The organism is Streptomyces sp. KR80 (genome assembly GCF_052245555.1).
In the GTDB taxonomy this organism is placed as follows: domain Bacteria; phylum Actinomycetota; class Actinomycetes; order Streptomycetales; family Streptomycetaceae; genus Streptomyces.
The window spans coordinates 1-88,023 of sequence record NZ_JBQQCD010000022.1; the positions used below are offsets into that span (position 1 = coordinate 1).

General features: G+C 70.8%; 73 protein-coding genes. 30 read left to right on the forward strand and 43 right to left on the reverse strand.

Translation table 11 applies throughout. The annotated features are described in order from the left end of the window. Nucleotides 1-267 precede the first annotated feature (267 nt). Both ACTWQI_RS25195 and ACTWQI_RS25200 read left to right on the forward strand, forming a co-directional pair. Nucleotides 268-1,125, forward strand: coding sequence for a helix-turn-helix domain-containing protein (locus ACTWQI_RS25195; protein ID WP_443274009.1), 858 nt, complete (start codon nt 268-270; stop codon nt 1,123-1,125). Between the two features lie 205 nt (nt 1,126-1,330). Then, complete coding sequence (locus ACTWQI_RS25200; RefSeq protein WP_443274011.1) at nt 1,331-1,540, forward strand: DUF397 domain-containing protein; 210 nt, start codon at nt 1,331-1,333, stop codon at nt 1,538-1,540. A gap of 139 nt (nt 1,541-1,679) precedes the next feature. Here the strand turns inward: ACTWQI_RS25200 and ACTWQI_RS25205 are convergent, their stop codons facing one another. After that, nucleotides 1,680-2,519, reverse strand: coding sequence for a hypothetical protein (locus ACTWQI_RS25205; RefSeq protein WP_443274013.1), 840 nt, complete (start codon nt 2,517-2,519; stop codon nt 1,680-1,682). Between the two features lie 165 nt (nt 2,520-2,684). Between ACTWQI_RS25205 and ACTWQI_RS25210 the strand changes: the two genes are divergently transcribed. Further along, nucleotides 2,685-3,470, forward strand: a complete 786-nt coding sequence (locus ACTWQI_RS25210) for an SDR family oxidoreductase (RefSeq protein ID WP_443274090.1) — start codon at nt 2,685-2,687, stop codon at nt 3,468-3,470. A gap of 363 nt (nt 3,471-3,833) precedes the next feature. Further along, entirely contained in the window at nt 3,834-5,390 is a 1,557-nt protein-coding gene (locus ACTWQI_RS25215; protein ID WP_443274015.1) for a sodium:solute symporter family protein, read from the forward strand. Between the two features lie 59 nt (nt 5,391-5,449). On the opposite strand, the gene ACTWQI_RS25220 is transcribed toward ACTWQI_RS25215, so the two are convergent. The 3 genes from ACTWQI_RS25220 to ACTWQI_RS25230 form a co-directional block, all read right to left on the reverse strand. Further along, nucleotides 5,450-6,565, reverse strand: coding sequence for an ADP-ribosylglycohydrolase family protein (locus ACTWQI_RS25220; protein WP_443274017.1), 1,116 nt, complete (start codon nt 6,563-6,565; stop codon nt 5,450-5,452). 184 nt (nt 6,566-6,749) lie between these two features. Beyond that, nucleotides 6,750-9,530, reverse strand: a complete 2,781-nt coding sequence (locus ACTWQI_RS25225; protein WP_443274019.1) for a bifunctional FO biosynthesis protein CofGH — start codon at nt 9,528-9,530, stop codon at nt 6,750-6,752. A 122-nt stretch (nt 9,531-9,652) separates the two neighbouring features. Beyond that, nucleotides 9,653-10,513: an LLM class F420-dependent oxidoreductase gene (locus tag ACTWQI_RS25230; protein ID WP_443274021.1), complete on the reverse strand. Its 861-nt coding sequence runs from the start codon at nt 10,511-10,513 to the stop codon at nt 9,653-9,655. A gap of 193 nt (nt 10,514-10,706) precedes the next feature. On the opposite strand from ACTWQI_RS25230, the gene ACTWQI_RS25235 reads away from it, so the two are divergent. After that, on the forward strand, nt 10,707-12,272 hold the full coding sequence (locus tag ACTWQI_RS25235) for a CehA/McbA family metallohydrolase (RefSeq protein ID WP_443274023.1): 1,566 nt from the start codon (nt 10,707-10,709) through the stop codon (nt 12,270-12,272). Between the two features lie 43 nt (nt 12,273-12,315). On the opposite strand, the gene ACTWQI_RS25240 is transcribed toward ACTWQI_RS25235, so the two are convergent. The 7 genes from ACTWQI_RS25240 to ACTWQI_RS25270 all read right to left on the reverse strand — a co-directional run bounded on the left by ACTWQI_RS25240 (nt 12,316) and on the right by ACTWQI_RS25270 (nt 21,513). Beyond that, on the reverse strand, nt 12,316-13,884 hold the full coding sequence (locus tag ACTWQI_RS25240; protein ID WP_443274024.1) for an APC family permease: 1,569 nt from the start codon (nt 13,882-13,884) through the stop codon (nt 12,316-12,318). 215 nt (nt 13,885-14,099) lie between these two features. Further along, nucleotides 14,100-15,842, reverse strand: a complete 1,743-nt coding sequence (locus tag ACTWQI_RS25245) for an N-acyl-D-amino-acid deacylase family protein (RefSeq protein WP_443274026.1) — start codon at nt 15,840-15,842, stop codon at nt 14,100-14,102. Between the two features lie 358 nt (nt 15,843-16,200). Next, a complete protein-coding gene (locus ACTWQI_RS25250; protein ID WP_443274028.1) occupies nt 16,201-17,328 on the reverse strand; it encodes an LLM class flavin-dependent oxidoreductase in 1,128 nt (375 codons plus the stop codon). Nucleotides 17,329-17,425: 97 nt separating this feature from the next. Next, entirely contained in the window at nt 17,426-18,232 is an 807-nt protein-coding gene (locus ACTWQI_RS25255) for an SDR family NAD(P)-dependent oxidoreductase (RefSeq protein ID WP_443274030.1), read from the reverse strand. 100 nt (nt 18,233-18,332) lie between these two features. After that, complete coding sequence (locus ACTWQI_RS25260; protein ID WP_443274091.1) at nt 18,333-19,244, reverse strand: LLM class F420-dependent oxidoreductase; 912 nt, start codon at nt 19,242-19,244, stop codon at nt 18,333-18,335. A gap of 142 nt (nt 19,245-19,386) precedes the next feature. Beyond that, the gene (locus ACTWQI_RS25265) at nt 19,387-20,133 is read right to left on the reverse strand and encodes a hypothetical protein (RefSeq protein ID WP_443274032.1); all 747 of its coding nucleotides are present in this window, start codon (nt 20,131-20,133) and stop codon (nt 19,387-19,389) included. 153 nt (nt 20,134-20,286) lie between these two features. Beyond that, nucleotides 20,287-21,513 carry an amidohydrolase family protein gene (locus ACTWQI_RS25270; protein WP_443274033.1) on the reverse strand — a complete coding sequence of 409 codons (1,227 nt, stop codon included), beginning with the start codon at nt 21,511-21,513 and terminating at the stop codon, nt 20,287-20,289. 222 nt (nt 21,514-21,735) lie between these two features. Here ACTWQI_RS25270 and ACTWQI_RS25275 point away from each other — a divergent pair, with 222 nt between their 5' ends. The 3 genes from ACTWQI_RS25275 (at nt 21,736) to ACTWQI_RS25285 (ending at nt 25,507) form a co-directional block, all read left to right on the forward strand. After that, a complete protein-coding gene (locus ACTWQI_RS25275; protein WP_443274034.1) occupies nt 21,736-24,660 on the forward strand; it encodes a BTAD domain-containing putative transcriptional regulator in 2,925 nt (974 codons plus the stop codon). 205 nt (nt 24,661-24,865) lie between these two features. Next, complete coding sequence (locus ACTWQI_RS25280; RefSeq protein ID WP_443274035.1) at nt 24,866-25,117, forward strand: hypothetical protein; 252 nt, start codon at nt 24,866-24,868, stop codon at nt 25,115-25,117. 204 nt (nt 25,118-25,321) lie between these two features. Beyond that, a complete protein-coding gene (locus tag ACTWQI_RS25285; RefSeq protein WP_443274036.1) occupies nt 25,322-25,507 on the forward strand; it encodes a hypothetical protein in 186 nt (61 codons plus the stop codon). A gap of 25 nt (nt 25,508-25,532) precedes the next feature. On the opposite strand, the gene ACTWQI_RS25290 is transcribed toward ACTWQI_RS25285, so the two are convergent. Further along, nucleotides 25,533-27,194, reverse strand: a complete 1,662-nt coding sequence (locus ACTWQI_RS25290) for a FadD3 family acyl-CoA ligase (protein WP_443274037.1) — start codon at nt 27,192-27,194, stop codon at nt 25,533-25,535. A gap of 96 nt (nt 27,195-27,290) precedes the next feature. Between ACTWQI_RS25290 and ACTWQI_RS25295 the strand changes: the two genes are divergently transcribed. The 3 genes from ACTWQI_RS25295 to ACTWQI_RS25305 are packed head-to-tail and all read left to right on the forward strand — an operon-like array spanning nt 27,291 to nt 29,662. Continuing rightward, the gene (locus ACTWQI_RS25295) at nt 27,291-28,442 is read left to right on the forward strand and encodes a lipid-transfer protein (protein WP_443274038.1); all 1,152 of its coding nucleotides are present in this window, start codon (nt 27,291-27,293) and stop codon (nt 28,440-28,442) included. A gap of 9 nt (nt 28,443-28,451) precedes the next feature. Next, entirely contained in the window at nt 28,452-28,901 is a 450-nt protein-coding gene (locus tag ACTWQI_RS25300) for a Zn-ribbon domain-containing OB-fold protein (protein ID WP_443274039.1), read from the forward strand. Next, nucleotides 28,898-29,662 (forward strand): enoyl-CoA hydratase/isomerase family protein, encoded by a 765-nt coding sequence (locus ACTWQI_RS25305; RefSeq protein WP_443274040.1) that lies wholly within the window; start codon nt 28,898-28,900, stop codon nt 29,660-29,662. The genes ACTWQI_RS25300 and ACTWQI_RS25305 overlap by 4 nt, the downstream gene beginning before the upstream one ends. A 68-nt stretch (nt 29,663-29,730) precedes the next feature. Here the strand turns inward: ACTWQI_RS25305 and ACTWQI_RS25310 are convergent, their stop codons facing one another. From ACTWQI_RS25310 to ACTWQI_RS25320, 3 genes are all read right to left on the reverse strand, one after another. After that, entirely contained in the window at nt 29,731-32,373 is a 2,643-nt protein-coding gene (locus ACTWQI_RS25310; RefSeq protein WP_443274041.1) for an outer membrane protein assembly factor BamB family protein, read from the reverse strand. Between the two features lie 244 nt (nt 32,374-32,617). Continuing rightward, nucleotides 32,618-33,406: a VOC family protein gene (locus ACTWQI_RS25315; RefSeq protein ID WP_443274042.1), complete on the reverse strand. Its 789-nt coding sequence runs from the start codon at nt 33,404-33,406 to the stop codon at nt 32,618-32,620. A gap of 156 nt (nt 33,407-33,562) precedes the next feature. Beyond that, a complete protein-coding gene (locus ACTWQI_RS25320; protein WP_443274043.1) occupies nt 33,563-34,348 on the reverse strand; it encodes a VOC family protein in 786 nt (261 codons plus the stop codon). Nucleotides 34,349-34,744: 396 nt separating this feature from the next. On the opposite strand from ACTWQI_RS25320, the gene ACTWQI_RS25325 reads away from it, so the two are divergent. Continuing rightward, nucleotides 34,745-35,392: a TetR family transcriptional regulator gene (locus ACTWQI_RS25325; protein ID WP_443274044.1), complete on the forward strand. Its 648-nt coding sequence runs from the start codon at nt 34,745-34,747 to the stop codon at nt 35,390-35,392. 442 nt (nt 35,393-35,834) lie between these two features. On the opposite strand, the gene ACTWQI_RS25330 is transcribed toward ACTWQI_RS25325, so the two are convergent. Continuing rightward, nucleotides 35,835-36,320: a nitroreductase family deazaflavin-dependent oxidoreductase gene (locus tag ACTWQI_RS25330; protein ID WP_443274045.1), complete on the reverse strand. Its 486-nt coding sequence runs from the start codon at nt 36,318-36,320 to the stop codon at nt 35,835-35,837. Beyond that, nucleotides 36,320-37,702 carry an acyl-CoA dehydrogenase family protein gene (locus ACTWQI_RS25335; protein WP_443274046.1) on the reverse strand — a complete coding sequence of 461 codons (1,383 nt, stop codon included), beginning with the start codon at nt 37,700-37,702 and terminating at the stop codon, nt 36,320-36,322. Before ACTWQI_RS25335 ends, ACTWQI_RS25330 begins: the two co-directional genes overlap by 1 nt. A 124-nt stretch (nt 37,703-37,826) precedes the next feature. Between ACTWQI_RS25335 and ACTWQI_RS25340 the strand changes: the two genes are divergently transcribed. Beyond that, nucleotides 37,827-39,008 (forward strand): thiolase C-terminal domain-containing protein, encoded by a 1,182-nt coding sequence (locus ACTWQI_RS25340; RefSeq protein WP_443274047.1) that lies wholly within the window; start codon nt 37,827-37,829, stop codon nt 39,006-39,008. 57 nt (nt 39,009-39,065) lie between these two features. Here the strand turns inward: ACTWQI_RS25340 and ACTWQI_RS25345 are convergent, their stop codons facing one another. Then, nucleotides 39,066-39,527, reverse strand: coding sequence for a Zn-ribbon domain-containing OB-fold protein (locus ACTWQI_RS25345; protein WP_443274048.1), 462 nt, complete (start codon nt 39,525-39,527; stop codon nt 39,066-39,068). After that, nucleotides 39,524-39,976 (reverse strand): DoxX family membrane protein, encoded by a 453-nt coding sequence (locus tag ACTWQI_RS25350; RefSeq protein ID WP_443274050.1) that lies wholly within the window; start codon nt 39,974-39,976, stop codon nt 39,524-39,526. The genes ACTWQI_RS25345 and ACTWQI_RS25350 overlap by 4 nt, the downstream gene beginning before the upstream one ends. Nucleotides 39,977-40,131: 155 nt before the next feature. Between ACTWQI_RS25350 and ACTWQI_RS25355 the strand changes: the two genes are divergently transcribed. The 4 genes from ACTWQI_RS25355 (at nt 40,132) to ACTWQI_RS25370 (ending at nt 45,632) form a co-directional block, all read left to right on the forward strand. Then, on the forward strand, nt 40,132-41,325 hold the full coding sequence (locus ACTWQI_RS25355; protein ID WP_443274051.1) for a flavin-containing monooxygenase: 1,194 nt from the start codon (nt 40,132-40,134) through the stop codon (nt 41,323-41,325). Nucleotides 41,326-41,448: 123 nt separating this feature from the next. After that, nucleotides 41,449-43,674 carry an acetate--CoA ligase family protein gene (locus ACTWQI_RS25360; protein ID WP_443274052.1) on the forward strand — a complete coding sequence of 742 codons (2,226 nt, stop codon included), beginning with the start codon at nt 41,449-41,451 and terminating at the stop codon, nt 43,672-43,674. 328 nt (nt 43,675-44,002) lie between these two features. After that, nucleotides 44,003-44,821 carry an enoyl-CoA hydratase/isomerase family protein gene (locus ACTWQI_RS25365; protein WP_443274053.1) on the forward strand — a complete coding sequence of 273 codons (819 nt, stop codon included), beginning with the start codon at nt 44,003-44,005 and terminating at the stop codon, nt 44,819-44,821. Between the two features lie 157 nt (nt 44,822-44,978). Beyond that, nucleotides 44,979-45,632, forward strand: coding sequence for a flavin reductase family protein (locus tag ACTWQI_RS25370; RefSeq protein WP_443274054.1), 654 nt, complete (start codon nt 44,979-44,981; stop codon nt 45,630-45,632). A gap of 121 nt (nt 45,633-45,753) precedes the next feature. On the opposite strand, the gene ACTWQI_RS25375 is transcribed toward ACTWQI_RS25370, so the two are convergent. The 4 genes from ACTWQI_RS25375 to ACTWQI_RS25390 all read right to left on the reverse strand — a co-directional run bounded on the left by ACTWQI_RS25375 (nt 45,754) and on the right by ACTWQI_RS25390 (nt 50,514). Further along, complete coding sequence (locus tag ACTWQI_RS25375) at nt 45,754-46,821, reverse strand: Zn-dependent alcohol dehydrogenase (RefSeq protein ID WP_443274055.1); 1,068 nt, start codon at nt 46,819-46,821, stop codon at nt 45,754-45,756. Nucleotides 46,822-46,847: 26 nt separating this feature from the next. Beyond that, nucleotides 46,848-48,314 (reverse strand): aldehyde dehydrogenase family protein, encoded by a 1,467-nt coding sequence (locus ACTWQI_RS25380; protein WP_443274056.1) that lies wholly within the window; start codon nt 48,312-48,314, stop codon nt 46,848-46,850. Next, complete coding sequence (locus tag ACTWQI_RS25385) at nt 48,311-49,483, reverse strand: acyl-CoA dehydrogenase family protein (protein ID WP_443274057.1); 1,173 nt, start codon at nt 49,481-49,483, stop codon at nt 48,311-48,313. Before ACTWQI_RS25385 ends, ACTWQI_RS25380 begins: the two co-directional genes overlap by 4 nt. Before the next feature lie 119 nt (nt 49,484-49,602). Then, nucleotides 49,603-50,514, reverse strand: coding sequence for an SDR family NAD(P)-dependent oxidoreductase (locus ACTWQI_RS25390; RefSeq protein WP_443274058.1), 912 nt, complete (start codon nt 50,512-50,514; stop codon nt 49,603-49,605). 165 nt (nt 50,515-50,679) lie between these two features. Between ACTWQI_RS25390 and ACTWQI_RS25395 the strand changes: the two genes are divergently transcribed. Next, nucleotides 50,680-51,606, forward strand: a complete 927-nt coding sequence (locus tag ACTWQI_RS25395; RefSeq protein ID WP_443274059.1) for a cyclase family protein — start codon at nt 50,680-50,682, stop codon at nt 51,604-51,606. A 354-nt stretch (nt 51,607-51,960) separates the two neighbouring features. On the opposite strand, the gene ACTWQI_RS25400 is transcribed toward ACTWQI_RS25395, so the two are convergent. The 4 genes from ACTWQI_RS25400 to ACTWQI_RS25415 form a co-directional block, all read right to left on the reverse strand. After that, nucleotides 51,961-52,482, reverse strand: a complete 522-nt coding sequence (locus tag ACTWQI_RS25400; protein WP_443274060.1) for an ATP-binding protein — start codon at nt 52,480-52,482, stop codon at nt 51,961-51,963. A gap of 378 nt (nt 52,483-52,860) precedes the next feature. Beyond that, entirely contained in the window at nt 52,861-54,102 is a 1,242-nt protein-coding gene (locus ACTWQI_RS25405; protein ID WP_443274061.1) for an acyl-CoA dehydrogenase family protein, read from the reverse strand. A gap of 6 nt (nt 54,103-54,108) precedes the next feature. Then, nucleotides 54,109-55,269 carry an acyl-CoA dehydrogenase gene (locus tag ACTWQI_RS25410; protein WP_443274062.1) on the reverse strand — a complete coding sequence of 387 codons (1,161 nt, stop codon included), beginning with the start codon at nt 55,267-55,269 and terminating at the stop codon, nt 54,109-54,111. After that, nucleotides 55,269-56,459 carry an amidohydrolase family protein gene (locus ACTWQI_RS25415; protein WP_443274063.1) on the reverse strand — a complete coding sequence of 397 codons (1,191 nt, stop codon included), beginning with the start codon at nt 56,457-56,459 and terminating at the stop codon, nt 55,269-55,271. Before ACTWQI_RS25415 ends, ACTWQI_RS25410 begins: the two co-directional genes overlap by 1 nt. A gap of 129 nt (nt 56,460-56,588) precedes the next feature. On the opposite strand from ACTWQI_RS25415, the gene ACTWQI_RS25420 reads away from it, so the two are divergent. Then, on the forward strand, nt 56,589-58,232 hold the full coding sequence (locus ACTWQI_RS25420; RefSeq protein WP_443274064.1) for a class I adenylate-forming enzyme family protein: 1,644 nt from the start codon (nt 56,589-56,591) through the stop codon (nt 58,230-58,232). A 197-nt stretch (nt 58,233-58,429) separates the two neighbouring features. Here the strand turns inward: ACTWQI_RS25420 and ACTWQI_RS25425 are convergent, their stop codons facing one another. From ACTWQI_RS25425 to ACTWQI_RS25435, 3 genes are read right to left on the reverse strand one after another with little or no spacing between them, the layout of a single operon-like run. Next, nucleotides 58,430-58,951: an EF-hand domain-containing protein gene (locus ACTWQI_RS25425; RefSeq protein WP_443274065.1), complete on the reverse strand. Its 522-nt coding sequence runs from the start codon at nt 58,949-58,951 to the stop codon at nt 58,430-58,432. 35 nt (nt 58,952-58,986) lie between these two features. Beyond that, nucleotides 58,987-59,259, reverse strand: coding sequence for a DUF397 domain-containing protein (locus tag ACTWQI_RS25430; RefSeq protein WP_443274066.1), 273 nt, complete (start codon nt 59,257-59,259; stop codon nt 58,987-58,989). Then, nucleotides 59,256-60,065 (reverse strand): helix-turn-helix domain-containing protein, encoded by an 810-nt coding sequence (locus tag ACTWQI_RS25435; RefSeq protein ID WP_443274067.1) that lies wholly within the window; start codon nt 60,063-60,065, stop codon nt 59,256-59,258. The genes ACTWQI_RS25430 and ACTWQI_RS25435 overlap by 4 nt, the downstream gene beginning before the upstream one ends. An 81-nt stretch (nt 60,066-60,146) precedes the next feature. Here ACTWQI_RS25435 and ACTWQI_RS25440 point away from each other — a divergent pair, with 81 nt between their 5' ends. After that, the gene (locus ACTWQI_RS25440; protein ID WP_443274068.1) at nt 60,147-60,587 is read left to right on the forward strand and encodes an ATP-binding protein; all 441 of its coding nucleotides are present in this window, start codon (nt 60,147-60,149) and stop codon (nt 60,585-60,587) included. A gap of 28 nt (nt 60,588-60,615) precedes the next feature. Here ACTWQI_RS25440 and hemC read toward each other — a convergent pair whose 3' ends face one another. Continuing rightward, nucleotides 60,616-61,551 carry a hydroxymethylbilane synthase gene (gene hemC, locus ACTWQI_RS25445; protein ID WP_443274069.1) on the reverse strand — a complete coding sequence of 312 codons (936 nt, stop codon included), beginning with the start codon at nt 61,549-61,551 and terminating at the stop codon, nt 60,616-60,618. Between the two features lie 126 nt (nt 61,552-61,677). Between hemC and ACTWQI_RS25450 the strand changes: the two genes are divergently transcribed. After that, nucleotides 61,678-62,151 (forward strand): hypothetical protein, encoded by a 474-nt coding sequence (locus ACTWQI_RS25450; protein ID WP_443274070.1) that lies wholly within the window; start codon nt 61,678-61,680, stop codon nt 62,149-62,151. 65 nt (nt 62,152-62,216) lie between these two features. Here the strand turns inward: ACTWQI_RS25450 and ACTWQI_RS25455 are convergent, their stop codons facing one another. Continuing rightward, nucleotides 62,217-62,591, reverse strand: a complete 375-nt coding sequence (locus ACTWQI_RS25455; protein ID WP_443274071.1) for an STAS domain-containing protein — start codon at nt 62,589-62,591, stop codon at nt 62,217-62,219. Between the two features lie 310 nt (nt 62,592-62,901). On the opposite strand from ACTWQI_RS25455, the gene ACTWQI_RS25460 reads away from it, so the two are divergent. The 5 genes from ACTWQI_RS25460 to ACTWQI_RS25480 all read left to right on the forward strand — a co-directional run bounded on the left by ACTWQI_RS25460 (nt 62,902) and on the right by ACTWQI_RS25480 (nt 69,616). Further along, nucleotides 62,902-63,480 carry a sigma-70 family RNA polymerase sigma factor gene (locus tag ACTWQI_RS25460; RefSeq protein ID WP_443274072.1) on the forward strand — a complete coding sequence of 193 codons (579 nt, stop codon included), beginning with the start codon at nt 62,902-62,904 and terminating at the stop codon, nt 63,478-63,480. Continuing rightward, nucleotides 63,477-64,895: a zf-HC2 domain-containing protein gene (locus ACTWQI_RS25465; RefSeq protein WP_443274073.1), complete on the forward strand. Its 1,419-nt coding sequence runs from the start codon at nt 63,477-63,479 to the stop codon at nt 64,893-64,895. Before ACTWQI_RS25460 ends, ACTWQI_RS25465 begins: the two co-directional genes overlap by 4 nt. Nucleotides 64,896-65,044: 149 nt before the next feature. Beyond that, a complete protein-coding gene (locus ACTWQI_RS25470) occupies nt 65,045-67,453 on the forward strand; it encodes an ATP-binding protein (protein ID WP_443274074.1) in 2,409 nt (802 codons plus the stop codon). Nucleotides 67,454-67,676: 223 nt separating this feature from the next. Continuing rightward, nucleotides 67,677-68,429 carry a dioxygenase family protein gene (locus ACTWQI_RS25475; protein WP_443274075.1) on the forward strand — a complete coding sequence of 251 codons (753 nt, stop codon included), beginning with the start codon at nt 67,677-67,679 and terminating at the stop codon, nt 68,427-68,429. A gap of 29 nt (nt 68,430-68,458) precedes the next feature. Further along, nucleotides 68,459-69,616, forward strand: a complete 1,158-nt coding sequence (locus tag ACTWQI_RS25480; RefSeq protein ID WP_443274076.1) for a hypothetical protein — start codon at nt 68,459-68,461, stop codon at nt 69,614-69,616. A 212-nt stretch (nt 69,617-69,828) separates the two neighbouring features. Here the strand turns inward: ACTWQI_RS25480 and purU are convergent, their stop codons facing one another. Next, nucleotides 69,829-70,713: a formyltetrahydrofolate deformylase gene (purU, locus tag ACTWQI_RS25485; RefSeq protein WP_443274077.1), complete on the reverse strand. Its 885-nt coding sequence runs from the start codon at nt 70,711-70,713 to the stop codon at nt 69,829-69,831. Between the two features lie 31 nt (nt 70,714-70,744). Beyond that, entirely contained in the window at nt 70,745-71,191 is a 447-nt protein-coding gene (locus ACTWQI_RS25490) for an SCO4402 family protein (protein WP_443274078.1), read from the reverse strand. 172 nt (nt 71,192-71,363) lie between these two features. Between ACTWQI_RS25490 and ACTWQI_RS25495 the strand changes: the two genes are divergently transcribed. Next, nucleotides 71,364-72,683, forward strand: a complete 1,320-nt coding sequence (locus tag ACTWQI_RS25495; RefSeq protein ID WP_443274079.1) for an ABC transporter substrate-binding protein — start codon at nt 71,364-71,366, stop codon at nt 72,681-72,683. Between the two features lie 57 nt (nt 72,684-72,740). Here the strand turns inward: ACTWQI_RS25495 and ACTWQI_RS25500 are convergent, their stop codons facing one another. Then, nucleotides 72,741-74,285: a hypothetical protein gene (locus ACTWQI_RS25500; RefSeq protein WP_443274080.1), complete on the reverse strand. Its 1,545-nt coding sequence runs from the start codon at nt 74,283-74,285 to the stop codon at nt 72,741-72,743. A gap of 347 nt (nt 74,286-74,632) precedes the next feature. Here ACTWQI_RS25500 and ACTWQI_RS25505 point away from each other — a divergent pair, with 347 nt between their 5' ends. Continuing rightward, nucleotides 74,633-75,403, forward strand: coding sequence for an SDR family NAD(P)-dependent oxidoreductase (locus tag ACTWQI_RS25505; protein ID WP_443274081.1), 771 nt, complete (start codon nt 74,633-74,635; stop codon nt 75,401-75,403). Between the two features lie 80 nt (nt 75,404-75,483). On the opposite strand, the gene ACTWQI_RS25510 is transcribed toward ACTWQI_RS25505, so the two are convergent. From ACTWQI_RS25510 to ACTWQI_RS25520, 3 genes are all read right to left on the reverse strand, one after another. Further along, nucleotides 75,484-76,977 carry a S8 family serine peptidase gene (locus ACTWQI_RS25510; protein WP_443274082.1) on the reverse strand — a complete coding sequence of 498 codons (1,494 nt, stop codon included), beginning with the start codon at nt 76,975-76,977 and terminating at the stop codon, nt 75,484-75,486. A 61-nt stretch (nt 76,978-77,038) separates the two neighbouring features. Beyond that, nucleotides 77,039-77,332, reverse strand: coding sequence for a hypothetical protein (locus ACTWQI_RS25515; RefSeq protein WP_443274083.1), 294 nt, complete (start codon nt 77,330-77,332; stop codon nt 77,039-77,041). 228 nt (nt 77,333-77,560) lie between these two features. After that, nucleotides 77,561-78,976: a transcriptional regulator gene (locus ACTWQI_RS25520; RefSeq protein WP_443274084.1), complete on the reverse strand. Its 1,416-nt coding sequence runs from the start codon at nt 78,974-78,976 to the stop codon at nt 77,561-77,563. A 277-nt stretch (nt 78,977-79,253) separates the two neighbouring features. Between ACTWQI_RS25520 and ACTWQI_RS25525 the strand changes: the two genes are divergently transcribed. After that, nucleotides 79,254-79,949: a bifunctional DNA primase/polymerase gene (locus ACTWQI_RS25525; protein ID WP_443274092.1), complete on the forward strand. Its 696-nt coding sequence runs from the start codon at nt 79,254-79,256 to the stop codon at nt 79,947-79,949. A 21-nt stretch (nt 79,950-79,970) separates the two neighbouring features. On the opposite strand, the gene ACTWQI_RS25530 is transcribed toward ACTWQI_RS25525, so the two are convergent. From ACTWQI_RS25530 to ACTWQI_RS25540, 3 genes are all read right to left on the reverse strand, one after another. Continuing rightward, a complete protein-coding gene (locus tag ACTWQI_RS25530) occupies nt 79,971-82,139 on the reverse strand; it encodes an ABC1 kinase family protein (protein ID WP_443274085.1) in 2,169 nt (722 codons plus the stop codon). A 419-nt stretch (nt 82,140-82,558) separates the two neighbouring features. After that, entirely contained in the window at nt 82,559-83,422 is an 864-nt protein-coding gene (locus ACTWQI_RS25535; RefSeq protein WP_443274093.1) for an alpha/beta fold hydrolase, read from the reverse strand. A gap of 739 nt (nt 83,423-84,161) precedes the next feature. Further along, nucleotides 84,162-84,854: a metal-dependent transcriptional regulator gene (locus ACTWQI_RS25540; RefSeq protein ID WP_443274086.1), complete on the reverse strand. Its 693-nt coding sequence runs from the start codon at nt 84,852-84,854 to the stop codon at nt 84,162-84,164. Nucleotides 84,855-85,096: 242 nt separating this feature from the next. On the opposite strand from ACTWQI_RS25540, the gene ACTWQI_RS25545 reads away from it, so the two are divergent. Then, the gene (locus ACTWQI_RS25545; RefSeq protein ID WP_443274087.1) at nt 85,097-85,855 is read left to right on the forward strand and encodes an SIS domain-containing protein; all 759 of its coding nucleotides are present in this window, start codon (nt 85,097-85,099) and stop codon (nt 85,853-85,855) included. 38 nt (nt 85,856-85,893) lie between these two features. Here ACTWQI_RS25545 and ACTWQI_RS25550 read toward each other — a convergent pair whose 3' ends face one another. Together ACTWQI_RS25550 and ACTWQI_RS25555 are read right to left on the reverse strand one after the other, a co-directional pair. Then, nucleotides 85,894-87,399 (reverse strand): PAS domain-containing protein, encoded by a 1,506-nt coding sequence (locus ACTWQI_RS25550; RefSeq protein ID WP_443274088.1) that lies wholly within the window; start codon nt 87,397-87,399, stop codon nt 85,894-85,896. 405 nt (nt 87,400-87,804) lie between these two features. Further along, a partial coding sequence (locus ACTWQI_RS25555) for a hypothetical protein (RefSeq protein ID WP_443274089.1) occupies nt 87,805-88,023 on the reverse strand: 219 nt, incomplete at its 5' end.

Here is an 88,023-nt window from a genome sequence, read left to right on the forward strand (position 1 = left end):
CCTTACCCCCTCCCCCGCGCGCGTGCGTCCACCGTCGGGGCGCACACCGTCGGGCACCGGCCGCGCTCCGAGCCGGCGAGTCGGCACGGTGGCGGTTGACGAGTTGACGAGTTGGCCATCAGCCCGTGGGGGCACCCCCAGCGTTAGCTGGGGGAGTAGCCTTTTGTGCTCGAACCGGGACCCTCTGTTGCCATTTTCCAGCGCCGTCATGGCCAACGATGGCAGTCTGCTGAACAAACAGCGGTACAAGTCGGAGGTGCAGTCCCCGTGGCGTCCAACGTCAATCCCACCGTCAGGCGTCGCCGCTTGGGCCAGGAGCTGCGCAGGCTCCGCGAGCTCAAGGGCATGACGGCCGAAGAGGTGGCGGAGCGGCTGCTGGTCTCCCAGTCGAAGATCAGTCGGCTGGAGAACGGCCGGCGCAGCATCAGTCAGCGCGATGTCCGCGATCTGTGCGGGGTCTACGAGGTCGAGGACCACCGGATCGTCGACTCGCTGATGCAGATGGCCAAGGATTCCCGCCAACAAGGCTGGTGGCACGCGTTCGGTGACATCCCGTACAGCGTCTACATCGGCCTGGAGACGGATGCCGCGTCGCTGCGTGTCTACGAGCCGCAGATGGTGCCCGGCCTGCTGCAGACCCCGTCGTACGCGGAAGCACTGATCACCGGCGCGCTGCCCGAGGCCGCGTCCGCCGAGATCGACAAGCGGGTCCAGGTCCGGCTCAGGCGCCAGGAGCGCATCCACGCCGAGGAGTCACCGCTCCGGCTGTGGGCGGTGCTCGACGAATCGGCTCTGCGGCGCATCGTTGGCAGCCGGGACGTCATGCGGGAACAGCTCGAGCAGCTGGCCGAACTCTCCCAGATGCCCCATGTGACCGTGCAGGTGATGCCGTTCGCGATGGGCGCGCACCCGGGTGTGAACGGGCAGTACGCGATCCTCGAGTTCCCCGACGCCGCCGACTCGAGCGTGGTCTACCTCGAGGGCGTGACGAGCGACCTGTACCTGGAGAAGGCCAACGACGTCCAGAGCTACAGCGTCATGTACGAGCACTTGCGGGCGCAGGCCCTGAATGTCGGCCAGTCCCGGGAGTTCATCATCGAGGCGGCCAAGGAGTACGCCCGCTGATCCCCCCGGCATCACCTGCTGAACAGCGGTGGGCGTCCGAGAATCGGGCAGGGTACACCCGATTCACTCAATTCCTAAGTGCGCCATGGGATATGCCATCCGGTCGAGTGAATGACCGCCCCGGAAGACGATGTTGGCGAGTAGCGTCGATCACGCGTTCCCGATGGGGCGTCTCATCTCACCAACTGGCACAACCGGAGCAGACATGGCAATTCAGCAAGGCGCTACGGACACGTGGACCAAGTCCTCGTACTCCGGCGGCAATGGCGCGTGCGTCGAGGTCAAGTCCCCCACTGTCCGGACGATCGCGGTGCGCGACTCGAAGGACCCCGAAGGTCCTTCTCTGGCGTTCGGCCCCGAGACCTGGACGGCCTTCGTGGCAGACGTCAGTGAGGGGGTGTTCGACCTCGACTGACCCACTCGGTCATCCGACGGACCAACGGACCAAGAGTCCGGCCCGATCCCCACAACACGTCGCAAGAACTCACACAGCGCGATCCGGAGCCCTCTCGACTGGCCCGCCGTCCCGGCCGAGGGGGCTCGGCCCTGCCCGCTCAGCGCAGCTCGTTCACATAGCGGTCGGTCCCGGGAATCGTCGGGATGAAGGGAGCGACCAGCTCGACCCGGCCCAGATCGGATGCGGCGACCTCCTCGTCGAGTCCACCGAAGTGCTCCTGCCAGCATGCGCGGGGGTCGCGCTCGACGAACCACAGCAGAGTCAGCCGGGTGTCGACCCCCTCCACCTGCTGGACGTACGACATGCGGTCCAGCGGCAACGGCGTCGGACGGAAGACCGTGACCATCGCCGCAGGGGACCCCGCCAGCCGCTTCGGCAGATGCTTCGCCCGCAGCCACTCCAGCAGCTCCGCCCGCTGCTCCGGGCCGTCCGCGTCGATGACCTCCACGACCAGGCCGGCGTACGGGTGGTCCAGGGCGTGGAAGTCCCGCGGTCCAGCGGCCCCGTCGCGGTAGACGGTCGCCTCGTGGTCCTGGAACGCCGTGAACACATGCGTACGGGCCTGGTGGACGCGACCGTCGCGATTCAGCCGCCGGTTGATGCCGACGGTCCATCGCATGTGGTCGTCGTAGCGCCCGTCCGTGATCCAGTAGACGGAGATGTAGCAGCCCGTGGTGACGGGTTGGGCGACGGCCGACTTCTCCGGGTAGCGAAGCAGCTGCAGTTCGCGGGTCGCGACCCAGCGGCGGCCTGCGTAGATCCACGGCATGGCCATGGCCCCGGCGATGAAGTGGTCGTCCTCGTACCAGCGGTTGTACGCGTACTCATGTCCCGGGTGCGGCTCGACCATCGTGATCAGGGCGTGGCCCGGGCGCACGCCGTACGGCCCGACGGAGGCCAGCTCGGCGTAGAGCTCGCTGCGTGTGTCGTCAGTCATGCCAACAGGTCTAGCTGACGGAGCATCAGAACGCGAGAGTCGCGGCAGACGCCCGGGGAAGTGGTCACATACAGGCGCGCACCACCCTGGCCTCCCCCACGGAAACGGCTTATTCTGACGGTGCGTCAGAGACGGGGGCTGAAAATCGGCTGCCGGGAGGCGACCATGCTGCTGCGGGGCAAGACCGTGATCGTGTCCGGGGTCGGCGCCGGCCTCGGCCACCAGGTGGCCGCCACGTGCGTACGGGACGGCGCCCGCGTCGTGCTCGGCGCGCGCACCGAGGCGAACCTCGCCAAGACCGCCGCGGAGATCGACCCTTCCGAGGAACGCACCGCATGGCGGTCGACCGACATCGGTGACGAGGAGCAGTGCGCGGCGCTCGCAGAGCTGGCGGTCGAGCGGTTCGGACGGATCGACGCCGTGGTCCATGTGGCCGCGCTCGATGCGTACTTCGGCGGGCTGGCGGACGCCGACTTCGCGTCGTGGGCGAAGGTGCTGGATGTGAACCTGCTGGGCACGCTGCGGATGACGCGAGCCTGCCTGCCCGAGATGAAGGAGCGCGGTGGCGGCTCGGTCGTCATCATCGGCACCCAGTCCTCGGTCGCCGCACCGTCTCAGGTCCAGCAGGCGGCGTACGCGGCGTCCAAGGGGGCACTCGTCTCCGCGATGTACTCCCTCGCCCGCGAGCTGGGCCCGCACCACATCCGGGTCAACACCGTGCAGCCCGGCTGGATGTGGGGCCCGCCGGTGCAGGCGTACGTCCAGTTGACGGCGCACACCGAGGGGGTGGCCGAGGACGAGGTACTGAGCCGGCTCACCGAGCGGATGGCGCTGCCGGAACTGGCCACGGACCGGGACGTGGCGGAGGCCGCGGTCTTTCTGGCCTCCGACCGGGCGCGGGCGATCACCGGCCAGTCGCTGCTGGTCAACGCCGGTGAACTGATGCGCTGACAGCCGAGCCGACGGCTCGTGCGGCGCGTCCGGTACGTGCGTCTGATACCTGCGTCCCCTCCCCTCCTCCGCACGGGTTCCCGTGGCCCGTGCGGCCCTTCGGCCCGGTCGGTTGCTGGCGAAGTGCCCGCTCATCGTGGGTTCGCGGGCATGCGGTAGACAACGCCCCCGAGGGTCAAGAACAAGCAAAAAACGTTCGACTTTCTGATCCGAGTTCATATTCGTGACCGCAAGCACCCTTGACCACCCGCCCGATCAAGCGGTTCAATCCCGGAAGTCCCCGCTCCCGTACGGGGCATCGCCCCCGGCGGACGTACCGGCGAAGTGCGCTCCCCGTTCACAAGGCGGACCCCTGGAGGGGGCATGAACAGTCTCGACTGGGCCGTACTCATCGGCTACTTCGGCGTGATGATCGCCATCGGCGTCTGGTCCCACAAGCGCGTCGGCGATGTCAGCGACTTCTTCACCGCGGGCGGCAAGATGCCGTGGTGGCTCTCGGGCATCTCGCACCACATGTCGGGCTACAGCGCGGTGATGTTCACCGGTTACGCCGGCATCGCGTACCAGTACGGCGTCACCTCTTACGTGACGTGGTCCTTCCCGATCGCGGTCGGAATCGCCATCGGGGCGAAGCTCTTCGCGCCCCGGCTGAACCGGCTGCGGTCCCGGCTGCATGTGGCCTCACCGCTGGAATACCTGAAGAACCGCTACAACATTCCGACACAACAGGCGCTGGCCTGGTCCGGCGTGCTGCTGAAGATCGTGGACGTGGGCGCCAAGTGGGCAGCCATCGCCACCCTGTTGTCCGTGTTCACCGGCGTCTCCCTCAACCAGGGCATCCTCATCACCGGCGTGGTGACCGGCGTCTACTGCACGGTCGGTGGCCTGTGGGCGGACGCGCTGACCGAACTCGGCCAGTTCGTCATCCAGTTCCTGGCCGGGATCGCCATGCTCGTCGCCGTCATGGTCGAGCTCGGCGGCTTCAGCTCGCTGTGGACGGTCTGGGACGACCTCCCGGCCAGCCACACGGAGCCGACGACCGGCCCGTTCACGGTGACCTTCCTGCTCGCCTATCTCTTCATCAAGACGTTCGAGTACAACGGCGGTATGTGGAACCAGGCCCAGCGCTACATGGCCACATCGAGCGCCCACGAGGCCACTCGTTCGGCGCGGCTCTCGGCGGCGCTGTGGTTCTTCTGGCCGCTGGTCCTCTTCTTCCCGATGTGGGTCGCCCCGCTGCTGGTCAAGGCCGAGAAGCCGGACGCCTCCGACTCGTACGCGCTGATGTCCGAGCAGCTGCTGCCGCACGGCCTGCTGGGTCTGGTGATCGTCGGCTTCTTCTCGCACACGATGGCCATGTGCTCGTCCGATGCCAACGCCATCGCGGCCGTCTTCACCCGCGACATCGCACCGGTCATCTCGGTGAAGGCGCGCAGCTGGTCCATGCGGGCCGGACTGCTCGCGGCACGGCTGTCGACGGTCTCCTTCCTGGCGCTGTCCATGGCGATCGCAACACAGGTCAATTCGCCGACCTTCAAGGACATCATCACGGTCGTCATCAAGTGGGTGGCGGGGCTGATGGGCCCGATCGCCATCCCGTTCATGCTCGGCATGCTGCGGCCGTTGCGCAGGTCCGGCCCGACGGCGGCACTGGTGTCGTGGGCGGCAGGGCTGTTCGCCTTCTGGCTGACGAACTACGGGCTCGACGGGGTCGAGCTCCAGATCCAGATCGTGTCGCCGCTGGCCATATCGCTGGTTCTCTACGTCCTGATCGGCTTCATCAAGCCGGAGGCCACCCCCGAGCGGGATGCGGTGCTGGCCCGGATCAACTCGGACGACGACGATTCGGGCGCTGCCGCAGCTGTTCCGGTACCCGCGCCGGCCGGGGACGCGGTGGCGCCGGGGGCGACGAAGGACTGACCTGCCCTCCCCCCGAGCTAACGCCGGGGGGAGGTACCCGCAGTAGGGACCGGGCCGGGTCAGGCCCGCGGGTAGCGGGCGAGCCAGCCCGGGGAGGAGACCGCCGGGCCGTGGAGTGCCGGGCCCTGGGTCATCTCCATGGCGAAGTCGTCCGCGAGTTCCAGAATCGTGGAGCGGCCCTCCAGTTCGGCCAGCCAGCCGGGCGGGAGGGCCGTTTCGCCGTGCATGACGCCCAGCAGACTGCCGCAGACGGAGCCGGTGCCGTCGGAGTCGCCCCCGTGGTTGACGGAGAGCAGGAGGCCGTGGCGCACGTCCTCGGCGACGAGGGCGCAGTACACGCCGATCGCGAGGGCCTCCGCCGCATGCCAGCCCTGGCCCAGCGACTCGACGCGGGCGGCGGAGGGAAGACCCTGCCGTACGGCGCCGAGGGCCTGGCGCAGCGCATCGGTGGTCTCCTCGTGTCCGGGGCGGGTGGACAGCTGGCGGAGTGCGTGCTGGACGGCGCTGTCGAGGTCGTCACCGCGGGCGAGGCCGTGGACCACGACGGCGAAGGCGCCCGCCGCGAGGTGGCCGGTGGGATGGCCGTGGGTCTGGGCGGCGCACTCCACGGCGAGCTGGAACACGAGCTGCGGCTCCCAGCCCACCAGCAGACCGAAGGGAGCGGAACGGACGACCGCTCCGCAGCCCTTGGCGTCCGGGCTCTTGGGCTTGTCCAGGGTGCCCATGGCGTCGTCGCCGAGTCCGGCGAGACAGGTGCGGTCCGGCTCGCGGAGGGCGTAGAGCCACTCCTCGCGGGCGAGCCAGCCGTCGTCCGTGCGGCGCTCGTCCGGTCCCCATTCGCGCTGAGTGACGGCCCAGCGCAGATGCGCGCGGTATACGTCGGTGGGCGGGTGCCAGGCGCCGGTGTCGCGGCGGACCTGCGCGCGTATCAGCCCGTCCACGGTGAACAGGGTCATCTGGGTTTCGTCGGTGACGGCGCCGCGCCGTCCGTACGCGGGGACGTAGTCGGTGAGGCCGTCGGCGCCGTGCTCCTTGCGGATGTTCTCCAGCGAGGCGGACTCGACGCCGGCGCCGAGCGCATCGCCGATCGCGCCGCCGAGCAGACAGCCGCGCACCCGGCTGCGGAAGTCCTGCTGCTCGGCGCGGCCCCATACGGCTGTGCCTGCTGCGCTCACTGCGTTCCTCCCGATCGCTGACCCGATCCCGTTCCCGAAGCCGTACGGTCAGTCCGTCTGTACCTCCCTGGCGGCACTGTAATCGAAGGAGAACGGTCGGTTCCGAGCCTGTGGAGGAATGTGAGCAGTCACCCACGACACTTCTTCGATCACTCCCTGAAACCGGGAGGCAGCGACCGACGCGTTACCGCGCCGAGTTGTGGGCGCTCTCCTCGCCCAGCACGGGCAGCAGCTCCGGGAGGCGGCCGTCGGAGGCGAAGGCCGCCTCGCGGCGTTCCGCGGGGACCTCTCCGTACGTGGTCGTACGGGGGCGGGCGGGGCGGCCCGCCGTGTCCGCGATGGCGGTCAGGTCCTTGATCGAGCGATACGAGCCGTAACGGGAGCCGGCCATCCGGGAGATGGTCTCCTCCATCAGCGTCCCGCCGAGGTCGTTGGCCCCGGACCGCAGCATCTCCGCCGCGCCCTCCGCACCCAGCTTCACCCAACTGGTCTGAATGTTGGTGATGTACGGGTGGAGGAGCAGCCGCGCCATCGCCGTGACGACACGGTTGTCGCGCATCGTCGGGCCGGGGCGGGCGATACCGGCCAGATACACCGGGGCGTTGGTGTGGACGAAGGGGAGGGTGACGAACTCCGTGAACCCCTGGTGGTTCTCGGCCAGCGCCGCCTGCTGGATCTCGGCGAGCAGCCGCAGGTGACCGAGCCAGTGGCGGGGCTGGTCGACGTGGCCGTACATCATCGTGGAGGAGGACCGGATCCCCAGCGCATGGGCGGTCTTGACCACCTCGACCCAGGTGTCGGCCGGGAGCTTGCCTTTGGTGAGGATCCAGCGGACCTCGTCGTCGAGGATCTCGGCCGCCGTGCCCGGGATGGTGTCGAGTCCCGCCTCCTTCGCGGCGCTCAGCCACTCGCGGATCGACATTCCGGTACGGGTGGCGCCGTTGGCCACCTCCATGGGGGAGAAGGCGTGCACATGCATGCCGGGGACGCGCTCCTTCACGGCGCGCGCGATGTCGAAGTACGCCGTGCCGGGCAGGTCCGGGTGGATGCCGCCCTGCATGCAGACCTCGACCGCGCCGACGTCCCAGGCCTGCTGCGCGCGGTCGGCGACCTGCGCGAGGGAGAGGGTGTACGCGTCGGCGTCGGTGCGGCGCTGGGCGAAGGCACAGAAGCGGCACCCGGTGTAGCAGACATTGGTGAAGTTGATGTTGCGCGTGACGATGTACGTCACATCGTCGCCGACGACATCGCGGCGCAGGTCGTCGGCGATCCGGCAGAGCGCGTCCAACGCCGGTCCTTCGGCGTGCAGCAGGGCCAGGGCCGCGGAGTCGGTCAGCCGGACGGGGTCGTCCGCGGCGACCGAGAGCGCGGACCGCAGATCGGCGTCGATCCTCCCTCCTCGCCCGGACGCACTCTCCATGGGGTTCCCCATGCCGCTGGGGGTACTCCCACCGGGCGTCGGCTGGAGGACTTCGGCGCGGTCTGGTTGCCCGTGCGGCAGGCCGGGGGCGGGCCCGGGCACCATCATCGGCGCGGCCGCCTCCCGCAGCGCCTCCCAGTCGCCGTACACCTCGTCGAAGTCGTCACGGCGGTCGGAGACACGGCCGTCGGTGTCGATGCTGTGGTGGAGGTCGGTGCGGCCCGAGGCGACGAAGACGTCGTCGGGCTCCTGCCAGGGGCGGCCCTCGACCGTCACATCCGCCCGTGCCAGCCCCGTCTCCGGATCGGCCAGCGCCCGTACGTGCGGCAGCAGCCGGGGGTCCAGCCAAGGCTCGCCGCGCTGGATGAACTCAGGGTAGACGGCGAGGCGTTCACGCAGGGCGAAGCCGGCGGCGGCGGAGCGCTCGGCGAGTTCGTCGATCTGCGGCCACGGCCGCTCGGGGTTGACGTGGTCCGGGGTGATCGGGGAGACCCCGCCCCAGTCGTCGATACCGGCGCCGATGAGCGCCGCGTACTGGTCGTCCACCAGGTTCGGCGGCGCCTGGAGGCAGGCGGAAGGACCCATGATGTGCCGGGCCACGGCGACGGTGGCGACCAGTTCGTCCAGTTCCGCGTCCGGCATCCCGCGCATCGCCGTGTCCGGTTTGGCGCGGAAGTTCTGCATGATGAGTTCCTGGATGCCGTGGTACGCACGGGAGATGCGACGCAGCGCGAAGAGCGACTCCGCGCGCTCCTGGTACGTCTCCCCGATCCCGATCAGCAGCCCGCTGGTGAAGGGCACGGAGCTGCGCCCGGCGTCCTCCAGGACCCGCAGCCGGACGGCGGGCTCCTTGTCCGGGGAGCCGTAGTGCGGTCCGCCGGGCTCGCTCCACAGCCGTTCTGCCGTGGTCTCCAGCATCATGCCCATCGACGGGGCGACCGGCTTGAGCCGCTGGAAGTCCGTCCAGGACAGGGCACCGGGGTTGAGGTGCGGCAGCAGCCCGGTCTCCTCCAGGATGCGGATCGCCATGGCCCGTACGTACGCGATGGTGTCGTCGTACCCTTCTGCCTCCAGCCACTCGCGCGCCTCCGGCCAGCGGTCCTCTGGTCGGTCCCCCAGGGTGATCAGCGCCTCCTTGCAGCCCAGTTCGGCGCCGCGCCGGGCGATGCTCAGGACCTCGTCCGGGGACATGAACATCCCGTGTCCCGCGCGGCGCAGCTTGCCGGGGACGGTGGCGAAGGTGCAGTAGTGGCACGTGTCGCGGCACAGCCGGGTCAGCGGGATGAAGACGCTCTTGGAGTACGTGATGACGCCGGAGCGGCCCGCGGCCTCAAGGCCCGCGTCCCGCACCCGCGCGGCGGAGGCGCACAGATCCGCCAAGTCCTCGCCCCGCGCCTGCAGCAACACCGCCGCTTCGGTGACGTCCAGTGCCACGCCGTCGCGGGCACGGCGCAGCGCCCGCCGCATGGCGTTCGCCGTCGGGGCCGGCTGCTGGGGCCGTTCGGACCGGCTGGGCCGGTCGGGCCCCTGCGCGCTCGTCGTCATCCCACGAGGATACGAGCGGCCCCGTCGCCGGGACGGCTCCCCGGCGCGCGGGAGGTTGTGCGTCTGATCACGGCCGTACGCGCCGTATGCCGGGAATAGGGCCGGTCGTCCGGCTGACGGGATTACAGGTACTGGGCGTACGCGTCGAGGGTGCGCAGGACCTCCGTGTCGTCCGCGGACGGGAGTTGGAGGACGACCTCCGTCAGGCCGAGGTCGCGGAAGTGGGCGAGCTTTCCGGGCGACGGCCGCACGGCGTACGGGACGACCTGCGGGCCCTCTTCGCCCCGGCCGGCCTGCTGCCAGGCCTCGCGCAGGGCGGGCAGGGACTCGGTCAGGCCACGGCCGCCGACCGGCAGCCAGCCGTCCGCGTACTCCGCGACATGGGCGAAGAGGCGGGGGCCTGCGGCGCCGCCGAGGAGGGTGCGGGGGCCCGTGAGCGGCGGCGCGTCCTTGCGCTCCCGAGGCTTCTGCACCGGTTTGGGGTGGGCGTGACAGGCGCTCACGGACCCGAACTCACCCTCGTACCCAGTCGGCTCCTGGGCCCACAGGGCGCGCATCAGGGCCAGCCGGTCACGGACCAGCGCCCGGCGGCGCGGCCAGTCCACGCCATGGTCGGCGGCTTCCTCCACGTTCCAGCCGAGGCCGACGCCGAAGGTGACCCGCCCGCCGGAGAGGAAGTCGAGGGTGGCGACCTGCTTGGCGAGGACGATGGGGTCGTGCTCGGCGACGAGGGTGACACCGGTGGCGAGGGTGATCCGCTCGGTGACGGCGGCGGCCTGACCGAGGGCCACAAAGGGGTCGAGTGTGCGGCCGTATTCGCGCGGGAGGGGACCGCCGGCCGGGTAGGGGCTCTCGCGGCTGACCGGGATGTGGGTGTGCTCGGGGAGGTAGAGCCCGGCGAATCCGCGCTGCTCCAGCTCCTGGGCGAGGCGTACGGGGGTGATCGTCTCGTCGGTGAGGAAGATGGTCGTCGAGATCCGCATGGACGTGGGCACCTCCGCGTCGGTCCGGGGCATCCCGCGGACGGCGTCCGGGGGGACGGTGACGTGTGTCGGTGGGCGGCTGTGGTCACGCGTATGTTCTCCCACTGTCGCCGAGTTATCCACAGGCCTTCTCTAGCGTGTCACGAGCGCGTAGAACGGTGTCAGTGACAGGTCGGGCACTGGGGGTAACGGAATGCAGCGGCGGGATGTACTCAGACTTTCGGCTGTCGCCGGGGCGACAGGGGCGCTTACGCTCGGAACTGTGACGTTCGCCCGGGGCGAGGAACGCGACGTCGGCGGACAGGAGACGCGGAAGGTCACCGGCCACCTGCCGACCGGTGCACCGGACTTCGTGTACCTGCCCGTCGAAGTGCCGCGCGGCGTGCGGGAGATCGCCGTCTCCTATACGTACGACAAGCCTGCCGTACCGCCGGGGACGCAGGGGAACGCCTGCGACATCGGGATCTTCGACGAGCGCGGGACGGACCTGGGGGGACGGGGGTTCCGGGGCTGGTCGGGCGGGTTCCGCACAGAGTTCGCGATCAGCGCGGAGGAGGCGACGCCCGCGTACCTCGCCGGTCCCATCAGGCCCGGCATCTGGCATGTGGTCCTCGGCCCGTACACGGTCGCGCCCCAGGGGATGAACTACGAGGTCACGATCACCCTGCGGTACGGGGAGCCGGGCCGGACGCCGAAGCCGGTGTACCCGCCGCAGCGGGCGAGGGGGCGCGGCCGGGCGTGGTACCGCGGTGACTGCCATCTCCACACCGTGCACTCGGACGGGCGGCGCACCCCGGCCGAGGTGGCCGCGGCGGCGCGCGCCGCGGGGCTGGACTTCATCACCACGACCGAGCACAACACCAGCTCGGGCCATGGGGCGTGGGACGGGCTGTGGGGTGACGACCTGCTGATCCTGGCGGGGGAAGAGGTCACCACGCGCAACGGCCATGTGGTGGCGCTCGGTACCGACGCGGGCACCTTCATCGACTGGCGCTACCGCGCCCGGGACAACGCGTTCGGCCGCTTCTCCCGGAAGATCCGCGAGGCGGGCGGCCTGGTGGTCCCCGCCCATCCGCACGCCACCTGCGTCGGCTGCAACTGGAAGTTCGGACTGAACGCCGCCGACGCGGTGGAGGTGTGGAACGGCCCGTACACGCCGGACGACGAGGTGACGATCGCCGAATGGGACAACACGCTGGTGGCGACAGTGCGCGCCGGGTCCCGCGGGTCGGTGGGGGTGCCCGCGGGAGAGCCAGGGGAAGGCGGGGGACGACGCTGGCTGCCGGCCATGGGCAACAGCGATGCCCACCGCGAGCCGCAGGTGGTGGGCCATCCGCAGACCGTCGTCCTCGCCGACGACTTGTCGCGGTCGGCGATTCTGGAGGGGATACGGGCCGGGCGCAGCTGGATCGCGGAGTCCTCGTCGCTGAACCTGTCGTTCTCGGCCGCGGGTGGCCGGGGCCGGCACGCGGGGATCGGCGAGCGCCTGATGGTGGACCGGGACGAGGAGGTGACGGTCCGACTGGAGGTGTCGGGTGCCGCCCCGGGCTGCTCGGCCCGCTTCATCACCGATCAGGGCCTGCTGTACAGCACGGAGCTGCCCGCGTCCGGCCCCGGCACGGTCGAATGGCGTACGACACCGCAGTACGCCGCCTATGTTCGGGCGGAGATACGGCACCGCCCGGCAGGCGGAGGGACCTCCGGCCTGCCGGGCGCGATGGCCGCACTGACGAACCCGATCTTCCTCGGCAGGGAATAGCCCTCGGCGGGGCAGCCCTCGGGATGAATCAGTTCGGAACGACTCAGTCTTCGACGACGAGAGCCGGAGTCGACTGGGTCAGCACCTCGCCGCGGAAGAACTCCGGGCTGCGGCGCTGCATCACCAGCATCAGTGCGACGCCGAGGAGGAGCAGGCCGACGCCGATGACGAAGACGCTGCCGACGCCGAACACGGACCCGCCGCTGCCGTAGGCCGGGTCCCAGATGTCCTTGAGGGTCTGGAGGAACACGCCGGTCAGCATCAGGCCGCCCAGCCCCGGAAGAACGCCCTTGACCAGCAGGTCACGCACGGAGTTCGTCAGCTCGCGGCGGAAGTACCAGACACAGGCGAAGGCCGTGATCGCGTAGTAGAAGCAAATCATCAGGCCCAGTGCGTAGATGGTGTCCAGCAGGACGTTCTCGCTGAGCAGCGTCATCGCCGTGTAGAAGACGCCGGTGACGACGCCCGCCGCGATGGTGGCGCGGCCAGGGGTCTTGAAGCGCGGGTGGACCGAAGCGAAGGAGGCCGGGAGGGCCTTGTAGGTGGACATCGCCAGGGCGGTGCGGGCCACCGGGATGAAGGTGGTCTGGAGACTCGCAGCGGCGCTGGCCAGGACGGCGACGAAGAGCAGCACGCCGAGGCCGGGGCCCATGATGGGCCCGGCGAGGGTGGCGAAGACGTTGTCCGCGGTGTCCGGGTTGCCGAGGCCGGTGCCCTTCTCGCCGACGCCGGCGTACATCTGGGCGGCGACGGCGGTGAGCAGGTACGAGGCGACGACCACGACGATGGCGAGCATGGCGGCCCGGCCCGGCGTCTTGCTGCTGCCGGTGCTCTCCTCGTTGACCGACAGACAGGTGTCCCAGCCCCAGTACATGAAGATCGCCAGGGAAAGGCCGGCGGTGAAGGCGGTGAAGGACTCCACGCCGAACGGGTTCATCCAGGACCAGGAGAAGTCGATCGAGCCCGCCACGTCACCGGATGTGCCGAGAGCCATGACGATGAACATGGCGAGCACGATCAACTGCAGGCCGACCAGGGCGTACTGCAGCCACTTGGTGGCGGTGATGCCGCGGTAGCTGATCCAGGTGGCGACGGCGACGAAGGCCAGCGTGGTCAGGATGTGGACGGGCTTGTTCTCGTCCAGTGCCGCTACACCTGCGCTGCCCGTCACTTCTCCGAGGAAGAGATAGCAGAAGGACGTGGCCACACCGGCGAGGTTGGACAGCACCACGACGGTGGCCATCAACAGGCCCCAGCCGCACAGCCAGCCGATCTTCGGCCCGAACGCCTTTACGGACCAGGTGAAGGAGGTGCCGCAGTCCGGCATTGCCTTGTTCAGCTCGCGGTAGGCGAAGGCCACCAGGAGCATCGGGATGAATCCGGCGAGGAAGAGGGCGGGCATCTGGAGCCCGACTTCGGTCACCGTGGGGCCGAGCGTTGCCGTGAGGACGTAGACCGGCGCGACGGTCGAGATGCCGATGACCGTGCCGCCGAGGAGGCCTACCGAGTTGTTGCTGAGCCCCTTGCTGCGCACCTCACCCGAGGGTGACTGCGCGGCGCCGGAGCTCCGTACCGTGTCTTCGGCCTGAGGCCGTACTGCTGCCTGAACCATGAACGGGACGTTAAGCGGTGCTGTATCCGTATCCGGAGAATCGGACTCCGCTCAGACAAACCTTCATTTCGAAAACGTCCACCTTTAATGATCTAGCAACAGAAAGCTGTAAGCCGATTCAGTCCGGCATTGCAAGGCCCGGGAGAGACCTTCCGCGATGCGAGAACCGCAGCCTCGCCCATTTTGCCCGATTTCAAAATTTCCGGCAACTACTTTCAGCTCACCGTGCTCACGGTCCGTGTGTCCCGGCCCGAGCGCAGTACGCGGCCCGGAATCGCGCCAGTCAGCTCGTCGTCCCGGACGGTCTCCACGCCGTTCACCCGCACACTCACCACGCCGACCGCCCGCGAATCCAGCCGCGGGCTGTCGCCCGGCAGGTCGTGGACCAGTCGCGCCGGCCCGGCGTCGACCCGCTCGGGGTCGAGGAGCACCAGGTCCGCATAGTGGCCCTCCGCCACCCGGCCCCGGTCCCGCAGCCCGAACAACTGCGCCGGATCGTCGGTGAGCATCCGCACGGCCCGCTCCAGGCCGACCAGCTTCCGCCCGCGCAGGCAGTCCCCCAAGAAGCGCGTGGTGTACGGCGCCCCGCACATCCGGTCCAGGTGCGCCCCGGCGTCCGAGCCGCCCAGCATGACGTCCTCGTGCTCCCAGGTCTGCCGCCGCAGCTCCCAGCTCGCCGGGTCGTTGTCGGTCGGCATCGGCCACAGCACCGTACGCAGCTCGTCCGCGGCGCAGATCTCCACGAGGCAGGTGAAGGGGTCCTGGCCGCGCTCGGCGGCGATGTCGCGGACGACGCGACCGCTGAGCCCGGCGTTGGCCTCGGAGTAGGTGTCGCCGATGACGTACCGCCCGAAGTTCGCGAGCCGCCGGAAGACACCGGCCTCCTTGCTGTCCGCGCGACGCAGCATCTCGGCCCGTACGGCCGGGTCACGCAGCTTCGCGATCCGCTCCGGTACCGGCAGGCCGAGGATCTCGCCCCATCCGGGGATGAGGTTGAGTGCGCAGAACGTGCCCAGCGACATGTTCATGGGCGTGAGGATCGGCATGGTCAGCGCGACGATCCGGCCGCCCGCCTTGCGGGCCCGCTCGGAGGCGAGGAGCTGGCGCGGCACGCGCTCGGGCACGGCCGCGTCGACGGTGAGCACGTTCCAGTTCAGCGGGCGCCCGGCAGCGGCGGTCATCTCCACGAACAGATCGATCTCCGCGTCCGAGAACTGATCCAGGCAGCCGGCGACGATCGCCTCCAGTTGAGTGCCCTCGTGCTCGGCGATGGCTCGGGAGAGTGCGAGCAGTTCGGCCGGCCCGGCATGCCGCGAGGCGACGGGCTTGCCGTCGCCGTCGGAGTGCGTGGCGGACTGGGTCGTCGACAGCCCCCACGCCCCGGCGTCCATCGCCTCGTGGAAGAGCCGGACCATCTGCTCCAGCTGCTCGGACGTGGGGCGGCCGCCGATCGCGTCCGGACCCATGACGTACCGGCGCAGCGCGCAGTGCCCCACCATGAACCCGGCATTGACGGCGGTTCGCCCCTCCAGTGCGTCGAGGTACTCGCCGAAGGTGTGCCAGTTCCACGGTGCGCCCTCCTCGAGGGCCACCAGGGACATGCCCTCGACCTTGCTCATCATCCGGCGCGTGTAGTCGGCGTCCTCGGGCCGGTCGGGGTTCAGCGGCGCGAGCGTGAACCCGCAGTTTCCGCCCGCGACGGTGGTCACGCCGTGGTTCATGGAGGGCGTGGCGTACGGGTCCCAGAAGAGCTGGGCGTCGTAGTGCGTGTGCGGGTCGACGAAGCCCGGGGTCAGCACGAGCCCCGTGGCGTCTTCAACGCTCCGGGCTGCCTCCGTGACAGACCCGGCATCGGCGACGACCGCGATGCGCCCGTCGCGGATGCCGACATCGGCGACACGGGAGGGCGCACCGGTGCCGTCCACGACGGTGGCGCCCTTGATCAGGTGGTCCAGCATGCCTGCGTCCCTTCACGATGCGATGTTCTTCAGGCGTCCCCCGCCATCCCGACAGCCCCAGTCCGGTTGCCTGGGTGGCCCCGGCCGGAGTCCAACGCGGCGGGCCGCCGCCGCGAACCGGCCTCCGGCCGGGACCGCGATCGGGACGGCGGCCCGGGATGCCGCCGTCCCCTCCGGTGCCCCGCCTGCCCTGCAGCCGGCACACCGCGTTCCGCGGGGCGCAACGGCACGGCCGCCCCCGGCCCCTCTCCACCAGCCCACCGCCCCAGACCGCGGCCAGCCCACCGCAGCGGGACGGAGCCCGTGGCTGAGGGAGGACCGCCGCACGAGGCCGTGGCCGGCCCACCGCAAGGCGTCGTCAGCCGTCCGCCGCCTGGCGGAAGCGGGTCGTACGGTGGACGGGGTCTGTGTCGATCTTGGGGATCACATGCTCGCCGATCAGCTTGATCGTGTTCATCGTGTCCTCGTGGGAGATGCCGATGGGCAGCCCGAAGGACAGCTGGTCGGCCCCCGCCTGCTCCCACCGCTTGCACTGCCGGAACACCTCGTCCGGATCCCCGCAGATCATCAGCTCCTCGGCGATCAGCAGCTCGACGATCTCCTCGGTGTAGTCGGGCAGCAGCTCCGGCCACTCCGGGATGCCCTCCGGGCGCGGGAACGTGTCGTGGTAGCGGAAGAGCAGCGACTGCAGATAGTTGAGCCCGCCGCCGATCGCGATCTCGACCGCCTTCTCGTGGGTCTCGGCGCAGATGGCCGTGGAGGTGACCATCACGTTGTCGTTGACGAAACCGCCGACCGGCTCGGCCTCCTTGATCGCGGTCTTGTACGACTCGACGACCCACTCCATGTCGGAAACCTTCTGCACACTGAAGCCGAGCACCCCCAGGCCCTTCTTCGCGGCCATGGCGTACGAGGACGGCGACCCGGCGGCGTACCACATCGCCGGGTGGGAAGTCCCGTACGGCTTGGGCAGCACCTTGCGCGGCGGCAGCGACCAGTGCTTCCCCTGGAAGCCCTGGTATTCGTCCTGCAACCACATCTTGGGGAATTCGGCGATCGTCTCTTCCCAGATCTCCTTGGTGTGGTTCATGTCGGTGATGCCCGGCAGAAAGCCGAGGATCTCGTGACTCCCCGCGCCACGCCCGGACCCGAACTCGAACCGGCCGCGCGAGAGGTGGTCGAGCATGGCCACCTTCTCGGCGACCTTGACCGGGTGATTGACCTGCGGCAGCGGGTTGAAGATTCCCGAGCCCAGGTGGATGCGCTCGGTCGCGTGCGCGAGGTACCCCAGGAAGACGTCGTTCGCCGAGAGGTGTGAGTACTCCTCCAGGAAGTGGTGCTCGGAGGCCCAGGCGTACTTGAAGCCGGACTTGTCGGCCTGGATGACGTACTCGGTCTCCTCGATCAGCGCGTGGTGCTCGGCCTCCGGGTCGGCCTGCACCCGCGCGGAGGGCACATATCCCTGCACAAAGAGTCCGAATTCCACGGCGGTTCACTCCCTACCAGGGATCTGACACTGCGTCAGATCAGCGTACGATCGACTGTCGCACCGACCGCCCACACCGTCAATAGCTGACGGCCCATCAGCTAGCGGAGAACCCCGGGACCCCCGACAGCCACCCGCCGTCGATGACGAAGGGCTGCCCCGTGATGTACGAGGAGTCCTCGCACGACAGGAACAGCGCCAGCCTGGCGACCTCCTCCGGCCGCCCGATCCGGCCCATCGGTACGAGCTTCCGGTAGAGCCCGGCCACCGCCTCCGAGGTCGCCTCGGGATCCGCGTCCGGGTCGAGTTGGGCGGGATTGGTCATCGGGGTGTCGATGGCGCCCGGGCACATCGCATTGACCCGGATGCCCTTGCCCGCCAGCTCCATCGCCGCGACCCGCGTCATCGCCACGATCGCCGCCTTGGTCGCGGCGTAGGAGGTCAGGAAGGACATCCCGGACAGCGCCGTGTACGAGGCGGTGTTGACGATCGTGCCGCCGCCGGCCGCCTCCAGTTCGGGGATCACGGCCTTCATCCCCAGGAAGGCGCCGACCTGATTCACCTGCACCACCTGCTGGAACTCCGCCAGGGGGGTGCTCACCAGCTCGTTGAAGCGCAGGATCCCCGCGTTGTTGACCAGCCCGTCGAGCTTTCCGAAGGCCTCCTTGGCGGTGGCGACGGCCGTGCTCCAGTCGGCCTCCTGGCTCACGTCCAGATGCACATAGCGCGCCGTGTCCGCGCCCAGTTCTTCGGCCAGTTCCTTCGCCAGCGCCTCGCCCCGGTCGTCCAGGACGTCCGCCAGCAGCACCTTCGCGCCTTCGGCTGCGAACAGCCGCGCCTCCTGCTCACCCTGTCCGCGCGCCGCCCCGGTAACGATGACGACGCGCCCGTCGAGCCTTCCCATACGAACTCCTCTCCGACGGTCCTCGCCGTCGTGGTACGTAGCTGTGCCCCGCCCCTTCCCGAAAGTGGGGCGGGGCAGGCGCACTCGGCGAGCTCGGCGGCTAGCCGTCCAAGTGCGGAGCGACGTCGGAGGCGAAAGCCTCCATCTGCTCGATCAGCTCGGCCCGGGTCCGGCTCCGGAACCGGACCTGGATCTGGTGCACACCCATGGCCGCGTACTCGCGCAGCGACTCGGCCAACCGGTCGGGCTTGCCGGACAGTGTCCTGCGCCCGACGTCCCAGCCGGGCTCACCGACGTACAGCGCCTCGGTGATGGCGCCGATCTCGACCCGTGCCGTCACCCCGGCGCGCTCGCGCAGGTCGTGCAGCCGGGCGATCTGCCGCGGCAGCTGGTCGCGCGGATCGCCCTGCGGCAGCCAACCATCACCCCGGACGGCCGCACGCCGAACGGCCGCGGGGGACGAGCCGCCCACCCAGACCGGCGGGCGCGGGGTCTGCACCGGCCGGGGCCGCTGCCCGAGTCCGCTGAAGGCGAAGCGCTCCCCGTCGAACTCGGGGAACTCGTCCGGCCCAAGGGCCGCTTTGAGCGCGTCGATCGCCTCGTCCAGGACGGGTCCACGCGCGGCGAAGTCGACGCCGAGCGCCGCGAACTCCTCCGCCACGTGACCGGCTCCCACCCCGAGGACCAGGCGGCCGCCGGAGAGATGGTCGAGCGTCGCGTACTGCTTGGCGGTGGCCAGCGGGTGCCGCAGCCCGACCACCGCCACATGGCTCAGCAGCCGTACCCGCTCGGTGACGGCCGCGAGGTACGCGAGGGTGGCCACCGGGTCGTACCACGTCGTACCCATCGCGGCCGCGAGCCGACGGGGAATCGCGACGTGGTCGCAGCTCGCGATGTAGCAGAAGCCGAGCCGATCGGCGGCCCGGGCCACCTCGGCGAGGTCCCGGGGCTCCGCCCCGGCCTCCCACGGCTCGGCGTAGATGGTGCTCAGCGACTGGATCGGGAGCTGCATCCCGTAGCTCAGCCGTCCTTTGGGCAGGATTCGCACGCCGCCTCCTCGCACGCACACCACATGACTGACGGGAACCGCCATCGTCGTATCTGACGGTTCATCAGACAAGGGGTCCGGCGGCGCCGGTGCCCTCAGACCCGGGTCACGGCCCTTGGACCTCGACGAGTTCGAGCTGCGCCTTTCCGCCCCTGACCTGGACTTCGCGGATGAAGCCCACGTTCCGCGCATAGAACTTGTTCTCGACGACGTCCGGTTCCAGAGGAGTGAAGTCCTTGGTCTTCAGGACGTTCTCGAATCGGCCGTACCGCACCGTGACACGCTCGTTCAGGCTCAGCACCTCGCCCATGTCCTCGGCCTCGCCCTCGGAGTACTCCTGGCGGTAGGTGTCGCCGACCCTGGGGCGAGCCTCCATGACGATGCCCGGCTCGGCCCCGTCCTTGCCGGCCTCCCACGAGCCTTCCGTGCTGACGACCTTGCCCTCCTCCAGCTCCTTGGTGTCCTCGCCGAAGTACCAGACGTTGCCGCTGCGGTCCTGGGCGTACCAGTCGAACGTGTCCTCGACGACCTCGCCGTCCTCCCTGACGATGTCCCGCACGACGACGTTCTGCACGCCCAGGATCTCCTTCGTCTGACGCGTGACCTGGACGACGACCTCCTCCTTCTGCCCTTCATCGCCGACGCCCTCGTAACGGAACGTGGTCCCGGGCACGAGCGGCATATAGGGATTGTCGATCTTCTGGACGAAGTTCGCGGGGTCAGGGATTCCGGTCGGGGACGGGGCCGGACTGGTCGCTGCCGGGGTGGTGGTGGTCTTCTCCGGCGCCGGCTCGTCCCCATCGTCGCCGCATGCGGTCAGGGTCAGTGCGGTGAGCACCGAGAAGGCGGACACAGCGACCCCGCCTCGTCGTACCGACCGGATCATGGTGTTCCTCCAGGTGGCCACGGGTGACGGACACGGCCATCATGGGCCGCCGGAGCCGAGGACACGCTGAGGATCGCGCCTGGCCGAGGTGACGTGGAGGGTCCGCCACCCGGATGGCCGCTACGCCGCCCGGCCGGCCCAGAGGCCGTCCTCCGTCAGCCCCAGCAGCTCGATCGCGTTGCCGCGCACGATCCGCTCCACCACATCCGGCGCCAGGTGCCCCATCTGGGACTCTCCGACCTCCCGCGACTTCGGCCAGGTCGAGTCCGAGTGCGGGTAGTCCGTCTCGTACAGCACGTTCCCGACCCCGATCGCGTCCAGGTTCTTCAGCCCGAACGCGTCGTCGAAGAAACAGCCGTAGATGTGCTCGGCGAAGAGCTCGGACGGCGGGCGCAGCACCTTGTCGGCGACACCGCCCCAACCGCGGTTCTCCTCCCACACCACGTCCGCGCGCTCGAGGATGTACGGGATCCAGCCGATCTGGCCCTCCGCGTACATGATCTTCAGGTTCGGGAAGCGGTCGAACTTCCCGGACATCAGCCAGTCGACCATCGAGAAGCAGCAGTTGGCGAAGGTGATGGTGGAGCCGACCGCGGGGGGCGCGTCCGCCGAGGTCGACGGCATCTTGCTGGACGATCCGATGTGCATGGCGATGACCGTGCCCGTCTCGTCGCAGGCCCGCAGGAAGGGATCCCACGCGTCCGTGTGGACGGACGGAAGCCCCAGGTGCGGCGGGATCTCGCTGAAGCACACGGCCGGCACGCCGCGCGCCGCATTGCGCCGCACCTCCTCGGCCGCCAGCTCCGCGTCCCACAGCGGGATCAGGGTCAGCGGAATGAGCCGGCCCTGCGCCTGGGGGCCGCACCACTCCTCCACCATCCAGTCGTTGTAGGCGCGGATGCCCAGCAGGCCCAGCTCACGGTCCTTGGCCTCGGTGAAGGTCTGCCCGCAGAAGCGGGGGAAGGTGGGGAAGCAGAGCGCGGACTGGACGTGGTTGACGTCCATGTCGGCCAGCCGGTCCGGGACGGAATAGGACCCGGGACGCATCTGCTCGTAGGTGATTCCCTCAAGCTTGATGTCGTCCCTGGAGTACCCGACCGCCGTGTCGAGCCGGGTCAGCGGCCGGTGCAGGTCCTCGTACACCCACCAGTCGGCGATCGGGCCGTCGTCGCCGGGCGCGCCCATCTTCGGGGCGAACTTGCCGCCGATGAAGGTCATTTCCTTCAGGGGCGCCCGGACGATACGCGGTCCGACGTCGTGGTACTTCGACGGGAGCCGGTCCCGCCAGACGTTGGGGGGCTCGACCGTGTGGTCGTCCACCGAGATTATCTTCGGGAAGCTCTCCATGCCCGACACGGTAGCGCCGATCTGACGAACCGTCAGCAATTCTGCAGCGGCCCGCGCGGGCGTGCTCCCTTCCGGCGCTCCCCAGCGCCCCCTCATGCCTCGGCGCGCCCCCTTGCGCTCACCATGAAGAGGACGTGGAGACAACGGACTCCTACTGACGCAGCCGTCATGCACAAGGCAAACTGGCCTGTGCGAGAGGACAAATGAGATCTGGGGGAAGCGATGGGACAGGATCCGGCGGCCGGCTCGTGCCTGCGTTTCGCCGTACTCGGTCCCGTACGGGCGTGGCGCGGGGAGCAGCAGCTGGCGACCGGTTCACCGCAACAACGGGCCCTGCTGGCCGCCCTCCTGCTCCGCGGCGGCCGCACCGCCACCGCATCCGAGCTGGTCGACGCGCTGTGGGGCGAGGAGCCACCGGACGCCGCGGTGGCCGCCCTGCGGACGTACGCCTCCCGGCTGCGCAGGGCCTTCGGGCCCGACGCGGACGCCCTGGTCAGCGAGTCCGGCGGATACGCGATCCGGGTCACCGACGGCAGCCTCGACATCGCCCTCGCCGAGAGCTACGCGGCCCAGGCGGAGAAGGCCCGCGCCCACGGCGACCGCTCCGGCGCCCGCGGCCTGATCAACGACGCGCTGGCCCTCTGGGACGGCGAGCCGCTCGCCGGGCTGCCCGGCCCGTACGCCGATGCGCAGCGCACCCGCCTCGAGGAGTGGCGGCTCCAGCTCATCGAGACCCGGCTCGACATGGACCTCGAGGCCGGCTGCCACGCAGAGGCCGTCTCGGAGCTGACCGCCCTGACCGCCGCACACCCGCTGCGCGAACGGCTACGCGCGTTGCTGATGCTGGCGCTCTACCGCAGCGGGCGGCAGGCGGAGGCCCTGGCCGTGTACGCGGACACCCGGCGGCTGCTGGCCGACGAGCTGGGCGTCGATCCGTGCTCCGAACTTGCCGAGTTGCAGCAACGGATTCTGCGCGCGGACGCCGACCTGGCCGCCCCCGCCACCACGCCGGAGACCCGTTCGCCGGACTCCCCCACCTTCATCCGCCCCGCCCAGCTTCCCGCGACCGTCCCCGATTTCACGGGCCGGGTGACCTTCGTCGAGGAACTGAGCGAACAACTCGCCACCGCCGAGGGCCGCATCATGGCGGTCTCCGCCGTCGCGGGCATCGGCGGTGTCGGCAAGACCACGCTGGCCGTCCACGTCGCCCATGCCGCCCGCCGTCACTTCCCCGACGGCCAGCTCTACATCGACCTCCAAGGCACGGGTCCGGTTCCCGCCGAACCCGGGGCCGTGCTCGGCTCCTTCCTCCGCGCCCTCGGCGTCCCCGACTCCGCCATACCCGACGGCGTCGAGGAGCGCTCGGCGCTGTACCGGTCGACCCTGGACGGCCGCCGGGTGCTCGCCCTCCTGGACAACGCTCGCGATGCGGCGCAAGTACGCCCGCTGCTTCCGGGCACCGAAGGCTGCGCGGCCCTGGTCACCAGCCGCGCCCGCATGGTCGACCTGGCCGGAGCCCACCTCGTCGACCTGGACGTCATGAGCCCGGAGGAAGCGCTCGTCCTCTTCACCCGTATCGTCGGCGAAGATCGCGTGAACGCGGAGCGCGACGCAGCCATGGACGTGGTCGCGGCCTGCGGCTTCCTTCCGCTCGCCATCCGCATCGCGGCCTCCCGACTGGCCGCGCGCAGGACGTGGACAGTGTCCGTACTGGCGCGCAAGCTCGGTGACGAGCGACGTCGGCTGCACGAGCTACGGGCCGGCGACCTGGCGGTCGAAGCGACCTTCGAACTCGGATACGGGCAACTGGAACCTCGGCAGGCACGAGCCTTCCGGCTGCTGGGACTGGCGGACGGACCGGACATCTCCCTCGCCGCCGCCGCGGCCGTACTCGACATGGACCTCGAATCGACCGAGGAACTCCTCGAATCCCTCGTCGATACCAGCCTCCTGGAATCCGCCGCGCCGGGGCGCTACCGCTTCCACGACCTCGTACGCCTCTTCGCGCGTGCGTGTGCTGAAAGAGATGAACAGCCCCCAGCGGAGCGGGACGCGGCGATGTCCCGGCTGCTGGACTTCTACCTCGCCACTGCGGCGCGGGTCTACGCCATGGAGCGGCCGGGCGACCGGCTCGTCGACCATCTGGAGCCGACCGAGTACCCCGGACTCGACTTCCCGGACCGGGACAGCGCACTGGACTGGCTCTTCTCCGAGGCCAACTGCCTGCTCGCGTGCGCCCAGCAATCCGCAAGGGGCAGTACGCTGCGCCGCGCCGCGGACTTGCTGATGGCCGCGGCCGACCTCGCCGAATCCGGCGCCAACTCACGCCAGTACGAGATCACCGCCTCCGCCATCAGCGAGGCGGCGCATGAGCAGGAGGACTTCCGGGCGGAGGGACGCGCACGGACCTTTCTGGCCGATGTCCGCAGTCTGGCGGGGCGGTACGACCAGGCGGACGAGGAAGCCAAGCTCGCCCTGTTGCTGGGACTGGCCGCAGAGGACATCGTCCCAGCCTGCCGTGCCGTGAACCAGCGCGGCATCATAGCGGGCCTGCAGCAGCGTCTTGAGGAAGCGGAGGGATACCTCCTTCAGGCGATCGACGCCTTTCGTCGCGACGGCAACCTCCCTGGTGAAGCCAGTGCCTTGTGCAATCTGTCGCGCGTGCGTCTGGATATGAACCGCACTGCGAGTGCCGTCGAGCTCGCACAGCAAGGAGCGAAGATCTACGAAAGTCTGGGGCGCACGCTGCGCCTCGCCAACGGGAAATACGCACTCGGGCTGGCCCTCACCCAGGCCAGACGGCCTACCGAGGCGCTGGAACAGCTGACGGAGGCACTCTCCATCTTCCGCACCAGTCGGCAACCCCTGTGGGAGGGAATGGCCCACCAGCGGCTGGCGGAGGCCCATCTTCTGGCACACCGCCCGGCACAGGCCGCCGGGCACGCGGAACAGGCCCTCGCCCTGCGCGGCATCGGCGGTGAGTGGCGTCGCGCCATTGTGCTCACGGTGCTCGGCAAGGCACTGGCAGGGATCGGGCAGACCGACCGCGCCGCTGCCTGTTGGCGCGAAGCGCTCTCCCTTCACGAGCAGTTGGGGACGACGGCCGACGAAGTGAGAAGCCTGCTGTCGCCGGTCACCGCGGCATAGCGCCGACTTTTCCTCGTTCATCATTCGTTTATTGCCGCCCGGCACGCTGGGCAGAGTCGATCCGTCGCGTCGGGGGGCAGGCGGGTTGACGGATAGGCCGCGCCATAGGGTGATCGGCCCAGAGACGCCCGTCCGGCGGCCACGGGGGTGCTGCCGGGCGGGCTCTGCCAATGCCGCCAACCACAACTCAATGGAGTTGATCGCGATGAGCCAAGACAAGAAGCCCGAGTCCGACGCCTACCGGCCGCTGGACCAGCACATGCCTGCCCCGCCCGCACTCACCCCTGAAGACCAGCACATGCCCGCCCCGCCCGCACTCACCCCTGAAGACCAGCACATGCCCGCCCCGCCCGCACTCACCCCTGAAGACCAGCACATGCCCGCGCCACCCCCCGTCACCACCGAGGACCAGCACATGCCCGCCCCTCCCCCCATCACCTCGGACGACGCCAGGTAAGCACACGTCACATCAGCAGTTCAGCGAATGAGCCGCAGGGGCCGAGGTCGATGGCACGGAGGGGGAGTCATCGGCTTCGGTCCCTGCTCCTGCGTCCCACAGTTCACGTCCGTTGACGCCAAGGACCGGCATTCAGGCCGGACGCTGCGTGCTTCGACACCAGGTATCGCTGGTCGAACCAGCCTCGCCCCACGGAGATTGGGAATGATTCGAACCCAGAAGGCACTCGCCATATTCGCCATCGCCACTGCCTCGGCAGTCGGCGTTTCCTCCCCGGCGATGGCAGACCAGCACTTGCCGGGTATCGGCATCATGGCGCCGGGAGATCACTCAGGGGATGGCGGCATGACGACGCAGGACCAGCACCTGCCTGGAGATAACCCCAAGTAGACGGCAAGAGCCCGACGCGAACGCCTTAGCTCCCCGCACGCGAGCGCAGCTGGGTCTTGAGGACCTTGCCGCTCGCGTTGCGCGGGAGTTCGGCCACGAACTCGACCTCCCTCGGGACCTTGTAGTTGGCCATCTCCCGCCGCGACCACGCGATCAGGTCGTCCGCCGTCAGCGTCGCGCCGGCCCGCCGTACTGCGAACGCCTTGCCCACCTCGCCCAGTCGGGGATCGGGTACGCCCACCACCGCCACCTCCGCGACCTCTGGGTGACGGGCCATCAGCTGCTCTATCTCCGCCGGATAGGCGTTGAAGCCGCCGACGACGAACATGTCCTTGATCCGGTCGGTGATCCTCAGATTCCCCTCGGCGTCCATCACGCCGACGTCGCCCGTCCGCAGCCAGCCGTCCGGCGTGATCGCCTTCTTCGTCTCCTGCGGCTCCTCGAAGTAGCCGGACATCACGTGGTAGCCGCGGACCAGGACCTCACCCGGCCGGCCCGGCGGCAGTTCGTCGCCGGCCGGATCGACGACCTTGACCTCCGTGTCCGGAATCGCTCGCCCGGACGTGCCCGAGACGACCTCCGGCGGGTCGCCCCGACGGCACATCGTCACCGTCCCGCTCGCCTCCGTCAGGCCGTACGCCGTCAGCACGGTGGCGATCCTCAGTTCGCTGCGCAGTCGCTCGACCAGTTCCAGCGGCACCACCGCCGCGCCGGTCACCACCAGCCGTAGCGCGGACAGGTCGTGCTGGGCGCGCAACGGATGGTCGAGGATCGACTGGTGCAGCGTCGGCGGCCCCGGCAGCACGCTGATGTGTTCGGCCGCGATGTTGGCGAGCGCGGTGTCCACGTTGAACACCGGCTGCGGGATCATCGTCGCTCCGCGCATCAGACAGGCGATGATCCCGGCCTTGTATCCGAAGGTGTGGAAGAAGGGGTTCACGATCAGATAGCGGTCGCCCTCCTCCAGCCCGGCCAGATCGCTCCAGACGGCGTAGACCCTGAGGGTCTGGGCATGGGTGATGACCACGCCCTTCGGATGGCCGGTCGTGCCCGACGTGAAGGTGATGTCGGAGGGGGCGGAGGGCTGGATGGAGTCGGCCCGGGCGCGGACCGCCGAGGCGGGCACGGCGTCACCCGCCGCCAGGAAGTCCTTCCAGGTGTGGAAGTCGGCCGGAGCGTCCTCCGAGAGGACCACCACATCCCGGAGGTGGCGCAGGCCCGGGAGGGGCCTGTCGTCCAGACCTCCCTCGGTCCCCGGCGAATCCGTCCCCGCCGCCCGCCGCAGCGACGCGACGTATGACGTCCCGAGGAAGGTGCCCGTGACGAACAGCAGCTTCGCCCGCGTCCGTTCCAGTACGTATGCCGCTTCGGCGCCCTTGAAGCGGGTGTTCACCGGCACCAGCACACCGCCCGCCGTCACCGCACCGAGCGCGGAGACGATCCAGTCGAGCGTGTTCGGCGCCCACACCGCCACGCGGTCGCCCGGCTCCACGCCGTACGCCAGGCAGGCCGCGGCAGCCCGCTCTACGCGCTCGCCCAGCTCTCCGTAGGTGATCCGGGTGCGCCCGTCGACCACGGCCTCGCGGTCCCGATAGCGCTCCGCGGCCATCCGCACCAGCTCTGGAATGGTCTCGAACCCCACGGCGAGTTCGGGGGTCGGCACCCGAGAATCCGCTGTACCGCGCATCGTACAACCCTCCACCGTACTAGCTGACTGCCCGTCAGATTAGCGGTAGCCTTCCTCCGCTGTCAGCAGCACGGCAACCGACCACGGAGGTAGGCGATGGGGGCGGCGCTCAAAGACGCTACGGCAATCGTCGGCATTGGCCAGACCGCCTTCGCCAAACATCTCCCGGAGTCCGAGCGAACATTGGCCTGCCGCGCCGTGCTCGCCGCGCTCGACGACGCTGGCATCCCCCCGTCCGAGGTCGACGCCTTCGCCTCGTACACCATGGAGGAGACCGACGAGGTCGAGCTCGCCAAGGCCATCGGCGCGGGAGACGTGACCTTCTTCAGCAAGGTGGGGTACGGCGGCGGCGGATCGTGCGCGACCGTCGCCCACCTCGCGGCCGCCATCGCCACCGGGCAGGCGAACGTGGGAGTCGCCTGGCGGTCCCGCAAGCGCGGCAGCGGCCCCCGCCCCTGGCGGAACACCACCGCCCAGCTGCCCACCCCCGCCCAGTGGACCCGGCCGTTCGGACTCCTGCGCCCCGCCGACGAGATCGGCATGCTGGCGCGAAGATATATGCACGAGTACGGGGCGACGCGCGATCACTTCTTCAACGTCGCGCTGGCATGCCGGAACCGGGCGAATCAGAATCCCGCCGCGATGATGTACGAGCGGCCGCTGACCCGCGAGATGTACATGACCGCCCGGTGGATCAGCGAACCCCTCTGCCTCTTCGACAACTGCCTGGAGACGGACGGGGCGCTGGCGTGCGTCGTGGTCTCCGCCGAACGCGCCCGTGACTGCCGGCACCGGCCGGTCAGCATCCACGCCGCCGCCCAGGGGTTGCCCGCCCAGCACCACGGGATGGTCAACTACTGGAACGACGACCCGCTCACCGGCCCGGCCTGGACCGCCGCCCGCCATCTGTGGAAGGCCGCTGACTTCGGCCCGCACGACGTCGACGTGGCCCAGATCTACGACGCGTTCACCCCCCTCATCCCGCTCTCCCTGGAGGGCTACGGCTTCTGCGGGCGCGGTGAGGGCGCGGCCTTCACCGAGGGCGGGGCGCTCGAGATCGGCGGCCGGCTCCCGGTCAACACCTCCGGCGGCGGCCTCTCCGAGGCCTATGTCCACGGCTTCAACCTGATCACCGAGGGCGTCAAGCAACTCCGGGGCACCTCCACCGCTCAAGTCCCGGACGCCACCACCTGCCTGGTCACCGCAGGCGAGGGAGTCCCCACCTCCGCACTGCTGTTGAGGAGCTGACCCGCCGCTATGACGACATCCGCCGACGAGCTTCTGCTGCCCCTCGTCGATGAGGACGGCGCGCCCTTCTGGGAGTACGTGGCGCACGGCGAGCTGCGCATTCAAGCCTGTGCCGACTGCGGTCGGCTGCGCTTTCCACCCCGCCCCTGCTGCCCACACTGCCAGTCCTTCGGCAGCGAGTGGCGCAGGATGAGCGGCCGGGGGCGGATCTGGTCCTACGTCATCCCGCACCCGCCGCTGCTGCCCGCCTACGCCGCCCTGGCCCCGTACAACGCGATCGTCGTCGAGCTCGTCGAGGACCCGCTGATCCGGCTGGCCGGCAACGTCGTCTCCGCCGTGGACGCACCGCTGAACTCCGTCGATCCGGCCCGGCTCCGCATCGGGGCCCCCGTCAGGGTCGTCTTCACCCAGCTCACACCCGGCGTGACCGTGCCACGCTGGCTGCTGGAGCGGCCATGACCGTACGCGTCGAGGTCAAGGACGGCGTCGCGCTGGTCACCCTCGACCGGCCCGAGCGCCACAACGCCATCGATCTGCAGACCGCGGATCAACTCCGCGGCGCCTGGCGGGATTTCCGCACCTCGGACGAGGTGCGGGCGGTGGTCCTCACCGGCGCGGGCGAGCAGGCCTTCTGCACCGGCATCGACCGGTCCGTCGACGTCCCCCAGCCCTCCAGTCCGTACTCGATCGACGATCCGCTGCTCGACGTCGGCCCGAAGGCGGCCGACCTCTGGAAGCCGGTCATCGCCGCGGTCAACGGGATGGCCTGCGGCGGCGCTTTCTACCTGCTCGGCGAGAGCGAGTTCCTCATCGCCTCGGCCTCCGCGACCTTCTTCGATCCGCACACCACCTACGGCATGGTCAGCGCGTACGAGGCGATCGGCATGGCCCAGCGGATGCCGTTCGGCGAGGTGGCACGGATGTCGCTGATGGGTACGGCGGAGCGGCTGTCGGCCGTCCGTGCCCACGAGATCGGGCTCGTCTCCGAGGTCGTCGCGGCGCCCGACCTGCTGGACACGGCCCTGAAGGCGGCCGCGGTCGTCGCGTCGTACCCGACCGAGGCAGTGCAAGGGACGGTACGGGCCGTGTGGTCGGCGCGGGAGGCGGCGCGGGCCCAGGCGCTCGCGGGCGCGCCGCACCTCATCGCGCTCGGGAACCTGCCGCCGGAGCGGCAGAGCGAGCTGTTCACCGCGCGCGGCCGCGAGTTCCGGACCCGGTGAGGCGACGGCCTGGCCGCCGCCCCGTCCCATCAAGCCGGTGCGCGGGTTCGCGGTCCCCGGCCCACGGCCTACGGGTGGGCCGGGGACGACGGGGAGCGGACCAGGCCCGTGCCCTTAAGGGCGTCGAGGGCGTAGACGCACCGGTCCTTGCTGCAGGCGTAGACCACCCCACCGGCCACGACCGGTGAGCCCGTGATCTCCCCGCCGGTCGCCAGCTTCCAGCGCAGCTGACCGCCGCCCGCGTCCAGGGTGTAGAGGCAGTGGTCCGCAGAACCGAAGTGGACCCGGCCGTCGGCGACGACCGGGGCGCCGATCACCTCGCCCTGGGCGGCGAAACGCCACTTCGGGGCGCCGGTGACCGCGTCGAGCGTATAGAGAGCGCTGCCGCTGCCCACATGCACCGAACCGGCCGCGACCAGCACCGGTTCGATCGACTGGCGGGTCTCGGTCGCGATCCGCCACCGCTCGCGGCCGTCCGCGGCGTCCAGCGCATACACCGTGCCCAGGTAGTCGGCGATGTAGACGCCACCACCGGTGACGGCGGGCCCCGGCGCGTACGCGGGGGCGCACAGGAAGGCCGCGGGCGCCTCGAAGCGCCATCGCACGTCCCCACGCGCCACATCGATGGCCAGTACCCGCGTGCCCGCGGCGACGTACACCACCCCGTCAGGCGCGTGCAGCAGCCGCAGGGGCACCCCGCCGCAGGAGGCCGCGTCGCCGACCGGATGGGACCACCGCTCCATGCCCGTCCGGGCCTCGAGCGCCCGGAGCCGCCCGCCGGACCACACGTACACCGTGCCGTCCTGGACGACCGGTCCTGCGTCGGGCGTCTCGAAGTCGGCCTGGGCACCGGACAGTTCCCACAGCTGCTCGCCGTTGGCGGCCTCCCAGGCCTGGACGCCGCCACCGCGGGTCCCCGTGACGACCGTGCCGCGGTCGACCCGCAGCGCATAGACCCAGCCGTCGGTGCCCAGCCGCCACCGCTCGGTGCCGTCGGCGGCGTCCAGCGCGTACAACGAGGGCCCGTCCGAGGCGTGGATACGGCCGTCGGCGACTGCCATGGACCACGCCACGTCGCGGGTCTTGAACTGCCGCCGCCCGGTGGCCACATCGAGTGCGTGCACCTCGAAGGAGGTGACGTACAGCAGATCTCCGTCGACGGCCGGGGTCCCCCAGACGTCGTTGGACATACGGAACCGCCAGGGCCGCCAGCGTCCCGGCGCGCCGTGCTCACCTGGGGGCCCTCCCCCTGGGGGCACCTCCCGGGCCGCTAGGCCCAGGGGGACTACCGCCGGGGGTACCCCCACCCGGACGGAGTCCGGAGGAGGCTTGGCCGGCGGCTCAGCGGGGGCCGGTACGCCCGCGGGTGCCGCCGCGGGCGGGAGATGGCCGTCGGCCGCCGGGGACGGCCCCGGAACGGCCGCGAACGCACCGTCATGACCACCAGCGCCCCTTGGGCCAGGGGCCGCACCACCCGGTGGCCGCACCCACCCCGTGGCGGACCCTGCAGCGGGCCGTGCCGCCGGCTCACGCCCGTCGACCGCCCGCGGTCCCGGCCCTATGGCCACGCGCGAGCCGGGCAGCCGCACGGCGCCGGCACCATCCGCGGCACCATCCGCGGCACCACCGGCGGGCCCGGCCTGCGGACCGCCGTCCGGTCCAGATCTCGGCTCCAGATCCGGCTCCGGGGCGTACGGCGGTGGCGGGGGTGGCGCGGAAGCCGCGGGCGCGCGCCTCTTGCCGCCACCGCTCGCGCCGCGTGGGCCGGCTGCCGGGGCGGCTGCCGCCGCTCCGGCCGCGGCGGACGCCTTCCGCCCGCCGCCCCGCCGCTGCTCGATCATCGAGACGGCACGCCCCGGCAGCCACGCCGACGCCGTACCGCTGTCGTCTCCGCCGGCGGCGAACAGATGCGGTGCCAGCTGCGACTGCAGGTCCGCCGGGCTCGGCCGGTGCTCCGCCGACATCTGCATGCAGGACTCGATGAGCGGGCGCAGTTCGTCGGGCATCCCTGCCAGGTCGGGCCCCTCCCGGAGCAGCATGAAGACCGTCTCGACGGGGTTCGCACCGTGAAAGGGGGCGTGCCCCGTCGCCGCGAACACCAGCGTCGAGCCCAGCGAGAAGATGTCGCTGGCGCCCGTCACGCTCCTGGAGTCCCGCGCCTGCTCGGGCGACATGTACGCGGGCGTACCGACGGCCACGTTCGTCATCGTGAGCCGGGTGTTGGAGACGCCGCTCGCGATGCCGAAGTCGATGACCCGGGGACCGTCCTCGACGACGAGCACATTCGACGGCTTCAGGTCGCGGTGGACCAGACCGGCCCCGTGGATGGACTGCAGCGCCTCGGCGACACCGGCCGCCAGCCACCGGACGGCCTGCGCCGGCAGGGGTCCGCACTCATTGACTATTTCCTCGAGGGAGGGCGCCGGGACGTACGCGGTCGCGAGCCACGGCACCGCGGCCCGCGGGTCGGCGTCCACCACGGCGGCCGTGTAGAAGCCGCTGACCGCGCGGGCCGCCTCCACCTCGCGCGTGAAGCGGACTCGGAACAGCTGGTCCTCGGCGAGCTCGGTCCGCACCGTCTTGATCGCAACCCGCCGGCCGGACGCCGAGCGGGCGAGATAGACCAGCCCCATGCCGCCGGCACCGAGTCGGCCGAGCACCTCGAACGGCCCGATCCGCCTCGGGTCGTGCTGCGTCAGCTGCTCCACCACTTGCCTGCCACCTCCCCGTGGGGGCTTGAAGGTCTTCAGCCCCGTGCAGCGTCTCACCGAGAACCGTCCCGGGGTACGCAACCTGATTCTTCCTGGCGAACGCGGTGGTTGCGAACCCGGGGGCGAATCGGGGTGTCTCCCCCGACAAATGCCCCCATATGGTCAATCGGGGCACTGTTACCGCTGGTTACCGACGCGGCGGCTGGCGCGAGACCATCCCGGCCGCTCCGGGGTCGCCGAGAGGCTATCGGCTCCCCAGGGAGAGGTCGATGACTGCGAAGCTCGCTCCCTGGTTGTCCACCAGCACCGCGAACCTGCCGTACGGCGTGTCCTCGGGGTCGAGGATCACGCGGCCGCCGAGCCGGGCAGCCGTCGCAGTCGCCGCGTCGCAGTCCTCGACCGCGAAGTAGACAAGGAAGTGCGCGGGCATCTCGGCCGGGAAGCGGCTGTCGATCACTCCGCGCCCGGCCACCGCGTCCGCCACGCCCGGCGGCCTGCCCTCCGGCGACCAGACCGCGAAGTCCGTTCCGTTGCTCGTCTCCACGGGCTGCGTGGTGAATCCGAAGACGTCCTCATAGAAGGGGTCCACCCGTTGCGCGTCGCGGGTGTAGACATCGGTCCACGCATACGAGCCGGGCCCGCCCCGCTTCTCGAAGCCGGCGTGCGTACCGGCCTGCCACAGACCGAAGACCGCGCCGCCGGGGTCGACGACCATCGCCATCGTCCCGAAGTCGCCGATCGCCCTGGGATTCATGATCACTTGACCGCCGGCCGCGCGGACCCGCTCGATGGTCGCGACGATGTCCCGGGCGGCGACATAGACGTTCCACACCGTGGGCATCCGGCCGTCCGGCTTGTGAACGAGCGCCGCGACGCCTCGACTGTCGTGGAAAGCCCAGGTGTAGCTGCCGAGGTCCGCCGCACCCTCCTGGAACGTCCAGCCGAACAGCTCACCGTAGAAGCGCTTGCCCGCATGGACGTCCGGCAGCATCGCGTCGGCCCAGCAGGGCACGCCCTCTTCGAATGCGACCATGGCTGACGGAGTCCTCCCATACGCGCAGGAACGCGGACGGACGCACAGGGTGCCGCAGTCGCCACGCTAGTCGCATGCCGCGGATCGCGCCCGACAAGCCCTGGCCCCCACGCGGCGGGGCCGGGCTGTCGACGGAGAGACGGCGGGACGGAGGGACTAGACGGGTGCCTCACCCACCGTCGTGTGCGGGTCGATCACGGAGAAGGACGCGCCCTGCTGGTCGTAGACGATCGCGAAGCGCCCGTACGGGCTGTCCTGCGGGCCCATGCGGACCTCGCCCTTCAGCCTCCGGACCGTCGCCACCGCGTCGTCGCAGTCGGAGACCACGAAGTAGACCATCACCTGAGGTTTGATCTCGGCCGGGGTCGCCTCCGGGAGCTTGAACCGCCCGGCCACGGGCTTGCCGTCCACTTTCCAGATGTTGAGGTCGACGGTCTCGTCGCGGATCGACTGCACCTCGTAGGGGAAGACGGCCGGATAGAACGCGTCGACGCGCTCGGTCTCACGGACGCAGACCTCCGCCCAGCCGAACGAATTCGGCTCGTACTTCTTCTCAAAGCCCTTGTGGCTGCCGGCCTGCCAGACGCCGAAGATCGCCCCGCCGGGGTCCTTGGCCATCAGCATGCTGCCGAAGACATCGACCTTCATGGGGCCCATCAGCGTGACGCCGCCGTGCCGACGGATCTTCTCGGCGGTCTGCTGGACGTCGGGCGACGCGAAGTACAGGCTCCACGCCGGGGGCACGTCCTCCTGGCCCTCCATCGTCGGGGCCAGGGCACACACATTCTTCCCCTCAGAAAACGCCTGCGTGTAGTAGCCGAAGTCCGCCTCGCCCTCCTGGAAGGTCCAGCCGAAGAGTTCACCGTAGAAGTGCTTGCCCGCCTCCAGGTCGGGGAGCAAGACGTCCACCCAACAGGGGGCGCCTTCCGGGACCGCAGCCATGGCCTGCTTCCTCCGCTAGAAGCCACTGGGAGAATGCCTCCCTTGGCACGCTATCCGCTGGTTCCCGACCCCGCCTGTTGTCCACGAAAGTTGTCCACAGCCTGTTGATAACAGGATTCATTCGTCCGGGTCACAGGAGTGGCGGACCGGTGGCGGACGCGGTCGGGAGCGGCTACGGGCGACTTGCGGGCGGTTCCGGCCGGCGGTCCGGCGGCGGCACTCCAACGAGGTTCCGCATCACGTTCCGTAGTGAACGAGCCACGATACGGAGCAGTTCGCCAACTCGTGCGGCTCTTGTGACATGGGTGTTGAGCTGCGGTTCAGGAGGCGAGGTCGCTCTTCCCCATTTGCAGGCTGCCAAATCGCGATCCGATCACCCCTCGGTAAGCTGACGGCATGACAGGACAAGTGCGAACCGTCGATGGCCGGGTGGCCGGGCGCCGCGGGCAGGCCACGCGGCAGAAGCTGCTCGACTGCCTCAGCGAGATGCTCAGCAGCTCGCCGTATCGCGACGTCAAGGTCATTGATGTCGCCCGCAAGGCGGGGACCTCCCCCGCGACGTTCTACCAGTACTTCCCGGATGTCGAGGGCGCCGTTCTCGAGATCGCCGAGGAGATGGCCAAGGAGGGCGCGAGTCTGACCGAACTGGTCGCAGGTCGCTCCTGGGTCGGCAAGTCCGGCTGGCAGACGGCCGAGGAGCTCGTGGACGGCTTCCTCTCCTTCTGGCGCAGGAACGACGCCATCCTGCGTGTCGTGGACCTCGGGGCGGCGGAAGGGGACAAGCGGTTCTACAAGATCCGCATGAAGATCCTGAACGCCGTCACCAACTCCCTGACGGATTCCGTCGAGGAGCTCCAGTCGAAGGGCAAGGTCGACAAGGACGTGAGTCCGGCGGCTGTCGCCGGTTCCCTGGTCGCCATGCTCGCGGCGGTGGCCTCGCACCAGAAGGGCTTCCAGAGCTGGGGTGTCAAGCAGACCGAGCTGAAGCCGAACTTGGCGCTGGTGGTGCACCTGGGCATCACCGGCAAGAAGCCGCCGAAGTAAGCGCTCCGCGCTCACTTCGCCGTGCGTGGAGGGGTTAATTCGCGCCCGAAGCCACGCGCCCCGCACGACTACCGCCCTGCGGCACACTCCCGGCGCTGCGCGCCGCCTCCTGCAAGTCCTGTCATCGCGGGTGAAACCTGTCATCGCTGCGGCGGATCGCTCCCCACCCGAGCGGTCCGCCGCAGCGCACTGCACGGCCCTTCCCATGCCGCGGCCATCCTGCCTCCGCCCCCGCCGGCATTCCGCGCGCCCCGACCGAGGCCCGTGCCCGATCCGCGGCGCCTTCCGCCCCGGCCAACACCCGCCAGGACACAACGTTCACGGACAACACCCGGGAAGCCACCAGCCCGCCCAGCGGGCGAGCTCACACCCGGCCCTCACTTCGATGAGGCGCGGTGGGCGGGCGGTCGGCGATGTGGTCGTGGCGGCCGGACCGGCGAGGTCAGTCGCGGCGGGTGAGGCGGAAGAGGCGGATGGGGCGCCGCACACGCGCTTGGTACGTCGCGTACGGCGGCCAGAACGCGAGGACCTCCGCCCACACCCGGTCTCGCTCCGCGCCCTCGAGGAGCCGCGCCCGGACAGGGATGTCGCGGCCCTTCCAGCTGATGGTCGCCTCCGGATGGGCGAGGAGGTTCGCGGTCCAGGAAGGGTGTTCCGTACGGCCGAAGTTGCTGCCGATGAGGATGAACGTGCCGCCCGCCTCCGGCATGCAGGCCAGCGGGGTGCGCCTCGGCAGCCCGCTCTTCGCGCCCGTCGCCGTCAGCACCACCCCGGGCAGCATCCGCGCGCTGAGCAGCACCTTGCCGCGCGTCAACCGGTGGACGGCCCGGTCCATCGCCGGGATCACATGCGGCGCCAGCGTCGCGAACGTCCGCGTCGACGACAGCCGCTGAACGATCCGTACTCCCGCAGGGGTCGGCGCGGGCATCAGACCGTCACCGTCGCCCGCGCCTCGTCGCCGCCGCGGAACAGGCCGGCCTGCTCCGCCGCATGCGCCCGCAGCCGGTGCACCGGTCCGAAGAGCACTTCGTCCGAGGCCGCTCGCTTGAAGTAGAGGTGAGCGTCGTGCTCCCACGTGAAGCCGATGCCGCCGTGCAGCTGGATCGCCTCGCCCGCCACCGTGCGCAGTACCTCCAGCGCCTGGGCCAGCGCCAGACCGCCGATGGGGGCACTCCCCCAGCCACCTCCCCCTGGGGGCACCTCCCGGGCCGTTAGGCCCAGGGGGACGACCGCTGGGAGGTGCCCCCGGGGTGTACCCCCACCCAGGCGAAGCTCTGGGGGAGGATCGCCTTCCCCGGAGCCTGCCGCCCATGCCGCGTAGTACGCCGCCGACCGCGCCGCCTGGATGCCCACGTAGAGGTCGGCCAGTCGGTGCTTGACCGCCTGGAACGATCCGATCGGGCGGCCGAACTGCTCGCGCTCCCGCACGTACTCCAGGGTCCGGGCGAACGCCGCGTCCGCCGCCCCGACCGCCTCCGCGGCCAGCGCCGGGGCCACCGTGCAGCCCAGCCGGGCCAGCGCACCTGCCTCTTTCGCGCCCTCCGTCGCACCCAGTGCCGCGCCCTCGTCACCCAGCAACTGTGCTGAAACATCGCGCAGTTGGATGCCGGCCTGAGGCCGCGTCTCGTCCAGCGCGGTTCGCCGCGTCCGGACCAGCCCGGCGGCTCCGGCCTCGGCGTCCACGAGGAACAGCAGGGTGCGGCTGCGCGCGTATCCGCCCGTGTGGGCGGCCACCAGCAGCAGCCCCGCACTGTGCCCGTCGAGCACCTGGTCGGCCTGCCCGTACAACCGCCAGCCGTCGGCCACCCGCCGGGCCTGGATGCCTCCGGCCCGCCCGCCGCCCGCCCAGGTGCCACCGCCGCCGCGACCGCCGTCGGGGTCGCCGCCGTCGTCGCCGGTCAGCCCGAGGGCCTGAGGGAGTACGCCGTCGGCCACGGCGAGCGTGGCCGTCAGCTCGCCGTCCGCAATGCGCGGCAGCAGCCGGGCCCGCTGCTCCGGCGTGCCGAGCTCAGTGATCAGCGGCGCGGCGAGCAGGGCGCTGCCGAGCAGTGGTGAGGGCAGCAGCACGCGCCCGGTCTCCTCGCAGGCGAGCGCTGCCTCGGCGGGTCCGCAGCCCACGCCGCCATACTGGACGGGGAGCGCCAGCCCGGGGAGCCCGAGCTGCTCGGCGAGCTGCTGCCACAGCGTCTCGTCCCAGCCCCGCGGGGTGCGCGCCGCCGCCTTCACCTCGTCGGGGCCGCACCGCTTGTGCAGCAGTTCGCGCAGCGTGCGGCGGATCTCGTCCTGTTCCGCGGTGAAGGCGGCATCCATCGGCAGGCTCCTCCCGATCTGACGACTCGTCATATTAGGCGCCCGGAGAGGGAATGCCCAGAGCTGCCGAGCCCCAGGCTCCCGGGCTCCCACCAACCTCGATATCTGATGTACCGTCAGTTTCATGCCCCATGCGATATCCGCTGCCACCCGCAAGGTTGCCGTCCTCGGCGTCGCCCTCTCGGACTGCGGCCGCACCGACGGGCTGACGCCGTACGCCCTCCACGCCCAGGCCGCCCGCCGGGCGCTCGCCGACTCCGGGCTGGACAAGTCGGTCGTCGACGGCCTCGCCTCGGCCGGGCTCGGCACCCTGGCGCCGGTCGAGGTCGCCGAGTACCTGGGACTGCACCCCACTTGGACCGACTCCACCTCGGTCGGCGGCTCGACCTGGGAGGTCATGGCGGCGCACGCGGTGGACGCCATCGCCGCCGGGCACGCGAACGCCGTCCTCCTCGTCTACGGATCGACGGCCCGCGCCGACCTCAAGGCCAACCGACGCACCGCGAACCTCTCCTTCGGCGGCCGCGGCCCGCTCCAGTTCGAGGTCCCGTACGGACACACGCTCGTCGCCAAGTACGCGATGGCCGCCCGCCGCCATATGCACGAGTACGGCACGTCGGCGGAGCAGCTCGCCGAGGTCGCCGTGCAGGCGCGGGCCAACGCCGTTCGCAACCCCGACGCGATGTACCGGACGCCGATCACGGTCGAGGACGTCCTCTCCGGCCCGCTGATCGCCGACCCGTTCACCAAGCTGCACTGCTGCATCCGGTCGGACGGCGGCTGCGCGGTCCTGCTGGCGGCGGAGGAGTACGTGGCGGACGCGGCGAAGGCCCCGGTGTGGGTACTGGGCTCGGGCACCGCGATCTCGCACGCCTCGATGTCGGAGTGGCCGGACTTCACGGTCTCACCGGCCGCGGTCTCGGGCCGGCTCGCCTTCGAACGCGCCGGTGTCCGGCCCGAGGAGATCGACCTCGCCGAGATCTACGACGCCTTCACCTACATGACCTTGGTGACCCTCGAAGACCTGGGCTTCTGCGCCAAAGGCGAGGGCGGGGCGTTCGTCGAGAAGGGGCGGCTGCTGCGCGACGGCGAGCTGCCGGTCAACACGGACGGCGGTGGGCTCTCCGCCTGCCACCCGGGGATGCGGGGACTCTTCCTGCTCGTGGAGGCGGTACGGCAGTTGCGCGGCGAGGCGGGCGACCGGCAGGTGCGGAGGTCCGGGGGGCGGCTGCCGGAGCTGGCAGTGGCTTCGGGTACGGGCGGCTGGTTCTGCTCGTCGGGGACGGTGGTGCTGGGTCGCGGCTGAGCCCACCGGGGCCGTGTGGTGGGTCGCGGCCGCGCCACCCATGCCGTCGCGTCGCCGTCAGGTCTCCGGCTGCGGCGCCGGGGCGAAGACGGGTACGGCCATGGGGGCACCCCCAGGGGGAGTACCTCCAGGGGGAGGTAGCTGGGGGACGTCGCCGCGGAAGCGGACGTACAGCGCCATGCCGATGCGGAGGTCCTCCGCCGCGCAGTCCACGATCTCGGTCATCATCCGCGGGCCCTCGGCGAGTTCGACGACCGCAGCGACGTACGGGACGCGGCCGTCGAAGGGCGGCAGGTCGTTCCTGTGCACCACTGACCATGTGTAGAGGGTGGCACGGCCGCTCGCCCGCTCCCAAGTGACGTCCTCGCTCCAGCAGTGCGGGCAGAACTCGCGCGGGTAGTGGTGCGGGGCGGTGCAGTCCGTGCAGCGCCGGATGAGCAGCCGCCCGTCCGCGGCCGCGTCCCAGTAGGGCCGGGTGATGTCGTCCGCCTCGGGCCGGTCGAACCGCGGCGCGCTCACAAGAACAGCCCCCAGAGGTTGTCCAGCGACCAGGCCTGCCAGCTCATCGCGAAGAGGGCGACGAGCGAGATCAGCGCCATCATCGCGTTCTGCCCCTGCTCGGCCCAGTCGTGGATCATCAGCACCAGGTAGATCAGATTGAGCAGCAGGCCTCCGGCCAGGGCGATCGGGGTGAGGAAACCGAGCACCAGACCGAGGCCGAGGGCGAGTTCGGCATACACCACCACGTAGGCCATCAGCTTGGGGCGGGGCCGCACCACCGCGTCGAAGCCACGCCGCACGAACGGCCAGCGGTGCTCCGCCGCGACATCGGCCGCCCAGGCGATCCCCGTTCCGCGCTCGAACCAGCCCTTCCTGTCCTTGTGCCGCCAGCTCTCCAGCCACCACAGGCCGAGGCCGATACGGAGCACCGCGAGCCACTCGGCCCCGCTGAGCCAGATCGTCTGCACCGAGCACACCCCCATCTCAAGGGATTTCCTGACGGTACGTCAGTTCAGCGGAAGCGGGCGGTACGCGCAAGGCCTCGCGGGACGTGATCGATCCGCAACCGATTTCGATGCACACGTGACGGGCGCACGACAATCATCCGGGTACGCTCACGCGCATGCCCGACATCGCCCCCACGCCCCCTACGCCCTCCGAGAGCCGCGAGGGCCGTTCCCCGGTGTACGTCATCGGCGCCGGACCCGGCGGACTGGCCACCGCGGCCGCCCTGGGTGCACAGGGGGTGCACGCCGTCGTGCTGGAGAAGTCCGACTCGCTGGGCGCAGCGTGGCGCGGGCACTACGACCGGCTGGAGCTGCACACCACACGTCGGCTGTCCGCGCTGCCCGGGCTGCCGATCCCGCGCTCGTACGGGCGCTGGCTCGGCCGGGACGCCGTGGTGCGCTACCTGGAGCAGTACGCCGAGCACCACCGGCTGGAGATCGCCACCGAGGTCGAGGTGTCCCGCATCGAACGGTCCGGCTCCGGCTGGCTGCTGCGGGCGGTCGGCGGCCGGGAACTCACGACGGACACGGTCGTCGTGGCGACGGGCTTCAACCACACGCCGTACGTCCCGCACTGGCCGGGCCGCGACACCTTCCGTGGCGAGCTGCTGCACGCGACCCACTACCGCAACGCCGCGCCGTTCCGCGGCCTGGACGTGCTCGTCGTCGGCACGGGCAACACGGGAGCGGACATCGCCGTCGACCTCGCCGAGGGCGGGGCGTCACGAGTACGCCTCGCGGTGCGCACCGCACCGCACATCGTGCGCCGCACAACGGCGGGCTGGCCCGCCCAGGCGACCGCCATCCTCGTACGGCGGCTGCCGCGCCGTGCGGTCGACCGGGCGGCGCGCACGATCGCCCGGATATCCGTGCCCGACCTCACCCCGTACGGGCTGGCCCGCCCGGACACCGGCCTGTACTCCCGGGTCCTGGAGGGGGCGATCCCCATCCAGGACGTCGGGCTGATCGACGCGGTCCGGTCCGGGAAGGTCGAACCGGTGGCAGCCGTGCAGGGCTTCGAGGACGACAAGGTGATCCTCGCCGCGGGTGCCCCCGTCACGCCCAATGTGGTCATCGCCGCCACGGGTTACCGCCGCGGACTCGAGAACCTGGTCGGCCACCTGGACGTGCTGGACGACCGGGGCCGCCCGCGCCGCCACGGGCGGCGCCCGGCCGCCCCCGGCCTGCACTTCACCGGCTACACCAACCCCATCAGCGGCACGCTCCGGGAGCTTGCCATCGACGCCGGGAAGATCGCGCGCGCCATCGCCCGGCAGCGGGCGCGCCGCCGGGGTGCGCCGCGCCCCTGACGAGGCGCCGTCGGCCGTTTCTCCTGCAGCCCTGTTTCCTGACGCCGCGTCAATTAAGTAATCTGACAACGCGTCAGCTAGATGCTCGTCATGTCGGCCATCGAACAGGAGCGAGCGGGAACGATGCTTGGATCGACTCACGGAACCCTCAGCACCCACTCCCGCCCCGCCCGCGTCGCGGCCTGCGGCGCGCCTCCCAAGACAGTGGTCCACAGCACGGCCTCCGAGGTCACCGACACGGACGTCAGCGGACGCCCGCTCCATGCGCCCGTCCCCGACCTGGACCGGTTCTTCCGGCCGGAGTCCATGGCCGTCGTCGGCGCATCCGACAGCGAAGGGCGGCCCAACACCGGTGTCACACGCCGGCTCATCGACTGGGCCGAGCGCGTCGGCGCCCGCCTGCACCCGGTCAACCCGGGCCGCGGAACAGTCTTCGGGATCCCCTGCCTCCCCTCCGTCGCCGACCTTCCCGAGCCCGTCGACCTCGCCGTGCTGCTCGTCGCCGACCCCCTTCCGGTGATCGCGGAACTCACCGACGCCAAGGCGCGGTTCACCGTCGTCTTCGCCTCCGGGTTCGCCGAGACCGGAGACGAGGGCGCCGCCGCCCAGGCCCGGCTGGCGGCCGCCGTCCGGCGCTCCGGCCTGCGCCTGCTGGGTCCCAACACCAACCTCAACGCCTTCGAGGAGTTCCGCGACGACCTCGAAGGGCCCGCGATCGCCCTCATCACGCAGTCCGGCCATCAGGGCCGTCCGGTCTTCGCCCTCCAGGAGCTGGGCATCCGGCTCTCCCACTGGGCGCCCACCGGCAACGAGGCGGACCTGGAAACCGCCGACTTCATCTCGTACTTCGCCGCACAGCCCGAGATCGGTGCCATCGCCGCGTATGTGGAAGGGCTCAAGGACGGCCGTGCCTTCCTTCTCGCCGCCGACCGGGCGGCCCGGAACAAGGTGCCGGTGGTGGCGATCAAGGTCGGTCGCACGGAGACCGGCGCCCGCATGGCGGCCTCCCACACCGGCAAGCTCACCGGCGCGGACGAGGTGGTGGACGCGGCCATGCGGCAGTTCGGCGTGATCCGGGTCGACGGGCTCGACGAGTTGCAGGACACCGCCGCACTCCTGGCGCGCGCCCGCCCGCCCCGCGCCGATGGGGTCGCCGTCTATTCGATCTCGGGCGGTACGGGCGCGCACTTCGCGGATCTGGCCGCCGCCGCCGGGCTGCAACTGCCCACTCTCTCCACCGGGAAGCAGACCGAACTGCACCAGTGGATACCGGACTACCTCGGCGTCGCGAACCCGGTCGACAACGGCGGCCACCCGGTGGGCGACTGGCGCGGACGGAAAATCATCGACGCGATCCTCGCCGACCCGGCCATCGGCGTCCTCGTGTGCCCCATCACCGGCCCCTTCCCGCCGATGAGTGACAAACTGGCACAGGATCTGGTGGACGCGGCGGAGGCCACCGACAAGCTGGTCTGCGTGGTGTGGGGCTCTCCGGTCGGCACCGAGGACGCCTACCGGACCACCCTGCTCGGCTCCTCCCGCGTCGCCACCTTCCGCACGTACGCCAACTGCATCACCGCCCTCCGTGCATACCTCGACCACCATCGCTTCATCACCGGCTACCGCTCGCCCTTCGACGACGCGCCCCGCACGCCGTCCCCTTCGGCCCGCAAGGCGGAGGGCCTGCTGCGGCCGGGCCACCAGCTCAGCGAGCACGCGGCGAAGCAACTGCTGCGGGCGTACGGCATCCGCGTGCCACGCGAGCAGCTGGTGACCAGCGCGGCCGCCGCGGTCCGCGCCGCCGGACTGGTCGGCTTCCCGGTCGTCATGAAGGCCTCCGCGCCGCAGCTGGCCCACAAGACCGAACTGGGCCTGGTCAAGGTCGGCCTGACGTCGGCCAGCCAGGTCCGGGAGGCCTACCGCGAGCTGACCGACATCGCCCGCTACGAGAACATCTCGCTGGACGGCGTGCTGGTCTGCCAGATGATCGAGCGCGGTGTGGAGATGGTCGTCGGCGTCACCCACGACAGCCTGTTCGGCCCGACGGTGACGGTCGGCCTCGGTGGGGTGCTCGTGGAAGTGCTGCGGGACGCGGCCGTACGCGTGCCACCGTTCGGCGAGACCGAAGCCCGCGCGATGCTGCGCGAACTGCGCGGACACGCCCTGCTGGAGGGCGCGCGCGGCGCGCCGCCCGCCGATCTGGACGCCCTGGTCGAGGTCGTCCTGCGGGTCCAGCGCATGGCGCTCGAAGTGGGTGACGGCCTCGCGGAGCTGGACATCAACCCCCTGGTAGTCCTGGACAGAGGCCAGGGCGCGGTCGCCCTCGACGCACTGGCCGTCTGCCGATGAACGACGCGACTCGCCCGGCACACCGGCCCGCCGCGAGGTCAGCCGCAGAGCGTCGGCGTCGGTCGCCCACCGAACCCCACGGTCGTTCGCGGCCCAAGGGCCCGGTCCGGCTCGTCGTGTCTTTCCCGCCCCCCGTACGGGAAAGACACGACGACGCCGGTCGCGGCGAGCGTCGCTGCGGCCGCCGTACCGCGGCCGCCAGGGCGGCAAGCAGAGTCGCGAGCGCAACGACCGCCTCGACCCTGCAAGCCTCCCGACCGCAGCGGCCGATGGTGCCTTCCGGGCACCCCGACGCGTCCAACGCCGCAGTACGACAAGGAGCTTCCGCATGACTGCCTCCCCCGAGAAGTCCCTCGAGTCATTGGTACTGCACGCCACTGACAACGGCGTCTCGTGGATCACCCTCAACCGCCCGGAAGCGATGAACGCCATCACCCCTGAGCAGCGGGAACGCATCATCTCGCTACTCGGGACGGCCTCCGCCGACCCGGATGTGCGGGCCGTCGTCGTCACCGGCACGGGCAAGGGGTTCTGCGCGGGTGCCGATCTGCGCGGCAGCCGGGCGGGCACCGGCGGCGAGCGCGTGGCGGGCGACGTGGCCCGGATGATCCGCTCGGGGGCGCAACGGCTCGTCGCGGCCGTACTCGACTGCGAGAAGCCGGTCGTCGCGGCCGTCAACGGCACCGCCGCGGGCATCGGCGCACATCTCGCCCTGGCCTGCGATCTCGTGCTCGCGGCGGAATCGGCCACCTTCATCGAGGTGTTCGTGCGCCGCGGCCTCGTACCCGACGGCGGGGGCGCGTATCTGCTCCCACGGCTCATCGGCCCGCACCGGGCCAAGGAGCTGATGTTCTTCGGCGACGCGCTGCCCGCGCCCGCTGCCGAGCGTCTGGGGCTGGTCAACCGGGTCGTCCCCGCCGATGACCTGGAGAAGACGGCACGGGAGTGGTCCGAGCGGCTGGCCGCCGGTCCGACGCGCGCCCTCGCCCTCACCAAGCAGCTGGTCAACGCGTCCCTCGACACCGACCGCGGCACGGCGTTCGCCGCCGAGGCCGCAGCCCAGGAGATCAACATGACGACGGCCGACGCCGGCGAGGGCGTCGCGTCCTTCGTGGAGCGCCGTTCCCCGCACTACCGAGGCTGCTGACGCTTCCCCGGACGGGCTGGGGGAGTGGAGGTGGGCAGCCAAACACTTTACGCATGCGGCCAGTTGGCGCCCCAGGAGCATGGCGTGCGGTGTCATGTCACGGGGGTCACGGTAAAGGCCCTTCCAATCTGACGCCCTATCAGATTCAATGGGTCGCATGATGGGACACGCAGGCATGGCGGCAACGGTCGTGCGCTATCTGCGAGCGGTCGGCTCGCCGACGGGCGTGGAGCGACCGATCGACCCGCTCCCGCGCCCCGACCTCCGGGCGGTGCGGGAGGACGAACGACGGCCGGTCGACCCGACGGAGTTCCGGCGCGTCCTCGGCCACTTCGCCTCCGGCGTCACCATCGTGACCGCGCCCGCCCCGGAAGGCGAGAGCCGCCCCGCGGGGTTCGCCTGCCAGTCCTTCGCCTCGCTCTCCCTCGATCCGCCGCTGGTCGCCTTCATGGTGGGCCGTACGTCCGCGACCTGGCCCCGTATCGCCCGGGCCGGCGTCTTCTGCGTGAACGTCCTGGGCGCGGAACAGGACGGCCTGTGCCGCGACTTCGCGGTGAGCAGCTCCCGGCGGCCGGACAAGTTCGCGGGCGTCCCTCATGCGCCGGCACCCGTGACGGGGTCGCCGCGCCTGGAGGGCGTACCGGCGTGGATCGACTGCACGATCCACGCCGTGCACACCGGTGGCGATCACCTCATCGTCGTGGGCCGCGTCCAGGCCATGGGCACGGACGACGAGGCCGCTGCGGCCGGGCCGCTGCTCTTCCACCGTGGCGCGTTCGGCCGGTTCACCGAGCCGCGTCAGCGGCCCTGAGGCCGCGCGGGCCGCCCAGCAGACCGAAAGGTGAGCCCTTCGAGCGCGTCGACCGGCCCTCCTCTGGGCCGGCCCAGGAAGTGGACCGGCCAGGTCCGAAGCCCCCGCCGCGCGCGGCCCCTCAGAAGGTCAGCACACCGCGCGCCACGCGCCCGTGGTGGGCGTCGTCGGCGGCCTTCGCGAAGTCCTCCACCGGGTAAGTGCCGGTGACGAGTTCGTCGAGCATCAGCCGCCCCGCGCGGTAGAGCTCGGCATAGAGGGCGATGTCGCGCTGGGGCCGCGAGGAGCCATAGCGGCAGCCGAGGATCGACTTGTCGAGATACATCGAGGAGACGAGAAAGGACGCCTCGGCGGTGGCGGGCGGGACGCCCAGCAGGATCGCCTGACCGTGCCGGTCGAGAAGGTCGACGGCCTGGCGGATGAGCCGGGTGTTGCCCACGCATTCGAAGGCGTGGTCCACGCCACTGGGGAGGATCTCCCTGACAGCCGCCGAGGTGTCCGGGACGGCGGACGCGTCGATGAAGTGCGTCGCGCCGAACTGCCTGGCGATGGCTTCCTTCGCCGGGTTGGCGTCCACCGCGACGATCGTCAACGCCCCTGCGATCCTGGCGCCCTGAAGGACGTTCAGTCCGATCCCGCCCGTCCCGATCACCACCACCGTGTCTCCGCGGTCGACCCTCGCCCGGTTGAGGACGGCACCCACGCCGGTCAGCACACCGCAGCCGATGAGGGCCGCCGAGGTGAGCGGAATCTCCGGGTGGATTCTGACGGCCTGGACCGCCTTGACGACGGTGCGCTCCGCGAACGCGGAGTTGGAGGCGAAGTTGTGCAGCGGCTGACCGCCGCGCGAAAAGGGTTGTCCGGGCCGGCCGATCGCCTTGCGGCACATGGTCGGACGGCCGCGGTCGCACTCGGCGCAGGTGCCGCAGTTGGCGAGCGTGGACAGAGCCACGTGGTCGCCGGGCTCGACATGGGTGACGCCCGCGCCCACCGCCTCGACCACGCCCGCGCCCTCGTGACCGAGGACGACCGGCACCGGGAAGGGGATGGTCCCGTCCACGACCGACAGATCGCTGTGGCACAGGCCCGCCGCCCGGATACCGACGAGAACCTCGCCCGGTCCGGGGTCACGGACCTCCAGGTCGTCGACCACCTGGGGCGCGCGACCGTCGAAGATGACGCCTCTCATGGCTCTGATCCCTTCAGTACGGCACGTCAAGACGGCCAGACGACGGACTGGAGTTCGCTGTACGCATGCAGGCCGAACGACCCACCGTCCCGGCCGACGCCGCTCTCCTTGAAGCCCCCGAAGGGGGTCTCGGGGTGGCGCTGGACGGTGTTGATGCCCACGTTTCCGCTGCGCAGCCGGGCCGCCAGCGCCCAGGCGCGGCCCGCGTCGGAGCCGAACACGTAGTCGTAGAGTCCGTACGGGGTGCCGTTGGCGATCCGGACCGCCTCGTCCTCGTCTTCGAACGGGATCGCCACCACCACCGGACCGAAGAGCTCTTCCTGCGCGACCGTCATGTCGGGAGCGACATCGGCGAGGAGCGTCGGGGCCACATAGAAGCCCGTCTTGACATCGGGCCGCTCCCCTCCGACGACGACCCGAGCCCCTTCCTCCCGCGCTCCCGCGATGTACGTCTCGACGCGATCGCGCTGCGCGGCGGAGATCACCGGGCCCACGATCGTGGAGTTATCCACAGGGTCACCGACGGTCAGCGCACCGGCGTATCGTCGAAGACCGGCGACGACCTTCTCGTACAGCGATCGATGTACGAGGGCGCGGGTCGGAGCCGTGCAGATCTGACCGCTGTGGAACGACCAGGTAGTACCGACAGCCCTGATCGCCGACGTGATCACCGTCTCGTCGGCGTCCTCCAGCACGATGGCCGCGCCCTTGCCGCCGAGCTCCATGAGGGTGCGCTTCATTGTCTCTCCGGCGGATTGGGCGATCCGCCTTCCCACGGCAGTCGATCCGGTGAAGCTGATCATGTCGACATCGGGGTGCCCGACCAGCGCCTCACCGGCCGCCGCGCCCGAGCCGGTGATGACGTTGAAGACGCCGTCGGGCAGCCCCGCCTCCTGGAGTAGCGGGCCCAACTCCAGGCAGCCGAGCGGGTCCTGCGGGGCGGGTTTGGCCACGACCGTATTGCCCATGGCCAGAGCGGGCGCGGCCTTGCCCGCGAGATTGACGATCGGGAAGTTGTAGGAGGTGATGCAGCCGACGACACCGACGGGACGGCGGACGGCCGCGGCTGAGATGAGCCCGCCGGGCGCGAGCGGGCTCGCCTTGACCGGCTGCGGTGCGAGCGGGATGACGTCCGGCTCGACGGCGCCGCGCGCATAGCGCCGGAACCGGTCGGCGGCGGTGGGGACTTGCATGGTCGACGCGACGCGCAGGGTCGCGCCCGTCTCCGCCTGGAGAAGCGGCACGAGCTCCTTGCCGCGCTCGGTCAACAGATCGGCGATCCGGTCGAGCACGGCGGCGCGCTCCCGCGGATCGGTGCGCGACCACTCCTCATACGCGACCCTGGCTGCGGCGACGGCCTCCGCGACCTCGTCCCCGCTCGCCTCGGGAGCGTGGCCGACGACCTCCTCGGTCGCCGGGTTGATGACGGGGTAGTGGCCCGCGAGGGGTGCGCGCCACGAGCCGCCGATCCAATGCTGGTACGTCGTCGTCATCGCGATTCCTTGGGCAGGCCGAGCACCCGCTCGGCGATGATGGTGCGCTGGATCTCGTCCGAGCCGCCGTAGATGGTGTCGGCGCGGGAGAAGAGGAACAGGCGCTGCATCGCGTCCAGTTCGTACGGGCGGTCCGCGGACCAGTCCGCCGGACCGAGGGCGGCCGCCGCGCCCCGTACCTGCATGGCCAGTTCGCCGAGCCGCTGGTGCCAACCGCCCCACAGCAGCTTGGCGACGCTGGGGGCGCCCGGGTCGTCGGCCGTCCCCAGGGTCCGCAGGGCGTTCCACCGCATGGTGCGGAGTTCGGCCCACTGCCGCACGAGCCGGTCCCGCAGGACCGGGTCCTGTGCCGCGCCGGTGCGCAGCGCCAGCCCGATGACCTCGTCGAGCTCTTCGGCGAAGCCGATCTGCTGGACCAGCGTGGACACGCCGCGCTCCCGTTCGAGCAGGCCCATGGCGACCCGCCAGCCGTTGCCCGGACCACCGACCACGTGCTCGGCCCGTGCCACCGCACCATCGAAGAACACCTCGTTGAACTCGGCGGTGCCGGTCATCTGCCGGATCGGGCGGACCTCGATCCGACCGGGCTGGTCCATCGGCACCAGCAGAAAGGAGAGACCGTGATGGCGCTGTGAACCCGCCTCCGTCCGGGCGAGGACGAAACACCAGTCCGCGTCCTGCGCGAGAGAGGTCCAGATCTTCTGCCCGCTGATCCGATAGGTGTCGCCATCCCGTACGGCGGCCGTCCGGACGGCGGCGAGATCAGACCCCGCACCGGGCTCGCTGTAGCCCTGGCACCAGAGCTCCTCGCCGCGGGCGATCGACGGCACGAACCGGTCGCGCTGGACCGCGTCTCCATAGGCCAGCAGCGTGGGGGCGAGCAGGTTCTCGCCGATGTGGCCGACCCTGCCGGGGGCCCGGGCACGGGCGTACTCCTCGGCCCAGACGACCTGTTGGGTCAGGCTCGCCGCACGGTTGCCGTAGGTCCCGGGTGCCCGGTCCCACCCGAGTCCGATCCAGCCGTCGGCCCCGAGCTCGCGCTCCCACGCCCGCCGCACGGCAGTGCTCTGCCTCGCGGCGTCGGCGAACTCTCCCTCGAGGTGCGCCTCGAGCCACTCCCGCGCCTCCGCGCGAAACGCCTCGTCCTCCGGCCCAAACCCGAACTCCACGCCCGCCTCCCTCAATTCACCCCGGCCTTCGGCCGGGGTCTGTCTCCCACCCACCCGTTTCTGTGGGTGCCCCGAGCTGAGGCACCTCCGGCCTCGCAGGGGGCCACCCCGGCGAGGGGCTACGCATTGGGGCGGGAGCCGCGGGCCGCAGCCGCGGCCATCTCCTCCAGCCGCTCCAGCATCGGCATGGGGTCCTTCCCCACCGACCCCGGCAGGAAGTCGGCGATCCGCTCCGGAGTCCACGAGCCCTCCGCGTAAGCCGCGCGCAGCTCCCTCGGCTGGGCCCAGACAGCGATCTTGGGGCCGGCCATCGTGTAGACCTGGCCGGTGATCTTCTCGGCCCGGGCCCGCTCACTCAGCAGATAGACGACCAGCGCGGCCACGTCCTCCGGTTCGCCGATCTCCTTCAGCTCCATCGGCACGTTGGCGGACATGCGGGTCCGGGCCACCGGAGCCACGCAGTTGGCCGTCACCCCGTACTTGTGCAGGCCCAGTGCCGCGCTCCGTACGAGCGAGATCACCCCGCCTTTCGCCGCCGAGTAGTTGGCCTGCGCCACGCTCCCCTGGTGATTGCCGCTGGTGAAGCCGATCAGCGTGCCGCCGCCCTGCCGCCGCATCACCGCCGAAGCCGCACGGAAGACCGTGAAGGTGCCCTTCAGGTGAGTGGCGACGACCGGGTCCCACTCCTCCTCGCTCATGTTGAAGAGCATCCGCTCGCGCAGGATCCCCGCCACGCACACGACGCCGTCCACCCGCCCGAATTCGGTGAGCGCCACATCCACCACGCGCTGCCCGCCCGCCATCGTCGCGACGTCGTCCGCGACGGCCACCGCCTGTCCGCCCGCCGCCTCGATCTCCTTCACCACGGCGTCGGCGACCTCACTCGTCGGCGAGGCGCCCTCGACCGAGACCCCGTAGTCGCTGACAACGACCCTCGCGCCCTCGGCGGCGCACATCAGCGCCACGGCTCGCCCGATGCCCCGGCCGGCGCCGGTGACGGCCACGACCTTGCCTGCCAAGAAGTTCCCCACGCCGGCCCCTTCCCGCGCTATCTGACGGACCGTTAGATTCTCGATACTGGTGAGTCCGAGCACAAGACCCGTCGACGAAGTAATGGCGCAGCCACACGCCGGAGCCACCCACCTGCCCCCCTGACCCACCCGAACCACCCGCCGTCCGCATCCGAGGAGGACCCGATGGCGCTGCCCCCGGAGTTTCACGAGATCGCCAAGCGCGTGAACAACTGGGGCCGTTGGGGCGAGGACGACGAGATCGGCACGCTCAATCTCGTAACCGACGAGGTCGTACGCTCCGCCGCGGCCGGCGTCCGCACCGGCCGCCGTATCCCGCTCGCGCTTCCCCTGCAGCAGGACGGCGTGCAGACCGGCCTGATCCCCGGCCGGATCAATCCGCTGCACACCATGATCGCCGTCAACCAGCGGATGTTCGGTCCCGGCACCGTCGCGACCAGCGACGACGTCGTGACGATGGCCCTCCAGGCGGCGACCCACTGGGACGCCCTCACCCATGTCTCACACTCCGGCAGGATCTACAACGGCCGTCCCGCCGACTCGATCACCGCCCACGGCCGTTCCGCCTTCAGCGGCATCCACACCGCCCGGCACATCGTCTCCCGCGGCGTCCTGCTCGACGTCGCCCGTGCCCGGGGCACGGACCGACTCGACGGCGACCACGCCGTCACCCCCGAAGACCTTGAAGCCGCCGAGGATCTGGCGGGCACCACCGTCCGCCCGGGCGACGTCGTCCTCGTACGGACCGGCCAGATCCAGCACTACCTGGCGGGCGACCGGCACGGTTACGCGTTCCCGTCACCCGGCCTGTCGATCCGCTGCCCCGAGTGGTTCCACGCCCGCGATGTCGCCGCCGTCGCCAACGACACCCTCACCTTCGAGATCTTCCCGCCGGAGATCGAGGACCTCTGGCTGCCGGTCCATGCCCTCGACCTCGTCGAGATGGGCATGCTCCAGGGCCAGAACTGGAATCTGGAGGAGTTGTCCGAGGCCTGTGCGGAGGAAGGGCGTCATGCGTTCCTGCTCTCCGCGATGCCCGAACCGTTCGTCGGAGGAACCGGGACGCCCGTCGCGCCGGTCGCGATCCTCTGACCGGCAACCGGCTGCCGACCGGGGCAACCGGCTGCCGAGTGGGGCCGACTTGCCCATGGCCCGACCCCGGTTTCGGGTGGCGGTGCGCTCATACGCGCCCCGAGCGCGGCACAGCGAACCGCCACCCGGCTCCGGCGCTCGGGCCCCGCCGCAATGCCGCGCCGACCGCCATGACACGCATGGCTTCCCTGGCCGCATCCACAGACGCCGGACCGCGACCCGCACTCGCCAAGGAGCCGTGAACCCCGAACTGCCGGGAGACCAGACCCATCGACGTCCCCTCACGACGAATCGCTGACGTCAAGAGTGATCAAGTGAACATGGGGCGTCAATACCTGGTCTGGACTTTGACGACTATGCCCGATTCGTCATGGCGCACGGCGGTTCGTACGCGCCGGTCACTCCCAGCGCGGGCCGACTGCGGTCGACTTCGCACCAGATGCTCTTGCCCGCGCCCTCCGCCCGCCAGCCCCACCGATCGGCGAGCCCGTCCACGAGCTCCAGTCCGCGCCCGTTGGTTTCCTCACCCTGAGCATGCCGCGGCATCGGGGGGCGGAGACTGCGATCGGCGACCTCCACGCGCACCGTCTCCGCGCCACGCGCGCGCAGCGCCGACGCTTCCACCGCGCCCGCAGCCGTACCCGGCACGGAGGCGGCGGCGTCCGCGTCGGGCAGGAGCATCCGCAGCACGGCCGGACAGCCGGTGTGCACCACGGCGTTGGTGACCAGTTCCGAGATCAGCAGGATCAGAGTCTCCGCAAGAGGTTCGTCAGGTTCTATGCCGGATCGTGCGAGCCGCGAACGAGCCCACGTCCGGGCCCGCCCCACTTCCGCGGGATCGGGCCTCACCTCCAGCTGAACCTGAAGCACCTGCACCGCTCACACCATCCGAACCGGCGGACACATCGCCTCGCGCCTCCACGTGATCACATTCCGTGATCCCGACGAGACACAGCATGGTTGACGTACAGTCACCCCAACAAGCGCTTCGGGCATATTCCGACGCAAAGGAGTACGCGTCCTGCATACTGTGCGACGCGCATTGCGGGGGATCGAACAAGCGGGTTTCCGACGCTTCCACCCGCCGCGAGCGGGGCACATGCGCCGACCCGAGGTCGTCATCGAGACCACGTCGGGACGGTTGCGCCTCAGAACCACTCGCACCCAAGGGAGATTACCCGAGCCCGCGGCCGACTCCCCCCTGTAACGAGTCACGTATCGGACACAACCCGATATCGACGCTCAGTGACGCCGTCAGACGAATCGTTCGGACATGTCATCGATGAGGCCCGCGGCGAGGATCTCCTCCGCCTCGGCGGCCGACTGCCACTGTCCGGCCCGCACCCAGGCGCGCTTGAGATGCAGATGCACATCCGCCTCCCAGGTGAAGCCCATGCCGCCGTGCACCTGCAGACAGTCTCGGGCATTGCGTACGGCGGCCTCGTCGGCGAGAAGTTTGGCCGCGGCGCAGTCACCGGCGTTTCCGGTGACTGCGGCGGCGTACACGGCGCTGCGGGCGACCTCGGCTCGTACCAGCATCTCGGCACAGAGATGCTTCACGGCCTGGAAGGCACCGATCGGCTGCCCGAACTGTTCGCGTTCACCCGCGTACCGGACAGCCATGTCGAGCGTGCGGCCCGCGCTTCCCAGTTGCTGGGCGGCCGTCAGCAGCGCGGCCTCCCGCCGCAGCACCGCAGCATCGCCGCAGACCTCGAGAGTACGGGTCCGGGCGGTACGGGTCGGGTCGCCGGCTGCCGTCACCGTGCGCCCCGCTCCCGAGGCCCGAGGCGACGCGGACAGGGCTGCCGTCACCGCGCCGCCCGCGACGCGATGCAACGGCGTGGCGGGATCGACCGATCGCACCGGCACCGCCGCAACGTCATCCGCACCCAGGACCCGCACACCCGCGCCGTCAGGGCCCACGACAATGACGGCGTCCGCCCCAGCCAAGTGCTCGGCGAGCACCGCGTCCTGCACCCGCCTGCCGGGGTCGCGTCGGCCCGCGGCGCATCCGTGCTCGTGTCCGTTCCCGTCCCGCCCCCCAGGGGTGGGAGCTCCAAAGGCAGGTTCCGCCAGGTCGATCGCGGTCACCACGGCCTCCCCCTCGGCCGCGCCCGCCACCAACCCCGCCGCCAGGTGCGTCGCCACGAGCGGACCGGGCAGCAGCGCCCGGCCCGCCTCCTCGAACACGAGCACCGCCTCCGGGAGGCCCAGCCCCACTCCGTCGTCCGCTTCGGCCAACCGCAGCGTGAAGAAGCCCGCTTCGCCGAGCTCGCGCCAGAGCCGACGGTCGAGGATCGGCTGTCCGTTCGACGCCGCGCGGTCCGCGGTCGTCGTTCCACCGCCCCCACTCTCCGTGGCACCGTCGGCGAACGCCCTCTCCTCAGTCGCACCGTCGACCACGGCGCGCAGCCGCTCACGTGGAAAGCGCCTGGAGAGCACCGCACGGAAACCCTCCCGGAGCGCCCGCTGATCCTCCGTGATCCTGAAGTCCACCGCCGCTCACCGCCCCTTCGGCAGACCGAGAAGCCGCTCGGCGACGATGTCGCGCTGGATCTGCGAGGTGCCCGCCGCGATCGTGTACGAGAGCGATGACAGCCGGTCCGCAATCCACGCGTGGTCGGTGTCCACGGCCCCTGCCGCCCCCAGCACCTCGGCCGCCGCGTCGTACAGCTCCTGCCGCGCATGCGAATAGCGCAGTTTGAACACCGACCCGCCGACCCCCGGCACGCCCGCGCCCGCGTGCTGCGCCTCGCTCACATTCCACTGCGTGAGCCGCCAGAGGGCGGCGAACTCGGCGTTCAGCCGCCCCAGGCGGCGCCGCAGCACCGCGTCGTCCCACCGGCCGTTCGCCCGCGCCGTATCCGCGAGTTCACCGAGCACCCGCCGGCAGGCGACGACCTCGCCCACGAAGGCGGTGCCCCGCTCGAAGGACAGGGTGACCATGGTGACCCGCCACCCGTCGTTCTCCTCCCCGACCCGGTACGACACCGGCACCCGCACCTCGTCCAAGAAGACCTCCGCGAACTCCTCCGACCCGGCGAGCGTCCGCAGCGGCCGCACCGTCACCCCGTCCGCGTCCATCGGCATCGCCAGCCAGGAGATGCCCCGGTGCTTCGGCGCGTCGGGGTCGGTACGCACCAGCAGCTCGCACCAGTCGGCGACCTCCGCATGCGAGGTCCACAGCTTCGTGCCGCTCACCACATAGCAGTCCCCGTCCCGCACCGCCCGCGTCCGCAGCGCGGCCAGGTCCGAGCCGGCGCCGGGCTCGCTGAACCCCTGGCACCAGACCTCCTCGCCGCGCAGGATGGGCGGCAGCCAGCGCCGCCGCTGCTCCTGAGTCCCCACGGCGGCGATCGTCGGGCCTGCGTGCAGCAGCCCCACGAAGTTGGCGCCCACGTACGGCGCACCCGCCCGTTCCGTCTCCTCCAGGAAGATCAGGTGCTGGGTGGGGGTCGCACCCCGCCCGCCCGCGTCCTCGGGCCAGTGCAGTCCCGCGTACCCGGCGTCGTACAACGCCCGCTGCCAGCCCAGGTCGTAGGCCCGGCGCGCGGGCCAGTCACCAGCGTCGGGCTTCGCAGGCAGCTTCGGCAGCACCTCGGCCAGCCACGCCCGCAGCTCACGCCGGAACGCTTCCTCCTCCTCGCTGTACGTGAGATCCATCAGCGGTCGAGATCCAGGTCCAGCATCCGGATGGCGTTCCCGCGCATTAGCTTGTAGACGGTCTCGTCGTCGAGGCCCTTCACATGATCGAGCGCTACCTCCTTGGTGTGCGGGAAGGTCGAGTCCACATGCGGATAGTCGGTCTCGAAGGTCGCGTTGTCGCGCCCGACGACGTCCAGCGACGCCACCCCGTGCTTGTCGCGGAAGAAGCAGCAGAAGATCTGCCGGTAGTAGTACGTCGACGGGGGCTCGGGGATCAGATCCCGCACCCCGCCCCACGCCCGGTGCTCCTCCCATACGTCGTCGGCCCGCTCCAGGGCGTACGGAATCCAGCCCATCTGCCCCTCGCTGTACGCCAGCTTGAGCCGCGGGAACTTCACCAGGACGCCGCTGAAGAGGAAGTCCATCATCGACGCCATCGCGTTGTTGAAGCTGAGCGAGGCCTGGACGGCCGGGGGCGCGTCGGGCGACGCGGCGGGCATCTGCGAGGACGAGCCGATGTGCATGTTCACGACCGTCCCGGTCTCCTGGCACGCGGCGAAGAACGGGTCCCAGTAGCCGGAGTGGATGCTCGGCAGCCCGAGGTAGGTCGGGATCTCGCTGAAGGTCACGGCCTTCACGCCGCGCGCGGCGTTCCGCTGGATCTCCGCGACAGCGAGCTCGATGTCCCAGAGCGGGATGAGGCACAGCGGGATGAGGCGGCCCCCGCTGTCGCCGCACCACTCCTCCACCATCCAGTCGTTGTACGCGCGCACGCAGGCCAGCGCGACCTCCTTGTCCTTGGCCTCGGCGAAAGTCTGGCCACAGAACCGGGGAAAGGTTGGGAAGCACAGCGAGCCCTCGACGTGATTGAGGTCCATGTCCTCCAGCCTGGCCTTCGGATCCCAGCAGCCCCGCCGCATCTCCTCCCGCGTGATGCCCTCCAGCGTCATCTCGTCCCGGTCGAAGCCCACGGCCGCGATGTTCCGCTTGTACGGGAACTTCAGGTCCTCGTAGATCCACCAGTCGGTCGGCGGACCGTCGGGGTCCATGGTGATGACGTACTTCCCTCCCACGTACGCCAGCTCTCCGATGCCGGCAGTCATCGGCTTGGGGCCGCGGTCCCGATACTTGGCAGGCAGCCAGGTCTCGAAAAGGTGCGCGGGCTCGATCACGTGATCGTCGACGCTGATGATCCGAGGCAGCTCCATCGTCTTCCCTCTTTTCTGATGGCCCGTCAGCTAAGGAGGCTAGCTCGCACCCCCTGGACCGACAAGGCGCACCGCCTTACGCTTCCAGCCTGTCTGACGACCCATCAGGTCTTGAGAGGGCGGTTCGCCATGGACAACCGCGGTGCTTCCAGGACAGAGCCGACGGCGCTCGAGAGCCGGCAGGCCGGCGCGACGGCCGTCGGCGAACCCGTGCCGGACGGCCGCCACGACGGAACCCACCCCGCTCACGCACTGGGCACGTCGGACACCCTCTGGGAACTCGTCGAGCGGCGAGCGGCGCTGACGCCTGACGCACCCGCGCTCCTCCAGGCCGCCGACACCGCGAGCGAAGACCGCCGCCTGACCTTCGGGGAGCTGCGCACCCGCGCCGAGCGGACCGCCGCAGGCCTGTACGCACTCGGCGTACGGCCCGGCAGCAGGGTCGCCTGGCAGCTCCCCACCCGTATCGAGACAGTGATCCTGTCGATGGCGCTCGCCCGCCTCGGCGCCGTGCAGAGCCCGATCATCCCGATCTACCGGGGCCGTGAGGTCGGCTTCGCACTGCGCACCGCCGGGGCGCGGTTCTTCGCCGTACCGGGCGAGTGGCGCGGCTTCGACTACGCGGCGATGGCCCGCCGTCTCGCCCGCGAGGGCGGCGAACCGCTGGTCCTGATCGACGCGTACGACACCCTCCCGGACGGGGATCCCGCCGTCCTGCCCCCACCCCCGGCTCCGGAGGACGGCCACCAGGTCCGCTGGATCTACTGGACCTCGGGCACCACCTCCGACCCGAAGGGTGTTCTGCACACCGACCGCAGCCTGATCGCGGGCGGCTCATGCCTGGGGCATGCGCTGCGGCTCACGACCTCCGACGTCGGCTCGATAGCCTTCCCGTACGCGCACATCGGCGGGCCGGACTATCTGGTGATGCTGATGCTCTACGGGTTCCCGGCCGTGCTGCTCGAGCAGTTCGCGCTGCCCGGTTCCCTGGACGCCTACCGGCGCCACGGAGTCACCGTCGCAGGCGGCTCCACCGCCTTCTATTCGATGTTCCTGAACGAACAGCGCAAGGACCCGTCACGCAAACTGATCCCCTCGCTGCGGCTGCTGGCGGGCGGCGGGGCGCCGAAGCCGCCGGAGCTGTTTCACGAGGTGGGGGCGGAGTTGGGCTGTCGGCTCACGCACGGCTACGGCATGACCGAGGCCCCGATGATCACGATGGGCTCGCCCGACGACACCGACGAACAACTCGCTCACACGGAGGGCCGAGCACCCAAGGAAATGGAGATCCGGATCGTCGACGGCGAGGTACGGCTACGGGGCGAGGCCGTCTGCTGTGGCTACACGGACCCGGCCCAGACTGCAGCAGCGTTCGACGCGGAGGGGTTCTTCAGGACCGGCGACCTGGGATACGTCCGGGAGGACAGCCATCTGGTCCTCACGGGGCGACTCAAGGACGTCATCATCCGCAAGGGCGAGAACATCTCGGCGAAGGAGATCGAGGAACTGCTCTACGAGCACCCGGACGTCGGCGACGTCGCCGTCATCGGCCTGCCGGACGCCGAGCGCGGCGAAATCGTCTGCGCGGTCATCGAGCAGTCGGAGGGCGCCGAGCCACTGACGCTGGACGCGGTCACCGAGCATCTGCGGGCGACGGGGCTGTCAGTCCACAAGCTCCCGGAGCGGCTGGAACTGGTCGAGACGCTGCCGCGCAACGAGACGCTGCGGAAGGTCCTCAAGTACAAACTCCGGGAGCAGTTTGGCGGGGCGTGAACGCCCCACCAGGGGTGGGTCTGCCACCCGACGCAGGTGGGTCGGGTGCGCGGGGATACGCCCCCAGCTACCGCTGGGAGGTGCCCCCACCTCGTGGCGGCTTGCGTGCGGCTGGTTTCTTCGGCTTCCCGCCGTGAAGCACGCCGCCCTGCGGGGGCATCCCGCCACACCCCCTTCCCGCCGTCCGGTGGGGCAGGTCAGACGTCGGGCTCATCGGTCGTGTAGTACGCCGCGAAGGCGCTCACGACCTGGTCCTCGGTGATCCGGCCGTCCCCGTCGGCGTCCAGCACGGCCGCCACCTTGCCGGAGATGTCCTCCGGGACGCCCAGGATCCTGGCCACCCTCGCCGCCTCCTCGGGGGTCAGCTCGCTGCCGGCGTCGCTGTGCGCGACGGCGATCGCCGCGTGGAAAAAGGGGCGCGCGATCTCGGCGAACCGCCCCGGGTTGTCCCGCAGCCGCTTCACGGCACCGTTGACGAACTCGTCGCGGGTGATCCGCTGGTCACCGTCCCGGTCTGCTATCCCGGCCATCCCCTGCCAGAACGCCTCGGCGCCCTCGTGCAGAGCCTGTCCCTGAATGGACCTGGCGGGCTTGTCGAACTCCTTGAGCAGAGCAGCGGCGGCCGCGTGGAAGTCCTCGCGGGAGATGAAGCCGTTGCCGTCCTGGTCGAAGGTGGCGAAACGGCGGCTGATCTTGCGCTCGTACTCGGCTCTGTCCACGGGTCGCGCCTCACGTTTCCTCTCGGGTGACCGGCTCAGATAGTACGTACGTCCGAGGCAGCCGCGAAGCTCAGGAACGCGTTCCACGCGTCAGCCGAGAAGTGCAGCCGGGGCCCGTCGGGGTCCTTCGAGTCGCGGACTGCGACGGCGGCCTCGGCCTCCTTGAGCGCCGCGAACTCGACGCATTCGCCACCCTGGCTGTCGCTGTAGTTCGACTTGCTCCACATCGCGCCCGCGAGTGGGGCGCACTCGATGCAGTCGCCGCCCTGAGCACTGCTGTAGCTCGACTTGCGCCAGTTGCTGCTCATAGCTCCTCCAGGAGTGAGGCAATCAGGTCCGCCGAATCCTCTGGCGAGAGCGCGGCGGCCCGCAAAAGATCATATCGAAACGCAGCCTGCTTGAACTCGTCCGGATGAGCCATAACGTGAGCGGTTCCGACACCTTCGCTGTAGACGAAGTCCGCGCCCTCATCCATGGTGAGGAGGTTGAACGACCCATCCAGCCAGGTCGGGCTCCCTGCGCTGAAGGGCAGGATCTGGATGACCATCTTCGGGTCGTAGCGGTAGTCCAACAGCCGCTGCAGTTGGGCCCGCATCACATCGGCGTGGGTGAAGCGGCGGCGCAGCACCGCCTCGTCGAGGACCACCCAGATCTCGGGGGCGTCCGGCCGCTCGAGGATACGCTGGCGCTTCATCCGCGCCGCGACCATGGCCTCCAAGTCCTGGTGGCGGCCCGTACGCAGTAGCGCGCGGGCGAAGTCCTCGGTCTGCAGCAGGCCGTAGAGCGTCTGCGCCTGATACGTGCGGATCGCCGTCGCCGCCGCCTCGAACTCTGGGTACTCGCGGAACCACGACGGCAGTGGCAGGCGCGCAACCAGCTGCCAGAGCCGCTCGAACGAGCCGTCCGTCTTGAAGATCTTGTCGCAGGACTCCGCGAACTCGTGCGTCGGGAAGCGCTTCGCCGTCTCGATGTAGCCGACCAGCGCTCCTGAGCAGTAGAAGGCCTTGCCTAGCTCGTTCTGGGACATCTCCGCGCTCTCGCGGTGGAGGCGTACCTCCGAGCCGAAGAAGGCGAGTGGAGATCCGCTCGGGTCGAGTTCATTCGGATTCGGCATGGCTACCCCCTCGTTCGACAGCCAACGCTGTCAGCGACCAACTCATAGCCGAGAGTAGCCACCGCCTCTGACACTGGTGCCGTGAATCACGCAACTCAACGCGGCCTGCACATCAGCCGATTGCCGCTCCCCCACGCCGCGCTCGCGACACGTCAGGCCCGCCGTCACGTCCGGGACGTGCTTGGCACGTGGGGGCTCGGCGACGGCGAACTGGCCGCCGACGCCGAGTTGGTGGCCGCGGAGCTGGTCACCAACGCCGTACGGCACGCCACCTGCGCCTGTGGCTGCACCCGAGGAGTGATCGCGCTCGCGTTGTGGCTGAGCGACAACCGCCTGCGCGTGGAGGTCGGCGACCCGAGCCGTACGTCTCCGCGCTGGCCCAGCGGTCGCGTCCCGGTCCCCGACCCGGAGGGCGACGGCGGACGCGGGCTGACGATCGTGACCGCGCTCGGGAAGGACTGGGGGCACTACGCGCGGCCGGTGCGCGGAAAGGTGGTGTGGTGCGAGTTCGCGGTCGCGTGACACGCACCTGCATCAACCGGGGCGTGACTCAATGGGCGATGCCGTCGATCAAGTCGCGGGCGCCCTGGCGCAGCAACGCCACTGCGACCGACGTGCCGAGAGTCGCAGGGTCGAGCGGGCCCGCCCACTCGTGCGCGTCGAGCACCGTCTTGCCGTCCGGGGTGAAGACCCGGGCCCGGAGCGACAGTCCGCCGCCCCGCTCCGCCCTCGCGTATCCGGCGATCGGCGAGTTGCAGTGGCCCTGGAGGACGTGTAGGAACATCCGCTCTGCCGTCGCCTCCCTGAAGGCGTCGGGGTCACCGAGCCCGCTGACCGCGTCGATCGTCTCGGTGTCGTCCTCGCGGCACTGCAGGGCGAGGATTCCGGCGCCGATGGGCGGACACATCGCGTCCACCGACAGAATCTCGCTGATGACGTCCGTACGGCCGATGCGCTCCAGCCCGGAGACGGCGAGGAGCAGCGCGTCGGCCTCTCCCGCGGCCAGTTTCTCCAGGCGGCGGTTGGCGTTGCCGCGCATCGGTACGTACTCCAGGTGCGGGTGGGAGCTGGCGAGCTGCGCGACCCTGCGAACCGAGGAGGTGCCGATCCGGGTGCCTGCGGGCAGCTCGTCCAGCGTGAGTCCGTCCGGGTGCACCAACGCGTCGCGGATGTCGTCGCGTTTGAGGAACGCCGCGAAGGTCGTACCCGCCGGCAGCGGGCGGTCCGCGGGCACGTCCTTGACGCAGTGCACCGCGAGGTCGGCCTCGCCGGCGAGCAGCGTGGCGTCGACCTCCTTGGTGAATGCCCCTTTTCCGCCCAGCTTCGCGAGGTCGCCCATCCACCGGTCGCCGACGGTGGTGACGGGCACGACCTCGGTACGGATACCCGGGTGGAGGGCGGACAGCTCGGAACGGACACGCTCCACCTGGGCGAGGGCCATGGGCGACGAGCGAGAGACGATGCGGATCAGCTCGGGGACGGACATGCGTACACCCTAGGTCCGTCGCATGCGTTGCTCCGCCGAAGGCCCGGGGATCATTCCGCCGACCGGCGTGCGAATTGGCGAAAGGCGGCGTGGTGCGAGTGCTTGATCGCATGATCCACTGGATCTGTGGAGGCAGTCGCGGCAAGCGTGATAGCGGTGCTCGGCACCCTTTTTGGCTCGGGGTTGACGCATTCGTTCCAGCAGCGGGCAAGCCGACGGAACGAACAGTTCACGCGGAACGAACGATTACGGCAGGAGCGGCTGGACGCCTACAGCATGTACGCGGGCGCGCTGCTGAACTACCGGCGCAGCCTGATCGATCGGTGGTGCTACGAGCACGAGCCCGAGAAGAGCATCGGCGAGGACGAGACCCAGGTGCTGGCGAGATCGTACGAGCTGGGTTCGCAGGCCCAGGAAGCCCTGTTCCGAGTGGAGATGCTCACTGACGACCCCGAGCTCGTCGAGCGGGCGGAGGCGGCTCTCAAGCGGGTGACCAAGCTGCACAAAGCGAAGGACCGTGCGGACCTCAAAGCCCAGCGGACGGCCACGCGGGCCTTGATACGCGAATTCGTGGCCGCCGCCAAACGCCATGTCGGCTGAGGACGTCGACCGGATACACAGTCGGCGACGACGGGATCGACCGGCCAAGCGGCGAGCGACTGCGGCTACGCCGAGAGCGGGCTCGTGGTCTCGTCCACGGCCGAGGCGACGTCCGGGTAGACCTCGAAGAGACGGCGGACGCCGAGCGCGGCGAGAACGCGGTTCACATGGGAGCCGTCCTCCGCGCCGCGGGCCGGGAGGATGAGCCGCAATCGGCCCTGGCAGGAGCGCATCAGCCGACGGGCGGCGATGAGAACGCCGACGCCGCTGGAGTCGCAGAACCGGACGCCGGAGAGGTCCAGCACCAGGCTGCGGCGCCCCTCGGCCACCGCGTCGTGCACGTGCTGCCGTACTGAGGGAGAAGTCACCAGGTCCATTTCGCCCGAAACCTGAACGATGGCCCACTCCCCTTGCTCGCACTCCACCACTTTCAAGGTCACGCGCCCGACGTCCCTTCGCTCCGTCCGCTGCGCCCGCTGTGCGATCCCTAAGCGGAAGCAGTCCTTCCTGCCTCGGCTGCCCGGCTGTTACCCCCTGAAACACGCGTCTCGGTGCGCCGCTGCCCAAGACCCTACGCATCCGGCGGATCCACGTCTTGGGGAATACAGTCAAAGTGACCGGATCCATATCACCCGGAGCGGTCCGAGCGGTACACATTGCCGCAAAGGGGCGTGCGTTCTCCGTGTCGACCATTACATTCGATGTGACGGTTGGTACCCCGAGGCAGGCAGAACAGGGTTGGGGGCCTGGATGGCGAATGACGCACCACCCCGTTGGGACCGGAAGATGCAGCAACGACTGGCGCGCGGTGAGGCAGCTGCGCTTGGTGAGCTGTACGACCGGTTTGCGTCACTTGTCCACAGTCTCGCCCACCGGGTGCTCGGCGACGAAGACAAGGCCGACCGCGTGACCCGCGAGGTGTTCGGCTACATCTGGGAGAACCCCGACGCGTACGACCCCAAGCTGGGTTCGTTCCGCTCCTGGGTCGCCACGCTCACTCACCGCCAGGCCGTCCACCGTCTTCGGGAGGCGGAGTCGGAGCTGATAGGGGAGGGTGGGAGGGTCACGCCCGACGAGGTCGAGGAGAAGGTCCGCGAGGCCTCCACCGCGGCCCGAGCCGATTACATCAGGACCTCCATGCCCGCACCGCTGCGTGCCGCGCTCGAGCTCGCGTACTTCGAGCGCCGCGACTACCGCCAGACCGCCGCCGACCTGGGAGTGACGGAGGACGAGGCGCGACGCAGGCTGCGATTGGGACTTCAGTTGCTGTCCACCGCGCACAGCGACACTCGCTCGGCGTCCCCACCCGGATACGGGAGGGCGTTGTGAGCGGCTCGTTCGGGACCGACCGGCCCGATCCGGAGGACGGGGCCTGGAGCGGGCCCGGCGGCGGAGCGGGGAGTGATTCCGGCAAGGGGCCGGGGAACGGGGGCGGGAACGGAAGCGGGCGCGCCTCCGACGGACCCGACGGCTCCGGACGCCCCCGCATACCACCTCCCCGATCGGCGGCCGAGGACCGCGGGCCGCTGCCCGCTCCAACCCCGCTTCCGCGAAAGTCTCCGGTTCCGCTTCCCTCCCCGCCTGCCATTCCAGACAAAGCAGGCATTGAGTATCAAATCCCCACATATAGCCACAGAGTGCTGAAGTCGCTGCTGGGTGCGTGGGCGTTGTCGGCCTGCTCGGCCGAAGAGACCGCTGCCGTCGAAGCGCATCTCACGGACTGCGCACCGTGCGCAGAGGAGGCCGTACGACTGCGGGACGCGGTCGGTCTGCTGCAGCGGGAGGAAACCCTGGACCTGGATCCGCTGCTCCGCTCTCGCGTGCTGGCCGGCTGCCTGGGGCGCAGGCCCGCGCGTATCCCGGTGCCCGAGTGGGCGGAGCCGTACGACGCGGAGACGGCCCGGCTGGACGCACTGCTGCGTGACATGGGCGAGTCGGAGTGGCGTGCGCCGGTCCGGCTGCGCTGGTTCGAGGGCGACCACGAGATGGAGCGGGAGGCGACCGTCGCCGGAGTGCTGGGGCACCTGATGGTCGTGGACGGCATCGTCACCACCGCCCTCGGCCTCCCCGACCCGCTCGGAGCGCTCACGCCGGCCGGCTCGGACGAACCGCCGGCGGCGACGCCGGAGACGCGGACCGAGGCGTACTGGAGCTCGGAACTGCCCGAGCCGCCCGGTTCGATCCGGGAGGTGTGGCGCGACCAGGCGCACACCCTGATCCGTACGGCCGCCTTCGCGGGGCGCGGCGTCGGGGAACTGGGCGTGCGATACGGCGCCTTCCGGCTTCCGCTGCGCGACGCGTTCCTGGACCGTGCCTTCGAGTGCTGGGTACACGCCGGGGACATCGCGGAGGCGGTGGACTATCCGTACGAGCCGCCGGCCGGCGGGCATCTCAACCGCATGATCGACCTGGCGGTCCGGTTGCTGCCCGATGCACTGGCGGGGCGGCGGCGAACGGGCCTTGCGGGTCCGCCGCGCACTCTGGTGGCCGCGGGGGCGCCGGGGCGTTCGCTCCACCTCGAGGTGGAGGGCAGCGGCGGCGGGCACTGGTACATCGCGCTGGACTCACCAGCGGCGGTGGGCTCGCCGGACCAGGCGGTGGCCCATGTGGCGCTGGACGGGTCCGAGTTCTGCCGGCTGGCGTCGGGTCATGTGACGCCCGAGGAAGCGGCCGCGGGGCAGGAGGGCGATCGCGAGGCCATCCGCGACGTGCTCTCGGCCACGGCCTCCCTCTCGCGCCTGTAGCCGTCGGGCACCGGGGCATGATGCGAACCTGCGAGATGTGCGGAGCCCGGACCGAGGCGGGACGCACGAAGCCGGGTCGTCCTGCGAAGTACTGTTCGCCCGCATGCCGGCAGCGCGCCTTCCGTCGCCGCGCGGCGTCGCGGAGGACGGTGGCGGCACCTGCGGACGACGCCCGGCCACCCGGCGGGCCGCAGGCAGAAGCAGGGGCGGGAGACCAGGCCGAGCCGCAGGCTGGACCGCCGCCGCGCGGAGAGTTACCGACGGCGCTCGACGGGTTCGTCGGCCGCAAGCGCGAGTTGACCAGGTTACGGTCCCTGCTGCGCTCCTCCCGTCTACTGACCCTGGTCGGGCCGGGCGGTGTCGGCAAGACGCGACTGGCACGGGAGCTGGTGGGCGGCAGGGTCGGCGGCCGGGGCGCGCCCGCCCGCCTGGTGGAGCTGGACTCGCTGCAGGACGGCGGTCGGCTGGTCCCGTTCACGGCGGTCGCGCTGGGCGTCGCGGAACGAGGCGGCCACCCGATCCTCGAATCGCTGGTGCGGACGCTGAGCAACTCCGGGGTGCTGTTGGTCCTGGACAACTGCGAGCATCTGATCGAGCCGTGCGCACGGCTGTCCGCCGAGCTGCTGCAGCGCTGCCCCGGTCTGCGCATCGTGGCCACGAGCCGGGAGCCGCTGCGCGTACCGGGTGAAGTGGTCTTCCGGGTGGGCGAGCTCACGCTGCCACCGCCCGGCTCGGGCGGGGATCTCGCCTCGCTCCGGCACTCGGACGCCGTCGGGCTGTTCGTGGACCGGGCACGGGCCTGCGAACCCGACTTCGCCCTGACACCGAGCAACGCGCGGACGGTCGCGGAGATCTGCCGCCGGCTCGACGGGCTGCCGCTGGCGATAGAGCTGGCGGCGCGCCGGGCCGGTTCTCTGCCTCTGCCCCACATCCTCGCCGGCCTGGACGACCAGCTGACGCTGCTGGCGGACGGCTTCCGCACCGGGCCCGTGCGCCACCGCGAGCTGGGGGCGGCGGTGGAGTGGAGTCATACGCTGCTGGACCCGGACGAGCAGGCCGTCTTCCGTCGGCTGTCGATACTGGCCGGCGGCTTCAGTCCCGAGGGAGCCCGGGCGGTCTGCGCCGCGGACGACGAGGAAGACGCGGAAGGCGTGGAGCCGGACGACGTACTGCGTCTGCTGTGCGCGCTGGAGGAGAAGTCCCTGGTCGTACGGGCTCCCGGCTCCCCGGACACCGCGCGTTTCCGCCAGTTGAGCCCCATCCGGGCATACGCGCTCGGCCTCCTCCGGTCCGCCGGCGAGCTGGACGCGGCACGGGACCGCGCGGTCGCCTGGCTGGCCGCGCTGGTCGGGCCCGGCACCCCGTTGGCGCCGGCGGGCGACGAGCTGGCGGAGCGGCTGGAGATCGAGGAGGCGAACCTCGCATCCGCCGTCCAATGGACCGCCGATGAGGGCGGCGACCGGCATCTGAGGCTCGCCGTGGGGCTGGCCCGGCTCCGCCGCCACCAGGAGCAGGTGACGGAGGCCCGGACTGTCCTGGCGGGGGCCCTGGCGGCCGGAGCCGCAGCCGTACGGGACCGGGAGTGCCTCAGCGGTGCGCTGGCATTGGCGGCGCGGACCGCGTGCATGCAAGGGGACCACGAGGACGGGATGCTCCTCGCCGAGGAGGCGGTGGCCGTCGAGCGGGCCGACGGCCACCGTCCCGCCGGGCTGGCCGACGCGTTGGACGCCCTGGCCGTCGCCCGACTGTCCCGGAGGGACTTCGTTGCCGCGGAAGCCGTGTACCGCGAGTGCCTCGATCTTGTCCGCCCCCTCGGCAACCCGCTGACGACGGCCGTGCACCAGCACCGTCTGGCCTGGGCGCTGCTGCACACCGACGCCCTCGCCGAGGCCCGACGGCTCATGGCGGAGTGTCTTCCCGTCCTGCGCGAGCTGGCTCCGCCGAACCATCAGGCCGCGGCCCTGCACACCACCGGCGCGCTCCAGCTGGCCCTCGGGGACCTGGACACCGCGGAGGAGGCGTTCGTCGAGGTGCTGCACAGGGCGCCCGCGGACAGCTTCCACGCCCTCTACCCCGTCGAGGGTCTCGCCATCGTGGCCGCCGGGCGGAGCGAATCGCGGCGGGCGGTGCGGCTGGCCGCCTCGGCCGCAGCGGCCCGCGAGCAGCTCGGCATGCGCCCTGAGGCGGAGTGGGAGCGGCGGGTGGCGGGCGCTGTCAACCGGGCCCGGGCACGTATCGACCGGGAGGGGCAGAACCGGGCGGCGACCGAGGAGACGTCGCTGCGGGGAGAGCGCCTCGTGGCCTACGCGCTGCGCGCCCCGGACACCGCGCCCGGCCTCGCACAGCCGGGCGGCGACTCGCCCCTGACGGCGCGGGAACACCAGATCGCGCTGCTCGTCTCCAAAGGATTGACGAACCGTCAGATAGCGGAACGGCTGCGGCGCTCCACCGGCACCATCGCAACGCACCTCAACAGCATCCGGGACAAGCTGGGCGTGCGCTCCCGCACGCAGATCGCCCTGTGGGCAGTCGGCCGACGCGATCGCGGCGTCGGCTGAACTCTCGCCTCCCGGCGGGGACCGCGTCCACGGCGGCGCCTCGCCGCGCCCCCGACCCAACGGCGGCGCGAGCGAACCCTGACCGCCCGGCGGGAATTTCGTCACGCGGTGCCGTCCTCGAGCACCGTCCTCGATCATCCGGTCGATGTGCTCCGGGAGAGCAACCGGAAGGGTCTGATCCGAGACATGGATTCCCCCCACAGGTCCCCCACGAGGAGTTGCCGTGCCACACAGCAAGAACCGTTCGGACGCCGAGGTTGCCGTCCCCAACACGCCCCCCGGGGAGGCGGAACCGGACCCGAAATCCCGTCGGTCCTTCATACGGGCCGGATCCCTGGGCGTGACCTCGGTGGCGCTCGCGGCCACCGGTGTCGCCTCCGTGAACGAGTCGGTCGCCTCGGAGTCGTCGCCGGCCGCGACGCGTCCGCGGAGCGCACCCCTGGCCGTGACCCCCGCCTGCTCCGGACACGAAACACCGGCGGCCACGGAAGGCCCCCTGTTCAAGCCCGAGTCGCCCGAGCGCACGAATTTCATCACCCCGGCGATCACCGGCGTGTATCTGCGGCTCCGCGGGGTCGTGTACGACACCGCCTGCAAGCCGCTGCCGGACTGCCTCATCGAATTCTGGCAGTGCGACCAGAACGGCGACTACGACACCGCGGGGTTCTCCCTGCGCGGCCACCAGCGCACGACCGCGCGCGGCACATACGAGCTGGAGACGATCATCCCCCGTGACTACTGGGGACGTTGGGGAAAGCGCGCCCCGCACATCCACACGCAGGTGCAGGCACCCGGCGGGCCGATTCTCGTCACCCAGCTGTACTTCCCGGACGACACCAAGGCGTACGGCCGCGACTTCGCCGCCCTCAACGCGCGCGACCGGCTCCTCAACCGCGCCTGCACGATCACCCTCGAGTCGCTGGGGACCGGCCGTTACGCCGGGACGTTCGACTTCGTCATCTCGACCACGGCCTAGCAGCCTTGCCGACACACGAGGAAACCGACATGGCAGTGAGCACACCGCGCACAGCGGGGAAGAAGTGGTGGGTGGCCGGCCTGGCCACCTTGTCGGGGGCCGTCGTCTGCACGGCTCTGATCGCGAGCGGGGTCGTGGACACCCCCGGCTCGTCGGCGGAGCCGGTCGCAGCCACGCGCTCCGCGCAGCGCGCCGGGAACTGGCAGCAGACCCCGGTCCCCGTCGAGAAGGGGGACATCACCGCGGTCGACGCCCTGAGCGAGAAGCAGGCGTGGGCCGTGGGCTACCGGCTCAAGAGCCTGGACGAGCTCGAAGCGCTCGCCCTGCGCTGGGACGGCACCTCCTGGAAGCAGGAGTCGAAGCTCCCCGACGGAAGCTTCCCGCAGACCCTCTCCGTCCGCGCGGCCGACGACATCTGGGCGGCCGGAAGCGGTACGGCGCACTGGGACGGCACGAAGTGGACCAGCCACCAGCCGGCCCGGGACCCGGGCGGACGGCTCGTCCCCGACGCCCTGGCCACCGCCGCGGGCGGCAAGGCCTGGGTGGCGGGCCGGGCGGTTCCGAACGGCATCAAGAACGGCGTCCCCGCGATCCAGACCTGGGACGGCACGCAGTGGCAGCGCCAGACGCTGCCGGACGTCGGCAAGGGCGAGCTCAGCAGCATCGTCGCCGTGGCGCCGGACGACGTCTGGGCCGCGGGCACGGCGTACGGCACCGGCGAAGACGCGCCCCAGACCTCCCTCGTCCTCCACTGGGACGGCTCCTCCTGGAAGCAGGTCGACTCGCCGGGCGTCCAGGGCAGCGCGACCTGGCTGACCGGCGTGACCGCGCTCGCCCGCGACGACATCTGGGCCGTCGGCGGCAGCAGCGAGAGCGGGGCAGCTGACCGGCCGTTCGCGATCCACTGGGACGGCAAGAGCTGGAAGGTCGCCGAGACGCCCGATGTGGCCGACGGCCGGCTGCGCACGGTCGCCCGGACCGCGGACGGCGGGCTGACCGCCATCGGCGGCAAGGGCGCGGTCTCCGTCGCGCTGCGCTGGGACGGCAAGGGGCAGCGATGGGAGAACACCGCGGCGCCCGGCATCGTCGTCAGGGGCGCGAAGGCGGTGCCGGACAGCTCCACGGTCTGGGCCGTGGGCATCGCCCGTGAAGGGGATCTGGTCCCGGCGGTCACCCGTATCCGCTGAGCAGCGGATACGGGGCGGGGGCCCGGCCGATGCGGTGGTCCGGCCGGGCCCCCGCCGCACGCTCGCCGCTGTCGGGCAACCTGCGTGGCGATCCCGGAAGCAGTGGCTGGGGCGATGGTTCGGGTCAGAAAGTGCTTCGGTACCGCGACGCACCCCGAGCCGAGACGGTGCCGCAAAGGCGGGAAAGGCCCACTAGGCCGCCCGGACAGGGCTTAGGCGAAGACCACCGTGCGGGTGCCGTTGAGCAGGACCCGGTGTTCGCTGTGCCACTTCACCGCGCGGGCGAGGGCCTGGCACTCCACATCGCGGCCGACCGCCACCAGCTGCTCCGGCGTGACCTCGTGGCCGACCCGCTCGACCTCTTGCTCGATGATCGGGCCCTCGTCGAGATCCGCGGTCACGTAATGCGCCGTGGCACCGATGAGCTTCACGCCGCGGGCGTGGGCCTGGTGATAGGGCTTGGCACCTTTGAAACTCGGGAGGAAGGAGTGGTGGATGTTGATGATCCGGCCGGCCAGCGCCTTGCACAGATCGTCGGAGAGCACCTGCATGTAGCGGGCGAGCACGACCAGCTCGACGCCCTCCTCCTCGACGAGCTTCAGCAGCTCCGCCTCCGCCTCGGCCTTGGTGTCCTTCGTCACCGGAATGTGGTGGAAGGGAATGCCGTACGAGGAGACGAGCTCCTCGAAGTCGGTGTGGTTCGAGACCACGGCGGCGATCTCCACCGGCAGCGCACCGATCCGGGTACGGAACAGCAGATCGTTCAGGCAGTGCCCGAACTTGCTGACCATCAGAACGATCCGCATCTTCTCCGCGGCCCGGTGGATCTGCCAGTCCATCCGGAACCGGTCGCCGATGGCAGCGAAGCTGGCCCGCAGCTTCTCCAGCGTCACCGGATCGTCGGCCGAGAAGTGCACCCGCATGAAGAACAGCCCGGTGTCGCGGTCCCCGAACTGCTGGCTGTCCTCGATGTTGCAGCCCGTCATGAACAGATAGCTGGACACGGCGTGCACGATGCCCTGCCTGTCGGGGCAGGAGAGGGTGAGGAGGTACTCCTCGGGCGCCTTCGAGGGAGCGGCGGACTGCGACTCGTTCATGGCCCTTAGCGTCGCATACCCGGGCCGGGCCTCAGACGGCGCGCTTCATGATCGCGAGCACCTCGAGGGAGCGCGGCGGTGTGTCCACGTCGTCACCGTCGTTGGTCGCCAGCAGGACGTGCGCCTCCCGCGCGGCCCGTACGGCCTCGGGCCACCCGTGGTGCTCCAGATACGCGGAGACCTGGGCGTCCGCGCCGACCTGGTGCATGATCCGCAGCACCCGCAGCACGGCGACGTCGACGAGGGCCGCCTCCTGTGAGTCACGGAAGATCGTCCCGACGTACTTCTCGGCGGACCAGTTGTCGAGCCAGGTGTCCTCGACCAGCCGGTACACGGCGTCGGTGACGTCCCCGTAGCCTTCGCGGCCGGCCAGCCAGCACTCCTGCTGGAAGACGGGGTCGGAGAGCATGTGCAGCGCGGAGCGCACATTGCTGCGCCAGCGCCACCACGGCATGTCGTTGAGTGGCATGCCGCCCATGGTGGTCGAGTGGCGGCCTCGACGGGAAGACCTGTCCGAACCTTGCACGGTCACCGATCGTACGTTCTTCACAAACGGTGACACGCGCACCCCCTGTTGTTCACCTTCACGACACCTCCCGTTACCTTCGCATCACTCCCGTGTTATGGCGCGGCCGGAAGAGTTGCGCAGCATGACCGGACGGCGACGCCCCTTCTCCCCTCGCCTGTTCATAGCCGCAGCGACCACGGCGATCTTTGCTTCACTGCTCAGCGGCTGTGGTGCGCTCTCTGGCGTGGCCGCGGGATCCGATGACCCCATCGCGGTGATGACCTGGGCTCCCGAGGGCACCAAAGCGACCAACAGACCTGGCATGCCCGCCATGGCCGAGGCCTACGCGCGCTGGACCAACGACCGCGGCGGCTTGGGCGGCCGCGAGCTCAAGGTCCTCACCTGCAATGAGCGGAACAGCACAGTGGGCGCGGGGCGCTGTGCACGGCGGGCCATCGCCGAGGACGTCGTCGCGGTCGTCGGCTCGTACAGCCAGCACGGGCGGTCGTTCATGTCCCAGCTCGAGGCGGCGGGCATCCCCTACATCGGTGGCTACGGCGTCACCGACGAGGAGTTCACGAGCCCCATGTCGTACCCCGTCAACGGCGGGGTGGCCTCGCTGCTCGCGGGCAATGGACGGCAGCTCGCCCGCAAATGCCAGAAGGTCTCCCTCGTCCGGCCCGACACCATCGCCGGGGACCAGATGCCCTCGCTCCTCAACGCGGGCCTGGTCCAGTCCCAGAGGCGCGCGGCCTGGGACGTACGGGCCCCGGAGGACGCGAACCAGTACACGGCCCACGCAGAAGCGGCCCTGGCGGGCGCGGGCGCCGACCCGGACTTCTCCGCCTCCGTCCCCGAGGGCACGAAGGCCGATGGTCCTTGCGTCACCGCGGCGCTCGGGGACCGCACCGAAGCCTTCTTCGACTCCTTCCGCCACGTCCAGGAGGACAAGCCGCAGGTGCAGATCGCCTCGGTCCTCGGCAGCGTGCAGCAGTCGCTGGTGACCCAGACGGGCGGCAAGGCCAGCCCCCTCGAAGGAGCTCTGGTGACGGGCTGGTATCCGCCGGCGAGCGATCCGCGCTGGGAGCCGCTGCGCGAGGTCCTCCTCAAGCACGCCTTCGGCGACAACCGCATCGACCCGGCCGACCCGGGCGTCCAGACCACCTGGATCGCGTACTCGGTGCTGCGCGCGGCCGTCGAGTCGCTCGACGGGGGAGCGGTCACGGCGGCGTCCGTACGGCGGGCCCTCGACGGCGGGATCGGCGAGCAGGGCGTCGACACCGGCGGCCTGACACCGAAACTGAGCTGGCGCTACGAGGACATGCTGGCGGTACGGGGCTTTCCACGCATCACCAACGCGATGGTGACGTACCAGGAGGTACGGGACGGCCAGCTCGTCTCGGCACGGGACGGCTTCGTGGACGTCTCGCGGACGCTCGAGGGACGCCCCCAGGAAGGCTGAGCGACGGCACGACCCGCCTTCGAGCGCGGGGCGTGTGGGGTGGCGGGGCCGGGCGGGTCAGAGCTGGGTGTACTGCCGCTGCTCGAGGCCGTACTTGCCGGCGATTGTGTTCCAGAGTCCGGCAGATTGTTGCTTGGCCTTCGTGGCCTCGCCGCTCGCCCTGTTGCCTGCGGCCGTCTGGCCGGTGGACCGGGCCTGGCCTTTGTGGCAGCCGCTCTTCCTGCCGCCTGCCGCGACCTGGTCCGCCCAGGCTGCGTAGTGGTTGTCCGCCGCGGCGGAGGCCTTCCAGGCCCTCGTCAGGGACGCCGTGAGCGCCTGGTGGTCGGGAAGCTTGTCCACGGAGATCTTCTGGAGCCGGGTCACGAGCGCATTGCGCTGGTTCGCGGCGCCGCGGAGGTCCTGGGCGGCCTGGCCGAGGTTCCGGCAGGACTTGATGTTCTCGACCGACTTGATCACCGTCGCCCGGCTGTCGTTGCTGTCCGCGAGCAGCGCGTCGAGGGACTTGGCCTGCTCCTCGGCGGGGTCGGCGGCCGGGTCGGCCTTCTCACCGTCCTCGCTCTTGATCGCCGCGGTCTCCGAGCGCTTGTCGGCGGCCGTGTCCTCGTCCCCGCCACTGCTGAGCGCGGCACCGGCCGCGAGACCGGCGATGGCGCACCCGGCGACGACGATGCCGACGAGAGCCACGGGTGAAAGGCCGCGCCGACGGCCGGCTTCCCAGCCGGAGCCGTCCGACTCGTGCTCGCCATAGGGCACGCCGTGTTCGGGCTGCTGCTCGAAGCGTGGGATCTGCTGGGTGGCGTCAGCGGCGCCGGAAGCGCCGGGAGATGCCCCCTCCGACCGGAATAGCCCGTCGAACTCGGAAGGGGGCTGCCGGTCGCCGGGCATCCCCGGGCGGATCGCGAAGGGAGCACGGGACGGGGGCGCGGGGGCCTCGGCGGCGACCGGTGCGATGTACTGCGTCGCCTCGGCGTCCGGTCCGCCGTTCTCGGGCGGCAGCGGGCGGCGGCCGAGGAACTGCGTCGCCTGGTCCATCGCCTCCGGCGGCACCGGGCTGCCGCCGTCGCCGGATATCGGAGGTATGAGCTGTGTTGCCTGGGCATCGTCGAACGAGGCGGCGGCCTGCGGCTGCGGCTGCCCGGCCGGCACCTCCGGATACGGCTGCGGCTGGGCGTGCGCCGTCGTACCTTCGGGATGCCACGGCGCCTGCGCGGCGGGCGCCTCAGGGTGGTCCCATGGCGTCCCCGTAGCCGCCGCCCCCTCCGGGTCCCATGGCGTCCCCGTAGCCGCCGCCCCCTCCGGGTGCCACGGCGTCCCCGTAGCCGCCCCCTCCGGAGCGGCCGCCTCGAGCACTCTCGCCTCCACCACAGGCGCCTCATGATGCGTCTGCGTCAGCGGCTGCGCCGGTGACTCGGAGAGTGGCGGCGCCGGGGCCTGCTGCTGCCCGGGCTCCGGCCCCCAGGGCTGTCCCCACGGCTGGCCCGCCGCGGGGGCGGCCTGCTGCTCGGGAGTCCACTGGTCACCATGTGCGGGCAGCACCACGCCCTCGTGCGCGGGCGGGACCGCAGGGAGCTGCGGCTCGTTTCCCTGTCCGCTGTGCGTCACGGGGGGACTCCTATACCTTTGCGGGACTTACGACAGCGTCGGTCACGGTACCGGGTCGCTCCAGCGCTGTGCCATGACCCTGCCCACGACCGGACACCGAGCGGGCCCGCGTCTCCCCACGCGCCACCGGACCTTCAGCCGAGGTTCGCCCCCCGTTGCCGTACGTGCCCAAGCCCGAACCCCGCTCCATCACGCCGCCAGAAACCCCCTCGCCCCACCGCCGCCGTCAAGTCCCCCAGCCGCGACCGGAATTGCGCCTGCCCGCGATCGGGTTGTCCCAGCCGCCGGTAGGTTCGAGCACAGCGACAGGAGGAGGGCAAGGCAGTGCGCGAGTGTGAGGAGGGTTCATGACGACTGTTCTGATCACCGGTGCGACCTCAGGCATCGGGGCGGCATTCGCCGACCGATTCGCGACCTCCGGCTGCGATCTCGTACTGGTCGCACGGGACAAGGAGCGCCTGGACCGCAAGGCTTCCGACGTACGGACGCGATGGGGCAGCACCGTCGAGGTGCTGGCGGCCGACCTCATCGATCCACCGGAATGCCGCCGCGTCGAGGAACGCCTGGCCATGTCAGAGAGCCCGATCGACATTCTGGTGAACAACGCGGGCTTCGGGCTGCCCGCGCCCTTTCCCCACAGCCCGGTCGAGGACGAGGAGCGGATGCTTGATCTCTTGGTCCGCGCGCCGCTCCGTCTCAGCCACGCCGCCATCCCCGGTATGACCGCTCGCAGGCGTGGGGCCATCGTGAACGTCTCCTCCGTGGCCGGATTGCTGCCCACCGGAACCTACGGGGCTGCGAAGGCCTGGATCACGGCCTTCAGCGAATCCCTCCGCGTGGACCTCGCGCCGTACGGGGTACGGGTTCTGGCGCTCTGCCCGGGCTTCACCCGCACCGAGTTCCAGGAGCGGGCGGGCATGGACGTCAGCTCTGTGCCGTCCTGGGCATGGCTGGACGCCGACCCGGTGGTGGATCAGGCGCTGAAGGACCTGCGCCGGAACAGGCCCGTCAGCATCACCGGTTGGCAGTACAAGGCGTATGCCATGGCGGCGCGGCATCTGCCCCGGAGGGTGGCTGCCAAGATGGCCCGCTCCCGGAAACCCCCTGAATCGTCGTAGGCCCGTCGGGGTGCTGCCGGAGCCGTCGGCAGCACCCCGACCCCGCGTTCATCGAGCCGCGGCTCGTACGGGTCGGCAGCTCAGGAGAAGTGAGTCCGTACGTAGTCGAGGGCAGCGCCGACATCGATCAAGCCGTGCCCCGTGGCCTCGTCGGGACCGGGGCGGGCTTGCCGGCTGAACCTCGGGTGGTTGGCCCCGGCGGTGATGTCGATCGCCGTCTGTGACAGCGCCTGGGCGACCTGGCCGGGGGTGAGCCGCGGGTTGGCGCCCAGGAGCACTGCGGCCGCGCCGGCAATCTGGGGAGCGGCGGCCGAGGTGCCGGAGAACAGCGCCCATCCGTCGTCGGGCAGTGTGCCGTCACCGGGGTCCGGAAGCTGCCCGTCGCTGAACTGGCTCTCGTCGATGTCGAGCTGGCAGCCCGGTGGGATGGGGAGCATCAGGTACTGGGCGCGCGGCTGCATGCCCACCAGGCCGGAGACGGTGGGAACGGTCACGCCCGGGAACCATGGGCTCGCGTAGCCGCTGGCGTAGTCCGACGCCCGCAGTTCGAGCCCGGGGTTGGCGAAGACGCCGCCGGCGGAGATGACCCCGGGTACCTGCGGTTCGACCCCGAAGTGGCCGTTGCCGGCCGAGAAGACGACCACGATTCCCTGCTCGACCGCGTCGCGGATCTCCAGTGCCCACACCCGCCACGCTGCAGGAAGCGGCTGCTGTGCCAGGAGCTCCAAGAAATCGCTGCCCCAGGAGTTGGTGAGCACCTGCGGACGGTCGCCTTTCGCCCGCAGGAACCCGGCCATGGTGCTGGTCAGCAGCCCGCGCCAGTTGCTGGCGCGGTAGGGCTTGAGCGTGCAGCCGGGCGCCACGGCGAAGACGTTCGCCGATTCGCCGGTGCCGTGGCCGACGGGGTCCTCCGCAGGGTTGGTCCCGGGCTCGACGGCGACGGCGGGGTCGACGTGGTAGCGGTGCATCGCGAAATAGGTGTGCGCGTACTGCCCGGTGTCCACCATGGCGACCTGCACGCCGGCACCCACCTCGCCGTCCTGGTGTGCGCGGGTGGCACCGAGCAGCATGGCCACATCGCCAGGAACCCTCAGGTGGTGCTTGGCGACGTTCGGCGGCTGCGCCGGGGGAAACAGGCGGTGGGGTGTACGGGGCTGCTCCAGCACGACGGCTTCGATGGCGTCGGTGCCTGGCGCTGCGCCGACCCCGAGGTCTTCGGGCTGCTGGGGGCCGGTGATGTCGAGGTGGGTGACGTAGCGCTCCCGTCCCGTCTGCACCCGTTGCAGCACCTCGTAGGACTGGATCTGGCCGCCGGTCAGCTGCTCGTAGGCCGCGGGCGGGCCGCAGACGGTGAATCCCAGTCGGCTTTGGGCGGTCACGGTCAGTCCAACATCCCGCGCCTGCTGCTGCGCGTCGCTGAGCGTGCTCTCGGTACGGGCGTGGAACGGCCTGGTCGAGTCGAGCGCGCTCGCTTGGGTCATGGGCTCCGGCCCTTGTGACTGAGCGGAGATGTAGCCGAACACCGTATCCGGCGCAGGTTGTTGCCCGTCTTTCACGAAGGTCGGCAAGGTCATCTCTCCTCCAAGGGGAAGTTCGCGGGCACACCGAGGACGCACCCGCCCGGCGGACGGGGCGTCAAGGGTGGTGCAGGTGAGGGACCGGCAGTACGGTCAGGCGCTCCACGACCTCCTGCAGTTCTTGCGGAACCGGCAGGGTGTAGGAGTGTGAACGGTCCGGCAGCCGCTCGCCGAACGCGTCCTCGAACCGCTGACGCCGACCGGTGAGGAGCGCACCCGCCGCCGCGGGCACGGCATCGATACCGTGCTCGGCACACCACGCGATCACGGCGTCCGCAGTCCCCTGGGGTCGCAGCTCGGCTACGGCCTCGAAGAAGTCCTCCCGGGGAGCATTGCTCGGCCCACGTACCATCAGGTTCTCTCCCGACTGCCTTTCCCCTGCGATACTCCCTTCGGGTGACAAATGCCACAAACAGGTCTAGGCCGAACGGGTGACCGTTGAGATCACCTCTGAAGCGGCCCAGCCCAATGACCCCGGAGTGCTTCGGCGCCGGTTGTGCAGGCCGGGCCGCTACCGATCCGAGCGGCTGATCAACGGCGACTGCGCCAGGGCTCGGCGGGGCACCGCGTCCGCGGAGGACTACGCCGCCTGGGCGTCCAGGCGCGCTCCGAACTCACGGACCACCGGCTCGTCCCGGAAGGGATCCAGCCGCTGCTGCAGGTCCTCCAGGTATTCCGAGCCACGGTTCGAGCGCAGACCGCCCAGGATCTCCAGCGCACGCGCCCCCGTATGGCACGCCAGCTCGATCTCGCGCTGCTGCACCTGCGCCGTCGCCAGCAGCACCAGCCCGATCGCACGCCGCCGGGCGCGCGACGCGGGGTGTCCCGCCAGCGCCTCCTCCGCCTGCCGTCGGGCGGCGTCCGCCTGGCCGAGGTCGCGGTGGCAGTGAGCCAACTCGTCGGCCAGATACGCATGGTTGAAGTGAGCGATCCACACCGGGTCGTCCCCCGACCCCGACCCCGAACCGCCGCCGGATGCCGGCGCCGGTTCCCCCGCCCGGTCCATCGCCGTGACCGCCCGTCCCGCCACCACCTGGAACGCCCGCGCGTCTCCCATCAGGGCATGCCCGCGCGCCTCCGCCGCGTAGAACATCGCCTGCGCCCGCGGTGGCACCTGCCCCCGTGCTCCCTCCTGTGCGGCCCGCGCCAACTGTGCGATCTCGCGCGGGTTTCCCAGGGACGCCGCGAGATGACTCATCCCGGCCGCCAGGACGTACCCCCCGTACCCCCGGTCCCCTGCCGCCTGCGCGAGCCGTAGCGCCTGGATGTAGTACCGCTGCGCCAGGCCGGGCTGGCCGGTGTCGACAGCCATGTAGCCCGCCAGCTCGGTCAGCCGCGAGACGGCCGAGAAGAGTTCACGCCCCACCGACTCCCGGTACGACCCGGCCAGCAGCCCGGAGACGACACTGTTCAGGTAGTGCACGACCACCGGCCGTACGTGCCCGCTCCCGAAGCGGTGGTCCAGTTCGACGAGCGCATCCGTCATGGCCCGTACGGCCTCGACGTCCGAGCGCCCGACCCTCGCCCCCGTCGTCCGCGCGACCTGTGCGTCCGCACCCGTGATGAGCCAGTCGCGGCTCGGCTCGACGAGCGCCGACGCCGCCACCGTGGAGCCGCTCAGAAAGTCCCGCCGCCCCACGTCGCTCCGCCACAGCTCGCAGACCTGCTCGATGGCGCCGACCACAGTGGGCGAGAACTGGAGCCCGACGCCGGAGGCGAGGTTCTTGCCGTTGGCCATCCCGATCTCGTCGATCGTGACCGTCCGCCCCAGCTTGCGGCCCAGCGCCTCGGCGATGATCGCGGGCGCCCGCCCGCGCGGCTGCTGCCCGCGCAGCCAGCGGGCGACGGACGTCTTGTCGTAGCGCAGATCGAGGCCGTGCTCGGCGCCGCACATGTTGACTCGGCGGGCCAGACCGGCGTTGGAGCAGGCGGCTTCCTGAATGAGCGCCTGCAGCCGTTCGTTGGGCTGACGCGCTACGAGTGGCCTGGCGGCCATGGGCACTACCCCCCTTTGTCGACGCAAGTGATCTCTGCCCCGCCGCCATGTCGCGAATACCTGGTATTTCGTCTGTTCACAGTCTTCTTGGACATGAAGCGGTGACATCCCGATGACTCGTGCGCAAGGTGCCGCAGTACGGACTACCCGCCATTGACCGGCCGTCCGCGTGCGCGCCCCCGCCCGTGCACCCGTGCGCCCCGCATGCCGAGACGTTGGCCCGCGGCATCCGCCACCGGCCCCGTAACCCTTGGTCACAACAGAAGTTGTGATGAACGTGGAAGAGACCTTCGGAGTCATCGGCACTGGCACCCCCGGGATCACCCGAGACCCACGGATCCCTCAGCAGCGCGGAGCCCCGCTGCCCGACACCGCGGTGCGATACGCGGAGGAGCGGCACTGGGACGTCGTCCCCGGCACCTGGCTGGAGGCGGCGAACGGAGCCGAGTGGTGCTCGTGCGGGGACACCGGCTGCCGTGCCCCGGGCGCGCACCCGGCGCGGCCGGACTGGGCGGCCCAGGCGACGGGCAGTGCCGCCGTGGTGCGGCGGATGTGGGCGAAGCAGCCGCGCGCCTCGATCCTGCTGCCGACGGGGCGCACCTTCGAGGCGCTGGACGTGTCGGAGGCCGCGGGGTGCCTCGCGCTGGCCCGGATGGAGCGGATGGAGGTCCCGCTCGGGCCGATCGCCTCCACGCCGAGCGGGCGGATGCTCTTCTTCGTGCTGCCCGGTGCGGCGGTGAAGGTACCCCAACTGGTCAGGAAGCTGGGCTGGTTGCCGAGCACGCTGGATCTGGTCGCGCGGGGCGAGGGCGACTACGTGGCGGCGCCGCCGACCCGGGTCGGCACGCACGGCTCGGTGCAGTGGGCGCGGCAGCCGACGGTGGCGAACCGGTGGCTGCCGGAGGTGGAGGAGCTGATCAGCCCGCTGGCGTACGCCTGCGCCCGCGAGGCCGCGACGGCCCGCCGCCGCTGACGCTCCCCGCCGCGGGGCGGCTCAGGGGCTTCGCCGCATCGCCGCGTAGAGGACGCGCAGCGTGAGGACCGCGCTCACCGCCAGGAGGTTGTAGCCGAGCAGCGGGAAGAGCTCCAGACGGGAGGTCACATGAGGGCCGTGGCCCGTGCCCAGGACCAGGAGGAGGACGGCCATCAGGCCGGTGCCCGCAGCCAGGAGCGTCACCAGGAGTTGGTGGACCAGGCTCGCGACGAAGCGGCGGTCGCGGGCGTCGGCCAGGAATCGGACGCGGGCGGTGAGGCGGCCCTGTTCCAGGGACGCGGTGATGCGTTCGGCGCGACGCGGCATCCGGCGCAGCATCGGGAGCAGGGGCAGCAACTCCTGGGCGACGGCGCGCGCCAGGGCCGCGCCGTCCAGGGGCTCGGGACCGGGCGGGCTGGTGACGTCGTCGTACGGGGCGCCGGTCCACGTCGCGTAGGTGTGGACCGCATGGGACGCCAGACGGCCGGCGGGGGCCGCCGTCAGCCGCTCCGTGACCACGGCCGTGGCCACCCGGCGCGCCTCGCCCACCAGGTCGAAGCCGGGCGAGATACGGGCCAGTGTGCCCTCCAGCGTCGCCAGCGCACGGAAGACCCCCGCGACCTCCGGTGGCACCGCGAGGCCGAAGCGGGTGAGCAGGCGGAAGAGGGCCGGGAACAGCTCCGCGTCGGGCCGGCTCGACGGCCCCAGATGACGGGCCATGAAGCGGCCCACCTCGCGTTCCAGGACCAGGGCGTCGAGGGCCGGTGCGCCGTCGTCGGCGTCCTGGCGGGGGCCGAGGAGTTCGAGCAGGCCGTCGCACATGCCCGCCGGGTCGCCGCGGTCGACGGCCAGCAGTACGTACTGGATGGCGTCCCGCACCGTCGGGTCGATCCGGCCCACGGATCCGAAGTCCAGCAGTCCGATGCGGGCACCGCCGCGTCCGGCGTCGGCGAGGAGCAGCATGTTCCCCGGGTGCGGGTCGGCGTGGAAGACGCCGTCGCGCATGATCTGACGGAGCATGGCACCCAGCACCGTACGGGCGAGGGCGTCCCGGTCCAGGCCGCGGGCGTCGGCCCTCGCCCCTGCCCGCTCCAGCGTCACCCCGTCCAGCCACTCCTGGACCATCACGCGTGCCGTGGACAGCTCGTGATGAACCGCGGGTACGCGTACGGGCGCGTCCGGCGCGCGGCCGTCGCAGGCCGCGGCGACGGCGTCCGCGTTGCGCGCCTCGATGCGGAAGTCCAGCTCCTCGCGGACCGCGACAGCGAAGCCGTCGGCCAAGTCCCGTAGTCCCAGGCCCTGTACGGAGCGGGCCCGGACGTGCAGTCCCTGAGCCATGGCGAGGACGATGTCGAGGTCGCGCTCGACGGATTCGCGGATCCCGGGCCGCTGCACCTTGACCGCGACCGTGGAGCCGTCGCGCAGGGTCGCCCGGTGCACCTGTGCGATGGAGGCGGCGGCGAGCGGTTCGTGGTCGAACTCGACGAAGACATCGGTGAGCGGAGCGCCGAGTTCCGCGCGCAGCACGGCCTCGACCTGGTGCCAGGGAGCCGGGGGCACGTCGCTCTGCAGCCGGCTGAGCTCCTCGATGATGTGCGGGGGCAGCAGATCGCGGCGGGTGGAGAGGACTTGGCCGAGCTTGATGAACGTGCCGCCGCACTCCTCGAGGGCGAGCCGGAGCGAGCGGGCCGCCTCACGGCCGGCCTCGTCGGCCCGCGCCGCGCGGTCGAGGCTGGCCCGCCCGCTCACGTAACGGCCCAGGCCGTGGCGCATGAAGACCCGGCTGATCTGGGAGTAGCGACGAGCGCGGGTGAGCCGCCGACGCACGGCCCGGGTCCACTGCATGGGGCGCGGCCAACTGCCGGACGGCACCGCGATCTCGACGAGAACGAGTACGGCCATGGCGGCCACGAGCGAGATCGTGAGGGAGACGGTGGCGAGCGCGGTCTGGCTCTCGTGGTCGCCGATGCTGCGGTTGACCATCTGGAAGGCGGCTCCGCCGGCGGCGCAGGCGATCAGGGTGCGCAGTGCGCCGAGACGGAGGCCGAGCAGCCGACGCGCGCCGACCGAGATCCCGGTGAAGAAGACGCTGACGGCGACGACGACGGCGAGCGCCGTGACGAGCCAGTGGGTGGCTTGCTCGACGGCGGTTGCGGTGGTGGCGGCCTGCTGCAGCGCCTGGGGCGGCATGGTGGCGGTTCCTCCCGGCGAAAGCGGGTCACGGCCGGTCGGATACGGCTGACCGGTCGCATCGGTCGATGATGGCGGGCGGGCGGTGCGGTGCGGCGGGAGGCACCGCGCCTTCGGGATGCCCTCCCCGCGCGACCGTGCGCGAGCGACGCTGTCCGGGGCCGCCCCGCCCGGTGAGAGTGACCGGTCGGGCGACGATACGGGTCCGCAGACCGCAGCGCCCAGCGGCCTGACTCCCCAAGCGTCGTCAGGATGGCAGGGAGCCTATGGCATCGCGCCACCGCCGTGCGTGCGACATGGCGCCGCCGTGGGGTGCGCGACATGACGCCGTCACCGTCTGCCGCCGCGGCCGGCCGGCCGCGCCCGCGGGGTGGCACAGGGCCCGACCGCGGCCGAACCCGCGCCCTGCGGGCGCGGGTTCATTCCACGTGAACCGACCGCAGAAAGGGTTCCAGTGCGGCGCGCCAGCCCGCCGGTTGGTCGTAGTGGAGGAGGTGACCTGCGTTCGGGATCTCCGCGTACTCGCCACGCGGCAGGACGCGGACCATCTCCTGCGCCTCCGCCCGGCCCAGCTCGCCGTCCACGCCCCGTACGACCAGCGTCGGGCACTGGACCAGGGCCAACTCCTCCCAGTGCGCGTCGTGCACCCAGGTCTCACGGGACGCCAGCATCTGGCGGCGGGAGAAGACAGGGCGCCAGCCGTCGGCGCGCTCGGCCATCACCTCCGCGTAGAAATCGCCACGCGAGGGGCGGGGGCGCTCCAGCCAGGGGTCGTCCTCACCGAACCACTTGCGGACGTCGGCGAGGGTCGCGAAGGGCAGCGGCCAGGTCCTGAACCATTCCTTCCACTCCTGCTGCGACTGTGCGCCGAGCGCCGAGGCGCGCATGTCGCAGATGACCAGGGCACGTACGAGCTCGGGGCGGCGGGCGGCGAGCTGCCAGGCCGTCAGCGCTCCCATGGAATGACCGATGACGGTGACCGGGGCGAGACCGAGTTGTTCGACGGCGGCCTCCGCGTCGGCGACGTACGCCTCGCGCGTGTACGGCCCGGCGGCAGGCTTCTCGCTGCGGCCATGGCCACGCTGGTCGAGCCCGACGGCCCGGTGCCTGGCGGAGAGCCAGCGGGCGGTGCTCGCCCAGTGGGAGGCCCGGCCCATCAGCCCGTGCAGCAACAGCACCCCGGGCGTCTTCCCGTCCTCCCGGGAGTCCTTGGGGGGGTCCGCGAACTCCCAGGCGGCGAGCCGTACGCCAGCGGCTCCGGTCACATCGATGCGCCGCACCATGTGTCCTGGCACCCCCATTCCTTCCGGACGCTCCGCGTCGTCAGCTGCAGGGTCCTCGCATACGTGCTGTCCGTGGTCGTCCACAGACACATTATCGAACTCGCATTCGAATGTGCGGCTCTGGCGTGCAACACCGCTCGTTCGAGTGACCACGCACCAGGATTGACGGCCTGTCACACGGGGAGACAGCTACCGGGAGGCGGGCCTCACGGGGAAGGAGGTCCGCGGGGAACGACCCTGAGAGCTCGGGGCTCCGGGTCGCCAGGGGGGCGGCGGGGCCCCGGCTGCCGATCGCACCGATCGCACCGGGGCCCTTGCCGCGGCCGACGCTCGGCGGACGGGCCAAGGTGGTGACGGCGGCCGCGATGGTGGCCGGGTCGCGGCGCGCGGCCGCGCAGGGTCCTGCTCCGGCGGTACGGGGCCGCCCGCTGCCGCTCCCACTCCACGCACCCATCACAGCCCCCTCCCCAAGCCCGGGCGGGTGGCCGTGACAGCCCCCCGGGCCTCCTCCGCGACAGCGTCGCACGCCGGGGTCAACTGCGCTGCCGTTCCGCCGTGTTCACCCGAGAACCCGGAGCAGCCCGGCCCGTGGCCGAGCGCCCGGGAGCGCGCCGTACGGCGGCCGACTCCCACGCAGCGCTGCTGGACTCACCGGGCCGTGAGAAGCCGCGTGAGCAGCCAGGAACGGGGGACGGAACCACGGACGGGGCGTGAGGACAGCGGGAGGTGGGGGGAGGTTTCAGCGCTTGGCGACGAAGACATGCGAAGCGATGTCGGCATCCAGCTCCGCGGCCTCACCGCTGCTGCCCACCAGGATTCCGCCCGCGGATTCCGTCACGCTCACCACGGACCCGGGCTGCACCCCGGCCCGCCGCAGCGTGTACATCAACTGGGCGTCCGTCTGGATCGGCTCGCCGATCCGCCGCACCACGACCGTCTTGCCCTCGGCCCCCGGGTCGAGGTCCACCAGGCTCACCATGCCGTCTTCCAGGAACGGGTCCACCTCGGCCTTCTCGCCCAGCTCCTCCAGGCCCGGGATCGGGTTCCCGTACGGCGACTCGGTCGGGTGCCGCAGCAGCTCCAGCACGCGGCGCTCCACCGCCTCGCTCATCACGTGCTCCCAGCGGCAGGCCTCCGCGTGCACCTGCTCCCACTCCAGGCCGATCACGTCGACGAGCAGGCACTCCGCGAGCCGGTGCTTGCGCATCACGCGGGTCGCCAGCCGGCGGCCCTCCTCCGTGAGTTCCAGGTGACGGTCCCCGGCGACATTGACCAGACCGTCACGCTCCATGCGCGCCACCGTCTGGCTGACCGTCGGCCCGCTCTGGTCGAGGCGCTCCGCGATGCGGGCGCGCATGGGGACAACACCTTCCTCTTCCAGCTCGAGGATGGTGCGGAGATACATCTCCGTGGTGTCGATCAGTCCGGACATGCGTGCCCCTCGATGTGTCGTGCCGTGGCCCTGGCTTCAATTCTGACGCATCTCACCGACAAGCGGACCCGTCCCGCCAGGTGCGGTATTGACAGGGCCCGGGTCCGGACCCCAACGTGATCCGCGCCACAAGGTACATACCTATGGGCCCGACGGGCCCGGTACGTGCAGCTGGCGGACGCGCAGATGGAACCCAAGTCCCTCATGTCACTCCCGTCCCTCACGGAAAGGCCTCAGCGGCGATGAGCGAGAGCAAGCTGGCCGGGCAGTTCTTTGACTCCGCGATCGAACTGCTGCGGCGGGTGCGCGACGCGGAAGCGGAGAACATCACGACCGCCGGAACCATGATCGCCGACACCGTTGCGAACGGTGGCCGTCTCTTCACCTTCGGCGCCGGGCACTCCGCGCTCCCCGCGCAGGACGTGGTCTACCGCGCGGGCGGGCTGGCGCTGATGAACCTGCTGGCCGTGCCTGGTGTGGTGGGCATCGACGTCATTCCGGCGACGCTCAGCAGTGCGCTCGAGCGGGTGGACGGCCTCGCCACGGCGGTCCTGGACACCAGCCCCGTACGCGCCGGCGACATGCTCGTGATCATCTCGCTGTCCGGACGGAACGCCCTGCCGGTGGAGATGGCGATGCACGCGAAGTCGCTCGGGCTGAAGGTGATTGGCGTGACCTCGGTGGCGTACGCGGACGGCACGCAGTCCCGGCACGTGTCCGGCACCTTCATGAAAGACCACTGCGACCTGGTCCTGGACAGCAAGATCGCGGTCGGTGACGCGGAGCTGACCGCCGAGGGCATCGACGCACCCTTCGCGCCCGCCTCGACGGTGGTGACGAGCGCGGTGATGCAGGCCGTCATGGCGTCCGCGGCGGGCGAGCTGGCGGCGCGCGGGATCACGCCACCGCTGCTGCGCTCGGCGAACGTGGACGGGGGGCAGGAGTGGAACAGTCGGCTGATGACGGAGTACGCGGACCGGATCTTCTTCCGATACGAGTAGCTTGCCGCCGCGTAGCGCGCCGCCCGAGCCGCTCCGCGTCAGGACAGATGGCGGGCGAGGTCGAGGGCCGACGCAATGCGGGATGCCACGTCCTCGGCGTAGTCGGCGTCCGCCCGGTCGAAGGGGCGGCGGCCCGACGAGCGTAGGAAGGTCGCCACGCCCAGCGTGCGGGCGCGGCTGCGAAGCACCACGCACAGGGCGTGGACCGAGTCGTCCGGCCACTGCCGCGCCCGCGCCCACTTGCGGGCCTGCTCGGGCATGAGGCCGGCCGCACCACCGCCCTCCAGACTCGAGCTGGCGCGGACGGAACCGGTGCGTTCGACGGCCTGGAGAGCCGGGTGCCCCTCGACGTAGCGCACGGGGATGGCGCCCGGTGCGATCGTGGAACACGGGCCGCCCGAGCCCACGGGCGTGGCCGCGGCCCGTACCAGGCGGACCGGATCGTCGTCCGTCGCGAGGTCCAGCAGCGCGTGGTCCGCGAAGCCGGCGAGCGCAAAGTCCAGGAAGACCGTCGCGGCCTCCAGCGGGTCCTCGCACTCGGCGGCGGCCCGGCTCGCCCGGTGCAGCTGGTTGCCGCGGAAACGCAGCACCGAGCTCTCCTGTTCGAGCTGCTTGGACTCGGTGACGTCCTGGAAGAACCAGCCGACCCCCAGGGGCACCGGCTCCTCCGCGAGCGGTGACGCAAGCCGGACGAAACCGCTGCGCCAGCACCGCCGTGCCTCCGCCTTTCCCGCCCCCGCCGTCGCCGCGCTCCGCGCCGTCCGCGCGGTCCGCTCGGCCCTCGACGTCTGCGCGGTGCCCGTCGTCGCCGCCTTCTGCTCCGGAATGTCCGCGGCGCGCAGCGTCACCCACAGATCGGTGGGCGCGGGCGGTGCGCCCTCAGCCAGCACATGCTGGAGTGCGCTCTCCAGCTCCTCCACCCCGTGCGACAGCAGCTCGCCCAGGGGGCGCCCGAGTACTGCCGTGCGCCCCATGTTCAGGGCGCGCGCCGCATAGGCGTTGGCGACCGTCGGGCGCAGGTCGGCGTCGATGAGCACCACGCCCCACGCCGCATCCTCGAACAGCGCCTCGCTGAGCGCGATGGATCGCTCCATGTCGATCTGGGCGTGCACCTCGCTGAAGGCGCAGTAAACACCGGCGGGACGGCCGTCGGCGCCGCGCACCCCCGCGAACTGGGTGCGGACCAGCACCCGCCCACCGTCCTTGGTAAGCAGCGCGAACTCATGCACCTGACGACCCGTGGTGCCCATCGCGGCGAGCAGCCGCCCCTCGACCTCGTCGGCGTCCGCGGTACGGACCGCCCAGCCCGCGAGCCCGTGGCGGCCGACGGCCTCCTCGGCGGCCCAGCCGAGGATGCGCTCGGCCTCGCGATTCCAGTGGGTGATCACGCCGTCGGCGTCGAAAGCGCACAGCGCGGCGTCCATGCCGTCCAGCAGCGCGGCGAGCAGATCGGAGTCCTCGCAATCGGGCGGAGTGGGCTGCGAGGTCGCGTCGCCCGCGGCGCCGGGTGCGTCCGTGGGACCGGAAGGCCGGGAAGCAGTCACCTGGCACCTCCTTGCTGGACGTGGCTGCTGCACGTCAGATCATTGAACTGGAACGTGACACAGCCCACACCATGTTCCCAGAAATCGGCTCTATCTCGGGACCGTCGCGAGACAACGACGAGATCGAGGGCAGATTCGCGGGACGTATCGGAGTAACGCTGCTTCAGTGGCGGTCTCATCGAGGCCGGCCTTCGCTCAGATGGGACCACACCGGTGCCGTGGCGTACGACGGGTGCCACCAGGCGTGCCCACATCGTCACAGCATGTGGGAGCCGGTCCCGGAACTCGTTGCGCTCCGGAGAATCGGGTTGTGCAGGTCGAAAGCGGTGCCTAACGTATGGCGCACACAAGAAGGGAGGTGGTTCGGCAGATGTATCGAAACCGGACGCGTGAGGTGACTGCGGGCTAGGAGTCCGTCGTCGCGCTCAGCGCACCGCCGGACAGCGCGGGAGAGATCTGCGCAGCCGGCCAATCCCACGCAGTCACCCGGCCCGCGAGCCGCCGGTACGTCCGACCGGCCCCCTGCGCCTCTGGGCGCGGGGAACAGGCTCGCGGGTCGTCTGCGTCGCCGCTCGCCGCGGAGGCCGCTCCGCGCCAGACCCGCCCCACCGGCGCGTGCTTCCC

Excerpts from the sequence above, each read along its gene's own strand:
- ACTWQI_RS25200 (WP_443274011.1), top strand. The coding sequence starts at position 1,331 with ATGGCAATTCAGCAAGGCGCTACGGACACGTGGACCAAGTCCTCGTAC.
- ACTWQI_RS25205 (WP_443274013.1), bottom strand. The coding sequence starts at position 2,519 with ATGACTGACGACACACGCAGCGAGCTCTACGCCGAGCTGGCCTCCGTC.
- ACTWQI_RS25210 (WP_443274090.1), top strand. The coding sequence starts at position 2,685 with ATGCTGCTGCGGGGCAAGACCGTGATCGTGTCCGGGGTCGGCGCCGGC.
- ACTWQI_RS25215 (WP_443274015.1), top strand. The coding sequence starts at position 3,834 with ATGAACAGTCTCGACTGGGCCGTACTCATCGGCTACTTCGGCGTGATG.
- ACTWQI_RS25225 (WP_443274019.1), bottom strand. The coding sequence starts at position 9,530 with ATGACGACGAGCGCGCAGGGGCCCGACCGGCCCAGCCGGTCCGAACGG.
- ACTWQI_RS25230 (WP_443274021.1), bottom strand. The coding sequence starts at position 10,513 with ATGCGGATCTCGACGACCATCTTCCTCACCGACGAGACGATCACCCCC.
- ACTWQI_RS25235 (WP_443274023.1), top strand. The coding sequence starts at position 10,707 with ATGCAGCGGCGGGATGTACTCAGACTTTCGGCTGTCGCCGGGGCGACA.
- ACTWQI_RS25240 (WP_443274024.1), bottom strand. The coding sequence starts at position 13,884 with ATGGTTCAGGCAGCAGTACGGCCTCAGGCCGAAGACACGGTACGGAGC.
- ACTWQI_RS25245 (WP_443274026.1), bottom strand. The coding sequence starts at position 15,842 with ATGCTGGACCACCTGATCAAGGGCGCCACCGTCGTGGACGGCACCGGT.
- ACTWQI_RS25255 (WP_443274030.1), bottom strand. The coding sequence starts at position 18,232 with ATGGGAAGGCTCGACGGGCGCGTCGTCATCGTTACCGGGGCGGCGCGC.
- ACTWQI_RS25260 (WP_443274091.1), bottom strand. The coding sequence starts at position 19,244 with ATGCAGCTCCCGATCCAGTCGCTGAGCACCATCTACGCCGAGCCGTGG.
- ACTWQI_RS25270 (WP_443274033.1), bottom strand. The coding sequence starts at position 21,513 with ATGGAGAGCTTCCCGAAGATAATCTCGGTGGACGACCACACGGTCGAG.
- ACTWQI_RS25275 (WP_443274034.1), top strand. The coding sequence starts at position 21,736 with ATGGGACAGGATCCGGCGGCCGGCTCGTGCCTGCGTTTCGCCGTACTC.
- ACTWQI_RS25280 (WP_443274035.1), top strand. The coding sequence starts at position 24,866 with ATGAGCCAAGACAAGAAGCCCGAGTCCGACGCCTACCGGCCGCTGGAC.
- ACTWQI_RS25285 (WP_443274036.1), top strand. The coding sequence starts at position 25,322 with ATGATTCGAACCCAGAAGGCACTCGCCATATTCGCCATCGCCACTGCC.
- ACTWQI_RS25290 (WP_443274037.1), bottom strand. The coding sequence starts at position 27,194 with ATGCGCGGTACAGCGGATTCTCGGGTGCCGACCCCCGAACTCGCCGTG.
- ACTWQI_RS25295 (WP_443274038.1), top strand. The coding sequence starts at position 27,291 with ATGGGGGCGGCGCTCAAAGACGCTACGGCAATCGTCGGCATTGGCCAG.
- ACTWQI_RS25300 (WP_443274039.1), top strand. The coding sequence starts at position 28,452 with ATGACGACATCCGCCGACGAGCTTCTGCTGCCCCTCGTCGATGAGGAC.
- ACTWQI_RS25305 (WP_443274040.1), top strand. The coding sequence starts at position 28,898 with ATGACCGTACGCGTCGAGGTCAAGGACGGCGTCGCGCTGGTCACCCTC.
- ACTWQI_RS25315 (WP_443274042.1), bottom strand. The coding sequence starts at position 33,406 with ATGGTCGCATTCGAAGAGGGCGTGCCCTGCTGGGCCGACGCGATGCTG.
- ACTWQI_RS25320 (WP_443274043.1), bottom strand. The coding sequence starts at position 34,348 with ATGGCTGCGGTCCCGGAAGGCGCCCCCTGTTGGGTGGACGTCTTGCTC.
- ACTWQI_RS25325 (WP_443274044.1), top strand. The coding sequence starts at position 34,745 with ATGACAGGACAAGTGCGAACCGTCGATGGCCGGGTGGCCGGGCGCCGC.
- ACTWQI_RS25330 (WP_443274045.1), bottom strand. The coding sequence starts at position 36,320 with ATGCCCGCGCCGACCCCTGCGGGAGTACGGATCGTTCAGCGGCTGTCG.
- ACTWQI_RS25335 (WP_443274046.1), bottom strand. The coding sequence starts at position 37,702 with ATGGATGCCGCCTTCACCGCGGAACAGGACGAGATCCGCCGCACGCTG.
- ACTWQI_RS25340 (WP_443274047.1), top strand. The coding sequence starts at position 37,827 with ATGCCCCATGCGATATCCGCTGCCACCCGCAAGGTTGCCGTCCTCGGC.
- ACTWQI_RS25355 (WP_443274051.1), top strand. The coding sequence starts at position 40,132 with ATGCCCGACATCGCCCCCACGCCCCCTACGCCCTCCGAGAGCCGCGAG.
- ACTWQI_RS25360 (WP_443274052.1), top strand. The coding sequence starts at position 41,449 with ATGCTTGGATCGACTCACGGAACCCTCAGCACCCACTCCCGCCCCGCC.
- ACTWQI_RS25365 (WP_443274053.1), top strand. The coding sequence starts at position 44,003 with ATGACTGCCTCCCCCGAGAAGTCCCTCGAGTCATTGGTACTGCACGCC.
- ACTWQI_RS25370 (WP_443274054.1), top strand. The coding sequence starts at position 44,979 with ATGATGGGACACGCAGGCATGGCGGCAACGGTCGTGCGCTATCTGCGA.
- ACTWQI_RS25375 (WP_443274055.1), bottom strand. The coding sequence starts at position 46,821 with ATGAGAGGCGTCATCTTCGACGGTCGCGCGCCCCAGGTGGTCGACGAC.
- ACTWQI_RS25380 (WP_443274056.1), bottom strand. The coding sequence starts at position 48,314 with ATGACGACGACGTACCAGCATTGGATCGGCGGCTCGTGGCGCGCACCC.
- ACTWQI_RS25395 (WP_443274059.1), top strand. The coding sequence starts at position 50,680 with ATGGCGCTGCCCCCGGAGTTTCACGAGATCGCCAAGCGCGTGAACAAC.
- ACTWQI_RS25410 (WP_443274062.1), bottom strand. The coding sequence starts at position 55,269 with ATGGATCTCACGTACAGCGAGGAGGAGGAAGCGTTCCGGCGTGAGCTG.
- ACTWQI_RS25415 (WP_443274063.1), bottom strand. The coding sequence starts at position 56,459 with ATGGAGCTGCCTCGGATCATCAGCGTCGACGATCACGTGATCGAGCCC.
- ACTWQI_RS25420 (WP_443274064.1), top strand. The coding sequence starts at position 56,589 with ATGGACAACCGCGGTGCTTCCAGGACAGAGCCGACGGCGCTCGAGAGC.
- ACTWQI_RS25430 (WP_443274066.1), bottom strand. The coding sequence starts at position 59,259 with ATGAGCAGCAACTGGCGCAAGTCGAGCTACAGCAGTGCTCAGGGCGGC.
- ACTWQI_RS25435 (WP_443274067.1), bottom strand. The coding sequence starts at position 60,065 with ATGCCGAATCCGAATGAACTCGACCCGAGCGGATCTCCACTCGCCTTC.
- hemC (WP_443274069.1), bottom strand. The coding sequence starts at position 61,551 with ATGTCCGTCCCCGAGCTGATCCGCATCGTCTCTCGCTCGTCGCCCATG.
- ACTWQI_RS25460 (WP_443274072.1), top strand. The coding sequence starts at position 62,902 with ATGGCGAATGACGCACCACCCCGTTGGGACCGGAAGATGCAGCAACGA.
- ACTWQI_RS25480 (WP_443274076.1), top strand. The coding sequence starts at position 68,459 with ATGGCAGTGAGCACACCGCGCACAGCGGGGAAGAAGTGGTGGGTGGCC.
- purU (WP_443274077.1), bottom strand. The coding sequence starts at position 70,713 with ATGAACGAGTCGCAGTCCGCCGCTCCCTCGAAGGCGCCCGAGGAGTAC.
- ACTWQI_RS25490 (WP_443274078.1), bottom strand. The coding sequence starts at position 71,191 with ATGGGCGGCATGCCACTCAACGACATGCCGTGGTGGCGCTGGCGCAGC.
- ACTWQI_RS25495 (WP_443274079.1), top strand. The coding sequence starts at position 71,364 with ATGACCGGACGGCGACGCCCCTTCTCCCCTCGCCTGTTCATAGCCGCA.
- ACTWQI_RS25505 (WP_443274081.1), top strand. The coding sequence starts at position 74,633 with ATGACGACTGTTCTGATCACCGGTGCGACCTCAGGCATCGGGGCGGCA.
- ACTWQI_RS25510 (WP_443274082.1), bottom strand. The coding sequence starts at position 76,977 with ATGACCTTGCCGACCTTCGTGAAAGACGGGCAACAACCTGCGCCGGAT.
- ACTWQI_RS25515 (WP_443274083.1), bottom strand. The coding sequence starts at position 77,332 with ATGGTACGTGGGCCGAGCAATGCTCCCCGGGAGGACTTCTTCGAGGCC.
- ACTWQI_RS25520 (WP_443274084.1), bottom strand. The coding sequence starts at position 78,976 with ATGGCCGCCAGGCCACTCGTAGCGCGTCAGCCCAACGAACGGCTGCAG.
- ACTWQI_RS25530 (WP_443274085.1), bottom strand. The coding sequence starts at position 82,139 with ATGCCGCCCCAGGCGCTGCAGCAGGCCGCCACCACCGCAACCGCCGTC.
- ACTWQI_RS25535 (WP_443274093.1), bottom strand. The coding sequence starts at position 83,422 with ATGGTGCGGCGCATCGATGTGACCGGAGCCGCTGGCGTACGGCTCGCC.
- ACTWQI_RS25540 (WP_443274086.1), bottom strand. The coding sequence starts at position 84,854 with ATGTCCGGACTGATCGACACCACGGAGATGTATCTCCGCACCATCCTC.
- ACTWQI_RS25545 (WP_443274087.1), top strand. The coding sequence starts at position 85,097 with ATGAGCGAGAGCAAGCTGGCCGGGCAGTTCTTTGACTCCGCGATCGAA.